Here is a 109,807-nt window from a genome sequence, read left to right on the forward strand (position 1 = left end):
TCGGCATGGCCGAGGCCTACATCCGGGGCGACTGGACCACGCCCGATCTCGCTCAGCTTCTCTACGTGTTCTGTCTCAACGAGGAGCTGGTCGACAGCGCATTCGCCGGGAATATGCTGGTTCGCCTCTGCCGGCGAGCGCTCCATCGCCTGCGCCGCAACACCAAGGAAGGATCGCGGCACAACATCCACCAGCATTACGATCTCGGAAACGAGTTCTTCTCTGCATGGCTCGATTCCAGCATGACCTACTCGTCGGCGCTGTTCTCGTCCGAGACGACCGATCTCCCTGCTGCGCAACATCACAAATACGAACAGCTGGCAAAGGCGATCGAATTGCAGCCCGGTCAGAGCGTGCTCGAGATCGGATGCGGTTGGGGTGGCTTTGCCGAATTCGCCGCCAAGACTTACGGCGCCAGGGTTTTGGCCCTCACCATCAGCAAGGAGCAGCATGATTTTGCCCGCCGCCGGATCCACAAGGCCGGGCTCGCCGAGAAGGTCGAGATCCGCTTGCAGGATTACCGCGACCAGGAGGGCCGCTTCGACCGCATCGCCTCCATCGAGATGATCGAAGCCGTCGGCGAGCAATTCTGGCCTGCCTATTTCAATCAGCTGAAGCAGCGGCTGAAGCCCGGCGGACTTGCCGGCATCCAGGCCATCACGGTTCACGACGAGCTCTTCGGCAGCTATCGGCAGCGGGTCGACTTCATCCAGAGATACATTTTCCCGGGCGGCATGCTGCCTTCGGCCGCCATTCTGCGGACGCTCGGCGAACGTTTCGAAATGCCCATCGTTCGCGAGCGCATGTTCGGGCAGGACTACGCCAGGACGATCTCACTCTGGCGCGATAGCTTCAGCCGGGCCTGGATCGACTTGACCTCACTGGGATTCGACGAGCCCTTCCGCCGGATGTGGGAATATTATCTGTGCTACTGCGAGGCAGGCTTCCGGGCAGGGAAGATCGACGTCGGGCACTTCGTGTTTGCACGGCGGGGGTAAGGGGGAATCGTGCGCCCGCTGGGCTGCTAAAACCCCGCCGCCGGCACCGTCAGTGGACGTCCGCGTATCGCCCGTCCCGCAATGTCCTTGCCGCTCTGGGTGTCGTCGGTCCAGGCCGCGAAGGCCACTTCCTCGCTTGGGCCTGAAGCCGCGGCAACCGCGAGGCTGAAGCGGTTATGGCCGGTGGACGTGTTGAACTGGACGACCTTGCCCAGCGGATCCTCGGTCGAGAAAACCCGCGCCTTCACGTTGGTGGTGGCGGGCTGGTCGACGTTGAGCTGGACCCAGCCGATCAGGAAGCGTCCGCCCGAGAGCGGCGAGAGGGTCGGCCAGGTCGCCTGGATACGTTGTTCGCTGGTCGAGACGAGGTGGAGATTGGCGGGCGAACCGTCGGCCTTGTATACGTCAGCTTCCACGACGATCAGGGTGCTCGCCGTGGCGTCTTCGCCGAAATCGTTTAGATGCGCGATGACGAACTGGCCGCCGTCGATCGCGGCCATGGCTGCCGCGGTGGTCGTCGCGGGCGTGATGTGCTCGCTGCCCACCGCTCCCTTCGCGTTGAAGAGCTGATAGCGGATATGCAGGGGACCTGTGATCCGCGCCCGCCATCCGATGACGACGTCGCCATTGGTCAGGCACGCCACCATCGGGACCTTGTGCAGCCCGGCGGTGGTGTTGGCGCGAAACTCGGCGCCGATCCTGCTTCCGTCGGCGCCGAAACGTTGCGCGCGGATGCGCTGGTCGGCCCGCTTGTCCGCCCAGACGACAATGAAGTTTCCGTCCTGCAGGCGCGCAAGAGCGGGCCGGATCAAAGGCTCGACCGGCGACGTAGAGACCTGGATTTCCGGTCCCGACAGCGTATCGGCATCGAAGATACGAAGCTTGAGCTGGGTCGGCGCCGTCGCGGCACTACCGGCCGCCTGCTCGTTCCAGGCCACAACGAAGCCCGATCCGTACTCCACGGTCACGGGAAGCTGCCGCCGCGGTCCCGGCAGCGTGGGCAGGTTGATCAGGATCTGGTCGCTGCTCTTGGCACCGCCCGCACCGAACATCTGGCCCTTGATCGTGTTGTCGCTGTGGTCCTCCCACACGACGACGAATTGGGTGCCCTGAAGGCCGCACACGCTGGGCTGGCTTTGATCGCCGGCTGTGGTCGTGTTGATCAAGACCTCGTCCATGGCGTTTCCCTTCCTCAATCCAAACGTGATGAAAAGCGCGGGGCCGACCGAAAGTTGGGACTATAACACGAGCGCTTGCGGCGATCGCAATTGAGCAAGGGGGCAATGTGGCCCATGGCGCGCAGGTTCGGCGGGCGACGAGCGTTGTCGCCCTATGTCTACGAGCATTTCCATTTGAGGCTGGGCATCAACGTGGGGAAGCGACAGCGCCCGCCTGGATGCGGTAAGGACTTTCCGCGCTGCTGCGAACCATAGTCGGTGCCGGTCGGCGACCTTCACGCGTTCGCTGGGGGATGAGCGTGGCTACGCTACGCGTAACCGAAGCGTGGTGCCCAGGGGCGGAATCGAACCACCGACACTGCGATTTTCAGTCGCATGCTCTACCAACTGAGCTACCTGGGCGTGCTCCAAGAGAGGGGCCAAAGCCCATCGAGCGGGCGGTTTATAGTGGGCCGGAAGCGGCCTGTCCACCCGGCTTCGCCAAGAGGCTTCGCCGGGCGCGGCCCGGCTGTGCACAAGCTCGCACCGGCTCGCCGCGGCTGGCGCGCGGCATTACGACCGCTCAATCAAGACATTGATAATATTTAGCTATTCTACGTCATCCACTTCGTCGTCGCGGCCGGGGATGACGTAGGAGCCTTTCAGCCATCGGTTCAGATCGACGTCGCGGCAGCGCGAGGAGCAGAACGGGCGGGTGGCCTCTGACTGCGGCTTGCCGCAGATCGGGCAGGTTTTGAGCGGGCTGGCGGGCTTTTTGTCCATGATGTCGGCAGCTTGCAGGGGAGTGAAAGGGTTCAAGAGCCTGTCGGCAGACGGGTTCCCCAGATGGCGGCGCATCGGCCCCGTCAGGCCATTCTACTGTGCATGGGGTTGTTTTCGCGATTTTGTTGGGCGGCGGCTGGCCGGCTCACACCGCAGTGGTGGCGTTGAGCCAGCCGAAGCGGATTGGGAAACCTTCACCGCCGAGCAGCGTCGTGGTCTCGTAGAGCGGCAGGCCGACGACGTTGGTGTAGGACCCCACCATCTTCACCACGAAGGAGCCGGCGATGCCCTGCACGGCGTAGCCGCCGGCTTTGCCGCGCCATTCGCCGGAGCCGATATAGGCCTGGATGTCGTCTTCCGAGAGACGCTTGAAGCGGACGCGGGTCTCGACCAGGCGCTGGCGGAAGGCCTCACGCGGCGTCACCAGCGTGATCGCGGTGTAGACGCGGTGGTTGCGACCCGACAGCAGGCGCAGGCACTGCGCGGCTTCGTCGACCAGATTCGCCTTGGGCAGGATGCGGCGGCCGACCGCGACCACCGTGTCGGCGGAGAGGATGAAGGCACCACGCAGCTCGTCGTCGAGCTGCACCGATTTCAGCGCCGCATCGGCCTTGGCCCGCGCCAGCCGATTGGCGCAGGCGCGCGGCAGCTCGCCCCGCTTCGGCGTCTCGTCGACGTCGGCCGGCCGGAGCGCGTCCGGCTCGATGCCGGCCTGGTTGAGCAGCGACAGGCGCCGCGGCGAACCGGAGGCAAGTACGAATTTGGGGCGGCCAAGCATCAGGTGATTTGGGGGATGAAGCGGGGGTGAATTGCGCGCGGAACCTATCGGAAGGGGGCTGATTTCACAACCCGGGAACCCGAGGTTTGGTGATTCGAGGTTTCCGACATCCGTGCCCGCGGTCTGTGACGCCGGTGTTACGGGAGGTCTCGCGTCCCGGACGCGGCGCGGCATGAAATGCTGCGACGCTGAGCCGGGACCCACGGCTTCCCACCTGGAGGTGAGATGTGCCCCGGCTCTGCAGCGCCTCGCGAAGACGCGCTGCGCTGCGTCCGGGGCACGCGCGCTATCCGCTGGCGGCACCCACCTTCGCGAACCGCCGGCGGATGCGCATCGAGAGCTGGTCGCAGACGTCGCGATAGGCCGCCAGCTTCTGGTCGCGGCTGCCCTCGATGGTGGTGGGATCCTGCGTCGGCCAGTATTCGACGTCGGCCGCGAGCGTCCGCGTCAGCTCGAGCGCCTTGTGGTGCGCCTCGGGCGAGAGCGTGATGATGAGGTCGAAATTCAGCCCCTCCCAGTCCTCCAACTCCTCGAAGGTCTGCGGCTTGTGGGCGGAGATGTCCTGGCCGAGTTCGGCCATCACGGCGACCGCGAAGGGATCGAGCTCGCCCTTTCTCGCACCGGCCGACTTCACGTAGAGGCCTTGCGGAAACATGTGCTGCAGCAGACTCTCGGCCATCGGCGAGCGCACGCTGTTCATCGCACAGGCGAACAGCACCGATTGCGGATCGCGTGCGCGTGGCGGCGCCGCCATCGCGCTTAACCCTTCCAGTGAAGGACGGTTATGAGCGTGAACAGCCGGCGCGAGGTCTCGAAATCGACCCGCACCTTGCCCTTCAGCCGCTCCTGCAGCGTGCGCGATCCCTCGTCATGGATGCCGCGACGGCCCATGTCGATGGCCTCGATCTTGTCGGGGGTCGCGGTGCGGATCGCCTGGTAGTAGCTGTCGCAGATCATGAAATAGTCTTTCACGATCCGCCGGAACGGCGTCAGCGACAACAGATGCGCGACGACGGGCGTACCGTCCTCGCGGCGGATGTCGAACATCAGCCGGTTGCCGGTGATGCCGAGATGCAGCGTAAACGGGCCCTTGCCCTCGGCGCCATCGGGCGCGAACAGGTTCTGCTCGATCAAATCGTAGATCGCGATCGCACGCTCGTGCTCGATATCGGGCCCGGAACGGCCGATCGACTCTTCGTCGAGCGTGACGCCGACGATGCGATTGTTGGAGTCGTCCTGTTCGGGCAGCTCTGTCATGACAGATTGAGGCGCAGTCCAATCGAACGCGAATGGGCGTCCAGCCCCTCCGCTTGTCCGAGCGTCATCGCGGCCGGTCCCAGCGCACGCAGCTGGTCGGGGCCGCATTTCAGGATGGAGGTGCGCTTCATGAAGTCGTGCACCGACAGCCCCGAGGAGAATCGCGCCGAGCGCGCCGTCGGCAGCACATGGTTGGAGCCGCCGACATAATCGCCGATCGCCTCGGGCGTATGGGCCCCAAGGAACACCGCGCCCGCATTGCGGATCTCTGAGGCAAGCGCATCGGGATCGACAGTCATGATCTCGAGATGCTCGGCGGCGATCGCATTGGCGAGCGGAATGCTGTCGGCAAGGCTCTTCACCATGATGATGGCGCCGAAATCGGCCCAGGACGCGCCGGCGATCGCGGCGCGTGGCAGCGTCTTCAACTGCGCCTCGACCGCCTTTTCGACGTCGGCGGCAAGGCGCGCGGAATCGGTGATCAGGATCGACTGCGCGCTGGCATCGTGCTCGGCCTGCGCCAGAAGGTCGGCGGCGATCCAGTCGGCATTGCCGGTGTCGTCGGCGATCACGAGCACCTCGGAGGGACCTGCGATCATGTCGATGCCGACCTTGCCGAACACCAGCCGCTTGGCGGCGGCGACATAGGCATTGCCGGGGCCGACGATCTTGGCGACCGGCGCGATGGTCGCGGTGCCGTGCGCCAGCGCGGCCACGGCCTGCGCACCGCCGACACGGTAGATCTCGGTGACGCCGCCGAGATGCGCGGCCGCCAGCACCAGCGGATTGAGCTTGCCGTCGGGCGAAGGCACCACCATCACGAGGCGCGAGACGCCGGCGACCCTTGCGGGCACCGCATTCATCAGCACCGAGGACGGATAGGCCGCGGTGCCGCCGGGCACATAAAGGCCGGCGGATTCGATCGCGGTATAGCGCCAGCCGAGTTCGACGCCGAGCGCGTCGGTGAAGCGTTCGTCCTGCGGAAGCTGGCGGCGATGGTAGGTCTCGATGCGGTCGCGCGCGAGCTTGAGCGCATCCAGCGTCGCGTCATCGCAGGCCTTCACGGCGGCCTCGATCTCCGCGGCGGTGACGCGCAGGCCGGATGCATCCAGCTTCAACCGGTCGAACTTGGCGGTGGCCTCGAGCAGGGCCGCGTCGCCGCGCCTGGCGACATCGTCGACGATGGCGCGCGCGGCGGCCTCGACGTCGGCCGAGACCTCGCGTTTGGCGGCGAGGAAGGCCGCGAATCGCTGGTCAAAATCGGCGCTGCTGCGGTCGAGGCGAACGGGCATGTCTGGCTTGATGTCTGGCTTGGCTTCTGGCTGGTCTTTGGGGCGGGTTGGCGCACCAGGTCCCCTGCTCAATGGCGCGGCGGGGAAGCGGCGTCAACCCTTGCGGGCTGCCGTTCTGGCGCAGGCCTGAGCCGGTGCCGCTGGTATACAGGCCGCCTCAACCTTCCCCCTCGATCTCCAGCCCCGTTCCCAGCGTGTCCGCCCCGAGATCGGTCAGCTCACATTCCAGGCATTCGACGTCGAGCCGGATGGCACCGCCTTCAGCGAACAAAAGCAGGGCACTGCCGGCGGGCTCCTCGTCGCGCCCGTCCCTCGGGTGAAACTCGATGCCGACGAGGTCCAGGACCTTGTCGGGAGCATTGAGGTCGATGTTGCGCGACTTGCAGGCGAGCACGCGGTCGAAGCGGAGCGCCGCAACCAGCCGGCGCGGCTCGGCCTCGCCCTCCAGCGTCTGCTCCCAGTCTAGCCGGCTCATTCCGACCACAAGCCGCTTCTCGCTTTGCCGCCAGATGATGTCGGAGGCATGGACACGGGCGTCCTGGACGTGGGTCGAGATCACGGCGAGATCGTCGGCGTCGAGCGCGATCAGTTTGAGCTGGGGCGACATCGCCGACGCTTCTCCTTCGGACATGGACAGGGCTCAACGCGTGCAGGCCCTGAAATTTCCGCACAAACTAACGGGCCGGCGGCCTAGAGGCTATTGATATCCTCCATCTCCAGCACCTTCCGCGGATACCCCTCCCGGACGACGCGGATCATGGCGCGGCCGATCTGCTCGGTCGAGGTGACGAGCGAAGGCGAGAGCCGGCGCAGCACCGACCAGAGCGGCCAGGTCGCGGTATAGACCGCCTGCACCCAGGCGGTCTTGGAACGGGCGCCGTGCAAGGGCTGGATCGCGCCGGGCCGGAACATGTAGGCCGCCCTGAACGGCAGCTTGAGCAGGTCATTCTCGGTCTTGCCCTTGATCCGCGCCCACATCCGCGATCCCTGCTCGGTGGAATCGGTGCCGGCACCGGTGACATAGGTGAAGACCATCTGCGGGTTGAGGCGTGCCAGCATCGTCGCTGCCGCGAGCGTGAGGTCATAGGTGAGGTGGCGGTAGCGCTCCTCGCTCATGCCGATCGAGGAGACGCCCAGGCAGAAAAAGCAGGCATCGAAGCCGGTCAGTTGCGCTTCGACCGCCGAATAGTCCAGGAAATTGTCGTGGATGATCTCGACGAGCTTGGCGTTGCGCACGCCGGTCGGGCTGCGGCCGACCACGAGCACACGGCCAATTCCGGGATCGATCAGGCATTCGCGCAAGACGCCCTGCCCGACCATGCCGGTCGCGCCGAAGATGATGACTTGCATCGGAACGTCCCCCACGGGCTCGCGGCTCATGCGGCGGCCGCGATCTCGTCGAACGATACACCGGTGAGCGTGGCCGAGACATCCCAAAGCATGGCGGCGGTGGCAAAGTCCTTTGCGTGCGGCATGATCCGCGCCGGTCCCGGTGCCCCCTTCATTTCGTAGAATCCGGTCGGACCGTAATAGCCGCCGGGCTCGGCTGTAGGCGAGGTCGCCGCGAACAGGGTGGGCAGCGCGCCCTCGGCGGCGGACTGGCTGAACAGCGGCTGGAGCAGCCGGCCGATCCGCCACTGGAACGTGTTGGCGCCCGGCCCGTTCGCAATGAGGTCCGTGCGCGCAAAGCCGGGATGCACCGCGATGCTCTTCACGCCCCAGCCGGCCGCGAGGCTGCGACGCTGCAGCTCCAGCGAAAACATCAGCATCGCGAGCTTCGACTGGCAGTAGGCGCGCCACGGACGATAGGAATGCTTGGCTTGCAGATCGTCGAAATTGATCGCGCCGGAGCGGTGCGCGAGGCTCGAGAGATTGACGACACGCGCCGCCTTAGCGCGGCGCAGCTGCGGCAACAGCCGCGCCGTCAGGACGTAGTGGCCGAAATAGTTGGTGCCGAGCTGCATCTCGAAACCATCCGCGGTCTGTTGCCGTTTCGGCAGCGCCATCACGCCGGCATTGTTGACGAGGAGGTCGAGCTGCTCGTTGCCGGCGGCAAAGCGCCTGGCGAAATCGGCGACGGAGGCGAGGCTGGCGAGGTCGAGATGCTCGTAGGCGATCAGCGCATTGGGAAACCGTTCGCAAATGCCTTCGATCGCCCGCAGGCCCTTTGCGTCGTTGCGTCCGGTGAGTATGACAATGGCACCGGCGCCCGCCAGCGCCATCGCCGTCTCGTAACCGAGGCCGCCCGTCGCTCCGGTCACGACGACCGTCTTGCCGCTGAGCGAGGGGATGTCTGCCGTGGTCCAGTCGGTCATGCCATGTCTCCGTTCGGGGCTGGAATGAGGCCCGCGGCCTGTCTAAATGTGCACTGAGTGCAACTTTGCAAGAGGTGAACCGATTTGAAGGCTTCGAAGGTTGCCCGGAAATTGCCCGCGGGCGGAAAAGCCCCTGATGTCACCGGCCTGCGCCAGCGCAAGCAGCAGGAGACCCGCGCGCGGCTGACCCGGGCGGCAATGACGCTGTTCCTGGAGCGCGGCTTCGAGGCCACGACCATCGACGACATCGCGGCGGCGGCGGAGGTGTCGCGCCGGAGCTTCTTCCATTATTTCGCGTCCAAGGAGGACGTCGTCACCGCCTGGCAGGAGAATGCCGCCAGCGCATTGACCGCCGAGATCATCGCACGGCCTGCGGACGAGTCCATGCTGACGGCCGCGGAGAACGCGATCGCCGCGGCGATCAAGCGGATCGATCCGGCGGAAACCGCGGCGATGTCGCGGCTCAAGCGCGACAACCCCGCGCTTCAGGCCCGCGACCAGCTCAAATACGAGAAGCTCGAGCGCGCGCTGGCCGACGGGCTCGCCCAGCGCGGGCGAAGCAAATCCGACCGGCTGAAGGCGCGGCTCGTCGCCATGATCGCCACCGGCGCGATGCGCGTCGGCGGCGAGAGCTGGATCGGCGACGGCGCGCGCGAGAAGCCGGAGGCCTTCGTCAAGCGCACCTTCGATGCGATCCGGGCGATCTTGAAGTGAGCTTCCCTAACCTTCTCCCTTGCGGGAGAAGGTTAGGAATCGCGCGCCCCTATTCCTTGAAGAACGCCAGCAGGTCCGCGTTGATGGTCTCGGCGTGCGTGGTCGGCATGCCGTGCGGGAAGCCCTTGTAGGTCTTCAGGATGCCCTTCTTCAGCAGCTTGGCCGAGAGCGGGGCGGAATCGGCGTAGGGCACGATCTGGTCGTCGTCGCCGTGCATCACCAGCACGGGCACGTTGATCTTCTTGAGGTCCTCGGTGAAGTCCGTCTGCGAGAACGCGACGATGCCGTCGTAATGCGCTTTCGCGCCGCCCATCATGCTCTGGCGCCACCAGTTCTGGATCACGGCTTCCGAGGGCTTTGCGCCCGGACGGTTGTAGCCGTAGAACGGACCTGCGGCGATGTCGCGGTAGAACGCCGAGCGGCCGGCGGCAAGTTGCTTCTGGAAATCGTCGAACACGCTCTTGGGCAGGCCGCCGGGATTGGCCGCGGTCTGCAGCATCAGCGGCGGCACCGCCGAGAGGATCGCGGCCTTCGCCACCCGGCTCTCGCCGTGGCGCGCGATGTAGTGCACGACCTCGCCGCCGCCGGTGGAATGGCCGACATGGAGCGCGTTCTTGAGGTCGAGATGCGCGGTCACCGCCGCGAGGTCGTCGGCATAGTGATCCATGTCGTGACCGTCGGCGACCTGCGCCGAGCGTCCGTGGCCGCGGCGGTCATGGGCGACGACACGGTAGCCGCGCGTGACGAAGTACATCATCTGCGCGTCCCAATCGTCCGACGACAGCGGCCAGCCATGGCTGAACACGATCGGCTGTCCGCTGCCCCAGTCCTTGTAGAAGATCTCGACGCCGTCTTTGGTGGTGATAGTGGGCATGTTGGGGCTCCTTTGAGTGAAACGTCATTCCGGGGCGCGAACCCGGAACCCAGAGATTGTTGAATCGAGATTCTCAGGCGCGCGATTGCGCACCGGAGTTCATCGCTGCGCGATGCCCCGGAATGACCAGTGAATGCGCCGCGCTTGAGAATCGCTCAGGCAAACGCCATCGGCTTGAAGCGGCGCCAGGCGCCGATGGTGAGCACGACGAAGAACACCAGCACGATGCCCTGCACCGCGGCGAACACCGGCCCCGACGGCGGCGCCGGCGCCACTGCCGGTGCGAGCGCGGCGAGCGCCGGCACTTTGAGGAACGACTGAATCACCAGCACGAAGACGTTGAAATAGAGCGAGATCATCGCGGTCACGACATAGACCGGACGCCAGACGCCTTTGAGCTTCATGCCGTACAGCGCGACGCAGGCGACGGCGAGCAGCGCCAGCGAGATGATGCCGATGATGTGCGAGGGCAGCAGCTTCTCGAACGGGAACAGGAAGCCGGTGGCGCTGGTCAGGATCGTGAACGCCAGGAAGATCGCGGTGAGGCCCGGCATCGGCTTCGAGCCGAGCAGGCCGAACATCACGACGAGGCCGGCGGCGATGGCGATCAGGCTGATGACGACATGGACCAGCGTGAAGGCGGGTAGACTCAAGCCAAGGACCATGACATCCCTCCTACTCTCCATTGAGATTCAGGAGAGTAGTATTACGGCCCTCATGGGATTGCCACCTGCGTTGACGTCACAGGCACGTGCGAAGCCATGCGTCATCGTGCGAATCGACAAACGCATGGCTGAATTTTTTGCACCGCTGTCACAAACGACAGCAGGCTGTTGTTTGTAGCCCGGATGAAGCGCAGCTTAATCCGGGGTTCTCGCGTGTGGATGGCGCTGTCCCGGATTGCGCTACGCTCCATCCGGGCTACGAGCTCTCAGGTTTCGACGAAAGTCGAATCGAAGTCTCACACTTCCTTGGTGTCGAAGATCAGGAGGTCGGCGCCGCCACTGGCGAATTTCGGCACGTCGCCTGCGGCCGCCTTGCCTGCTTCGCTGCCGAAGGCCTTCTGGATATCGCCCACGCTGTCGAAGGTGAGGATGGCGACGAGATGAACTCCGGAGGGACCGGCGGGTGAGCCGACCGTGCCCGTGCTGACGGCGTATTTCTTCAGGCCGGGAAGTTTCTTCGCGAGCGGGATGTGCGTTTCGGCATAATGCTTGTCGAAAGCCGCAGCATCCTTGGGCGTCTTGTAGAGCACAACGAGTTCAGCCATTCCTAGTCCTCCCGTTAAGCGTTTTGTTTGTCAGTCTCAGATCCTCATGGTGAGGAGATAGTCTGCAGTTGGCGGCACGATGGCAAGCCTCATTCGACTTGCCATTCGCTTGAGTTCTCGTTGCCTAGAGCCTCGTTCCGCTTCCGACGGAATCGGAGCGAGGCTCCAGATTCTTGTTTTGACGCGTTTTCTCGACGCGAACCGGAATCCACTTCGCTCGAAAACGCTTTTAAAGCGCCGGTTTTGCGGCATCGCCGAGATAGCCGTGCAGGGAGGCCACGACCTGCGCGCCCTCGCCGATGGCGCCGCCGACGCGCTTGACCGAGCCGGAGCGGACGTCGCCGACGGCATAGACACCGGGCACGGAGGTCTCCAGCGGCGCCACGAGGCGGCCCTGGTTCTGCTCGGACTGCGCGCCCGTCACGACGAAGCCGCCGCGATCGAGCGTGACTCCGCAGCCCTCGAGCCAGGCGGTGGCGGGATCGGCGCCGACGAACAGGAAGAGGTTGCGGATGTCGGCAGCATCCTCGTCGTCGGACAGCCGGCTCTTCCAGCGGATGCGCCGCAGCAGCGCGGCCTCGTCGCCCTCGAGCGCGGTGATCTCGGTGTTGAACATCAATTCGATGTTCGGCGTCGCTTCGATGCGCTCGATGAGATAGCGCGACATGCTGGCGCCGAGACCGCCGCCGCGGATGATCATCAGGACGCGCTTGGCGTGTCCCGACAGGAACACGGCCGCCTGGCCTGCCGAATTGCCGGCACCGACCAGGGCCACCTCCTCGCCGGCGCAGAGCCGCGCCTCGATCGGCGAGGCCCAGTACCAGACGCCGCGTCCCTCGAAGGTGTCGAGCTTTGCGATCTCGGGACGGCGATAGCGCGCGCCGCTCGCGACCACGACCGCACGCGCGCGCAGGGGATCGCAGCCGTCGAGCGCCACCGCGAAGGCGCCGTCCTTGCGCGTGCAGTCGAGCGACTTCACCGTCACGGGGATCATGATGTCGGCACCGAATTTCTGCGCCTGGGTGAAGGCGCGCGCGGTCAGCGCCTGGCCGGAGATGCCGGTGGGAAAGCCCAGATAATTCTCGATGCGCGCACTGGCGCCGGCCTGGCCGCCGAAGGCGCGGATGTCGAGCACGGCGACCGACAGCCCTTCCGACGCCGCATACACCGCGGTAGCGAGCCCGGCCGGTCCGCAGCCGACCACCGCGACGTCGTAGATGCGGCCGTCCTTGGCGCCGCCGATCATGCCGATGGCGCGCGCAAGCTCGGTCTCACTGGGGTTGCGCAGCACTGTGCCATCAGCGGCGACGACCAGCGGCCAGTCCTCGGGCTTCGGCGAATAACGCGCGATCACCTCGGCGGCGTCGCGATCGCGCTCGGGATCGAGCAGATGGTGCGGCTGGCCGTTGCGGGTGAGAAAGCCCTGCAACCGCACGACGCCGGCGGAGTTCGACGGTCCGATCAGCACCGGACCGCCGATGCCGCCCTGGATCAGATTGACCCGGCGCAGGATCAGCGCGCGCATGATGCGCTCGCCGAGCTCGGCCTCGGCGACCAGCAGCGCGCGCAGCCGGTCCGGCGGCAGCAGCAGCGTCTCGACATCGCCCTCGGCGCGGCCGTCGACCAGCGCCGGCTGTCCCGAGAGCTGGCTGAGCTCGGCCAAAAATTGCCCCGGTCCCTGGTCGATCACCGGCGTGACGTGACCAAGGCCGTCGCGCTGGGTGATGGCGACATGGCCCCTCAGCACGACGAACATGCCGGGACCGGGCTTGCCGGTCTCGAACAGGAACTCGCCGTCCTGATAGAGGCGGACTTCGCCGAAATGCCTGATCCGCTCGATCTCGGCCGGCGTCAGCGTCGGAAAGGTCTGTTCGGGCCGCGTGAACCGCGACATCAGCGCCTCACCACCGGTTCGTTGCTGTTCGTCCTGCCCCATGGTCATTCCCATTCATTCCAATGTCTCAAGTGCCGGCTTTCCCGGCGGCCCCCTCATTGAGGGAACCATCGTCGTTTGGCGAGGGCTCAGCGCCTGCGGCGCGTTCGCGCGCCTGCAGCTTCCGCCGCTTCAGGTTTTCGCGCAGCGCCGATTTCAGGCGCTCGTCCCGGGACGTCTTCGCCTGGCGCGCGCTCTTCTCGCTCTCGTCCATCATCACGGGGTCCGATACTGCCGTCGGCGATACCATGCCCAGAGATTGCGGCAGCTCAAGAGGCTCCTCGCGATCCGATCGTGCGAAACTCGAAATGGACCGAATCCGGTCGCGTGGCCACCTGGCCAGTTGGCGGGGGAGGAGCGGAACGCGAATCGGCGGAAAGCCGGTAGTTTCGAGCCGAAATGCGCATTTTGGCCCCGATATCGGCCCGATTTTCTCGTTTTGACCGGCCGAGCAAGCTTGCACAGGAGGGGGGCTTGTGGCAGATATCGGCCCGCTTGGTAGGCCCTCGGGCGCCCGATTCTTCACCAGCACATGCTGCCGTAGCTCAGTGGTAGAGCACTCCATTGGTAATGGAGAGGTCGACAGTTCAATCCTGTCTGGCAGCACCATTCTCTTCCCCGATTGACGCGAGCCGTCTGCGCCTGACCAGCGAGCCGCCAACTTTCCACGGATGCCATCGTGATCAAACGTTCCCTGCCCTATGAAGGACTGCTCCACGAGATCGTCGAGCATAACGGCGTGCTCTATCTCGGCGGCATCGTCCCTGAGGATGCTGGGCTCGACATGGCCGGCCAGGCCGATGATGTGCTCCGACAACTGAAGACATTGCTAGAGGGGGCCGGCTCCGATCTCTCCTGCGTTCTGCAGGTGACCATCTTCATGGCCGATCTCTCCGACAAGGCGGCGTTCAACGAGGTGTGGAAGCGCTATTTCACCGCGGACCAGCTGCCGGCGCGCGCCGCCATTGGCGTTGCGGATCTCGGCAAGGGCGTCAGGCTGGAGCTGACGGCGACCGCCGCCCGTCGCTGACCGGCGAGGCGCGATCGTCGGTCATTGTGATGTCCACACATGAAGCAGCATTCTCGCGGCTTGAAGCGCCCGAGTTTTGCTCGTTTCCTTGACCCTCTTCCTCGAAGAGGGTGCAGGGAAGGCCGGGTGCCGACAGACACCCGCGGTCCGCTGCGCGAAATGCACACACAGGAAGAACCGCACAGCAGCATACAGGTGACGCCGATCACTCGGCCTTCCCTGCGCGATGGTCGGACGGCTTATGCCGTGCTCTCCCGGGAGCCGAACTTTCCTTTGGCCTCCCTCGCCGTTCGAATTGGATGATGCCGTCCACCCGGTTGGGCTCGCGCGCATCTTCGATCCGGCTTGACCGTAGCAACGACGGCCAGGACCACACGGTTTTGCCGTACGCACGGCCCGCCATTTCGCCGCAGTATTTCCAACCCCGTCGACGGAGCTGCGAAACTTACAGGCGAGACGAAGCCTAGCAGCGCCGCTCGTCTGCACGCGGCCACGGGCTCACGGGGACTACCCGCCCTGCCCGCACCTCTCATGCCGACGCTGCCGCGTCCACCGCAAACCCGGCTCGCGATCAAGACGACCTCGAGATCGCCCCTCTTCAGTGAGCCGGGATGGCCGACACATACGCCAAAACCGAATTTCGGTAAAGTGGAATATTTTTGCGGGAGGGACTTGACGGGGTTTCGGTGTTTTGCCCGACGGGTCGCGATCGGGGCCGCAGGTAAGGTTAATTGTTCCTTTCGATTGTCGGTAAAGTTTTATCTATTATTCTCTTTGCCGTGGATGATGAATTCGGGGCTTCGATAGTGCTTGCGTTTTGCCTGATCGTGATTGGGACTGCGTTGCTTCTCTCCGGCATTGTTGCCTTCGGCTTTCATCGAAACTCGCTGCACTCGATGGCGTTGCTGTAGCCGCATCGGGAGCGCTGGCTCTACGCGTGATCAATTGTCGTTATCCGCCGCGCGCCTCGCGAACCGCTCGTCCGCGCGGCGCAGGCGCCGGCACAGTTCGCGGTTGATGTTCTGCAGGACGATCACATAGGCGTGGATATCGGCCTTGTAGCAGGCGTAGAGATTTTTCGCGGTCAGCTCGTACAGCACCGTCGGCATTTCCGCGACCACCGTGGCTGAGCGGTTCTGCATCTCGATCAGCGTCATTTCGCCGAAGAAGTCGCCGCGCTCCAGAACGGAGATCGGGATGACGCGGCCCGTATGCGTCCCTTTGCTCACCGCGAGCCGGCCGGATTTGACGATGAACATCGAACGTCCCGGCTCGCCTTCCGCCACCACGGTGTTGCCTGCCTCGAAGCGGCGCTCGACCAGCATCGACATCAGGAGATCGAGGCTTCCGTCCGGAAGGCCGCCGAAGAACGGCGTCGCGAGCAGGAACGCTTTCAGATCGGGGGCCGTGACGGTCATGGCGCGAGGATATGCCGCGTCGCCAACCGCGACAAGCAGTGCGACGTAGCCGGATGGAGCGCAGCGTAATCCGGGGCTGTCGGCCGCGGGTACAGCGGTCCCGGATTACGCTTGCGCTCCATCCGGACTACGGGCTCTCCCCGCGCAGCGTCCGTCGCTTTCGCCAGACCTGCAGATCGATCATGACCTTTGCGGTGGCCGCGACGACCAGCACGCACAGCACGGCCTTCGAAACCATCTCCATGGTTCCTTCGATGAGGAGGCAGTGCACCACGCTGCCAACGACGATGACGATCGCGAGCGGCATGTGAATGAAGCGCCAGGTGCGCGGCCGCAGCTCGAAGCGACGGCGCAGGGACGCGAGCAGCGCGACGATGAAGATGGCCCACATCGCGGTGACGCCGAAGGGCGAGAACGGCGTCGGCGAGGCGTAGGTCAGCGCGTCGATCATATCCGGCGGGCTGGTGATCCAGAGGCCGGCGACGTGGATCACCACGGCCAGCAGCAGCGCGCCGCCGACCCAGTGATGGGCACGCCGGCCGCGATAGGCCGACAGCGGCGCCAGACAGCCGCCGATCAGCAGCGGCTGCACCAGCACGAGACCGAGCGCGGCGATGCCGGCGAAACCGGCGAGGATGTAGACCGGCCCGCGCCAGGCGAGCTGCTCGCTCGTTGCTGCAAACCCGGTCGGCACGCCGATGGCCACGGCAAGGGCGACCCAGATCAGGATCACCCGCGGCGACTTCCACCCCGTCATCCGCCGGCCCGGTCAGGCCGGCTGCAGTACGAAGTGCGCTTCGAGACTGGTTTCCTTGGCGCTTCGCATCACCGGCCGCAGGAAGACGGCCTTGAACTCGCCGCTGTCATAGGCGAGGTGACCATGCGGCTGGCCGAAGATCGGAATGATCTGCGGCATCTCGAGCCGGAACTTGCCGTCCTTGTCGGTGAGCGTGGCGCCGTGACTCTGCGGCTCGTGCTCCTGGCCTTCGACCGTGTGCGCCCAGATCTGGATGCGCTGGCCGGCGAGCGGCGCGCCGTCACCGGCGCGGCGCACGGTGCCGCTCATCCAGAAACCGCCCTTGCCGATCCGCTCCACGACCGCCGCGCCCTTGCGGTAGTTGTTCGCGCCGCCGGACATCGACTCGGTCGGAGCGAGGCCGTCGGCGCGGGCGGGCAGAACGAGACCGGGCATGCCGGTTGCCACAATACCGGTTGTCAGGACCGCCCCGCCGGCGACGAGCAGGTTGCGGCGGTTGAGTACGGTGGTCATATCGGTTCCTCCTGGCGGTCGGCGCGATCGCGCGCCGCAAGATGATCTCTCGTGCCCGGGACACGGGGATCGCCGTGCGATGGCTACGCCAAGCTACAACAGCAGGCGCCAAACTCCCAGTTGCGACGAACGGCACCTAAGGTCGCAATAACAGTGTTGTGAACGGGCGCGCGAGGCACTTAAGCACCCCTCCCAGGATGCTTGGAGCGGTGAATATGATGGGTTTGGCAAGTGCTCTACCCATCCTACGCACCGACACTACATGTGGTGGCTCAGTTCCTCCTCGCCGGTATTCCTCATGATCCCTTTCTCCGTGCTCGACCTCGCGCCCATCCGACAGGGCGGCGACGCCGCGCAGGCGTTTCGTAACTCGCTCGATCTGGCCCGGCATGCGGAAGGCTGGGGCTACAAGCGGTTCTGGCTGGCCGAGCACCACAACATGACCGGCATCGCCAGCGCGGCAACGTCCGTGGTGATCGGGCACATCGCGGGCGGCACCAAGACGATCCGCGTCGGCTCCGGCGGGATCATGCTGCCGAACCATTCGCCGCTGATCATCGCCGAGCAGTTCGGCACGCTGGAATCGCTCTATCCCGGGCGGATCGATCTCGGGCTCGGGCGGGCGCCGGGCACCGACCAATTCACCGCACGGGCGCTGCGGCGCGACCTCGCGACGAGCTCCGAGAACTTTCCGCACGATGTGCTGGAGCTGCAGGCGCTGCTCGGCGAGGTGCAGCCGAACCAGGCGATCCGCGCCGTGCCCGGCATGGGGACCAAGGTGCCGCTGTGGATTTTGGGGTCGAGCACCTTTGGCGCGCAGCTTGCCGCGATGCTCGGCTTGCCGTTCGCCTTCGCCTCGCATTTCGCGCCGCAGATGATGATGCCGGCGCTGCGCGAATATCGCGCGCGTTTCGAGCCGTCAGCGCAGCTCGACAAGCCCTATGCGATGGTCGGCGTCAATGTCTTCGCCGCCGATAGCGATGATGAGGCGCGGCGGATGTTCTCCTCGCTGCAGCAGGCGTTCATCAATCTGCGCCGCGGCACGCCGGGCCCGCTGCCGCCGCCGGTCGACGACATGGACGCGCGGTGGTCGCCGGCGGAGAAGGCCATGGTCGGCCAGTCGCTGTCGTGCTCCGCGGTCGGCTCGCCCGATGTGGTCGAAGCGAAGCTGAAGGCGTTGATCGCCGAGACCGGCGCGGACGAGCTGATCGCCACCGGGCAGATCTACGACCACGATGCACGGCTGCGCTCGTTCGAGATCGCGGCCGAGGTGCGGGAGAGGTTGGGGGCGCAGCCGGGGGCGTGAGCGCAATCGGGCGCCGACGAAGGTGCCCCTCCCCCGCTTGCGGGCCTCTGGGGCCCTAATCCGCAAACCCGAACAACTTCGCCGGATTGTGCACCAAGATCTTTTCCAGCTCGGCCTGGTCCGCGACGTAGCGGTACATCAGCTCGAGCAGGTCGGCATCGTTCGGTGGCTGCTTCACCGACACCGGATGCGGCCAGTCAGAGGCCCAGACGCAGCGATCGACAGCGGCCTCGATATAGGCGCGCGCGATCGGGATCACGTCGTCGTAGGGCGCGCCTGTCTTCGAGGTCTTTTCGCCGAGCGACAGCATCACCCAGAAATTGCCCTTGGCAAGCAGCTCCAGCATCTTGCCCAAATTCGGATCGTTCCTGCCGGCCTCGGGATCGGGGCGGGCCATGTGATCGATCAGCACGGGGACGTCGAGATTCTCGTATTTGGCGACGCTCGACATGATGCCGTCCTTCTCCGGCTGGATCTTGGCGTACCAGCCGAGTTCGCGGATGCGCGCGATGGCGCGGGCGAAATCGGCGTCCGACAGCACGGCGCCGAGTTCCTGACGGAAGCTGAAGCGCGCGCCGCGCACGCCGGCGTCATGCAGCTTGGCAAGATAAGCATCGTCCGCTTCCGCAAACACAAGCGCGTTGGCACAGCCGCGATAGTTCGGGCCCATCGCGGCCAAGCCGTCGAGCACGACGGCATGATCGGCGCCGTAGGTCGTGGTCTGCACGATGATGCCGCGCTCGATGCCGAGCGCCCTGTGCATGCGCAGCGCCGCTTCCCAGGTTGCGGTCGGCATCCGATAGGCCGCACCGGGGCGTTCCGGATATTTCTCGATCGGACCCAGCACGTGAAACTGGCTGTCGACGGTCTTCGGCGGCGGCGCCTTGCTGGGGCGGCGCGGGTTGGGATCGAACGGCAGATAGGTCGGCATGCCAAAACTCCTTCAGTCGATCACGGCGGTGAAGTCGCAACTGACCAGTGCGCCGCCATCCATATTGTCCATCGGCAGCGCGTGGCGCGCCGGGCGCGAATGCTCGTCCGGAAACATCTTCAGCCACTCGACATTGACGGGGCCGCGGTTGCCGCGGTCCTTCAGCCACACCGTCATCTTGATGATGTCGTCGGTGGTGCCGCCGGCGGCTTCCACCGTCGCCTTCATATGCGCGAACATATTGGCGCATTGGGCGTCGAGACTCTCCGGCATCGCGTTGGTCGCGGGATCGCGGCCGAGGATGACGCCCGACATCACGAGATTTCCGATGCGGCAGGCGTTCGGGATCGGGTTGACGTGCTTGAAGCCGCCGATGTGGATGCTCTTGCGCCGTTTTTGACTTGTCATTGTGCGCTCCCTCTTATGTGTTGGTTCAGACGAACTGGCACGACACTGAGCCGAACGGGCCGTAGTCGGCGTGGAACGTGTCGCCGCGCCGGATGTCGACGGGCCGCGTGAACGATCCCGCCAGCACGACCTCGCCAGCCCCGAGATGCTCGTCATGCGGCGCGAGACGGTTGGCGAGCCAGGCGATGCCGTTGGCGGGATGGTTGAGCACGCCGGCGGCAAGCCCGGTCTCCTCGACCTCGCCGTTGCGGAACAAGAGCGCGCCGATCCAGCGCAAATCCGCGTCCATCGGGCGGAACGGCCGGCCGCCGAGCACCAGCGCGGCATTGGCCGCATTGTCCGAGATCGTGTCCATGACCTTGCGCGTCTTGCCGGTCTCGGGGTCGACGCGGTGCATGCGCGTCTCCAGGATTTCCAGAGCCGGCGTGACGTAATCGGTGGCGTTGAGCACGTCGAAGATGGTGCAGTCGGGCCCCCGCAGCGGCGCCTTCAGCACGAAGGCGAGCTCGACCTCGATGCGCGGCGCATGGAAGCGATCGAACGGAACAGGCGTGGCATCGGCGTAGAACATGTCGGCGAACAGCACGCCGTAATCGGGCTCCGAGATGCCGACCGCGTTCTGCATCGCCTTGGAGGTCAGGCCGATCTTGTGGCCCTTGACGATGCGGCCGCGGCCGAGCTGGAGTTTCGTCCAGGCGCGCTGGACGGCGTAGGCATCCTCGATGCTGAAATCGGCATGCTCCTTCGTGAACATCGGGATCAGCGTCTTGGTCCGCTCGGCCTCGTCGAGGCGCGCGGCAAGGCGTTCGATCGTGGCGGCATCCAGCATGGTCTACTGTTCCGTCGCGACAATGTTGCTGAGCACACCGATGCGGCTCGACTCGACCTCGACGATGTCGCCGGCTTTCAGCCAACGCGGCGGATCGAAGCGCGCGCCGGCGCCGGTCGGCGTGCCCGTGACGATCAGGTCGCCGGGCTTCAGCGTCGCGAAGGCCGAGAGATAGGAGATCAGGAAGTCGAACGGGAACATCAGCCGCTCGGCCGTGTCCTGCTGCCGCACCTCGCCGTTGACGCGCGTGGTGATGTCGTGCGGTCCGCGCGGATCCAATTCGTCCGACGTGACGATCCACGGGCCGATGCTCCCGGAGCGATCGAAATTCTTGCCCTGCGTGACGTTGAACTTGCCGTGGCGCAGCCAGTCGCGGATCGTGCCCTCGTTGCACAGCGTCATGCCGAAGATGTGGGACCACGCATTCTCGCGCGGGATGTGCCGGCCGCCCTGCCCGATCACGATGACGAGCTCGCCTTCGTAGTCGAGCTGGTCCGACACTTTCGGCTTCTCCAACGGCTGGCCGGAGCCGGTCATCGAGGACATGCTGCGCACGAACAGGCTGGGATATTTGGGCAGGTCTGAATTGTCCTTATATTCGGCGTTGCGCTCGGCGTAATTGACGCCGATGCACCAGAGCTTCTCCGGCGCCAGCACCGGCGGCAGCAGCACGAGCTTGTCCAGCGCGTAGTCAGGCTTTTGTCCGGCGATGGCTTCCTGCGCATCGGCCAACCCATTGCCCGCGATCAGCGCCCTGACGTCCGAGAAGTCGCGGCCGATCCGCCTGGTCAGGTCGATCACGCCGCCGTCGACGGCCGCGCCGTAACGCGGCTCTCCGTCCACGAGATAGCTCAGGAGTCGCATTGTCATTCCTCCGATGATGTCGAGGCGTCCTGGCCGGTGACGGGCCTGCGCGCTCAGTCTTTCGATTTGGGAGTCTGGAACACCGTGTTCAGCGTCACGATCTCGCCGAGCCGGGCGTAGCGGGGGCCGCCGATGCGCGCGATGGGGTCGAGCGCTTTGGTTTCGACCTTGCCGTCATTCACGAGGCCGTCGCGGATGTGAAACATTACGACCTCGCCGACGATGAGCCGGCTCTTGGCGTCACCGAATTCCAGGCACTGCCGGAAACGGCATTCCATCGCGACCGGCGCAAGGCTAAGCCGCGGCACCTTGATCTGCTCGCTCGCGATCGTCTCGAGCCCGAGATGCGCGACCTCGCTGATCTCAGGCGGATGCTCGACCGACGAGTCGTGCAAGGCCTGCATCAGCGGGGTGTCGGCGATGTGGATGACGTATTCCTCGGTGTCGAGGATGTTGTGCGCGGTGTCCTTGTAGTCGGCGCCCTTGCGGCCGACGCTGATGGCGAGCATCGGCGGCTTCTGCGAGACGAAGGTGAAGGCGCTGAAGGGCGCGAGGTTGAGCACGCCCTTGGCTGACAGGCTCGTGACCCACGCGATCGGGCGCGGCACCACGATGCCGGTCATCAGTCGGTAGATGCGCTCCGCGCCGAGCTCGCCGGGATCGATCCGCATCGATCAATCCGCCCTGATGTTGGCCTTGCGCACGACCGGAATCCACTTGGCGTCCTCGCGCTCGAGATAGGCCTTGAATTCGTCCGGCGTCATCGGCGTGGCTTCGCCGCCGAGTTTTTCGAATTTGTCGACCACGGCGGGATCTCTGAGGATCGCGACCAGCGTCTCGTGCAGCTTGTCGATGACAGGCGCCGGCGTGCCCGCGGGCGCGAACAGGCCGGTGAAGGTCTGGCCGTCGAAGTCCTTGTAGCCGAGCTCGGCGAAGGTCGGCACATCCGGCAGCGACTTCAGGCGGTGCGGTGAGGTGACGGCGAGCGCGCGGAACAGGCCGGCCTTGATGTGCTGCAGGCTGACCGTGAGCTGGTCGAAGGCGAACTGCACCTGCCCGCCGAGCAGATCGTTGATCGCGGGCGCGTTGCCGCGGTAATGCGCGGTGACCCATTGCAGGCCGAGGTTCTCCTGCATCAGCTCGCTGAGCAGATGGTTGGTGGTGCCGGGACCGGGCGATGCCATCGTCAGCTTGCCGGGCTCGCGCTTGGCGAGCTCGATGAATTCCTTGAAAGTGTTGGCCTGCACCGACGGATGCACCTCGAGCACCAAGGGCGTCATCGAGATCGTCGAGATCGGCATGAAGTCCTTTTTCCAATGATAGGCTTCGCGCTTGTTGATCTCGGTCGCGAACAGCACCGGACCATTGGCGCCGACGAACAGCGTGTAGCCGTCGGGCGCCGATTTCGCGAAGGCTTCGCCCGCGATCATGCCGCCGGCGCCGGCCTTGTTCTCGATGATGAAGGGCTGGCCGAGCTTTTCCTGAAGCTTGTCGGCGACGATGCGCGCGGCGCTGTCGACATTGCCGCCGGCGGGATAAGGCACGATCAGCTTGACGCTGCGCGCCGGCCATTGCTGGGCCGACGCGGGCCCCGCCAGCATCGCGGCAGCGGCGGCTATGGCAATCCAGATTAATCTCATGTTAACCTCCCGGCAGCGCTTCCAATTCCACGTCGAATGCCGCTGGTGTCGCCCAACGAAAACGCGGACGGCATCTCGATCGCGGCGCAATCTCCAGATGCGCTCTTGTCCTGTCGAGTGAATTGTGGCGTTCTTGTCCATATTATGGACAAAACAAATTCCGCGAAAGCCGGCCGCGGCACGCTGGTACCGCGACAGGGCGCGCAGGCGATCCGGCGCGCCCTCGCCGTGCTGCGTATTCTTGCCGCAGGCCGCGAGGACGGCGTGCCATTGGCCGAGGTGATCCGGGCGACCGGTCTCACCCGCCCCACCGTGCATCGCATCGTCCACGTGCTGATCGAGGAAGGCATCGTCGAACGGCACGAGCGCAGCGGCCGTTACGCGATCGGCAACCAGGTGCCGGAACTGGCGCTGGCACGGCCGCGGCCGTCGCGGCTGCTGGTCGCCGCCAATCCTTCGCTGCGGCGCGCGTCCGCCGAGATCGGCGACACGCTGTTTCTGACGGTACGAACCGGCAACGATACGCTGTGCGTCGACCGCAGGATCGGCATCTATCCGATCCAGGTGCTGTCGATCGAGGTCGGCGCGCGCCGGCCGCTCGGCGTCTCCAGCGCGGGCGTCGCCATCCTCGCCGCGATGCCGGCGCAGGAGGCGCGAAAGATCGTCGCAGCCAACGAGAAGCGGTTCGAGGCTTACCGGACCGACACGGCGACGGTCCTCGGCGAGATCACCGCCGCGCGGCGGCTGGGATACGGCATGCGGGAGATCGGCCTCGTGCAGGGCACGAAGTCGATCTCGACCTGGATCAAGACCCCGGATGGGCGGCCGGCCGCGGCGATGACCGTCTCCGCGGTCCGGACGAGGCTCGGCCCGCGTCGCGAGCAGGAGGTGGTGGAGATCCTGCTGCGGGAGGCCAAGATCATCGAGCAGGCGATCGGGGGATAACCCGCGCTGTCAATGGCTGACGCCGCGCGCCGTTTTGTGGCAAAACGACCGCCTCGCGACCGACCCAACGAGGCCATGTATGCCCGCGCCGAAACCGCCTGCCTTCGAGACCCTGAGCCTGCATGCGGGCCAGCATCCGGATCCCGTGACCGGGGCCCGCGCGGTGCCGATCTACCAGACCACGTCCTACGTGTTCCAGGATTCCGATCACGCGGCCGCGCTGTTCAATCTGGAGCGTGCCGGCCACATCTATACGCGCATCTCCAATCCGACCACCGGCGTGCTGGAAGAGCGGCTCGCCGCGCTCGAAGGCGGCGTCGGCGCGATCTGCACCGCGAGCGGCATGGCCGCGCTGCATCTGGCGATCGCCACGCTGCTCAACGCCGGCGACCACATCGTGGCGTCGAGCTCGCTCTATGGCGGCACCATCAACCTGTTGGCGCACACGCTGCCGCGCTTCGGCATCACCACGACGTTTGTGAAGCCGCGCGATCTCGACGCATTCCGCAGCGCCATCAAGCCGAACACCAGGCTCGTGATCGGCGAGACCATCGGCAATCCCGGCCTCGAGGTGCTCGACATTCCCAAGGTCGCGCAGATCGCGCATGATGCCAAGATTCCGCTGCTGATCGACAACACCTTTGCCACCCCCTATCTCAGCCGTCCCATCGAGCTCGGCGCCGACATCGTCATGCATTCGGCGACCAAATGGATCGGCGGCCACGGCATCGCGATCGGCGGCGCGATCATCGACGGCGGCCGTTTCGACTGGCGCGCATCGGGCAAATTCGCCGTGCTGACCGAGCCCTATGGCGGCTATCACGGCATCGTCTTCGACGAGCAGTTCGGCACGGCGGCCTTCATCATGCGCGCGCGCACCGAAGGCCTGCGCGATTTCGGCGCCTGCCTGTCACCGACCAATGCGTTCCAGCTCTTGCAGGGCATCGAGACGCTGGGCGTGCGCATGGACCGCCACATGCAGAACACGCACCTCGTGCTGGAAGCCCTGAAGTCCAACAAGGCGGTCGACTGGGTGCTGCATCCCTCGCTGGAGACGCACACGGATTATCAGCTCGCCAAGCAGCTCCTGCCGCGCGGAGCGGGCTCGATCATCTCCTTCGGCATCAAGGGCGGACGGCCTGCAGGGCGCAAATTCATCGAGAGCCTGCGCATGATCAGCCATCTCGCCAATGTCGGCGACGCCAAGACGCTGGTGATCCACCCGGCCTCGACCACGCATCAGCAGATGGACGCCGAACAGCTCAAGGCCGCCGGCATCGGCGAGGAATTGGTGCGGCTCTCGGTCGGCATCGAGACCGCGAGCGACATCATCGACGATCTCGCGCAGGCGCTGCGCATCTCGCAGAAGGTCTGACACCATGAAGCTCTCCGTCAACGGCCTCGAGGTGTTCGCCGCCACCGGCGGCCGCGACTTCGACAAGTCGCTGCCCGCGGTCGTCTTCATCCATGGCGCCGGCTTCGACCATTCGACCTGGGCGCTGCACACGCGCTGGTTCGCCCATCACGGCTTTGCCGTGCTCGCGCCTGACCTTCCCGGGCACGGCCGTTCGGCCGGCCCCTCGCTCGGCAGCATCGCCGAGATGGCGGACTGGACCGCGGCGCTGCTCGATGCTGCAGGCGCCGCGAAGGCACATCTGATCGGCCATTCCATGGGATCGCTGATCTCGCTGGAGACCGCCGCGCGTCATCCCGACAAGGTCTCAGCGCTGAGCCTGATCGGCACCGCCGCGACCATGATGGTGGGCCCGGATCTCCTGAAGGCCGCCGAAGCCAATTCGCAGGATGCCAACGACATGGTGTCGATCTGGGGCCTCGGCTTCAACGCCGAGCTCGGCGGCAGCCTTGCGCCGGGCCTGTGGATGCATGGCGGCGCGCAGGCCGTGTTGAAAGCTTGCGAGCCGGGTGTGCTGTTCAGGGATCTGTCGGCCTGCAACGCCTATGCGAATGCGCTTGCCGCCGCCGCGACGGTCAAGGTACCGACGACGCTGATCCTCGGCGAGCGGGACATGATGACGCCGGCGAAGGCAGGCAAGGCGCTTGCCGCCGCGATTCCGCATGCAAAAACCGTCGTGGTGCCGGGCGCCGGCCACATGATCATGGCCGAGCGCCCTGACGAACTGCTGGCGGCCTTACGGAGCTGAAAAGGATCAATCGATCCTCTCGCGCGTTGCGGTGAGACATCCCTGTACATGTTGAGGGAACTCACCCCATGCCAAGACAAGAAGTGATCCGCAAAGCGAAGCAGGACAAGCGCGCGGGCAAATCGGCCAGCACGCAGGCCGGCGAATTCGTCAAGGACGAGATCGACAGGATCCGCAAGGGCAAGCACGGCGCCCGCTCGACGAAACAGGCCATCGCGATCGGTCTCTCCGAAGCACGCCGGGCCGGCGTCGACCTGCCGCCTCCGCGCAAGGGAAAAGCCAAAAAGTCGACGCGCCGCAGCGCCAAATATGCCTACGAGGTCGGCCAGGGCAAACGCACGCCGAAGCGTAGGCCGCGTGTGTCCCGCGCCGTCGAAGGCGTGTTGAAGAAGGAGCCGCGCTCGACCGCGTCGCGGAGCGCGCTGTCGAAGCAAAGCAAGCGTGCCGCGAGCCGGCGAAGCGCCGCGTCGCGTTCGGCGGCCGCGCGCAAGGCCAGCCATACCAAGGGTGCCAAGGTCCGCTCGACCGCCGCAAAGAAGGCTGCACGCACCAGGGCGCGCCGCCGCAGCTGATCAACTGAGACGCCGGCCCCGCTCGGAGAGCACCGCGCGTGCGGCGCGTTCAGCCTCCCGCGCCGAGCGGAACTGGCGGCCTTCGAGACTGTCGAACAGCCGCTCGGAGGAGAAAAAGCGGAAGCCGCGCTGGTCTCTGGTGACGATGCCGGCGGCGCGGTCGTGGATCTCGATGATGTAGGCGTTCGATTGGGCTTGGGACATGACTGCTCGCTCGCCGAGGTCCCGGCGTTCCTGTTTTGAGATTTGTCGTGTGGGCTGTTGCTGGAAGGCGATCAGCAACAACAACAGGCGCCGGTGGCCGCCGAGAAACAGCGCCGCGTCATGCACGCATGCATGTCGTTCGGATTGCGCTGCTGACCGGTTCTCATATGGCGGCTTCGGCTCGAGGAGCAGTTTCTATGCTGCGACTATCGAGCGATCGGCGCGATTGGTCAATGAAATGGCTATCCATATTTGCGATGACGGCGCTGGAGCGCTTCTCCTGCGGCAAGCACCGGCAACTGGATTCATCTCGCGATGAGTTCAACGCGGGGACGCAGTCGTTATGATAGGATTCCAGCAGCCTACAGAACAGAAGAACCGGGAGGTCCAGCGATGACGCATGATTTGAAAGGACGCACCGCGCTCGTGACCGGCGGCTCGCGCGGGATTGGCGCTGCCGTCTGTCGCGCGCTGGCCGCATCAGGCGCGGCGGTGGCGATCAACTGCCGCGAACAGATCGGCCAAGCCGAGCAGCTTGCAGGCGAGATCGTCAAGCAGGGCGGCCGCGCCATCGTCGTTGCCGCCGACGTCTCGCAAGCCGGGGCCGTGGCCGGCTTGGTCGAACGCGTGACAGGCGGGCTCGGACCGATCGACATCCTCGTCAACAACGCCGGCATCGCCATCACGCGCGGCATCGAGGATCTCACCGAGGAGGATTTCGACCGAACGATCCTGGTCAATCTGAAATCCGGCTTCCTGTGCACGCAGGCGGTGCTGCCCTCGATGCGCGCGCGGAAATGGGGCCGCATCGTCAACATCTCCTCGGGCGCAGCGCGCGGCGCTGGCTCTATCGGACCGCACTACAATGCATCCAAGGCCGGCATGGAGGGCTTGACGCGAGGCTATGCGGCGCGGCTGGTGAAGGACGGCATCACCGTCAATGCGGTGGCGCCATCGCTGATCGAGACCGACATGATGAGCGGCCAGCCCCAGCTCGTCAGCCGCATCCCGCTCGGCCGCTTCGGAACGGCGGACGAGGTGGCCAAGGCGGTGATGCTGCTGGTGGACAATGCCTATATGACCGGACAGACGATCGCGCTGAGCGGCGGTATGGCGTTCAATTGAGGGGCGAAGCGGCAATCTCCACTTTCCTTCTCCCCTTGTGGGAGAAGGTGGCGCGAAGAGCCGGATGAGGGGTATCTCTCCACGAACTCGATCGCGAGAGATGCGCGAATGGAGAGATACCCCTCACCCGTCTCGCCGCTATTGCGTCGAGCCACCCTCTCCCGCAAGGGGAGAGGGTAAGACAGTCACCACATCGTAGCAGCTGCGCGCTCGGGCCAGATCCGATCATATTCGTCGCCGCCGACCTTGTTGTCGCTCATCTCGGCGAGAATCTGACCGGGCGTCGGCAGGGTCTTGGGATCAACGCGCTTGTCGGGATTCCAGAGGTCGGAGCGGACGATGGCGCGGGCGCATTGGAAGTAGATTTCGTCGACCTTCATCACCATGACGCTGCGCGGCGCCTTGCCCTCGACCTTGAACGAGGCCAAGAGCTCGGGATCGATCGAGAGATGGGCGCGGCCGTTGACACGGGTCGCGTTGCCGGAGCCGGGGATCAGGAACATCAGCGACACCCTTGGGTCGCGCACGATGTTGCGCAAGGAATCGACCCGGTTGTTGCCGCGGCGATCCGGCAGCATCAACGTCTTGGGATCATGGATGCGGACGAAGCCGGGCAGATCGCCGCGCGGCGAGCAATCGATGCCTTCGGGCCCGATGGTGGCGAGCGCGGCGAACGGCGCCTTCTCGATGAAGATCCGGTAGAGCGGGGTGACGTGGTCGGCGACTTTCACGGTCGAGGCGTCATTGGTGACGCCGTAGATGGCTTCCAGTTGCTCGACCGTCGTGATCACCGTCATTCCGTTCTCCTGGTTGCAGTGGCTATTCCTGCCGGCCTTGGTTCCTGATGACGCTCACGAGCTCGCGGCTGTGATGGTCCGCGCTGCCGGCGTTGAGGATCGTGACATCGGCCTGCGCCGAGGCGTCATCGACGCTGCGGGTGAGACGCTCCGCGATGTCGCCATCGCTCTGCCGCGCGCGCGCGGCAAGCCGCGCGGCCAGGACCTCCGGCGGGGCCGTGATCGCGACCACCACGACATCGGCGTAGGCCCGGCGCAAGGCGCCAAGCACGGTGCGCGAGACGTTGGCGACGACCGTGCGGCCGGCACGGATATCGTCGTTGATCTCGCGCGGCAGTGCGTAGGAATGCCCATGCGCGTCCCAGTGCACGGCGAAATCGCCGTGTTCGCGCGCACGGCGGAATTCGTCCGGGCTGACTGCGATATTGTCTTCATCGGCCGACGAGGCACGCGTCACGACACGGCGCGGAAAGACGATGTCGCGATCACCGGCGCAGGCCGCCTGCGCGAGCCGCAGCAACGTGTCCTTGCCGGCGCCGCTGGGGCCGACCACGAGCACGAGCCGGCCGGGGCCGATCGCCCCCGCCTCGCCCTGCGCCGTGGCCGCGATCTGGCTCATGCGACGCGGTGTCCCTCGCGCCAGACGCTGCGGACGACGGGAACGTGGCCGGCGACGTGCACGCGGATCAGATCTGCGCGCTTGCCGGCCGCGACCTCGCCGCGGTCGGTGAGGCCAACCGCCTCGGCGGGCGCCTTCGTCACTGTGCGGACCGCCGCCGGAAGGCTGATCGCCGGCACATGCTCGGGCAGATGCAGCGCGGCCATCAGCAGGCTGGACGGGATGTAGTCCGACGAGAGGATATCGAGCAGGCCTTCGCGGGCGAGATCGACCGCGGCGATGTTGCCGGAATGCGAGCCGCCGCGCACGACGTTCGGCGCGCCCATCAGGATGTCGATGCCTGCCTCGTGCAGGCCGCGCGCGGCCTCCAGCGTGGTCGGGAATTCGGCGACCGAGACGCGATCACGCACGGCATCCGCGACGTTCTCCTCGGTGGTGTCGTCGTGGCTGGCCAGCGGGATGTTGTACTGATGCGCCAGCGCGACGATCTCGCGCATGTTGGCGGCGGCGTATTGCTTCTGATATTCGAAGCGCTTTGCGAACAGCTCATCGAGCTCGGCATCGGTCTTGCCGCCGTTCTTGCCACGGTAATAGTCGCGCAGCTTGCCTTCGTCGCGGAACTGGCGCTGGCCGGGGGTGTGATCCATCAGCGACATCAGCTTGACGTCGGGACGGTCGATCAGCTCCCTGGCCTCCTCGACCACGCTCGGCATCGGGATCTCGCAGCGCAGATGCAGGAAATGGTCGGCGCGCAGCAGGCTGGCCTCGCGCGCGGTCGTGATCGCGGCGGCCAGCACGCCGGCACGGCCGTCCACCTCCTCGGCGCCGTCCTCGCGCCAGACCCGGAGCGAATCGAACACGGTGGTGATGCCTGACGTGGCGAGCTGGCCGTCATAGGAGATCACGGCCGCGACCGGATTCCAGAACACCTTTGGCCGCGGCACGTAATGGGCTTCGAGATGGTCGGTGTGGAGCTCGATCAGGCCCGGCATGATGAGGTCGCCGCCGGCATCCTCCGCTCCTGCTGGCGCTGTCCCATCGCCGATCTCGGCAATGCGGCCATTGGCAAGGGCGAGCCAGCCTTGCTCGATCACCCGGTCCGCCAGCACGATCCTGGCATTGGCGATCACGATGTCCTTCGGGGCGTTCATGTCCATGTCCTTCAGGCGGCGGCGGCAAAGCTGGTGACGTCGACGATACGGTCGGCAATCAAATGGCGGATTTCGTCGTCATGGACAATGGCGACCATGGCAACACCTTGGCGTTTCTTTTCAGCGACCAGTTCGACCACCACAGCGCGGTTGGCGGCATCGAGCGAGGCGGTAGGCTCGTCGAGCAGCAGGATCGGCAGGTCCGAGATGAAGCCGCGCGCGATGTTGACGCGCTGCTGCTCGCCGCCGGAGAAGGTCGCGGGCGGAAGCTGCCACAACCGCTCCGGGATGTTGAGGCGACGCAGCAGCTCGCCGGCGCGGGCCTGCGCATCGGCGCGGGCCATGCCGTTCACGATCAGCGGCTCGGCGACGACGTCGATGGTGGACACCCGCGGCACCGCTCGCAGGAACTGGCTGACATAGCCGATGGTGGCACGGCGGACGTTGAGCACCTGGCGCGGCTCGGCGCTGGCGAGATCGATCAGCGCGCCGCGATGGCGGATGCCGATGCGGCCGCTATCGCAGCGGTAATTGCCGAAGATCATCTTCAGGATCGACGACTTGCCGGCGCCCGATGGCCCCGAGAGCACGACGCACTCGCCGGGATTGACCTGGAAGGTCACGCCGCGCACGACCGGCAGCTCGATGCCGCCTTGCAGGTGCATCGTGAAGGTCTTGTTGGCATCGGCGATGTCGATCATGGCGGTCATTGCAATGCTCATATCGAAAGGCTCATGGCGGCAGAATCGAGGAGACGAGGAGCTGGGTATAGGGCTCGCGGGGATCGTCGAGCACCTGGTCGGTGAGACCGGTCTCAATGACGCGGCCGCCCTTCATCACCATCACGCGATGCGACAAGAGGCGCGCGACCGCGAGATCGTGGGTGACGATGATGACGGCGAGGTTCAGCTCGGCGACGAGGCTGCGCAGGAGATCGAGCAGGCGGGCCTGCACCGACACATCGAGTCCGCCGGTCGGCTCGTCCATGAACACCAGCCTCGGCCCGGTGACGAGGTTGCGCGCGATCTGGAGCCGCTGGCGCATGCCGCCGGAATAGGTGCGCGGCGCATCGTCGATGCGCGCAGTGTCGATCTCGACGCGGGTGAGCCAGTCCGACGCGGTGTCGCGAATGCGGCCGTAGTGGTTCCAGCCCACCGCCATTAACCGCTCGCCGACATTGGCGCCGGCCGAGACAGCCATGCGCAGTCCCTGCGCCGGATCCTGGTGAACGAAACCCCAATCGGTGCGGAACAGGAAGCGCCGCTCGGCCTCGCCCAGCGTGGCGAGATCGCGCGCGACACCGTCGCGCATTCGGTAGGAGACGTGGCCGGCACTGGCGGCGAGCTGACCCGACAGCAGCTGCAGCAGCGTCGACTTGCCCGAGCCGGATTCGCCGACGATCGCCAGCACCTCGCCGGGATAGAGCGAGAACGAGACGTCGCGGCACGCGGCGATGCGGCCGAAGGACTTGCTGAGCGACGTCGCGACCAGCAACGGCTCGTCGATCTCGTGCAGGTCTGGATCAGCCATTCGACGCCTCCCGCGCTTTCTCCTTGTACGGCGCGGCACTCAGGCTGCCGTGATGGCCGGCGGCCTGACGGCCCTCGCAATAATCGGTGTCCGAGCAGACGAACATGCGCCCACCCTTGTCGTCGGTGACGATCTCGTCGAGATAGGAATTCTCGGCCGCGCACAGCGCGCAGGGCGCGTTGAAGCGATAGGGCTCGAACGGGTGATCCTCGAAATCGAGCGACACCACTTGCGTATAGGGCGGAATCGCGTAGATGCGCTTCTCGCGGCCGGCGCCGAACAATTGCAGCGCCGGGCAATTGTCCATCTTGGGATTGTCGAATTTCGGCGTCGGCGAGGGATCCATCACATAGCGCGCGTTCACCTTCACCGGATAGGCATAGGCGGTCGCGATGTGGCCGAAGCGGGCGATGTCCTCATAGAGCTTCACATGCATCAGGCCGTATTCGGCGAGCGCATGCATGCGCCGCGTCTCGGTCTCGCGCGGCTCGAGGAAGCGCAGCGGCTCAGGGATCGGCACTTGGTAGACCAGCACCTGGTTTTCGCCGAGCGCTGCTTCGGGGATGCGGTGACGGGTCTGGATCACGGTCGCCTCTTCCGTCGCCGTGGTGGTGGCAACGCCGGCGGTCTTGGCGAAGAATTTGCGGATGGAGATCGCGTTGGTGGTGTCGTCGGAGCCCTGGTCGATCACCTTCAGCACGTCGGAAGGACCGAGGATCGCCGCCGTGACCTGCACGCCGCCGGTGCCCCAGCCATAGGGCATCGGCATCTCGCGGCTGGCGAACGGCACCTGATAGCCGGGGATCGCGATCGCCTTCAGGATCGCGCGGCGGATCATCCGCTTGGTCTGCTCGTCGAGATAGGCGAAATTATAGGCCGGCGCGTTCATTCCGCGGCCTCCTTCATGGCAGCGGGCGTCTGGGCATCGGCAAATTCTTTCCGCAGCTTGCGCAGCAGACCGAGCTCGGACTGGAAGTCGACATAATGCGGCAGCTTGAGATGCTCGACGAAGCCGGTCGCCTGGACGTTGTCCGAATGCGACATCACGAACTCCTCGTCCTGCGCCGGGGCGCGCACATCCTCGCCGAGCTCGCGGGCACGCAGCGCGCGGTCGACCAGCGCCATCGACATGGTCTTGCGCTCGCTCTGGCCGAAGGCGAGGCCATAGCCGCGGGTGAAGCACGGCGCTTCGGTCGCCGAGCCCTTGAACTGGTTGACCATCTGGCACTCGGTCAGCTCGATCGCGCCGAGCGGCACGGCGAAGCCGGCGTCTTCCGCGAAAAATTCCACCTCGACCTCGCCGAAGCGGATCTCGCCGGCGAAGGGATGGTTGCGGCCATAGCCGCGCTGGGTGGAATAGCCCATCGCCAGCAGGAATCCTTCGTCGCCGCGCGCGAGGTTTTGCAGGCGCAGATCGCGGTCGGCGGGAAAATTCAGCGGCTCGCGGGTGAGATCGCCGACGCCGGCGCCGTCCTCGGCCTGCGGCGAGGATTCGATCAGCCCGTCGCGGCCGAGAATGTCGGTCACGCGCGGCGTCGGCGCGGTGGAGGCTTCGGCCGTGGCCGGAGCCTCCGGCGCAAATCCTTGCGCGAGCGAGGGATCGAGCAGGCGGTGGGTGTAGTCGAAAGTCGGCCCAAGGATCTGGCCACCCGGGATGTCCTTGAAGGTCGAGGACACCCGCCGCTGCACGCGCATCGCGCCGGTATCGACCGGCTCGCTCGCACCGAAGCGCGGCAGCGTGGCGCGGAAAGCGCGGACCAGGAAGATCGCCTCGATCAGATCGCCGCGTGCCTGCTTGATCGCGAGCGCCGCGAGCTCGCGGTCGTAGAGCGAGCCTTCGCTCATGACGCGGTCCACGGCGAGGCCGAGCTGCTCGGAGATCTGGTCGAGCGAAACCTCCGCAACGTCCTGGTCGCCGCGCCGCTTATGGGCGAGCAGGCGATGGGCATTCTCGATGGCGCGTTCGCCGCCTTTGACTGCGACATACATGCTTCAGCTTCCTTTGCTCACGACGCGAATGGTGCGGGGGATCGCGACCACCGAGTCATCGGCGACCAGCACCACGTCGATGCCGCGCGGAAACAACGGCGCGTTGAATCGCAGGCGCTCGAACAGGTCGAACGGCTTGATCGAGGCCTGCAATGTCGCGGCGCCGTCGATGCCGGGACCACGCAGCTCGAAGCTGCGGCCTGCGTTGAGGCTCTCGACCTGGAGGATGACCGTGGTCGAGCGATCCGGATATTCGCTGGTGCCGAGCGCGAATCGCTCGAGCGGAGGAAGCACCGCGCCGTCACTGATCAGCGCAAAACTCGCGATGGAAGAATCCTGCACCATCGGCGCACCGGTGTGGAATTTCAGCCATTTCACGACGTCCAGACTCTCAGCCATCCGCGCATCGAGCCAGAGCGGCGTATCGTGATCGAACAGCGTCAGCGCGATCGCGGCGGTGCCGCGCATCATCGTTTCGGGCGCCCCCGCTCCCGGCACGATGCGCTGGACCGAGCCGGGCCGCGCCATCGCGTCCATGACGGAGCGAAAAGTCGATTGCGCCGACAGCACCCTGTCGGCGAACCCCGGCGGCAATTCCGCAATCGTGGTCATGATCTCACCCCTCACCGCGCACCATGGTGTAGAAATCAACCTTCGTCGCAGCGGTCTCGGCCGCTGCCTGCTGGCGCCTGACCATGAGCTGCTCCCGCAGCGGCGCGATCACGTCGCGCTCCACGGCGCCGCCGAAATCACGGGATTGCACCAGCGCATCGCACAGCGCGATCAGCCGCGCCTTTTGACCGTCGCGCCCGAGCGTGTAGCCGAAGCCGACCTCGCCGCTCGCAAGCCGCACCGCCGCGCGCGACACCGTGGCTTCGCCGAGATTGAAGGGCGCGCCGTCACCGCCGACCCGGCCGCGCAGCATGACGAGGCCGTTTTCGGGCGCGCGCAGGTCTTGATGGGCCGGCAGGCCCAAATCGCGGAGACGGGCGGCGATCTCGCCCGCCTCCGCGTGCGCCAGCACGGCCATCGCGGCCTTGCGCTGGGCTTGCTGGTTGTTGTGCTGGGTCACCCGATCCACCGAACCTTTTGACAGAACTTGCCGCGCCGAAGTTGTCTATGATAATAGACAACTTCATACGGGAGCGCCATGACTGTTTCGTGACAAGAGCGTGATTTCTGGGCTAGGCTGACCGGCGATATGAGCATGCAAGACACCGCATCGTCCGGCGTTGCGCTGTGGCGCCTCGTTGCCGACGGCATCGAGCGCGGCATCGCCGACGGCCGCTTTGCGGCCGGCGACAAATTGCCGGGCGAGATGGAGATCGCCGAAAGCTATCGCGTGAACCGCCATACCGTGCGACGCGCACTGGCGGCCCTCGCCGAGCGCGGCCTGGTGCGCGCCGAGCGCGGCAGCGGAACCTATGTCGAAGCGCAGAAGCTCGCCTATCCCCTGCGCTCGCGCACCCGTTTCTCGGAGATCGTCGGCGCCGGCGGCCGCGAGCCGCGCGGCCAGTTGATCGAGGCCTCCGACGATGTCGCGACCCGCGAGCTGGCGCGCGAGCTGGGCCTGAAGGCCGGCGCGCCGCTGGTGCGCATCGAGGCGATCCGCCTCGCGGATCGCACGCCGATCTGTGTCTCGACCACCTGGCTCTCGGCCGAGCTGTTTCCCGGCGCGGGCGCCGTGTTCGCAGCGACGCGATCGATGACGAAGCTGCTGGCGCATTACGGCGTGCGCGACTATCGCCGCGGCGCGACCCGGATCACCGCCGGCATCGTGGACGCCACAGACGCGGCACGGCTGGATCTGGCGCTAGGACGCCCGATCCTGGTGGTGGACGCGACCGACCACGATCTCCAGGGCAAGCCGCTGATGACGAAGCACTCGCGGTTCGCGGCCGAGCGGGTGGAGTTTCTGGTGGAGAACGGGTGACGTGACCGCTTCTTCCCCTCTCCCCTTGTGGGAGAGGGTGGCTCGCCGCAGTTGCGGCGAGACGGGTGAGGGGTTCTCTCCGTGAGCGAATCTCTCGCGCCGAACTTGCGGAGACAGACCCCTCATCCGGCGCTTCGCGCCACCTTCTCCCACAAGGGGAGAAGGAAAGAACTCAGGCCACCGCCCTGCGCCCGATGATCGCAAAGCGCAGCTTGCCTGAGATGAAATCGATCGCGGCGACGGCGACCAGGATCATCAGGATCAGGAACGACACTTTCTGCCATTCCAGCACGCGGATCTGCTCGGCGAGCTGGAGGCCGATACCGCCGGCGCCGACGATGCCGATGATGGTGGCCGAGCGCGTGTTGGATTCGATGAAATACAGCACCTGGCCGGCGATGACAGGCATCACCTGCGGCAGCAGGCCGAAGCGGATCTCGTGCAGCGGGCTGCCGCCGGAGGCGCGGATGCCCTCGACCTGCTTCTGGTCGGAGCCTTCGATCGCCTCCGAGAACAGCTTGCCGAACGCTCCGAAATCCGACACGGCGATGGCGAGCACGCCGGCGAACGGGCCGAGCCCGACGACGTTGATCCACACCAGCGCCCAGATCAGCGTGTCGACGCCGCGGATCGAATCGAGAAAACGACGGACCGGAAAGCGCAGGATGTTCGACGGCACCACGTTGCGCGCCGCCAGCAGGCTGACCGGCAACGCGAAGATTGCGGCGAGCGTCGTCCCCAGCAGCGCGATCGACAGCGTCTCGCCGAGCGCTTTCAGATAGATCGGCAGCGAGGAGCCGGGATCAGGCGGGATCATCATCACCGTGATCCAGCCGAGCTGGCTGAGACCCGCGAAGAATCGCGACGGCGAGAAGTCGAGATCGACGAGGCCGTAAACGAGCACCGCAAAGGCCGCGACGATCATCGCGGGTATGGCGAGCCGCGCCGAGGCGGGCCGGTCGAATACGTCAGGATAGCGCGCGCGAAGCGCCCGCGGATCGACCTCGTGCGGCGTCACGTCCGCGCCTCCTTGCCGAACAGGCGGCCGCGCAGCCAGCCGGTGGTGATGTCGATGATGAAAACCGCGATGATGATGGTAAGCAGGATGGCGCTGACGTCCGAATAATAGAATTTGCGGATGGCAACGACGAGCTCCTGGCCGATGCCGCCGGCACCGACGAACCCCATGACGGAGGCTTCGCGGACGTTGATCTCGAAGCGCAGCAGTGCGTAGCTGGCATAGCCCGCCGTCACCTGCGGCACCACCGCGAAGCGCATGCAGGACAACCAGCTGGCGCCGGTGGAGCGGATGCCCTCGACCGGCCTCATGTCGGCGTTCTCGACGATCTCCGAGAACAGCTTTCCGAGCGCGCCGGTCGAATGGATCGCGATCGCGAGCACGCCGGCCATCGGACCGAGCCCAAAGGCGATCACGAACACCAGCGCGAAGACGATGCCGGGGACGGTGCGGGCGAATTCGAGCAGGCGCCGGACGAAGAAGCGCAGCCAGGGCGCGGGCGAGGTGTTCTCGGCCGCGAAGAAGTTGAGGCAAAATGCGACAGTCGCGCCGATCAGCGTGCCGACATAGGAGATCAGCAGGGTCTCGCCCAGCATCTTCAGCCATTTGCGCCAGCCCCACAGCCACTCGCCGACATCGGTCCAGACGCGCTGGCCGCTGTCGAGCGTGAGGATGCGGTCGAAATAGCTGACGAAATTGCCGAAATAGGTGAACAGCGTACGCAGATTCACTTCCGCGCCGATCGCGGCGAGAACCAGCGCCGCGCCGAAGACCACGATTCCCAGCAGCAGGCGGAGCCGCTTGCGCCCGACCGCCCGGCGATAGGCGGCGTCGAGCACGGCGAGCTGCTGGGCGGGGAGGATCGAAACCGCTGTCGTCATCGGCTTGAGATGGTCCCGTCAAAGAAAGAGCCGGGTCCAGGGACCCGGCTCAGGTGCGTTGTCCCGATACTCAGGACGCCTTCTTCTTGCGCAGCGCGTCGACGAACTTGATCAGCTCGATCGTGCCATCCCAGTCCTTGGTGGTGGCGTGGTTGAACCCCTTCTTCTGGCCGTCCTGGAGGCGATCGAACGCCGCCTTGTCCTTCGCCGGCGCATCGAAGAACGCCTTCGCGATGGCCGCCTTGGCGTCATCAGGCAGGTCGGAATTGTAGGCGTAGGGACCGTTGATGATGGGTGCGGACTTGTGGATGATCCGGAAGTCGTCCTTCTTCATCGCCGAGCCGTCGGCATTCTTCAGCATGCCCTTGGTCAGCATCTGCGCCAGCGTCGAATCGTCGTCGGTGGTCCACTGGTTGGCCGCGACGTCGACCGTTCCTTGCGACAGGGCCAGCATCGCGTTCTCGTGGCTGCCGGTGAAGACGACCTTGCTGAAATAGCCCTCGGCATCGTGGATGCCCATCTTGTCGAGTTCGAAGCGCGGCACGTTGTTGCCGGAGGTCGAGTTGGGATCGACGAGGCCGAGGTTCTTGCCCTTGAGGTCGTCGATTTTCTTGTAGGCGCTGTTCGCCTTGACGAAGAACACGGAATAGTAACCGGTGGAGCCGTCGGCGTTGATGTCGTTGGCGAAGGCGTCGGTCTTGACGCCGGTCAGGCGGGCACGCGCGAACGAGGCCGAGCCGTAGCTGGCGATGTGGATGTTGCCGGCGCGCTGGCCTTCGATGACAGCGGCGTAGTCATTGGCGATGCGCAGCGTGACCTTCACGCCCAGCTCCTTCGAAAGGTAGCCCATGAACGGCGCCCAACGCTCGGTGACGCCGGAAGCGTTCTCGGCCGGGACGACGGCGAAGGTCAGCTCGGGATATTTGGCCTTCCAGTCGTCGGCGGAGGCGGAGGCCGTGAACGCAAGCGCGGCGGCGCCGGCGAGAACCAGTCTGCGAGTGATCATGTTACCCTCTTCATCGGTTGGGGTCGGTTGACGCAAAGATTTGCAACTAAACGAATGGATCAGGCGGCCGCGGCCGTTCCGAGCGCGGGCACGCCAGCGGGCGCTGGCACGGGCATCGCGCCCATGACGTCGGCGGCTTCGAGATCGTAGAGCTCGCGGGCGACGTGGTCGGTCAGCGCGGACGGCGCGCCGTCGAACACCACGCGCCCCTGCGCCATGCCGATCAGGCGGTCGCAATAGCTGCGCGCCAGATCGAGCGAATGCAGGTTGCAGAGCACCGTGATGCCGAAATGCTTGTTGATGCGCAGCAGCGCATCCATCACGATCTTGGTGTTGCGCGGATCGAGCGAGGCGATCGGCTCGTCTGCAAGGATGATGTCGGGCTGCTGTACCAGCGCACGGGCGATCGCGACGCGCTGCTGCTGCCCCCCGGAGAGCTGGTCGGCGCGCTGCGCGGCGAGCGAAGCGATGTCGAACTGCTCGAGCGCCGACATCGCCAGCGCCTTGTCCTGCTCCGGCCAGGTTTGCGACAACGAGCGCCAGGCCGGCATCGTCGCAAGCCGCCCCATCAGGACATTGGTGAGGACATCGAGCCGGCCGACCAGGTTGAACTGCTGGAAGATCATCGCCGAGCGCGCCCGCCATTGCCGCAGCTCCTTGCCGCGCAGCGCGGTGACGTCGATGCCGTCGAACAAGATCCGTCCCTCGGTCGGCGTCACCAGGCGGTTGATGCTCCGCAGCAGGGTCGACTTGCCGGCGCCGGACCGTCCGATCACACCGACGAAGCCGCCGGGGGAGATTTGAAACGAGGCGTCGTCCACCGCGGCTTTCGCGCCGAAGCGACACGTCAGACCATCCACCACCAGCATGCAAGGCTCCAGATTAGCTGGGGCCCACCGCTAACGCCGGCGCTTAACACTTGTGTGACAGATGCGTTGCGATGCGGCGATCCTACACACCTCATCCCCTGTCATCGCCGCGTCATGACACCGTCATCAAGCCGCTCGAAGAGGAACGTCCGCCTCGCATTTCGGATTCACCATGGCCGCCAAAGCGCTTTCGGTCCTGCCGACCATCGATCCCTCGGCCAAGCTGCACGAGACCCGGCTCGGCGCCTACACCGAGGTCGGCGCGCGCACGATCCTGCTCGAGGTGGCGATGGGCGATTACTCCTATGTCGTGAACGACGCCCAGATCACCTACACCACCATCGGAAAGTTCTGCTCGATCGCGGCGATGACGCGGATCAATCCCGGCAATCATCCGATGCACCGCGCGACGCAGGCGCATTTCACCTATCGGTCCAGCGCCTATTTCGAAGGCGAGAGCGACGATGCCGATTTCTTCGACTGGCGGCGGCAGCATCACGTTCATATCGGCCACGACGTCTGGATCGGCCACGGCGCGATCGTGCTGCCCGGCCGCAACGTCGGCACCGGCGCGGTGATTGCGGCCGGCGCCATCGTCACCAAGGACGTTCCGGCCTACACCATCGTCGCGGGCAATCCGGCCCGCATCGTGCGCCGGCGATTTTCCGAGGAGATCGCCGGAAGGCTTGCGAGGCTCGCTTGGTGGAACTGGGATCACGACAAATTGCGTGAAGCGCTGCCCGATTTCCGCAAGCTCGGGATTGAAGATTTTCTCTCGACGTATGAAGCACAGGCAGCTTCCCCTGCAAGCAAGCAAAGCGCGGTCGCGTGACAGACATTTTCCTTGAAGGCGGCCGGGCCCTGGTCGGCACTGAAATCGTCGAAACGTCATTGGCGGTGTCCGGGCAGGACATCGCAGAAGTGGACGCCTCCCGCGGCCGGGCGCGGCTGGCGATCGATGCACGAGGCCTGCTGGTGCTGCCCGGCATCGTCGACCTTCACGGCGATGCCTTCGAGCGCCAGATGATGCCGCGCGCCGGCGTCGACTTCCCGATCGACGTCGCGCTCGCCGACAGCGACCGCCAGGCCATCAGTAACGGCATCACCACCGTATTTCACGCCGCGACCTGTTCGTGGGAGCCGGGCCTGCGCAGCAGCGACAATGCGCGCGGGCTGATGGAGGCGATCGAGCGGCAGCGCCCGCAATTCGCCGCCGACACCCGCTTCCATCTCAGGCACGAAACCTACAATCTCGAGGCCGAAGCCGAGATCGCGCAGTGGCTCATGGAAGGCCGCGTCGACCTGTTCGCCTTCAATGACCACATGGACGGCACGGTCGCCGACATGGCCAAGCCGCGCAAGCGCAACCGCATGGTCGAGCGCACCGGACTGTCGGGCGAGGAATTCGACCGGCTGGTCGAACGCGTGACGTCGCGCGCCGACGAGGTGCCCGCTTCGGTGTCGCGGCTGGCCGCCGCGGCCCGCGCGGCCGAGGTGCGGATGCTCTCGCACGATGACGCGACGCCGGCGATGCGCCGACAGTTTCGCGAGCTCGGCGCCGACATCGCGGAGTTTCCGATCAACGAGGAAACGGCGCGGGCGGCAGCGAGCCACGGCGACGCCATCGTCTACGGCGCACCGAACGTCGTGCGCGGCGGCAGCCACACCGGCTGGACCAGGGCATCCGACATGATCGCCAAGGGGCTCTGCTCGGTGCTGGCGTCGGACTATTATTATCCCGCACAGCTGCTCGCCGCGTTCCGCCTCGCCGCCGATGGCGTGCTGCCGCTGACGGAGGCCTGGAATCTGGTCTCCGCCGGGCCCGCACGCGCGACCGGCCTTGTCGATCGCGGTGTGCTCGCCGAAGGCCGCCGCGCCGACATCCTGCTGGTCGACGACAGCTTGCCGCTGCGGCCGGGGCTGATCGCGGGGATCTCGGGCGGCAAGCTCGTCCATCTCACCGATGCGACGCGGCTGCTCACCGCGGCAGCGACGCCGCGCGAGGCTGTCGGTGCGGCGTAAATTGGTTATGCTGAGGCAATGACAGGTTTTCCCCGCTACGCGATCTATTTTGCCGCCGGCAGCGATAGCGCCCTCTCCCGCTTCGGCGCCCAGTTGCTCGGCTATGATGCCTATACCGGCAGCGAACTGGCCTTTCCCACGGACGCAGTGCGCGTCGTGCCGGACTGGCGGGACGTCAGCGCCGATCCCCGCAAATACGGCTTCCACGGCACGCTGAAGGCTCCGATGGCGCTGGCATCAGGCAAGACCGAAGCCGAGCTGATGGCCGCCTGCGCGGCGTTCGCCGGCAAGGCGCGGCCCCTCCCCCTGATCCGGCCGGTCGTGGATGCCATCAGCGGCTTCATCGCCGTCATTCCGGCCGAGCCGGTCGATGCGCTGCAGCAGCTCGCCGCCGATTGCGTCCGCGAATTCGATTCCTTTCGCGCCGAGCTGACGGCGGAAGACCGCGCGCGGCGCAGACCCGACAAGCTGAACGAACGGCAGCGCGACCATCTCGACCGCTGGGGCTACCCTTACGTGATGCAAGACTTCCGCTTCCACATGACGCTGACCGGGCGGTTGGATGCGGAACGGCGCGGGCCGATCCTTCAGATGCTGCGAGCGCGGTTTGCAGCGCTGAAGATCGAGAAGCTCGAGATCGACCGCATCGCGCTGTTCAGGCAGGATGACGCGACAGCGCGGTTTCGCATCATCGGCGAGTGGCGATTGGCGCGAGTGGACCTCAGCGCCAGCTCACGAGATTGAAGGCGAGCGCCACCGCGCCAACCAGGACGAGGCTGGTCGCCCAGACTGCGTCAAGATTGAACCAGCTTCGCGAGACGAACCTCAACCCTAGATAACGGTAGACCAGCCACGCCAGACACCCGCCGGCGCTGACCATGGCGGCAACGTGCACCACGGACACCAGCACCGCCATCCCGAGATTTGCCTTCATCAGCTCGCCCGCCGCCTCGTGGCCGGCATCGAGCTCGAAGGCCCGGCAGAGCCCGAGATAGATCGGCACGAGCATCAGGGCGGCGCCGTGGGCAATGGCCACGGCAAATGACCAGAGCGCCAATTGCGTCGGCGGAATTCGTGCCAGCGCGCGCGGATGGCGCCGGTCGATCAGCCGATAGACGCCGAAGCCGATGACGAGAAGGCTCGCACCGATCTGGATCGGACGTTGCCACTCGGCCAGCACGAGCAGGAACGCGAATGGCAGCAGCACGAGAAATGTTGCCAGGAGATGCCCGGCCGCCAAGGCCCACAATGCACGGAAGAGCGCGCGCGGGCTCTTGTCCATGAGCCCGGCAGACACGGCGAGCGGCCATCCCATGCCCGGATTGATCCCGTGGTAGAGACCGCTCGCAGCAAGCGCGAGCCACAGCCAGCCGAGCGCCGGGTTCGCATGGTTCCCATCTAGACCGACGGGTAGCAAAAGGAGTCGGTCGAACAGTCGCCGCCCTCGAGCCTGATCTGGTGCGCACGATATCCGTCGGGGAAGCTCACGAAATAATCCTTGTCGAGCTCGAGGCCCCCGTTGCGACCGACATTGGCCATGACTTCCACGCCCGGAACGCCGTCGGGATAGAACTGGTCGTCCCAGGTGGAATAGAGCGAATTGGTCCAATAGACGCGCTTGCCGTCACGGCTGATCTCGACCATTTGCGGGCCCGCCGCAAAGGCCTTGCCATTCGGATGGGGGGTGCGGCGCGCGATACCGCCGATATGGACGGAGCCCGCAAGCTTCGGTTTGCGCGGATCACTGACGTCGTACTGGCGCATTTCGCCCGTACCCCAGCACGAGACATAGAGAAACCGATCGTCCATCGACAGATCGATGTCGGTCACCAGCGGCGGCACGGCGCCAAACCCCTGAAGCAGCGGCGGGAGCTGCTCCTTTGGCGCGGGCTCGGGTGGGATCGTCGCCGTCTTCTCCGCATGGAATTTCCCGCCTTCTCGCCACCAGGTCCAGATCGATGCTTCGAGATTCGTGGTGTCGACCACGACGCCGACGAAGCCGTACTCGCGAACCGGATCGTGCGCCGGCCGCACCTCCAGGGCCATCTGATGATTGGCACCGAGGTCGATGGTCTGGACGTTGCGACGGGCGCGAAGGTCCCAGAAGTGCAGACGATGACCATATTTGTTCGCAAGCAGATCTTCCGGGACGATCCCGTTCTCGAACTGCGGCGGCAAGGCCCATTCGCTCGTCACCATGTAGTCGCGCGGCAGATTCCACCAGAAATCATAGTGCAGCGTCTGCGGACCGCGGTCGATCTCCCATCGTCCCAGGACCTCGAACGTCTCGCAATCCATGATGAAGACACCGGGAGGACCGTTGGTGCCGTCCTTGCCACCGCCGCCCAGCGTGCTGACGTAAATGCCGTCCGGCCCGCAATGGATGGTATGCGGCCGCGAGTAACCGGTCTTCTTGAAGACTTCTTCCGGTTCGATGATCTTATGGATCTTGGCTTGGGTCGGATCGGGCTTGGTATCGATGATGTAGATGCGCGACGAACGCAGCCCGGGAATGATGAGATAGCGCCGCTCGATGAAGGCATGTCCGGCGAGCGGCGACAAGGCGGAGGAGCACGCATTCCAGCCGAAGTGATGAAACTCATCGCCCTTGTTCGGCATCGTCACGGTGTGGACGATCTGGCCATAGGTCGGCGATCCCGGCTTGACGTCGATGACCGCGAGAGCATCCGGCTTCGAGAAGTCCGGACTGAGCAGCAACGTGTAGGCAAAGTTCTCCGCAGGTGCTTCCATCGCAAGCTTGGGCGATGCGTGAAAGGTGGGATCGGGCCTCATCGTCATGGCACTGCCTCCCTGTTCTGTCGGTTCGCTCCAACCTGGCTCGGGATAACGGCATAATGAAGAGGTGTTACGCGATGTCTTGAGATGCTCCGGGCCGGTTGGCGAACGTACAATATGTCATCGCCGTGCCGGGGGAAACTGGTCGAACCGCGCTAATTCGACGCCCTCGGGTCGAAATGCGGATCTACGCAGGACGACGCAAGGGCCCGGTTTCCAATCGTCGGCGAGTGGACGCTGGCACGTTAGCCCAGTTGGCGCGGCGCATTTGGCTTTCGTAGGGTGGGCAAAGGCGCGCAGCGCCGTGCCCACGGTCTTTCTCGATGGCAACAGGTGGTGGGCACGCTTCCGCCTTCGCTCTGCGAGCTACGGCGGACAAGTCGCTTTGCCCACCCTACGACAGCGGGATCTGCGGCGTTACTTCCCCCACCGCAAGGCCAGCGCATCGCGCTCCTTCGCCAGCTCCAGCAATCCCGCCCTTGTCGCCGGATGCAGCGGCTGCAGCGGGTGGCGCACGGCGTCCGATTTGATCACGCCGCCGGCCTGCATCATGACCTTGCAGGCAATCAGGCCGCATTGACGGTTCTCGTAATTGATCAACGGCAGCCAGCGTTCATAGGCCGCCTTCGCCTTCTCGCGGTCACCGGCGAAAGAGGGATCGACGATCTGGCGGATGCCGTCGGGATAGCCGCCGCCGGTCATCGCGCCGGTGGCGCCGGCGTCGAGATCGGCGAGCAGCGTGATCGCCTCCTCGCCGTCCCATGGGCCCTCGATGTCCTTGCCGCCCGCCTCGATCAGGCTGCGCAGCTTGGCGGCGGCGAAGGGCACCTCGATCTTGAAGTAGCGGATGTTGGAGAAGTCGCGCGCCAGCCGCGCCAGCAGCTCGACCGACAGCGGCGTGCCGGCCACCGGTGCGTCCTGGATCATGATGGGAATGTCGATCGCGCCCGAGAGCACCTTGAAGAATTCGACGATGCCTTTCTCGGGCACGCGGAAAGTGGCGCCGTGATAGGGCGGCATCACCATCACCATGGCGGCGCCCGCCGCTTCGGCCTGCTTGCTGCGCGCGGCGCAGACGGCCGAGCTGAAATGGGTGGTGGTGACGATCACGGGAACCCGGCCCGCGACATGCTCCAGAACCGCATGCATCACGGTCTCGCGCTCGGCATCGGTGAGCACGAACTGCTCGGAGAAATTGGCGAGGATGCAGATGCCGTTCGAGCCGGCGTCGATCATGAAATCGATGCAGCGGCGCTGGCCCTCGAGATCGAGCTCGCCGCGCTCGTCGAAGATGGTGGGCGCGACCGGAAACACGCCGCGATAGGGGCGCTGGGCCTTGTGTGGGGTGACCGGCATCGAACTCTCCATCCCTGATGTCTTACGTCTGTCGCCGCAAATGTGATGCGGCGGCACAGATGTACCCGCCGCGCGGATCGGCGGCAATGCCGAACGCACGACGTCAGGATGGAAGGATGAGGCGGAACTATGCGGTCTTCACCGCGCCCAGGAAGCCCTCGACCGCGACGCGAAGACGATCGGCGTCGGCCGACATTTTCTTGACGGATTCCGACAACACCGTGCCGGCGTTGCCGGTCTCCTGGTTGAGCCTGGCGACGCTGCCGATGGTGTCGGTGACCTCGCGGGTGCCTTGCGCGGCCTGCTGGAAGTTGCGCGAGATCTCGGTGGTCGCCGCGCGCTGCTGCTCGACGGCGGCGGCAATCGCCGTCATCTTCTCGTCGATGCCGCCGATGGCGCCGCCGATCGAACGGATGGCTGCGACCGCCTGGCCCGTCGCGCCCTGGATCTCCGCGACTTGGCGCGAGATCTCTTCCGTCGCGGTCGCGGTCTGGGAGGCGAGGCTCTTGACCTCGCCGGCGACCACGGCGAAACCGCGGCCGGCCTCGCCCGCACGCGCGGCCTCGATGGTGGCGTTCAAGGCCAGAAGGTTGGTCTGACCGGCGATGGCGTTGATCATCTTCACGACCTCGCCGATGCGGCTTGCGGTCTGGTCGAGGATTTCGACCGTCGCGTTGGTCTGCTCGGCCTGCGATACGGCTTCACGGGCCTCGCGGGCGCTGGCCTGCACCTGCGCCGAGATCTCGCCGACGGACGCGGAGAGTTCTTCGGTCGCCGCCGCGATGGTCTCCAGGTTGTTGGTGGCCTGCTCGGCGGCGGAGGAGACCGCGGCGGTCTGGCTGCTCGATTGCGACACCAGCGAGCGCACGCCGGTCGCGGTGGCATCGAGCTCCCGCGTCGAGGCCGCAACACTTTGGATCACAGCCTGAACCGTATCGTCGAAGCTGCGGCATGCGGAATCGACGGTGCCGGAGCGGGCGAGCTGCAGCGCCTGCTGCGATTGGCGCTCATGGCCCAGACGCTCGGCAGTCGCCGCGCTCTCGCGCAGGCTTTCGAGCGCGGCGGCCATGGTGCCGAACTCGTCGGGATGCCGGGATTGCGGCACCGGCGTCGCATAATCGTGCGCGCTGATGCGGGCGATGGCGTCGAGGATGGCGCGCACCGGGCGCATCAGGCGCGTGCGCACTACGAACACGCCGGCCAGGGTCACGGCCAGCGCGAGCAGGAACGCGAACGACTGCACGATGAGATTGGTGAGGGCCTTGGTCTGAACGGCTTCCGCACGCGCGATCGACTGGTCGAGCGCCGTGTTGGCGACCGCGACGATGGACGCGAAGGGCGACTGGCACAGCGTGTTCCATTCCGCAGGCGGCATCGCCGACTTGCCGCTGCCGTCGAAATTCCGCGTGAGATCGTTGATCTGCTTGAGAACGCCGTCGGTCTTGGCCTTCGCGTCCGTCGCCGCCTTGACCAGTTCCGCCGGCGCGTCGGGCGCAGCCAGCAACTCGGCCATGCCTGCCCAGCCGGACGTGATGGTGCCGTCCCATTGCGCCACCGACCGCTTCTGGGCGTCATCAAGCGGCTTGCTGCTGTTGACGTTCGAGCGAAGGGACGAGCAATGGATGCCGTAGCGATCGCGGACCTGCCAGGCGAAACGGCGGACCTGAATCATGCGCGCGATATAGGGATCGTTCATCCAGGCACGGTTCGACACCGCGGTGGAAGCAAGGTTGGCGGTGTCGATGACCTTCGTGACGGCATCGTACCAGGAATTGGTCCGATCGATCTTACGCTCGGGACGCGGCAGCTTCGCCTCGTCGTAGAACAGCTGGAACTTCGGGGCGGCCTCGCTCCAGCGCTGCTTCAGCGTGCTTGCGAGTTCGTCGCGGCGGGCGAACTCGACGGTTGAGAGCGCTCCAACGATGGAATCATAGCCGGCCTGCTCGGCTTTCTCGGCCGCACCGAGCTTGGCACGCGGATCATCCTCGCCGAGCAGCGCGCTCTGCGCATCACCGCGATTGTTACGCAAAGCAAGCACGCCGTGGAAGATCGCCTTGTCCGCATTCGCAAGCCGTTCCGTCTCCAGACTGTCGCTGTAGCGGCCGAACGCGCCGAACATCTGGATCGCGGTGCTGGTCAGCGCGCCGACGGCCAAAAGCGCCATCAGAACAAGAAGTAGCTTGCTTACCGATTTCTTAAAGATTGACATGGCCAGGGGACCTACTCTCCGCGAGTGGTCACCCTGCACCGGCACATCCCAAAGTTCCGTTAAACTTGTATCAAATGTTAATCGCCGGCCTGCCAGGCCGCCGTTCACGCGACCTTGGTGAAATCGGGCGGACGGCGCTCGGCGAAGGCCGTGAACGCCTCGCGCGCTTCGGCGGTGCGCAGGCGCTGGCCGAACTGCTCGCCTTCGGCCTGCATCTGCGTGACCAGCGCCTCGCCGTTGCGCATCAGGCGCTTGGTGGCGGTGAGAGCGCCGGCCGGCTGGCGGGCCAGGCGCTGGGCGAGCGCGAGCGCCTCGGCATCGAGCTTGTCGAGCGGGACCACACGGTTGGCGAGGCCCCATTGCAGCGCGGCCTGCGCCGGCACCGTTTCGCCGAGCGCGAACATCTCATAGGCACGGGCATGGCCGATGCGCGCGGGCATCAGCAAGCTGGACGCCGCTTCCGGCACCAGCGCGAGGCTGACGAAGGGCGTCGACAATTGCGCGTTGTCGGCGAGCACCACGAGGTCGCAGTGCAGCAGCATCGTGGTGCCGACGCCGACGGCGCGGCCCTGCACCGCCGCCATCAGCGGCCTCGTGCAGCGCGCCAGCGACTGGATGAAGCGGACGACATTGCGGCTGCCTTCGGACTTGCCGGCTGCGACCGCGGCAAATTCGCCGACGTCGTTGCCGGCGGTGAACATGTCGCCTTCGCCGCGGATCAGGATCACGCGGGCCGATGCGTCGCTCTCGGCGGCTTCGATGGCGTCGGCGAGCTTGCCGTACATCGCATCGGTCAGCGCGTTCTTCTTGTCGGGCCGCGCCAGCGTGAGGGTGAGGATTCCGTTATTGGTTTCGATCCGGACATGCTCGGTCATTGATCTGCTCCTTGGTCTGAATGTCGTGTTTCTGAAGATCTTGGAAACTTGTCCTGAATGCTGGTCAGCCAGCGCGCGACGATGTCGATCTCGGCCGCCGTAAATCCCTCCGTCAGCGCCGCGTTGACCTGCTCTGCGCCGGCTTTCGCCTGCGCCAGCGCGGTGCGTCCCTTCGGCGTCAGAAAGATGCGCCACGCGCGTCCGTCTTCGCGATCGACCCGTCGCTCGATCAGCTTCGCAGCCTCCGTGCGGTCGACGAGGCCGGAAATGCCGGCCGGACCCATGTCGAGCGCCGCGCCCGCCTCGCCCATCAGGACGCCGTCCTGCTTGCCGAGGATGAACAGCAGTCCGGCTTGAGCCGGCGTCACTTCGTTGTCCGGCTGCGCAGCCATCCAGCGTTGCAGGCGGCGTTGTGCGACGTTGAGCAGGTAAATCAGCCGATGATGCCGCGCGCCAGCCGCTTTATTTCGCATGCGAAATACTTAGCCGGGCGCGAGGTGGTTGTCAAACGAACCGTTTGACTACGGCGCGCAGGTGAAGCTCGCCGCCTCGGTCACCGATCCCGACTTGTAGTGCGGCCAGGCCGGCCAGCGGCACAGCGGCAGCGCCCGGGTCACTGCGAAGGACGGCGCCTCGACTTTCTGCTCGCTGACTTCGAGATCGCCGGGTGCCTTGCCCTTCTCGACCCAGTCGACCAGCACGCTGAGCATGTCGACATTGGCCGGCGCGCCGGAGCCGACATGGTCGACGCCGGGCGCGGTGTAGAGCCGCGCGAATTCGGCGGTCTCGGCCTTGCCGAGCTTGCGCTCGACGCTCTCGAAATAGCGGATGCCGGCATAGGGGCTCTGGGCATAATCGGCCATGTGCTCGAGCATGATCAGCCGGCCGCCGCGCGCGCGGAAGCGGCTGAGATCGGGATCGGTCGAATCCATCAGCTTCGACACTTCGAGCAGCCGCGCCTTGTGCTCCTCCACCTTGTAGGTCGTGACGTCGAGCTTGGGATCGCGCGCGAACACATATTGGATGCCGCCGGCGCCGTAGATCCAGGCGATGCCGTTGTTGGGCGCGGGCGGCTGGGCCGGCGGCGCGGTGCCGAGCCACCACGCGGTCCAGCCGCCGGTCGGCCCGATCGCCGGCGTGTCCTCGCCCGAGACGCCCCAACCCGGATAGTCGTCGAGGCCATTGGCGAGCGCGAACGGGAATTTGTAAGGTCCGTGCAAGATCTCGATCGCCTTGATCTGCGCATCGGTGAGACACTGATCGCCCGTCTTTCCGTCCGCGCAGCGCAGCGTCTCGGCCTTGAACGCGGCCTTGCAGCCGACGGGATCCTGCACCAGCGCATCGTCGGAGCCGTCGGCCTTGTCGCACGCCGCCCGCACGGCCTCGCCGACGAGCTTCACCTGCGCCGGGTTGATCCAGCCTGCGCCCATGGTGACGAGACCCGAGCGCGTGCCGGCGTGCTGCAGGCCGACCCAGTTGATCACGGGCACGCGGGCGAAGATGCCGTCGAAATCGTCGGGGTAACGCTGTGCCATGGTGAGGCCTTCGCGGCCGCCCTCGGACGAGCCCATGAAATACATCTTGTCGGGCTTCTTGCCGTAAGCACGCTCCATCAGCCCGACAGCCGCGTCGCGCACCCGCTTGTAGGCGCGATGGGCAAAGTTCTCGAACGCCTCGTCATTGAGCGCAAAGACCTGCGGCAGTTCGCCTTGCTTGGTCTCATGGCCCGAATCCGTGCCGTAGGTGACGAAGCCGCGCGCCAGCGGCGACGGTCTGTCGAACGGATAGGCCGGCGGCAGCGCAAGGCCGGTGATCAGCACGCCGTTGAATCCGCCGCCGCCATATTGCAGCGAGCGCCCGTTCCACTCGACGGGAAGGTTGACCTGAAACTTGATCGGCGGCGCCTTAGGGTCGACGGGGTCGATATGGCCGAGCACCTTGCAGAAGGCGGGACTGGCCGGCGTAACGCGCCCCGACGGCGTCGGCCCGCGTTCGGCAACAGCGAGCGGCGACGGTGCTTGCAGCGTTGCGGAATCGACCTTCACGGCGTCAGTGCCGCCGTTGAGGCCCTTGCAGACTGTTTCTGCATTCTCCGCCAGGGTGGCGGCGACCACCGCGTTCGCGCTCAGGGCGGCCGCAGCGCCCACGAGCCATGCGCACAGCTTCGCTGTTGTGAGCGTCATCGTTTCCATCCCTTGTGTCTTATTCAGTCCGCCAGAGGCCGCATTCAATGCGACCTCCGGGCAGCCGTCAATGGACGCTAGTGCTCGAACACCAGCCGCGCGCCGACCGTGCCGTCGAGGCCGCGGATCTGCTGGAGCAGCGCGGCGGAATCCTGGCCACCGAGATCGGCATCGAGCACGACGTAGCCGAGGTCGCCCGCCGTCTCCAGATATTGCGCGGCGATGTTGATGTCGCGCTGCAGGAAGACCTCGTTGAGCCGGCGCAGCATGCCGGGCACGTTGCGATGGACGTGACTGAAGCGCGCGCCGGAGGGCCGCAGATGCAGCTGCACCTCCGGAAAATTCACCGCGCCCATGGTCGAGCCCGTGATGAAATAGTCGACCAGTTTTCGCGCGACTTCCCCACCGATACGCTCCTGGGCCTCTTCGGTGGAGCCGCCGATATGCGGGGTGAGGATGACGTTCTCGAGGCCCTGCACCGGGCTCTTGAAGCGGTCCGCGTTCGAGGACGGCTCGACCGGAAACACGTCGATGGCGGCGCCGGCGAGATGACCGTCGCGCAGGGCACGCGCCAGCGCGTCGAGATCGACCACGGTGCCGCGGCTGTTGTTGATCAGGAACGAGCCCGGCTTCATCGCCCGCAGCTCCTTCTCGCCGATCATGCCCGCGGTCTCCGGCGTCTCCGGCACGTGCAGGCTGACGACATCGCTCTGCGCCAGCAGCTCGTCCAGCCGCTCGACCGGCTCGGTGTTGCCGTGGCGGAGCTTGTCGGTGCGGTCGAAATAGATCACGCGCATGCCGATCGCTTCCGCCAGCGTCGAGAGCTGCGAGCCGATATTGCCGTAGCCGACGATGCCGAGGGTGCGGCCTCGCACCTCGCGGCTGCCGGTCGCCGACTTGTCCCAGCCGCCGTCATGAGCCGACACCGAGCGCGGGAAGATGCGCCGCAGCAGCATCACGATCTCGCCAATCACGAGCTCGGCGACGCTGCGCGTGTTGGAGAACGGCGCGTTGAACACGGGAATGCCGCGCTTGCGTGCCGCCGCAAGATCAACCTGGTTGGTGCCGACGCTGAAGCAGCCGACCGCGAGCAGCCCGTCGGCGGCGGCGAGCACCTCGTCGGTGATCTGGGTGCGCGAGCGGATGCCGAGCAGCGACACGCCTTTGAGCGCCTTGCGCAGATCCTCGCCGTCCAGCGCCTTGGTCAGCCGCTCGACATTGGCGAAGCCCGCACTCCTGAAAAGGTCGACAGCGCTATCATTGACGCCTTCGAGCAACAGTGCCTTCGCGCTCCGCTCAGGGCTTTGGCCTGGGGCTGACATGATGTCTCCGTGGATGATGAGCTTTGGCTGAGCACATAGACCGCCGACGATGCGCAGCACAATAGGTGTCGGATACGGGAAGAAGATGGCGGAACGCGAGATGCGCTTGGCATCCCACCAGCGCGGACATATCAGTGCGCCGTGGTCGTTTCGCTCGCCGTCAAATCACATAAAACCCATGCGTCCCGTCAAGACGCAGCTGCTCGACGAGGCCATATTCCCAATCGAGATAGGCCTGCATCGCTTTCTCCGCGACGTCGGTACCTTCGTAGGGACGGCGGTAGCGGTTGGCCGGATCGGGCTTGGGCAGCACGCGCGGCGCGCCGAGCTCGAGCGCGCTGTCATAGCCGCCTTCGAGCACATAGACCTCCCAGCCCATCTGCGCCAGCCACGACGCCGTCATGTCGGCGCGGACGCTCCTGTCGTCGGTCAGGACGATGCGCGCGCCGCGCACGGGCGCGGCCATGTCGGTTTCCTGCACGAGCTGGCCCCCCGGATAGTGGCGGAAGCCCGGCAGATGGCCGGCCGCATATTCTTCCGCATCGCGCACGTCGAAGCGGTACAGCGTGCGGCCGGTCTGCGCGGCAAGCGCGGCCATCTCGCTGGCGCCGATGTGGCGCACGCCGGCGCGATAGGCGACATCGCGCGCATTGGCCGGACCGCCCTCGAACGGTCCGATCTCGCCGCGCCTGTCGGCGCCGTGGTCGAGCGTGTGCCGCGCCAATGTCCAGCCGATGGTGCCGTTGCGCAGCGCCCGCACTTTGTTGGGCACGCCGGCATTGATCAGCGACTGGGTGCCGATGATGGAGCGGGTGCGGCCGGCGCAATTGACGATGATGGTGGTGTCAGGATCGGGCGCGGCCTGCCCTGCCCGCAGCACCAGCTCCGCGCCGGGCACGCTGACCGAGCCCGGAATGTTCATGGTCGCGTATTCCTCGAAGCGGCGAACGTCGAGGATGGCGATGTCAGCCTTGTCCGCGATCAGCTTGGCCACCTCGTCGGCACTGAGCGACGGCGTGTGCCTGCGCGACTCGACCAGCTCGCCGAACGCTTTTGAATAGGAGTTGACGTCCTCGAAGACCTCATAGCCCGCCGCGCGCCAGGCCTTCAGCCCGCCCTCGAGCGCGCTGATGTTGGTATAACGCAGCGCGGCAAGCTGCTCGGCACCTCGCGCGACCAGCCCCTCACCGTCGTCATACAGTACGATCGCCACGTCCTTGCGCGGCAGCCTCGTCTCGGCCTCGATCGCGATCCGGTCGGCAGCCATGTTGGCGGCGAACAGAGGATGCCCGGTCGCAAAGCCCGCCTCGTATCTGAGATCGAGCAGCGCGATTTCTTCGCGCAGCAGCAGCGCGCGGCGGATATCGGCGGGGGCGACGGTCGGGAGCTTCATGGCGTGAACCTTGAGGGAAGAGCCGTGAGCTTTTGGACCATTGCGGCGGCATTGGCCAGCGATATTAGCGCACGCGATACAAGCGTCGAGATCAAGTTAATCGCATTCGTAAGTGGCAACGACGTGCGAGAAGTCGCGTTGAGCAAGCGCATCGCGGTCAATCCAAAAATGAAGCACGCCGCCGATATCCGAGTGCCAATTGAAGAAGGCCGGATCACCCTTGATCTGAAGCAGCAACATGTCCTCCAGATGCTCCTCCGTCGCATCCTGAGGTCCGCTGCCATATCCCAGCATCTGATGAATCGCTGTTCTGAAATGGCGGCGTTGCCCGTCCTCTACGCTGGGGGTCGTCCAGAGATTCTGCCGCTCCAGATTCGCAACGTAGCTGAGAGGAGCTTCGTCTGGTGCGTCGACATCAGAGGTCGCCATGCTTCGGATCGTGTGGTTGATGGCATTGCCGAGGTCGTCCACGATTTCACCCGCATACGTGCGCACCTGCCCGTCCATTCTCTCGTAGGCCCCCACAACGTCGATCCACCACGATCTGAAGGTCGCCTTCGTGTTTGGATCGACATCATCCATCGGGGTCAGCGCCCGGCACCGCTCGAGCCATCCGATCGCACTGGTGCGAAGACGCTTCAACTCTACGGTTGCTTCGTCGGCGAGCGGCTTGCCGAAGTATCCGAACTTCAGATCGCGCTGGACGTAGGACAAAACCGACCGAACCACGTGAGTGACCAGGAGCCAGTTAAAAGGCCAGTCCTCGTCCTTTTCGTATGTGGTCACGCTTCGGAATTGAAGCAGATCATTCTCTGGCGGCTCGCCCGGACCCAGCGCCTTGCATAATTCCTTGATCATGAGTTCGCCTCCGACGGCATCCTGGTGGAAGTAGAAGTCGCGGAACGGCAGGAATGAAATTGGATATTTAAACTCGACCTTGGAATGAAGATCGAGATCGGGATTGAGCCATCTGACCTGACGATCGCCATTGGTCCCTGCCAGCGGCATCAGATTTGGCGGTGGAGCGCGGTCGGCATATGCCCCTCCGTGGGCCGGGCTATAGAGGACGCGGCACGGCGGATGTCCTTCGCCGACAAAGACGGAGCTGCAGAAAAAATAGAGCGTGCCGCGGGGCGGGAGCGGCGACCAGCCGGTTCCAGGCACTTCAGCCAAGTCGATCTGAGCCACGAATGTCAGCGCAACGATCTCCAAGGCTTCGTCGGCCCTGACTTCCGCCACGGGCCAGTCGAGGTGTGGTGGTAATTTGGGAAGTCCACCGAAGAAACTTCGCGCGGGGTGAGCCAGCGGTACGGGCAAATCGCTGCGTCTGACGAGCACTGCAGGTAGCGCCGTTTCCTCAAGGTCGTCTCGTTCAGACATTGCCGCAGAAGCCTCCCGACACTTTAAGATGGAAGCGGGATCGAACCATCCTGCGACGGTTCAGACAAGAGCTTGTTAGTCGGCAATGAGCGAGTCCGGGATTGTCTCGACCTCGGCACGGAATATCTGCCTTCGTGCTGTCGCCGGCCCGCTTGAGCTTCACTCGCCGGGAACGAGCCGCCCGAGCGGTGGCGGCGCCGGACGGCGCAGCTTGCGGCGCGACAGATAGAGCAGGACGCCCGTGACCGAGAACAACGGCATCATGATCGCGGCGATCATGAAGGCGAGCTTGCCGGGCCAGCCCAGGATTGCACCGCGATGGATGTCGTAGATGGCCGCGATGATCGTCTCGCCGAAGGTCTTGTCGGCATAGCGCTCCGCGGAGACCAGTTGCCCGGTGATGGCGTCGATGCGGAATTCATCGCGCGTGGTCTCCAGCAGCGACGCCTTGCCCCACGAGCGGATGCGGATCGCCGTGCCCGATCCCGCCGGCAGCGTCAGCAAGGCCCGGGAGAACCGGTCGCCCTCCTCGCGCTGGAACGTCATCCAGGCCTGATCGAATCCGATCAGCGATGCAGGCTCGGCACGGCCAGGCGGCGGCTTTGCGGGCATCTTCGCGGCGGTGACGTGTGGACGCGCCAGCAGCCAGGTCACGCCGTCCTTGTACCATTCGAAGGAGAAATACAGCCCGGTGAGCGCCATCGTCAGATAGACCGGCAGCACCCAGGTCCCGATCACCGTGTGCAGTGACCGGTGCAGGCCGCGGCCGCCCAGCCCGAGATTCGGCTTCAGCCACATCTTCACGCTGCCCGCGCGACGCGGCCAGCGCAGCACGAGGCCCGAGACGAGCATGACGATCAGGCCGAGCGCGATGCTGCCGGTGATCGGACGTCCCCAGCCCTTGCCGTCGCCGGGAAGCAGCAGCCAGCGATGCAGCCGGCGCACCGTCGCGAAGAACGCCTCGCCGCGCGGTGAGCCCAGCACCCGCGCATCGATGGGATCGACATAGAGCGAGGTCGGCCGGTCGCCCCGGTCGTCACGCGCAAAGCGGACATGGACCGCCGCCGACGGATCGCTCGACAGCGTGACGGCCGAGACCTTGCCGAGGTCCTGCGCCGCCTTCAGCCGCGCCACCAGCGCGTCCGGCGTCAAGGCCGGCGCCTGACGCGGCGTGACCTGCATGATGCCGGCGTTGAGATGATCGACGATCTCGTCCTCGAAACTCATGATCGCGCCGGTCAGCGCGATCAGGGACACCAGCAGCGCCAGGACCAGGCCCGCGACGGAGTGGACCTGAAACAGGACCGCCTTGACCGTGTGTCCCAGCCGCGCCGCCATGGCTAGAACTTCACCGTCGCCGACAGCGAGACGCGCCTGGCATCGCCGATGGCGACGTTGAGATTGTTGACCGCTGAGGGATAGTAGACAGTGTCGAACAGGTTCTTGACGTTGAACTGATAGATGACAGGCGTGTTCTGATATTTCGTCTCATAGGTCGCGAAGATATCGGCGGCGACATAGGACGGCAGAAAGAAGGAGTTGATGGAATCTCCTGGACGGTCGCCGACATAGCGCGCGCCGCCGCCGAGGCGGAGCTGGCCGGGCAATGCGGTGCCGAAGTCGTAGACCAGATAGAGCGATGCGGTGTTCAAGGCGACGTTTTGCAGCTTCTTGCCATACAGCGTCGGATCTTCCGACGCCGTCACGCGGGCATCCGTATAGCCATAGCTGCCGATCAGGGCCCAGCTGTCGGTGAGCCTGCCGGTGACGTCCAGCTCGACGCCGCGCGAACGCGCACGCCCGACGGTGTGGAGCTCGACGATACCCGCGCTGTTCGTCTTCGTCGTCTGCACGTTCATCTTGTCGAGATCATAGAGCGCCAGCGTGCCGGAGATGCGCTTGTTCAGATCGAACTTGACACCGGCCTCGTATGACACGCCCTCTTCCGGAGGGACGTTGGAATCGATCACCACGCCGATCGGCGCAATGGTCGAGTTCGGCTTCAGCGATTGAGTGTAGCTCGCATAGAGCGAGATCTGGTCGGTCAGCTTGAAGATGGCGCCGCCGAGCGGCAGCACCTTGTCCTGGGACACGTTGGTATTGGTGTTGAACGGCTTTCCGCGACCCGCGATCTGATCGTAGTCCATGTAACGCATGCCGCCGACCAGCGCGAAGCGTTCGGTCAGATGCAGGGTGTCCTGGGCAAACAGCGACCATTGGCCGAGCTTGTCGGTCTGCGCGCTGTCGGAGTTCGACGCCGTGGTGCCTGGTCCGATCAGCCCGTAGACGGGATTGTAGACATTGAAGGCGGGCGTCGTCTGCCGGATCAGGGTGTCGCGATAGATCGTGCGATATTGCCCGTCACCGCCGAACACCAGCTCGTTGCGCATGTCGCCGAGCCAGAAGCTGCCGGAAACATAGGACGTTCCGTAGCTGACGTTGCTGAGCGAACTTCCCGTGCCATCGTTGCTGCGCGTCTCCCTGCCGGTCGTGAAGTCAATATTGGTGATGCGAAGCTGGTTGGCGCTGAAGGTCTCCGTGTTGTAGCTGTAGCCGGCGTAGAGCTTCCAATCCTGGTTGAAACGGTGCTCGACAGATGCCTGCATCAGGTCGGATGTGCCCCAGGTATTGTTGAAGGGTTCATCCAGCCGTCGCGTCGCAGGCACGGCCAGCGGCGTCTTGGTCACTGGATTGAACGCCGTGCCGCGATCGAATGGGTAGATAAACTCGCGATGCTCGTAGTTGAGCTGCACCGTGGTGTCCTGGCCGTACCAGGCCAGCGACGGCGCCACCAGCAGCTCGCGGTGCCGGCCGAAATTGCGCCAATAATCTTCGCTGACACCGTAGCCGATGAAACGATAGGCGAGGCCCTGGTCACCGATCGGACCGGTGACGTCGAGCAGGCCGTCGGCGCCGGTCTTGGAAGCGCTGAAGGCCGAGCCGAGCAGCGTGACCGAGCCGTGCTGGTAGAGCTCGGGCCGCTTGCTGATGGTGTTGACGATGCCGCCGGGATCCATGATGCCGTAGAGCAGCGACGCCGGCCCTTTCAGCACCTCGACGCTCTCGACCGCGGGATTGAAGCTGCGGCCTTGCACCAGCGGCATGCCGTTGCGCATGATCGAGCCGTCGCGGTTGTCGCCGAAGCCGCGGCGGATCACGGCGTCCTGGCTGCCCGCAAGCGTATTGGTCTGGGTAATGCCGGAGACGTTGATGAGCGCGTCGTCGATGTTGCGCGGCAGCTGGTCCTTCAGCACCTGCTCGGGCACGACGTTGACCGCCTGCGATGTGTCGAGCGGCGAGGCGCCGCTGCGCAAAGTCGTGGCGCTCGGCATCGCGCGGTATCCGAGCTTGGCGGCCTGCTGTGCGGCTGCGTCCGCGGCGGCGCGCTCCGAGAGCGTCGGCGTAGCAGGTGCAGGATTGCGATTCGACTGGCGCCGCGCCGCAGTCTGCGTGCGGCGGGAAGACTGATCCGAAGCGCGCGCCGGTTTCGGCCGCGGCGCCGGCGCGTCCACCGTGACGGGCGGCAGCGCCGATTGGGCCTGCGCAGCCGTCGTGTTGAGGGGAGATGCGAGCAGCACCGCTGCACCGATGAGAAGACCTGCGCGGCTCTCGCCGGCGCGAAGACGATGGCTGCCGAGATGCAGGCCATCCACGGAGGCACGCACTTTCATTCCACTTCAATTCAGGAACATTGAAGTGTGCGCGTGTAACAGTCGTCTCGATTGAAGAGAACCGTAGACGGATTTGAATCGCTCTAGTGTTGAATCGTTCTAAGCGTAAATCCACGCCGAATGGCAATCACCGATTGATGCCGCAGCAAGGGCGGCACGCTGCGCGCGAATTTGCGAAGCAGCGTGTGGCGGAATTTTTGCGCCTTTACGCGGTGGCGGGCGCCGTCAACTCGTCGATCTTGCGCTTCAACGCAGCACCGTCGGACGACGCGCGCAGCGGCGGGCGCACGCGCAGCCAGGCGGCATCGCCGGTCTGCGCCGCGAGGATCGCCTTCAACGTCGCAGTGAAGGAGGCCGTCTTCAGCACGACGTCGATCGCAGCCTGCATCCGCGCTTCGACATCCTTGCCCTCGACCATTCCCTTGACGAGCTCGGGCACGACATTGGCCATGCCGCAAATGGTGCCGGCCCCGCCTGCGGCAATCGCGCGGGCGATATCGGCTTCGTTGCCGACGGTGATGGCGAGCTCGGGAGCTGCAGCACGGAATGCCTGGAACTGCTTGAAGTCGCCGCTGGAGTCTTTCAGACCCGCGACCACCTTGCCGTAACGCTTGCGCAAGCTAGCAGCGACAGTCGTGGGGATCGCAACGCCCGACGTCTGCGGGATGTGATAGAGATAGGCGCGCAACCGATCGTCGGCGACGCCGTCGATGATCGCAGCAAAGACATCCTCGATGCCTTCAGGCGTGACGCTGCGGTCGAAATAGGGCGGCAGCACCAGCACGTGACGCAAGCCGAGGCCGAGCACGGCGCGCGTCAGGGCGATGCTGTCGGTGATGGCGGGAAAGCCGCCGCCGATGCCGATGCGCTCCGGCGCAATGCCGGCCTTGAGCACGGCCTCGATGGTCGCGATGCGCTCGCTGACATTGAAGGAGGTGCCCTCGCCCGTGGTGCCGAACAGCACGACGCCGTCGACGCCCTTGCCGAACAGCTGCCTGGCGTGGGCCGCGAGCTTTGCCGAATCCACGCTGCCGTCGGACGCCAACGGCGTCGCCGATGCCACCCAGAACCCGCGAATTGCCTCGGTCATCACACTGCCCTTTGTTTCGATCCGACCTAAGCCTCTGATCTCTAACGATCTTACGGAGCTGTGCCGGGCCTTGTTTTTGCTTTACTTTTCATCTTGTACCTTACATACAAGACACGCGCAAACTCTTTCCGGCGTCACGGCGCGCATGGGCGCAGCCAAATATTGAGGAGGTCTCGCATGAACATGGTGACCCCCATCGGGCGACCCGACCAATTGCTCGGCGCCTTGCGCGACAAGCTCGGCGCGGCCGCCGTGTTGATCGGCACCGACGTGCCGGCGCGCAATTGCAACGACTGGAGCGCGAGCCTGCCGCAGACGCCGCTGGCGGTGATCCGCCCCGTGGACGCGCAAGGCGTGGCCGATGCGATTGCGACATGCCGGCAGGCGCATCTGCCGTTCGTGCCGCAGGGCGGACTGACCGGACTGTGCCGCGGCGCCTCGCCCGAGGCCGGCTGGGTCGCGATCTCGCTGGAGCGCATGACCGGCATCGAGGAGATCGATCCGGCGTCGATGACGATGACGGTGAAGGCCGGAACGCCGCTGGAGACGATCCAGAAGGCCGCGGACGAGGCCGGCTTCTTCTTCCCGCTCGACCTCGGCTCGCGCGGCTCCTGCGCGATCGGCGGCAATCTCTCGACCAATGCCGGCGGCAACCGCGTAATCCGCTACGGCATGACGCGCGAGCTGGTGCTCGGTCTCGAAGTGGTGCTGCCCGACGGCACCGTCATCACCAGCCTCAACAAGCTGATGAAGAACAATGCGGGCTATGACCTCAAGCACCTCTTCATCGGCTCCGAAGGCACGCTCGGCATCATCACCCGCGTGGTGCTGAAACTGTTTCCGAAGCCGCGCTCGACCATGGCCGCGCTGTGCGCGCTGAAGGATTATGCCGCGGTGGTCGCGCTGCTCGGCGCGGCGCGCAGCGGGCTCGGCCCACTGCTGTCGGCCTTCGAGGTGATGTGGCCGGACTATTGGGACGTGATCACGACCCGCGCCGGCGTGAAGCCGCCGGTCGCAGCTAACCAGGGCCTCTACGTGCTGGTGGAAGCGCAAGGCACCGACGAGAGCGTCGACGCGCCGCGCTTCCAGGCCTGGCTCGAAGAGCTGATGGAGGGCGGGCTGCTGGCGGATGCCGCCGTGGCGCAATCGCTGGCGCAGACGCAGGCCTTCTGGCGCGTGCGCGACATCTGCGCCGAGTTCGGCCAGGTGCTGGGCCCGCACATCTCCTACGATATCGGTCTTGCCGTGGCGCGGATGGACGAGTTCGCCACGCGCTGCAAGGCGGCGTTGGCCTCCGGCATCAAGGGCTGCGAAAGCGTCTATTACGGCCATATCGGCGACGGCAACCTGCATCTCGTCTCCTGGGTCACCGGCCTTGCCGTCGAGCAGCAGCCGAAGGAAGAGATGGACGCGATCATCTACGGACTGGTGCGCGAGCTCGGCGGCAGCGTCTCGGCCGAGCACGGCATCGGCACCATCAAGAAGAAATGGTTGGGACATGCCAGGAGCGAGGCCGAGATCGCGCTGATGCGGACGCTGAAAGCGGCGCTCGATCCGGACCAGCTGCTCAATCCCGGCAAGGTGGTCTGAGACAGGCAGATGCGCTCGCTCAAGCTCGATACGCCGAAATCGCTGTCGCAGCGGGTGATGCAGCGGCTGCGGCAGGCGATCATCGACGGCGAGTTCGCGCTGGGGGCCGCGATCTCAGAGGAGATGGTGGCGAGTTCCTTCGGCGTCAGCCGTACGCCGGTGCGCGAGGCCATGGGCCAATTGCAGGCGCAAGGCCTCGTGGTGATCCGCCCGCAGGTCGGCAGTTTCGTCTTTACGCCGAGTGCGGAAGATATCAGTGCGCTCTGCACCTTCCGCATCGCGCTCGAACCCAAGGCCGCCGCGCTCGCATGTCGCCACGACCGCGACGGTGCGATCGCCGCGATGAGCGAGGCGATCGCGGCGATGGAGCCGGCGGTCGCGGCCAAGGACAACATCGCCTATGGCCGCGCCGATGCCGCCTTTCACGAGGCGCTGTTCACCCATTGCGGCAACCGCTACCTCGCCGAATCCTATCAGCTGGTCTCGGGGCGCGTCGCCGCGCTCCGCACCAATCTGACCTCGCCGATCGACGTGCGCACCCGCACCTCGTTCGACGAGCATCGCAAGCTGCTCGATCTGTTCGCGCGCGGCGAGCTCGCCGCCTTCGAGGAGTTGATGACCACGCACATCACCAATTCGGGGCTGGTCTATGCCAGGGCTTTGAAGGTCGAGACATCTGAGGTGGATTGAGCGCGGCTATTTCGCGTCCTTCGATCCCGGCCTGTCCAGGAAATCCAGCGCGGTGTTGATCTGCTCGAGCTGGTGCTCGATCTTGTCGCGATCCTCGACCGACGGCGCCTTTTCGAGCTGCTCCACGAGCTTCTGCTTCCGCAACAGCAGGTTCTCTATGACTGTACTCACAGCTCCCCCAGCGCCAAAGGCGAACGTTGCGAGCGCGCGCGAGCCGGGCCCGCCGCAACACCTCCATCAGAATGTTCACGAGACCGGATGGTTCCTGCGGATGAACCGGCACGCGTGCGGATGGAACTAGCGGCGCAGGCTGGCCCAGACTCCGCCCAGGATCAGCAGGCCGCCGAAGAGATGGATCAGCTTCGGCGGTTCGCCGAGGATGACGAAAGACAGCAGCGCGCTCGCGATCGGCCCGAGATAGAGCACGAGCGAGGTCCGCACCGAACCGAACTTGCCGCCGAGCCAGGCAAAGCCGGCATAGGCGAGCAGGCCGGGAACGATCCCGGCGAAGACATAGGCCGAAAGCGCCTTTGTGCTGAAGACCTGAGCGGGCATCGCCCACATCTCCATGGCCGCGAGCGGTAGCGAGAACAGGGCGCCGGCGCCCGAGAACAGGCTGATGCGTGCCAGCAGCGAGGCCTTTGGCGCGGCGCGCGATTGCAGCAGCGTGTAGCCGGACCAGCCGAGCATGGCGATCACGACGAGGCCGTCGCCTGCCGCGGTCTGAAGCTCGATCAGCGTCTGCGGATGGCCGCCGGAGATGATCAGCAGCGCCCCCGCGAGCGCGAGCGCCGTGCCGAGCCATTGCAGCGGGCCGACATGCTCGATGCCGCGCAGGGCCGAAATCAGCAGCACCGTGATCGGCGACAGCGCCATGATCAGCGCGATGTGGATCGCCGTCGTCGATACGCCCGCGGCATAGACCGGACCGCCGCACAGGAACATGCCCATGAATCCGGCAGCGAGGATGGGCCAGATGTTCCCGGCCAGCGGCACGCGGCCATCGCGGATCTCCTTGAGCGCGATCGGCGCGAGCCCGATGGCGACGATGCTCCAGCGGAAGAAGGCGAGCGCGAAGGGCGGGACCGAGCCGGCAAGTCCGCGCGCCAGAATCTGATTGGAGGCCTGCGCGGTCGCCACCAGGATGAAGCCGATCAGCGCGATCGCGCCAAGCCAGGCGTGCGTGGACGGTGATGCACCGGTGCTCGCGTCACGACCGCCGTCAGAGGTTTCCTTGCCGGTTTCCTTGCCCGTTCCCTTGCCCGTTCCCTTGCCCATGGATCAATCGGATATCCGATGTCCGCCGCGGTGAGAACCCCGACGACGGCTCGTCCATATGCATATGCGGCACGCGCACCATTCCGGGAGGCGCGGAGATGCTCGCGAGCAGAACCGGCACGATGGGGGTGCGGGTGATCGAGACCGAGAACACCGCGAGCAGCGCGCACAGCATGCAGAGCCTCATCCGCACCGTCCGACGATCGGTGATCGGCAGGAACAGGAAAAACAGCATCGCCAGGATCAGCAGCGCATCGACCAGAAACATGGGGCTCTCCTTGAGGACTGGAGGGACCATGACGCGACGGCGCCGGCCGGTATGTGGACGGCGTCACACACCTGCCGCCGCGGGTCGGGGAGGAGACGGCAGGCGCTCGCGAACCCGTTAACGCACCGCATGGGGCGGCTCGGGAACCGCCATCTTTCACGCGCCCGTCGGTTGTATTCGCAGGCCCGGAGTCCTATGCCTACGCCCCATGGACACCCAGATCATCACCGCCGCAAAGCCCTTGATGGCGCACGCCCAAAAGCGCAAGCCGGCGCCGTTCCTCCCCATGAGCCGTGCCGAGATGGACGCGCTCGGCTGGGACGCCTGCGACATCGTGCTGGTGACCGGGGACGCCTATGTCGACCATCCTAGTTTCGGCATGGCGATCATCGGACGCCTGCTGGAGGCGCAGGGTTTTCGGGTCGGCATCATCTCGCAGCCGGACTGGCATTCGGCCGAGCCGTTCAAGGCCTTGGGCAAGCCAAAGGTGTTCTTCGGCGTCACCGGCGGCAACATGGATTCCATGGTCAACCGCTACACGGCGGACCGCCGCATCCGCAGCGACGATGCCTACACGGCCGGCGGCGAAGGCGGCAAGCGGCCGGACCGCTGCACCGTCGTCTACGCCCAGCGCTGCCGCGAGGCGTTCAAGGACGTGCCGATCGTGCTTGGCGGCATCGAGGCCTCGCTGCGCCGGATCGCGCATTACGACTATTGGTCCGACAAGGTGCGCCGCTCGGTGCTGGCCGACGCCAAAGCAGACCTCCTGCTGTACGGCAATGCCGAGCGCGCCGTGGTCGAAGTCGCGCAGCGGCTCGCCGCGGGTGAAGCGCCGCGCGCGCTCGACGACATCCGCGGCGTCGCGCTGTTCCGGAAAGTCCCGGAGGATTACACCGAGCTGCACGCCGACGATCTCGATTCCGCCGACGAGGGCGCGACGCGCCAAAAGGGCGCGACCGTGATCCGGCTGCCGGCGCTGGAGCAGGTCGAGCAGGACAAGGAAGCCTATGCGCGGGCCTCACGCGTGCTGCATCGGGAGAGCAACCCCGGCAATGCGCGGCCGCTGGTGCAGCGCCATGGCGACCGCGACCTCTGGCTCAACCCGCCGCCGATCCCCCTGACCAGCGAGGAGATGGACGCGGTCTACGATCTGCCCTACGCCCGCGCGCCGCATCCGTCCTATGGCGATGCGAAGATCCCGGCCTGGGACATGATCAAGTTCTCGGTGACGATCATGCGCGGCTGTTTCGGTGGCTGCACCTTCTGCTCGATCACCGAGCACGAGGGCCGCATCATCCAGAACCGCTCCGAAGGTTCTATTTTGCGCGAGATCGAAAAAATCCGCGACAAGACGCCCGGCTTCACCGGCGTGATCTCCGACATCGGCGGCCCCACGGCCAACATGTACCGGATGGCCTGCAAGGATCCGAAGGTAGAAGCCGCGTGCCGGCGGCCGTCCTGCGTCTTCCCCGAGATCTGCCCGAACCTCAACACCTCGCATGACGACCTCATCAGGCTTTATCGCAAGGTGCGCGAGACCAAAGGCATCAAAAAGGTGATGGTCGCCTCCGGCGTGCGCTACGACCTCGCGGTCGAGAGCCCGGAATACATCAAGGAGCTCGTTACCCATCACGTCGGCGGCTATTTGAAGATCGCGCCTGAGCATACCGAGCGCGGCCCGCTCGACAAGATGATGAAGCCGGGCATCGGCGCCTACAACAAGTTCAAGCGGATGTTCGACGAAGCCGCCGAACGCGCCGGCAAGAAATATTACCTGATCCCCTATTTCATCGCGGCGCATCCGGGCACGACCGACGAGGACATGATGAACCTCGCGCTGTGGCTGAAGAAGAACCGCTATCGCGCCGACCAGGTGCAGACCTTCCTGCCCTCGCCGATGGCGACGGCGACCGCGATGTACCATACCGGCGTCAATCCGCTGCGCGGCGTGCGCCACGGCGGCAGCGACAAGGTCGAGGCGATCAAGGGCCTGCGCCAGCGCCGGCTGCACAAGGCTTTCCTGCGCTACCACGACCCCGACAATTGGCCGGTGCTGCGCGAGGCCTTGATCGAGATGGGGCGCCGTGACCTGATCGGCTCGCAGCCGCATCAGCTCGTCCCCGCGCACCAGCCGCCTGGCACCGGCAAGGCCGCCGGCACGCGGCGGCCGGTGCGGCCGGGCGACAAGGCGCAGAAGTTCACGACCAAGGGCCTGCGGGTCATGAAGTAGCGGTTGGCGCGGCTCCTAAAGAGCCAGCACCACCTCGCCCGACACCGCATCGGTCACGCCGCGTCCGTTGCCCTGGTCCTCGAGCACCGACCTGAAACTGTCGAGCGTCTTGATCATCGCCGGACGCGCCGCGATCATCGCGTCCTGACTTGACCAGGTACCGATCAGGCAGAAGGTCTGCTCGCCGGTCTTGATGATGACGCCATGCTCGAGGCCCGGCCATTTCGCCTTGCCGTTCCGGTGCGCGTCGAGGAAGGCAGCTTCCTCGCCCTGCTTCACCTTGAATTTCACCACATTGTAAACCTGCATGACGCGCCTCCAAAAAAATGGATGGATGAAAACGGGCGCCGCGCGAGGTGACGGACAAAAAGTCCTCGCGGTGCCTGGCTGATTGTTGTCCTGGCGCGCGACGGCGTCACCGTGACAAATCGGCATGGCGGCCTCGGTCTTCATGCCTGCCGAAACAAAAAGCCGAAAACAACCCTATGCACAGTAGCCGGCATTAACGGAATCAATGGGTTAGCGCGTAGCAAAATTGGGAGAACGTCATCGGGCCTCGGCAGCGATTGACATTTGAGCCATCATGCAACATATAAAGTTACATGAAACGAGATTCCCGGCTGTCCGGCGTGCTCCATGTACTCTTGCACATGACGCAACACCCCGGCCCGTTCACGTCCGAGACGCTGGCGAAAGCCATGGACACCAACCCCGTGGTGATCCGCCGCATCATGGCGGGCCTGCGCGACCTCGGTTACGTCCGTTCCGAGAAAGGCCATGGCGGCGGCTGGACGCTGGCGTGCGACCTCTCGAAGGTGACGTTGCGCGACGTCTATGCCGCGCTTGGCAGTCCCTCGCTCCTGGCGATAGGCAACCGCACGGAAGCGCCGGGTTGCCTCGTCGAGCAGGCCGTCAACGCCGCGCTCGATCAGGCCTTTGCCGATGCGGAAGCGCTGCTGCTGTCGCGGCTCGGCGAGGTGACCCTGGCGATGCTGAGCGAGGATTTTCGCAAGCGCCTCGGCTCCCGCAAGCTTCAAGGCATCAGCGCACATCACGCCTGATGCCGGCCTAGCCAAGGACAACGCAATGACCAGCATTCAAGATATGTTCTCCGATCCGCAAGCCGTGGCGACTTACACCGAGGGACCGCCGCGCTTCGTTCCCGGCTACAATTCCATGCTGTCGATGGCGGCGATCCTGCTGGCCGAGCGCGCGCGTGACGACGCGCGCATCCTCGTGCTCGGCGCCGGCGGCGGCCTCGAGTTGAAGACGTTTGCGCAGGCGCAGCCCGCCTGGCGTTTCGACGGCGTGGATCCGTCCGCGGCGATGCTGGCGCTCGCACGGAAAACCCTGGGCCCACTCGCATCGCGCGCACATCTTCATCAAGGCTATATCGACGACGCGCCGCAGGGGCCGTTCGACGGTGCGAGCTGCCTGCTCACCCTGCACTTCGTGGACGTCACGGAGCGACGCCGCATTGCCTCGGAAATCCGCCGACGGCTCAAGCCGGGCGCGCCCTTCGTGGTCGCGCATTTGAGCGCGCCCGACGGCGAGGAGGAACGCCCGCGATGGCTGTCGCGGTACTCCGCGTTCCTCGCTTTCTCCGGCGTCGAGCCCGACAAGGCGGCAGCCGCGCGGGACGCCGTCACCAACCATCTGGACATCCTCACGCCCGCGCAGGACGAGGCGGTCCTGCGCGAGGCCGGCTTCTCCGAGCCGACCCTGTTCTACACCGGCTTCACGTTCCGCGGTTGGGTGGCCTACGCGTGAGGCGGCACGGCTTTGTCATCTCTGCAGGGATGCAACCGCTGAAGCGATCCTGCCTCGGGACATGAACCGATTGCGAAGCGTTATCTGCGGGAGATCGAATTCATCGGTGTTCAAGAAAGCAGCCGATCCAAGCGAACACACACACTCTCTTCGCGCAGGAGTTTCTTCTTGGGCTCACGGAACCATTGTTCCTCGAGTCCATTGGCTCACTGACACAAGCTTCATTCAGGAGATACTTCATGAGAATATTCACAATCTTGGCGGCCGCAGCCGGCACCCTCATGGTAACGGCTGCTTCGGCAGCTCCGCTTACCCTCAGCACGTCGTCCGCGCCGGAAAGCAACCTTCAAAACGTTCGCATGGTGTGCAACGAAGACGGACGGTGCTGGCGCGAGCGCAGCGAAAGACGCGTCATCATCCGCGAAGGCCGCGATGCCTACGGATATGCACCGCGTGAGCGCTACATCGAGCGGCGTGGCTATGAGGAACGCAGCGGCGTTGGCTTCCGTGCTCCGGGCGTAAGTGTCGGAATCGGCACCTACTGAGCGGCGAAGCGAGTGGATTCAACAGGCCGCGGTGCAAACCGCGGCCTTTTTGTTTGATTCTCAGGCAATCGGCGAGCCAAGCAGCGCCGGCCCAGCTGAGGAAGCCAGGACGCTTTCAACAGAGCTCGCGCACGGCTCGAACAAAAGCCAGCTCACGCGACCGTGGCGATCGAGCCGAGTGGCACGTCCAAAGCGTAAACGAATCCGTCCCGTTCATATGCGAGGCTTACCTGCCCGGTCAGTTGCTGACCGAGAGACCCCATCATCCGGGTGCCGAAACTCCGCCGTGTTGGCGGCTCGACCGGGGGACCGCCCCTTTCGGTCCAGACAAGGCGAAGCCTTTGCTTCGCCTCATCAATCGCCCACGAAATCTCGACGCGGCCTGTCGGGACCGACAGCGCGCCGAACTTGGTGGTGTTGGTGCACAGTTCGTTGAACGTCATCGCAAGCGCAATGACGGCGACGGAGGTAATCCGGATATCCGGTCCATTGAAGTGGAAGCGTCGGTCTCCCTGACTGTCGTAGGGCTCCGTTGCACTACTCAGCGTGTGGGTCAGGCTCGCATCGGCCCAACTCACCTGCATCAAGAGATCATGGGCTCGCCCCAATGCGAGCAGCCTGCCCTCCATGGCCTTCTGTCCATGCTCGATACTCGGCGCTCCGCGGAAGCTCTGGGACGCGATCGCACTCACCATGGCAAGCGTGTTCTTGACGCGATGATGCAGCTCTCCGAGAATCAGCTTCTGCAACTTGTCTGCGGCGCTTCGCTGCTCGGCATCGATACCGGCCTGAACGATCATAGCCTGTGCGTCGATTTCGGCCTGTTCGAGCAGCAAGCGAAGGCTGTCGTTCTCGGCAGACAGGGAAGCCTCCTGCTCCGACCGGGAGGTGGGCGCAGCGGTCCGCGCGGCGTCAAATATCCTGCTTGGCGTCCAGTCGCCTGCCGTCGGAACGATCTGCAAAGCACCCGCGCCGACCATGGCCTGCAACTCGGTGATCATTTGCTCGACACTGAGCGGTTTACCGAAAAACCTGCTGTCCACTGGCCGTTCCGCCTCGGACGGCTTCACTTGGCCGGACACCAGAATGATCTTGATCGAGGGCCAGCGCTCGTGCACCGCATGGGCGAGCTTGAGGCCATCGATGCTGCCGGGCATCTGAATGTCGGTCAGCAGCAGCGAGATGTCCGATCGGGACTCCAGAACCGAGATTGCCTCGTCGGCATTGATCGCCTCTATGGGACAGAACCCGGCATCCTCCACGATGTCGACCGCACGCATCCGCAGGATCATCTCGTCCTCCACGACGAGAACGTTCGGCACCTGGATTGGATCTGTCGACATGGTGATCTCGCTCTCTCTCGGCGGGCCCGAGCGGTCTCGGCACCCGCGCAATGCTCTAGGCCGATTGCCCTTGACCGACGTCCGCACCCATTGCTGCGCTTCTCGAGCGGAGAAGGCCAGCCAATTCGCCTGCGTCAGCGGTATCTCGTCTCGGCGCGACGGTCCGATCACGACCAGGTCGATCGGACGGAAGCACTGGAGGGTTGGGCTGATCCCTCAGGCGAGCGGATTGACGGACGACCGATCTATCGCCGGGCAGTCACGAGGCGAGCTTCCTGGATCTTCGTTCCAGCACCGGCGTGTCGCAAGCAGGAGGTGGTAAGGTCCGGCCAGACCTGTGCTGAGCAATCCGATGAAGCGGCTTGGATTGCGAGCCGGTCCCCTTTGGCCAGTGCCTGAAGCTCATCCGCCTGCACTTTTGGAGCAAAAGCCGGCAAAGCGATCACCGACGCTCCGAGGAGCACGAAAGCCGCGAGGGATGACAGAGGTCCTACCATTTTGTTCTGCTGACTTTTTGTCGTCGACCCTGCCACGTCTGAGGATCCGGCATGACAACAACCATAACGAGATATTGTTCCCGTTTTTCAACTCTGCCGTTTGGTCTTGCTCATTCCTGTGGCTGCTGCGCCTCGGGTATCCTGCGGAGCGACGCGCGCTGACGCAACAGATCTGAACCATTGGCCCTGCTAATCGTCATCCTCTGTGGAGGACAACAGATGATGGAAGACCAATTGGCGCGCCAGGAGCAGATCGCTTCTCGTTTAGAGCAATCCAAGCGCCTGCTGCGGGCTGCGAAAAGCCCCACGACCACGCAGCGCATTGGGAAGCTGATCAGTGCCCTGGAGCGGGAGCAAGCCGAAGAAAACGAAAAATAATCACCGCTCGCGGCCACGGCCCCCCGGGTCAGGCTTGCGCCGGCATGGAGCGTCACGGCGTCAACGCTAGCGATGGGTCGCAGCTCCCACTCGACGAACTGAAAGACCCGCCAGCTATCATCACCGCCGCCGTTAACCCTGTCGGCAAATGATCCGCCGCAGGTCGGCGGCCGCCGTCAAAGTTGCCTTATTGGCGCGGAGAATTTTCCGCGGGGGCTAACTTGGGTTAGAGGCGCGTGATGCTGAGAATGGCGCTGTTGGGCCTCCTCATCCTGTTGAGTGTGGGAATGCTGTCGGCCATGGAGCTGAGCGCCCCACCGCGACGCGCCGCCGCGATCATCCAGCCGCCTGCCGAAAGCATAGGCATCTCTGCTACGCATGATGCGCTAGAGAAGGCGGATCGCCTCGAAGTCGCCGCCGTAAGCAGCGCGGTGCCGATGGCGCCAACTTCGGTCGGCACCCCCGTTGCTCCGCAGGACGTCCACGTCGGTTCGTCCGCGCCGGCGCCGATCGTCCGTCAGCGAAACAAGCCGAAGCCGGTCGCCAGCGCCGAACGTCCCAAGCCCAAGCCCAAGCCCAAGCCAAAAGCAGCTGTCGTCAAGCGGACAGCCAATGTTCAGCGCGCAAAGGCCGCCAGCGAGAGCGAGTCCTGTCGGCTCAAGGCGTTCGGCGGCTTGCTCAAAGCGCTGAACTTGGCCCGCTGCGAAATCTGAGGACTCCGCGAGCAGCCGAGCCGGCCTGCTTGCTTCAAGAGGCACTTACGGGCGACACGCATTGTCGCCATCTTTCCCTCGGCCAACGTCTCGCAAACTGTTCCGATCATCCCTAAATTGCCCGCATGAAGAAGATCGGATTCCTCTCCTTTGGGCACTGGACGCCCTCGCCGCAATCGCAAACCCGCTCCGCCGGCGACACGCTGCTGCAATCGATCGAGCTTGCGGTTGCGGCCGAGCAGCTCGGGGCCGACGGTGCCTATTTCCGCGTGCATCATTTCGCGCGGCAGCTGGCTTCGCCCTTTCCGCTGCTCGCGGCCGTCGGCGCCAGGACCAGCACGATCGAGATCGGCACGGCCGTGATCGACATGCGCTACGAGAACCCGCTCTACATGGTGGAGGACGCCGGCAGCGCCGACCTCATCGCCGGCGGGCGGCTGCAGCTCGGCATCAGCCGCGGCTCGCCCGAGCAGGTGATCGATGGCTGGCGCTATTTCGGCTATCAGCCGGCCGAAGGCCAGAGCGATGCCGACATGGGCCGGCGGCACGCCGAAGTCTTTCTCGACCTCTTGCGCGGCGAAGGCTTTGCCGAGCCCAATCCGCGGCCGATGTTTCCCAATCCGCCGGGCCTCTTGCGCCTCGAACCGCATGCGCAAGGCCTGCGCGAGCGGATCTGGTGGGGCGCCGGCTCGAATGCGACCGCCATGTGGGCGGCCAAGCTCGGCATGAATTTGCAGAGCTCGACGCTGAAGAACGACGAGACCGGCGAGGCCTTCCATGTGCAGCAGGCCGCACAAATCCGCACCTACCGCGCAGCGTGGAAGGATGCCGGCCACGCCCGCGAGCCCCGCGTGTCCGTCAGCCGCAGCATCTTCGCACTGATGAACGATCGCGACCGCGCCTATTTCGGCGGAGAGCGCGACGGCGAGGACCAGATCGGCTTCATCGACCCGCAGACCCGCGCGATCTTCGGCCGCTCCTATGCAGGGGAGCCTGACGTGCTGGTCGAGCAGCTCAAGCAGGACGAAGCCATCGCCGAAGCCGATACGTTGCTGCTGACGATCCCGAACCAGCTCGGCGTCGATTACTGCGCGCATGCGATCGAGGCGATTTTGAAGCACGTCGCGCCGGCGTTGGGGTGGCGTTAAGGCACTGCCGTGCGTTCAGCCTGTTCACGCGAGCCGCGCCCTGGGCCGCTTGCGGGAGGGCTTCTCGCAGGCCGAATTAGCCAGCCGCATGGGCGGCGAAAGGACCAGCGATCGTTAGAGAGCGAATGACGAAACGGTGACAATTCGATGATGCCGGGCGATGTCCCTCGTGCGCCTGATCTGACCGGCTCGCTCGCCGAAGCGCTGCGACGACCGTGATGTCACCACAAGGCGGCGTTCGCGGCCTGCTGGTAGATCATCGCGGCAACGAGGGAGAGCAGCAGGCCTGCGCCTGCAAAAATCGCCAGCACCTTCAGAGTTTCGACGTCGACATTGGTTCGCGTCGCGCGGGATATTGCCCTTGCCAGTGCAGCCATCATCGCCAGCTCCGAACCGGGCCGCGCGGCAGGCGGGGCCTGCTTCATCTAACGTCATTGGCGGGGTTTGCGTGTGAAGCAGATTACAAGTGAGCTTGCGTTACGAAGGCGAGCCGCTGCTCTCGAACGCGAAAAAGGCTGCCACCGGCATGATGGTCGGTGCAACCTCGGCTACTTCAAATCAGGCAGATGACGCGGGCCCCGGTTCTTCCGTCACAGACCGGGGCCCTTCGCGTTCAATGCATATGGCCAATGAGATAGATGCCGCCGCCGACAACCAGGATGGCGGGCACGGCCCAGAGAATCAACACAGGCATTTTCCTCTCCTCCAATCAGCTGCTCCCACCGATCAAAACAGGAAAAAGTGGCAAACGTTCCCTCGCCAGCGGAACGGGCAGGTAGATGGCGAGTTCATTGCAGCGCCGCACACAGCGGCGAGGGAGAATGCGATGAAGAAATTCATACTGATATCGGCCGCCGCTTTGCTCGTGTCGACGAGCGCGATGGCCCAGACCACTGTCGTCACCACGACCGGCGCCGGCCATGGCGCTGCGGTGCAGATCGAGCCGGAATATCGCACCAAGATCCGGTCCTACGTCACCGAGCACAAGATCCGCCCCGTCGAAACGCGCGAGAAGATCGTGATCGGCTCGCCGGTGCCGCGCGACGTCGAGCTCGCGACCGTTCCGAGCGACTGGGGTCCTTCGCTCACCAAGTATCGCTACGTCTATTCGGGCAGCCACGTGATGCTGGTCGATCCCGAGACCCGCATGGTCGTCCAGGAGGTCGACTAACGCCCCGAGCGGCGGGCCGTGGAGGAGCGGCCCGCCGCGTCATCGCACCTTGTTCATTCCCCCCGCGGTCTTCCCTGATGCCCATCGTTCGATACTTTCTGTTTGCAGGCGCATTCGTCGTCGCGCTGCTGTTCGCACTCGATCGCGCTCTGCCACCGCTTGCCGAGAGTTCCGTAGGCCCCGGCGTCGACCGCAGCATCATCCGCATCCACTCCGCACGCGCCTGGCCCGAAAAGATCATCTTCGATACGTCCACAGAGATCGCGACCATGGTCTCATCGCCCCTGCTTGCCACCGAGCGGCGGGACGATTCCAGCCAGGCGTTTGCGATGGCGGCGCCGCAGACGCCGGAAACGAAGATCACACCCGCATCTCAGCCGAGCGCCGTTCGAGCAACGAGCTTTCGCGCGAAGCGAACGGCGCGTACAACCGCTGCCCGCCGGCCCTACGAGCGCCAGGTGATGGTCGGCGCATTCTCAGAGAATTGAACTCTGCCCCGGCGCACGGCGCGTTCGTTTCCGCAAGCGTTCAGCGCGGATGAACAACGAATGAATGAGCGAGCGCGGCGCGCGGCCGCGCCGCCGCGGAACTCAGCACGAGCACGAATCTGTGTGTCAGCGTCTTCCGACACAGGAACGTTTGCGCGATTGCCAGTTTATCCCGGGCCTGATTTGGCAATTTGGTTTTTGAAAACCTGGAGGAGAACGACATGAGGATCCTGAAGCTTTCTGCGGCTGCGGCCGCGCTGCTCGCCGGCACGGCGCTCGCCGTTGCGCAATCGAGCTCGACCGTCGGCACCGGCGGTTCGTCGGCGGGCGGCGGCACCAGCAGCTCGACCGTCGGTACCGGCGGATCTTCCGCAGGCGGCAGCGGGTCGGGCTCGGCCTCGACGCTCGGCACCGGCGGCTCGTCGGCCGGCGGCGGCACCAGCAGCTCGAGCGTGGGCACGGGCGGCTCGGCGGCGGGTAGCGGCTCAGGCAGCGGCTCGGCTTCGACACTCGGCACCGGTGGTTCATCGGCCGGCGGCGGCAAGAGCTCGTCCAGCGTCGGCACCGGCGGCTCGGCGGCGGGCAGCGGCTCCAACTCCGCATCGACCGTCGGCACCGGCGGTTCGTCGGCCGGCGACGGCAAGAGCGGCTCGACGGTCGGCGCGGCCGGCTCGTCTGCGGGTCACGCCAGCGACATGGGCATGGAAAAGGGCAAAGGCCACCACAAGGACGAGATGAAGAAGGACAAGAATTGATGCCTTGACCGGGGAGCGGCAGCGATGCCGCTCCTTCGTCTTTGTTGGAGGAGAACTCGCATGAACAGATCAATCAAAGCGATCGCAGTGTTGGCCTTGATGACCGGCGCTGCTCAGGCGGCGACCGTGGAAAAGACAGGCAAGACGGCATCGGGCGAGACCTGCAAGGTCACGGTCGAAAAACATGCCGACGGCAGCATCAGCGCGGTCGGCTCATCGGGTTCAGGCACCACCGGATCAACCGCGTCGAGCGGTTCGCTGTCGAGCTCGAGCTCGGCGGGCGGATCGTCCGTGCACGTACAGGCGGGCGGCGGCAGCGTCTCAAGCTCCTCGTCGACGGCGGGCGGTCCTGGCACCACCAGCGCCAGCACCATCACCGTCAACGGCTGCACGATCTCGACGTCATCCCCATAAGATTCACCGAGAGGATTGAAACATGAAAACCCTGCTTACGACCTCGGCGGTCGCATTGCTGCTCGCCGCCGCTTCACCGGTTCTCGCCCAGAAGAGTGTCACGGGCGGAAGCGCCGGCTCGGCCGCGGCGGGCGGCACCTCCGCCTCCACGGTCGGCACCGGCGGCACCTCGACCTCGGCGACAGGCAATACCGGCTCGTCGATCGCCGCCGGCGGAAGCGCAGCGGCCGTCGACGGCAAGACGCAGACCGGCGTCAGCACGAACAAGGGCAACGGCCCCGTGATGAACTCCAACGCCCGGGCGCAGGCCCATGACGGCGGCACGTTCAGCCGCTCGCATACGCGCACCCAGGTCAAGGCCGGCGAGCAGGTCGGCTCGACCACCAAGACGATGTCGCATGTGCCGGGCTCGAAGCCGACCATGTCGACGACGTCAACGACCTCGCGCTAATCCTCACGACCTGCTGCCCGGCTCGACCGGGCAGCTTTTTTCTTCGAGCCTGCTCACCCGCCGCTCAGGCTGTGGCTGATCCGTGTGACGACCCGGTCCCATTGCCGCTTCTCGGCCGCGGGATAATTGACCAGCACACAGTGCACATAGCCGCGCGTAAAATTGCAGCGGTCGTACCAGATCTTGTCGCGCTTGATGCTGGAGACCACGAAGAAATTCGGCGTGATCCGCTTATAGACGATACCGGAGGGCGGATCCTTCCTGGCCAGGAATTGCGCCGGTGAAAGACCCTGCCTGTTGGAAACGGCCTGGACGGTGAGATCGGCCCTGCCGTCGGACGTGCGAAACTGCTGGCCATAGCCGTCGGGCTTGCCGGCCATTTCCGTGAAAATCGCGACGGGAATGTCGACGGAGGTCCCCGACTCGGGAATCCGGTAGCTGCTCCAGCTGTCGGCCCGGGCAACGAAGGGGGTGGCGGACAGCGCAAGGGCGGCCGCAAGGATCGTCTTAAGCATCGTCTTCATATCGGCCTCATCAGTTGCGCGGCGCCAGTTGCAGCTCCATCAGCGCGATCCGCTGCAAATTCCCGACGTTGCGCTCGCCCGCACCAGCCGTGCGCAGGATGGATTCCGCGAGCGCGTTGACGTGCGAGGCGTGCACCGGCTCCGGCAGGGTGGCAACCGCAGCTTCCAGGGCGGTCGTCATGATCTCGATCACCTCGGGGGAGAATTCAGCGTTGGAAAAGTTCTTCATCGTGTGCATCGGCCGCTGGTGCGGGCCGTCGGTCAACGCCAGGAAAAAGTGGAAGTTCCTGAACGGGTGCGCGTCGAGCTGAACGTCCGCTTACGTCACGGGCTGGTAGCCCGCGAGCGGCTCGCGTTCCGCGTCCTCGCTGGCGACGGCCTGCATTCTCACATGGCTGCCGATGACGAGGCCCGTGAGCGAGAGCATGAGCCCCAGCGCGAGCGGCGCGAACAAGGCCTCTTCCTGAAACAATCCGTTGAGCAGCACGACCATGACGCCGAAGCCGGCCAGACCCTGCGTCAAATAGCCCGACGAGGCGTAGAGGCGCCAGGCCTTGAGCGCGACCGCGAAATAGAAGGCCAGCGGCACGAAGGCGGCGATGCCCATCTGGTACAAGAGAACGCCGATCGCGCTCTCGACCGCGCCATCGATCGTGCCGGCCGCCTGCGCGGCGCTCCAGTCGATGGAGAAATAGCTGTCCGACAAATTGCCGCCGATGCCGAGGCCCCGGCCGAAGGGTCTCTGCACGAACCCGTCCAGACCACCCATCAGCCCGATGACGTGATAGTCGCCGATCTGCAGTCCGAGGCGGATCGCCAGAACCGCGAAGGCGATCATGCCGAGAAAGCCGAGCAACAAGGTCAGCACGGCGCCGAGCAGACGGGTCGCGATCCAGGCCGCAACCACGAAGATCACCACGATGATCGCGCCCTTCACGCTGCAAAGAACCAGCAGCGGCAAGGCCGCGAGGGCCAGCAGCGGTCGTCCCACCGAGAACAGGAACAGGGCGAGAAAGCCGATCCCGTAAGCGAAGCTGATCGGGTGCATGTTCGGACCGTTGATGCGCAGCAGCTTCGACAAGCCGAACCCTTCGAGCAAGGGTGTGTTCAGAAAGTCGAAGCTGAATCGGTCCTTGAGATCGACGGGCACATTGCCGGTGGCCCTCATCTGGGCCTCCCAGACACCCGAATGGGTCGCCTTGAGCTCGTCGAAGCCCCAGAACGTATAGCCGTTGGTGATGGCCAGCCAGGCATCGCGGAACACGAGCTCGACGTACCCACACAGGATGAGCATGGCCGCCAGCGTCACCAGGAACGGCGTGATGCGCACCTCGTAAGTCGCGGCCGTCAGCAGCGAGAGCTGGAACAGGAACAGCGGCAGCACGATGTTGCGCAGATAGACCGCGGCCGGCTGTCCGTCCTGAATGAAGCCGATCGCGAAATACACCGACACCACGGCGAGAGTGACGACACCCCAGCGCATGATCCGGTTCACTTCAGCCGACTGATTCCTCTGCCCCAGCACGTAGAGGCCGAACGTCGCCAGCCACATGACGGAGCAGACGAGGAAATTGTAGCCCTTGATGAAGTCGAGATCGGACGGCAGCGGCACCAGTGGCGACAGGATCGAGACGAACAGGTTCTGGAAGAACAGCACGAAGATCGCGATGGCCGGCGCATAGGTCGGGACCGCCAGAACGATGGCGATGCCGACGAGGACTTCGACAGCGATAGCCAGCGCCGGGTTGGCCAGATGCAGGACCGGCGCAAAGCCGATCGTGGCCGTGGCGATGCAGAACATCGCGATCATCTCGCGCAAGGCCGGCGCCGACGGCTCGGCCTGCACGCTTTGATCCTGGGTCAAGTCCCCGGCGCTCATCGATCGTCCTTTGCAACGCGCGGAGGTGACGATAGGGGCCGATGCGTAAGGATTCGTTAACGATAGCGGCCCGCGCCGGGCGATCAGCGCCGGCCGGGCCGGGTCGCGCCGAGCAACGCCCGCATCACGTCGGGATCGGGCCTGCCGGTGCTGCGGTCGACCAGGCCAAAGCCCTGCGCCAGCTCCCAATGCGCCCAGCCCCAGCAATGCTCCCTGGCATAAGCGGTGAGTTCCGCCAGCCAGCGCAACCGGCTTTCCCGGGGCGCGCCGGCTTTCAACACGCCGAATTCGTTGACGATGATCGGCCGCGCGAATTGCTGCTGCCATTGCAGCGCGGGCGCGAGCCAGCGGTCGACCGTCGGCTTGTCCTTGGCGGCTGTGATCGCGACATCGAGCATGCCGAGCGCCTTGGTCGCGCCCCTCGCCTGCAGATCGTGGCGGATCGCCTGAACCTTGGGATCGCCGGCGTTGAGCGGATAAGGCAGATCGATGATGTCGTGCAGCGGATCCTGTGCATCCCAATGCGCCTGATGGGTGAACACCATGGGATCGTAAAAGTGGATGGCGTAGACGACGTCAGGATCCGCCAAGGGGCGGAATCGCGGCAGCGAATCCGCGCGCTGCCAATTGACCGGACCGACGATGAGCGTGGTCGCGGGAAGCAATTTGCGGACGAAGGCGGCGAGCGTCTCGACCTCGGTCTGCCATCTGTCCGCGTCGATATCGGGCTCGTTGAGCAGCTCGGCGAAAACGCGCTCGGCCGGATAGGATCGAATGACTCCGGCAAGCCCGGCCCAGGCCTCCTGCATCTGATGCAGCGCCGCGTCCGGATCCTCCTTGTGCACCCGATTGAAGCGATCGCCGGGATGAAGATCGACGGAGGTGGCATAGCCGAGCGCGGTGAGCTGCTTCAGCGCCTTGTCGAGCGCGCCGAGCGTCATCTCGCGCTCTTCCTTCGATGCGAAACGAGGCATCACGCGCTCGGCCGGCACCGGCAGCCGGACATGGCTCATGCCCGACTTGCGCAATTGCTGCAGCAATTCGCGGCTCGGCACCTCGCCGTTGATCCAGCCATCGGCATTGAAGCCGCGCGACAATGCGGCGAGCCTGCCGGATGCGACAGTCTGCGGCACGGGCACGCAGGTTTCAGCGAAGGCCGGCGGGCCGAAGCAGATCGACAGCAGCATCGCAGCACTCAGCAGACGACGGCGCGAGCCTGTCATCGCTAGACCGCAAGACCCAATGCGCCGCCCTCGGGGTGCGGCGCTTGCGAGCCCGCGGGCGCATGATTGACGACGAGCCCCGTCGGCACGGCCTCGTACCGCGACAATGCTGCGGTCACCCGGCGCATCGCTGCCGATCCCAGCTCGCCGGCGCGCGCCACCAGCACGATCAGATCCGCATGAGCCGCCAGCGCGATCGCGTCGGGCTGCAAGGCGAGATTGCCGGCGTGGACGATGATCAGGTCGAACTCCGCCCGGATATCGTCCTCAGGTCCCGCATCGGGCTTGCGGCCGGCGCTCAGCAGCTCGTCGATCGACTGTAGTCCCGCCGTGGTCGAGCCGTCGTTCCATTCGGTCACCGGCGGCTGGTGACCTGCGAATTCGCTCTGCAGGCGGATCAGGACGCTCATCATGCCGCGGTTCACGGCGGCGCGATTCAGCGAGCGCGCGACGGTGTTGCCGCCGGCACTCTTGCCGACCGACAGCACGAGGGCGACCTTGCAGCCGCGCACCCGCACGCGATCGATCCGCTCCAGCAGCGGCCGCAGATGGGCACTGAGATCGAGCTCGGCGGAGGTCGCGATCGGCCTTTGCCAGACGGTGTTGGTCGCGGTCCCCGGTGCCAGATCGGGGATGCGTGCCCAGACCGGAAGCCGCGGCATCGCCTCGGGACGGGTTGCGTCAGCGGCCGGAGGTTGAGCTTGAGGCTGAACTTGCGGCTGGACTCGAGGCTGGGCTTGCCGGCCTCGCGTGTTCTTCGCCGCGGCCTGCATGGGAGCTTCAGCAAGCGCGGACTGGTCGGACAGACTCGTCATCACCGCGACGGCGGCGGTCGATGTCAGGAGCGAGCCGATCGCCAGCGCCGCCAACAGCAGCGCCAGCGGCGGGCGTGTCGAGCGCAGCGGCGGAATGGCGGGTGACGCGATCTTGGTCTGCGACGCCTGCAGCTGACGCTGCTCGTTGGTGGTCTTGAACCGCGACAGGAACTGCTCGTAGATGTTGCGGTTGGCGTCGGCGTCGCGCTGCAGCTCCTGCAGCTTCACCAGGGCCTGGCCATCGACCAGCATCTGCGTCTCGACCGACTTGAGCTGCTTTTCCAGCGCGTTCTGCTGCTCCAGCTGAGCTTCATATTCGGACTTGGCGGTTTCGATGTTCTTCTTCCGCTCGACCTCGATCTGCCGGTTGATGTCGGCGAGCTGGCTGTAGGAGATCGCGAGGTCGGGATGGCGGTCGCCATACACCGCCTTCTTCTGCGCGATCTGGTCGTTCAGGGTCGAGCGCTGCGCCCGCAGCATGCTGAGGAGATCCTGCTTCACCGGCCCTTCGACATTGGCCTTGAGATCGCGCTGCACCTGCTCGTAGCGCGCCTTGGCTTCCTCGGTGCGAAGACGCGCGGCGGAGACCTGCTGGTTGAGATCGGTCACCCGCAATTGCTGCGTGGTGGAATCCTTGCCGGCATTGAGGATCTTGTGCTCGAGCCTGAAGGCGGCGACGGCGTCCTCGGACGCGCGCAGGCGCTCGTTCAATATCTTGAGCCGGTCCTTGAGCCAGTCGGCGGCCTCGTCCGTCGCCTCGGTGCGGACGCGGCCCTGGCTCGCGACGAACGCCTCGGCGATCGCGTTGGCGTAATAGGCAGCGCGTTCCGTGCGGTTCGAAGTGAAGGAGATCGCGATGACGTAGGTGAGCCCGCGGCGCGTGATCTCGAGGCGGCTGCGGAATTTTTCGAGCAGGCGCGTCATGTCGGTGTGACCGCCCGCAATGTCGTCGTCCTCGGCGATCTTGAGCTGCTCGATCAGGGGGCGGAGAAATCCGTCCGACTTGGCGATCTCGATCTGGCTCTGCAGCGCCGCGGCGTCCTGGCCGATGCCCGGCAGAACGTCCTGCTCCGTCGTGACGCGCAGCTCCCGGGGATCGAGCACGACCAGCGCCGTCGCGGCATAGCGGACCGGCAGAACCATGAGAACGATGACACCGAGAGCAAACAGCGCCAGCGCCAGGGTGAGAATGCGCCGGCCGTTCTCGCGCAGGAAAGAGAGTGCTCCGGAGACGGTCAGCGATCCCTTGATCAGCGCCGGCGCAGCGGCGTCGGCCTTCGGCCTCGCAGCCCGCGGCGCTTCCCACGAAGCCGCAGGCTCCGTCGGGGCGATGCTTCGCGGAGATGCGCGGCTACCGAACGCCATGGGGTTGGACTCGAAATCAACTGACTGTCATAGCTCAAAGGCTTTTCACACCGTAAATATCCATGGTTAACCGGCGGTTACGGCCGGCGCGAAGCCGTCATGGTGCGCGGCTTGGCTGGGCCGGCGACCAGCGACACTCTCGGTGTGGCGCGCTCGAGCTCGACATCGCCAAGCAGGCAGGACCGCAGGGTCTCGATCTCCGGGCAATCGGCGGTTCCGAGCGGGCCGATCAGGAAGCCGCGCTCCAGAGGCTCGCATTTGTAGCCTGGACAGCGCTGCACCCTGTCCGCGATCACGACATCGACCTTGCCTTCGAGCAGCTCGTGCAGCCCCGCCGGCTGGCTGATGCGGATGGCGAGCTGCGGCTCGGCGCGGCGGAACCGGGCCAGGCGCGCCCGCAGCCCGTCGACGGCAAAACTGGCGTGAAGCCCGATATGAAGCATAGCAGTGACGCCCTCGGGCTTGAGCTCGGCGGTGGCCTCGGCAAGGCAACGAAACGCCTGACGGACCTGCTCCAGATAAGTCTCGCCGGCCGACGTCAGAATGACCTGCCGTGTCCGGCGCTCGAACAGCTGCACCCCCAGCCGCTCCTCCAGCAGGCGGACCTGCTGGCTGACCGCACCGGCCGTGACGTGCAGCTCGTGGGAGGCCTGCTTGAAGCTGAGATGACGGGCGGCGGCCTCGAAGGCGCGCAGGGCATTGAGTGGCGGCAGAAGATACGTCATGGCCGGCTCCGGACGATGCGGGGGGAGACCGGCAGGATGCATGAGTTTCGCTCGCGCGACAAAAGAGAAATCCTGCTTTGTCGCCGGCGACGGCGAGCGATACCCCGGGGCCGACCCTAGCGCAGCCCGAGGAAACCAGTGCCGCTTGAAAAGCCGTCGATCGAAAATTCGTACTCCTGGATTCGTCTCACCGTCTCCATGGCCCTCAGCACGCTGGGCTGCGTCGGCATGTGGTCGCTGGTGGTGGCATTGCCGGCAGTGCAGGCCGATTTCAATGCGCCCCGTGCCGCGGCGGCCCTGCCCTACACGCTCACCATCATCGGCTTCATGATCGGCGGCATCGTCGTCGGCCGCCTGGCCGATCGCTTCGGCATCCTGCTGCCGCTCGCCGGCGGCACGATCCTGATGAGCCTCGGCTACGTCCTCACCGCCTTCGCGCCGAGCCTGCCAATGTTCGCGCTGATCTCGGGCGTCACGATCGGCCTCGGCGGCGCGGCGAGCTTCGCGCCGCTGGTGGCCGATGTCTCCTTGTGGTTCGACAGGCACCGCGGCCTCGCCATTTCCCTGGCGACGGCCGGCAGCTCCGTTGCCGGCGTGGTCTGGCCACCCATCGTCCAGCACACCATCGCCTCGTACGGCTGGCGGCAGACCCATGTCGGCATCGGCCTGTTTTGTTTGGCAACGATGCTGCCGCTCTCGCTGGTGCTGCTGCGGCGGCCGCCGACCCAGACGGCTGCGCGCGAAGCGACGAGCCGCAGCAACACGATGCAGTCGATCGGCCTGTCCCCTTCCGTCACCCAGGGCCTGCTGGCCCTCGCCGGCATATGCTGCTGCGTCGCCATGGCGATGCCGCAGGTCCATCTGGTCGCCTATTGCGGCGACCTCGGCTACGGCTCCGCGCGCGGCGCCGAGATGCTGGCGGTCATGCTCGGCTTCAGTGTGGCGAACCGTCTGTTCTTCGGCTGGCTGTTGAACCGCATCGGCGGCCTGCCGACGCTGCTGCTGGGCTCGGCGATGCAGGCCACGGCACTCGCACTCTATCTGCCGTTCAACGGCCTGGTCTCGCTTTATGTGGTGTCGGCTATATTCGGACTGGCGCAGGGCGGCATCGTGCCGAGCTACGCCGTGATCATCCGCGAGCTATTCCCCGCGCGGGAAGCCGGTTTTCGCATCAGTCTCGCCATCTCGGTCACGCTCGCCGGCATGGCGCTTGGGGGCTGGATGGCCGGCGCGATCTATGATGCGACCGGCTCCTACGCGTCGGCGCTGATCAACGGCATCGCCTGGAATATCGTGAACATGGCGATTGCAGCCTGGCTGCTGCAGCGCCAGCGCCGACATATCGTCGGCGCCTGCGCCGCGCTCAGCTGATGTTCAGCAGGATTCGCCCCGACGTGCCGCTGCGCATCAGGTCCAGCGCGTCGTTGACGCCGTCGAGTGCGAACTCGTGTGTCACGATACCGCGATAGTTCACCTTGCCGGCGTCGCTCAGGCGAACCAGCCGCGGGATATCGCGCGCCGGCTGGCATTGCCCGCCTTCCGAGCCCTTCAGCACCTTCTCGAAATGGAGCGGCAGCGTGTAGATCTCGGCCTTCTCGCGGGGAACACCGACGAGGATGCAGCGGCCCTTCTTCGCGGTGATCTCGTAGGCGAGCTCGATCAGATTCTTGACGCCGGTGGTCTCGACGACCTTGTCGGGTCCGTCAGCGCCGGTGATGGAACGAACCTCGGCGGCGACATCCTTGGCCGCTTCGGAGTTGATGAGATGCGTCGCGCCGAACTGCCTCGCCATTTCAAGCTTGTTGTCGAGACGATCGATCGCGATCACGGGATAGGCGCCGACCATCGCGGCAAATTGCACGATGTTCAATCCGACGCCGCCGACGCCGAACACGACGACGGCTTCGCCGATGGCGATCTGCGCGTCGTTGTTGACGACGCCGAGCGCGGTCGTCACGGCACAGCCGAGCAGCGGCGCGCTGGTGCGGTCGATCGAAGCCGGAACCGGGGTGACCCGATTCTCCGATACCACGGCATATTCATTGAAGGTGGTGACCCAGCCGGCGTTGAGCCGCTTGCCGCGCCAGGAATAGACCGGCGTGTTGGACTGGACGCCCTTGCCCGGGCGCCAATGCATGACGACGGTATCCCCCTCTTTGCAGGACACGACGCCGGGTCCGGTCTCGACGATCGTGGCCAGCGCCTCGTGACCCAACAGGTGCGGCAGGAACTTGTCGACGCCCTTGACGGCGTCGATCTCGTTGATCTGCGCGCCGCAGATGCTCGACGTGTGCACATGCGCGAGCACCTGGCCGTGTTCGAGCCTGTCCGGCAAGGTGAATTCGTCGACGATCAGCGGCTTGCCCGATTCGACGAGAATAGCCGCCTTGGCAGTCTTGATGTCCATGGGGCGCGCCCGATCACTCGAAATAGATGAATTCGTAATCGCCGGTGTAACCGAGCTTTCCGTACAGCCAGATCCATTCCGAGGTGTGCAGGATGGACTCCGCCGTCAGTGCCCAGCATTCGAGATTGTGCAACTCGGCGACGTTCCGGTAGCCCTCGACCATGACGTATTTGTTCTTGCCGACCCGCTCGACCTCCTTGAGGGCCGCCTCGAGTTCGTACAGTCGCAGATTGTGCAAGGTGCCGAGCGAGATGACGAGGTCGAAACTGTCGTCGCCATAGGGATAGACGTCCTGGGCGCGATAGTTGAACAGATACGGCCTCACCTGCTCGTGCGAATTGGCGAGCCCGTGCTTGGAAATATCGAAGCCGACGACCTTCAAGCCCGGCAGGATCTTCTGCATCTCGTACAGCAGGAAACCCTTGCCGCAGCCGACGTCGAGCACGCTGGAGCCGTCCTTCAGACCATAGGTCTCGATCAGCGCCTTGGCGACCGGCGCCCAGCGCCCCTCGATGAAGCGGTAGCCGCCATAGCCGAAGCGGCGGTCGCCGTCCCAATAATCGGCCTCGTATTCCCGCGCTTTCAGCGAGCAGCCGATCTTGTCGTCGTTCATACGGCCCATGTAGTCGCGCTTGGTCGCCGTATGCAGCGGCGTCACGATATTCAGCAGTCGTCCCATTCAGCCCTCGGATTCCAAAGCGCGTTGCGATGGCCGCGACCGGCCGGGGAGCCGTGAGTCGCGACTTGCGAGTCCTTCTAGCATTGGTGGTCGAGATCATCATTGCTGCAGATCAATGATGGGAAGTCCTGCGACGGCTTGGTCAGCCGCCCGCCGAGCACGACGGAGCCTTTGCGGGGCGCGGAGCCCCGGCCAGGTTCCAATGCGGCTGGCAGCAGTGACATGAATGCGCGGGGAACGCGGATGCGAAGCACGGCGTTGGCGCGAAGGGAGATCACCATGCCGACCAAACCGACCATCGCCCGCATCTGGCGAGGTCGCACCCGCCGCGATGTCGCCGACGCCTACCAGGCCTATCTGCAGGCCGAGGGCATTCCGCCGCTGCGTAAGACCGCGCTCGGTGTGCAGCAATTACGCGAGGACCGCGACGAGGAGACCTGGTTCACGACCATCTCCTATTGGGCGGACATCGCAGCCATGACGGCCTTCACCGGGGGCGAGCCGACCAAGGTCCATCATCTCGCGCGCGACGCGGAATTCCTGATCGAGCTGCCGCAGCGCATCGAGATTCACCGCATCCTGATCGACGAGCAAGGACTGCGGTGAAAGGCCGAGCCACGGAACGTGAGGCTCGCTTCGCTGCCCAATCGCAGCTTGCTGCAAATATCCGATCGCTCGCGGCTGTGCGGTTTCGCCGCAATGTTTCCAGCGGAATGAATCACTATAGTCGGAATGTCATGGCATATGTCGTCGACATAGACGCGCGCACCGCGCGTTTCGGTCTTCACGCCGGCCGCCTCCAAGCAGGCGGTTAGCCGGACGGTGTTCGCGCCGTCCGGGCTCTTTTCCAGCTTTCGTGACCTCTGCCTGAGAGGTCGTCTTGAAGCAGAAGGAGTGTGCCGTGCTGCCTCTTCCGAAAATTGCGCTCGTCGCATCTGAATATCCGCGGCTCGAACAGCTTGCCCGCCGCGCCGCCCAACGAGGTGATTTGGACGGAATTTTCCTGCTGGGGGAAATCAATCGCGCCGACATCGTGCCGGACGAATGGGACGATCTACGTTCGCGGGTGATCGTCGGATCATGGGTCACCTTTTGCACGAACTGGGGCGTTCCGCGTCGCATCGTGCAATTGGTCTGGCCCGAGGAATGTTGGTCGGATCCCGCCCGCATTTCGGTCCTGACGCCTTTGGGAGCGGCTTTGATCGGCCTGCAGGTCGGCGATCAAATGCCGTACTTCGTCGCCGGCTGCCTGAATGTCGTCAGGGTTTTGAACGTCACCCGATCAAGCCCGAACGTCGTTCCGCTCTTTCCGGCAGGTCGGCGCAGCCGGCCGCTCGACGATGATCCTGGACCGACTGCAGCATAGGAGAAACCAAATGCAGAACTTCGAAGCCGAGATTCGGCGGGACCAGCCCGCGCTGCCGCCGATCAAGCTCGCAAAAGACGAATCGCGGCGTCTCAGCTCGCTGGCGAATTCGACCATGGATCTGTTTCCCCGCGTCGCCCAGTTTCTGGCCCGCGAGTTGGACCGCGCGACGGTCGCGGAAGAGAACGACTTGTGCGGCGTGGTCAGGATGGGCTCCAAAGTGACCTATCGCGATGACAGGGGTGCGAGCCGCGAGATCGTGCTGGTCTATCCGCACGAGGCCAACATCGCGCTCAGCCGGATCTCGATCCTGACGCCCGTCGGAGCGGCCCTGATCGGCCTCTCGGTGGGACAGCGCATCGCATTCGAGACACCGGACAAGCGCATCAGAGGGCTGACCGTTCTTGCCGTCTCCGAACCGGAAGGGAACGACCGATCCGACTGCGCATGACTCTTTCGCGTTAGCCGGGCGCGCCGCTCCTTGATGCGCGCCCCGCCTGCACAGGTTTGACAGACGGCCTGCGATGGAACTTGCTGTAGCACAACGAGCTCCCCTCCAGGGCTCGCTAGCCTATTCTAGGGGGCGAACTCACGGAGCGGCACGGAGGTCGACGTCGTCCGAAACGCCTCATCGCCCTTCGCAATTGACCTCGTCAGGCACGGGAACGAAAACAATCATGAAGAACATCAGTGCCGGCCAGATCGCCCTGTTGGTTGCGCTCGGAGCCTTGTTGATCCTGACGTGCGTCTGGGGATTTTCAGTCTGGGAAACCAGCAGCGGCGTCGAGATGGGCAAGCATGGCTGGATCGCGCTGGGCCTCGGAGCCTTCTTCTCCCTGCTGATCGGCTGCGGGCTGATGGCCCTGATGTTCTTCAGCAGCCGCAGCGGCCACGACGACGTCGCCGATCCCTTCCGCCGGCGGGACGGCGAGGACCGCTAGCCACATCTCGGGCTCGCATCCTTACCAACAATTCATGTTCCGCGACCCTCTGTCGCTCGTTTCGCGCTGAAGGAACGGAGCGCACAAGCGGCCGTTGCTCCCCATCCTCAACAACACGGAGCCCGACATGAAAATGCGCAGAACTTTCGTCGCCCTCGCGGCCGCTGGAGCGATGCTCTCGACCGCGGGATCACCGGTGCTTGCGGCGCCTCTGCCGATCGCGAATCCGGGTGCTGACTCCGGCTTGCAGCAAGTGCAGTACCGGCACTGGCACGGACATGGGTATCGGCATGGCTATTACGGGCACCACCACGGTGGGAACGGCGCAGCCGTCCTTGGCGGCTTGGCGGCCGGCGCCATCATCGGCGGCGCAATCGCCAGCAGCCAGGCTCAGGCCAACGCGACCTCCTACTGCGCCCAGCGCTATCGCTCCTATGACCCCGGCTCAGGAACTTATCTGGGTAACGACGGTTTGCGTCACCCCTGTCCGTGACGCACGCATGAGAGACGACGGCAGCCTCCCCCGCGATGCGAGAGGCTGCCGGCCTACGGTAGAGACGTTGCGGCCCATCCCAAGGGTGATCGAACGCGCCTGCGATGCTATTGCACCTCGATGTTCGCGTCCTTGACCAGCTTGCGCCAGCGCGCCTCCTCCTGGCCGACATAGCGGTCGAGTTCTTCCGGCGTGCTGCCGACCATGATGAGACCTTCGTTCGCCTCCAGCTTCTTGAAAGCACCGGACTGAACCGCCTTTGCGATCGCCTGATTGAGGCGCGCAATCACCGGCGCCGGCGTCTTGGCCGGAGCGTACAAGCCGTACCAGGATTCGGCGGCGTAGCCGGGCACGCCGGCCTCGGCAACGGTCGGCAACTGCGGGAACGCCGCCGAGCGCTCGGCGGATGTGACGGCCAGCGCCCGGAGCTGACCTGCGGCCACCAGCGAAGCCGCGCTCGCCACGGTGGTGAACATCACGTCGATCTGGCCGCCCAGGAGATCGCTGATCGCGGGCGCCGCGCCCTTGTAGGGCACCGCCGTCATCTTGACCTTCGCCATGGAGTTGAACAGCTCGCCGGCGAGATGCGCCGAGGTGCCGGTGCCGAACGTGCCGAAATTGAGCTTGCCGGGATTGGCCTTGGCCTCCGTGATCAAATCCGAGATCGAGTTGATCTTCGATGCCGGGTTGACCACGACGATGTTGAAGGAGCGCGCGATCAGCGAGACCGCCGCGAAATCCTTGTGCGGATCGAACGGCAGCTTGTTGTACAGGCTCGGGTTGACCGCGTGCGCGAATGTCGCCATCAGCAGCGAATAGCCGTCGGGCTCGCTGGTCGCCACCGTCTGGGTTCCGATGATGGTGCCGGCGCCCGGCTTGTTCTCGATGATGACGGACTTGCCGAGATCCGTCTGCAGCTCCTGCGCCGTCGTTCGCGCCATGATGTCGGTGCCGCCGCCGGCTGCGAAGGGCACGACGATCTTGATGATCTTATCGGGATATTCGGCGCGCGCCGGCGTCAGTCCGAGCCCCGCGACGATCGCACAGGCGAGGATGGCGAGGCTCTGCCGGCGCCGCACGGAATTCTTCTGCCGCGCGCCGTCGTGATTGATGCTTCCGCTGCTGGCCATCTGGAGCTCCATCCCACTTTGTTCAGACATTGAGAACAACCAATCCGTCCGCTGCCTTCACGCCCTGGCCCGCCGGCAGCACGAACACCGGATTGATCTCCGCCTCGGAAAGTCGATCCCCGAGCTGCGCAACCATGCGCGAGAACGCGACCACCGCTTCTGCGAGCGCTTCGACGTCGCATGTCGGCCGGCCCCGAAAGCCATCCAGCAACGGCCATGTGACGAGATCGCGCGCCATCGCGCGCGCCGCGGACAGATCGAGGCCGCCATTCGGCGGAAGCAGACGCATCGTCGTGTCCTTGAACAATTCGGCCGCGACGCCGCCCATGCCGAGAAGGATTGCCGTTCCCAGGGAATCACGGTGCATGCCGAGAATGATCTCGACGCCGCCTGAGATCATCTCCTGAACCAGGAACTGCTCGGGTCGCTTCCCGGCCCTGGCCTCGACCTCAGCCGCCATCGCAGCCAGGCGATCGCCGATCACTTCAGTGGTCAGGTTAATCGCGACGCCGCCGACATCGCTCTTGTGCGCGATCTCGCGCGAGAGGACCTTGAGCACGACACGGCCCCCGAGGCCGCGCGCCGCCTGCTCGGCTTCGCGCGCTGTTGCGACCACTTTCTCCGCCACGACAGGAATCCCAAACCGGGCGAACAGCGCCTTGGCCTGGGCTTCATCGAGCGATCCCGCCGGGAAGCCGCTGGCATCCGCCGCGGTCGGGGGCGAAGCGGATGTCTGGACCTGCTCAGGCATTGCGGCTCGCAACAGCCCGTCGAGCGCCGCAGTGCAGCTCTCGGCCGAGGTGTAGGCGGGGACGCCGCGCCGGGTCAGCACAGCCACCACCTCGGGCGCGTGGGGACTGACATAGGCGATGACCGGCTTGTCGCTGAGCGGCAAGCAGTCATGGATGGCGTCGGCCATCAGGGCCGGCGACCCCACGGCCGACGAGCCGGCAATGACGATGAGCGCGTCATAGGACGGACTTGCGAGCACGATGCGGATGGCGCCGCGCAGCAGATCCGGCTGCAGGCCGGCGAGGGTCACGTCGATCGGATTGCGATCGAGGTTGGCATGCGAGCCCGACTGCAGGCTGCGCAATTGCGCAGCCGTCTCCGCATCGGGCGCGGGTGTGACAAAGCCTGCGACACCGAGACTGTCCGATACGATCGTGCCGGCGCCGCCAGTCGAGGTGAGGATCGCGACACGCCGGCCGGAAAGCTTCCGCCCCGCACTGAGGGCTGCGGGAATGTCGAGCAGATCTTCGAAGGTCCGGGCGCGGATCACGCCGAGCTGCCGGAACAGGGCGTCGTACATGCGGTCGGAGCCGGCCAGCGCGCCGGTGTGCGAAACGGCCGCCTGCGCGCCCGCCTCCGATCGCCCGATCTTGAAGGCGACGATGGGCTTGCCGGCGCGGCGCGCCTTGAGCACCGCCTCACGAAAGCGGAGCGGATTGCGGATCGCCTCGATATAGAGCGCAATGACTTTGGTCGCATCGTCCCCGGCGAGGAAGTCGATGAAATCGGAGAGCTCGAGATCGGCCTCGTTGCTGGTCGACACCAGCTTGGACAGCCCGACCCCGCGCGCCGCGGCGCGCGACAGCATGGCGCCGAGAATCCCCCCGCTTTGCGAGATCAGCCCAATGCCCCCGGCCGGGAAGTCGTCCATCGCCAGCGCGCCCGACGCCGACAGCACGATATTGTCGGTGAGATTGACGAGACCGATCGTGTTCGGCCCGAGGACCCGCATCGATCCGGCGGCTTGCATGAGCTGGTGCTGGCGCGCGGCACCTTCCGCTCCGGTCTCGGTGAAGCCGCTGGCGAGAACGATCGCGGCGGCGGCTCCCCGCTCGGACAATTCGCGCACCGCGATATGCGCGCGCTCGGCGCCGACGAGGACAAGGCCGACGTCGGGCACATCAGGCAGCGAGGCGACGTCGGCGTAGCACTTGATGCCGCCGATCTCTGCGACCTTGGGATTGACGGGATAGATCGCACCCGCAAAGCCGTGCTTCTGAAGATAGGACACAGGTCGCCCCGACGTCTTGCTGGGGTCTGCGGACGCGCCGATGATGGCGATGCTGCGCGGCCGGATCAGGCGTTCGATCGCGTTCATCGCTCAGTCCTTCGACGAGGATTGCGCGAGGAACGCCGCCACCGCGTCGCGATGCTCCGTGCTGGTGTAGCAAATGGCCTGCGCCTGGCTGCCGAGATTGAAGATGTCGTGCGCGGAATGCTCGAAGGTCTCGTTCAGGATCTTCTTGCTCAGCGGCAGAGCGGTCGGAGACCCCTGAGCCAGCTCGGCCGCCCAGGCCTGCGCGGCCGGCAGCAGCTCGGCCGAAGCCACCTTGCGATCGACGATGCCGAGCGCGAGCGCTTCGTCGGCCTCGACGACGCGGCCGGTGAAGATCAGCTCCTTGGCCTTCGCCAGCCCGACCCGTCGCGGCAGGAAATACAGCCCGCCGCCGTCGGGGATCAAACCGCGCTTGATGTAGGACCAGGTGAATTTCGATCGTTCCGTTGCCATGACGAAGTCGCAGGCCAGCGCGGTGTCCGCACCGAGCCCCGCGGCGGCGCCGTTGACGGCGGCAATGGTCGGCTTCGGAAGGCCCAGCAGCAACGACTGCACGTGATGCACGCCCTGCTGACGGCTCCATCCGTTGAATGCGACCTCGCCCTGCGGCGCTTCGAGCCGGCGCTTCATGCCGCTGATGTCGCCGCCGGCACAGAAGGCCTGGCCGCGCCCGGTGAGCACCAGGGCCTTGATCGCCTTGTCGCGGGCGACGGTTTCGAGCGCGCCGGCGAATTCGGCGCGCATCTCGTCGCTCATGGCGTTGCGGCGTTCCGGCCGGTTGAAGGCGAGCGTCGCGACACCGGCCTCGACGGAAAATTCGATGAGCTGATACGGCATGAGCTGATAGGACATGGCAGGCTCCGTGGTTGGAGTCGGATCGATCACCGCGACGCAGCGCGGATGTCGAATGCCTGTGCGGGCCGTGCCGTTTCCTCGTCGAGCCAGTTGCGGCCGGGCATTCTTCTCCCGGTCGTGATAGCGGCTTGCACCTGCCGCAACATCCCCCTAATTCCACTAAGTGGAAATGCCGACGGAGGCTGGATGTGGCGCAGGCGCGCAGATATGCGGGCGGGATTGACGGCAACCGGTCGCTCGAGCGGGGCATCGAGATTCTCAGGGCGTTCCGGCCCGGTGTCGATACGCTCGGCAATGGCGAGATCGCGGAGCGAACAGGCCTGCCGCGATCGACGGTCAGCCGGCTGACGCGAACGCTGGTCAATTCCGGGTTGCTCGACGAAGTCCGCAGCGAGAGGACCTACCGGCTTGCCGCATCCGTCATCAGCATCGGTCACGCGATGCGGACGGGATCGCCCGTGCTCAACGCGATCGGACCGATGATGCGGGCCGAATCGGCCAAGCGCCGGCTGAACGTCGGACTCGCGACCGCGGATCGAACCATGATGGTTTACCTGGAGTCGATCCGCTACAGCCCGCGCGCGGCGCTGCGCAACGTGGTCGCCGGCCAGCAGGTCCCGATGGAGCTGACGTCGCTGGGCCGCGCCTACCTCGCCGGCCTTGCCGAGACGGAGCGCGAGCGATTGCTGAAGCAGTTCAAGCGGCGCAGCGCAGCCGCCACCAAGGCGCTGCTGGCAGAGGTCAGGAGATCGATCGGCGCCGTCGAGCGCGACGGATATTGCGCCGTATCATGGCAGCCCGCCGTTCTCGCCGTCGCAACGCCGATCGTGCTGGACGGGCTTCCGGTCTACGCCCTCAATATGAGCCTGCAGAATGTCGACCGGTCCGATGCGCTAGCGAGCGAGATGGGCACGTACCTCAAGGCGTTTGCGGCGAAGTGCAAGGAGGTGCTGGCGGGCTGAAGCGATCGGCGCCCTTACAACTTTCCATAGACCCGCGCCGCGACCACCTTCAGGCGCTCGACCGATCCGGACTCGGGGTGCGGCTTGACCGGTGCGAACAGGATCGATGCCTGCCTGCCGTTCTTCCAGACGAAGATGTTGACGGCGTTGCCGTTGCCCTTGGTGCAGGAATGTTCGCCGAACGCTTCGCCGCCGAGATCGGGGATCGCGACATGCTTGCAAGGGCCTGCGCGCTTCATCATGCCGGCGGCGGTGTCGCGCGAGGTCGCGATCACCGCGACCGTCATGGTGTTGGCCTCGCGATCGAACATCATGCAGCTGCCCGCGCCGGTGCGCTGCACCGTCAGCGTGCTCGCGTCGAGAAAGCCGTCGGCATCGGCAGCCGTGAGCCACTCGCAAGTGCCGAACCGCTCGCTGCTCTTGCTCACGTTGGCAATGGCAATTCGCGAGGCCTCGGTGAGCGGCCCGAGCAGCGCATCGTCAGCACGCCGGCCGATCGGATAGACGGTGATCTGGAGAATATAATCGCCGGACAAGACGACGACCGCGGCCTCCTGGCGCTCCGCGCCGGCGGCGCTCGTTCCGCCCTGGCCTTCCTCGCCGATCCCCGCCACGGCGCTCAGCTTCATGCGTTCGCCAAGTGTCTTGACGAAGGTCGCGTACAACTCCCTGGCGCGGTCCTTGTCGGGATTGCGGAACACGGTGAGCATCATCGTGTCGCCGCGCCCGGCCTGATAGATGCAGCCGCGGCCGTCCTGATTTGAGATCAGCGACCATTTGAACGCCGGCATCGCGCGGGCGAGCTCCTGGCCGCTGATGAACGGGCAGGTTTCGGCCGCGCGCGCAGGGGCAGCCGCGATAGCAAGGAAAAGAACGAGACAGGAGAGCAGGCGATCGATGGTGCGCATCAGATGAACGTACTATCGAAATGCCGTGCCGGAAACGTTCGACTGTCCGTCACTGCCCGTTGAATTCAGCCCAGCAATCCGCCGTTTCATAGACCCGAACAGCCGACAGCTGTGAGAGGCTCGGCTTCAACCGGTCCCAGATCCAGATCGCGATATTCTCGGCGGTCGGGTTCTCGAGGCCTTTGACGTCGTTCAGGCAGTGGTGGTCCAGCGCGCCCATGATGTCGGCGAAGGATTTTTCGATATCGAAGAAGTCGGCGACGAAGCCGGTGTGCGGGTCGACCGGTCCGTCCAGCTGAACCTCGACCCGGTAGGAATGACCATGCAGCCGGCGGCATCGATGGGTCTCGGGCACGTTCGGCAGCCGATGCGCCGCCTCGAACTTGAACGCCTGCGATATCTTCATTCCGCTCCTCACACGGCGAAGCCATCCGGTCTCGGGCCCGTCTGGCGACCAGATGCTGCTTTGTCCTGACCTTTCGGCGAAGAATGGCGCGCCCGGAACGATTCGAACGTCCGACCCTCAGATTCGTAGTCTGATGCTCTATCCAGCTGAGCTACGGGCGCGTGTTTCGCAAACAGCGCGGGCAGGACCCGCGACGCAGCCCCCGGCAGGGCCGGAGGGGGTGCGAAAGAGCGCTCTGACTAACCGCTCTTGTCCCGATTGGCAAGGTCCGGGATGGGGAGATTTTCGCGGATTTTCACTCATCTCTCCTCTCCGTCATTCCGGGGCGACGCGAAGCGGCGAGAATCCATAACCACCGGCCGGGGTTATGGATTCCGGGCTCGACCCTTGGGGCCATCCCGGAATGACGGAAGGAATGAAATTGCCGCCCGCTCGGCCGCTGGCCGACTTACGCTCTCTGCCGCTCGTTGCGGATGGAGAGCAGCTCCACGGGGCGGTCCGGGATCACGATGCGGAAGGTGGCACCGATGGTGCCTTCGACCAGGTGGATATCGCCGCCATGGGCGCGGACCAGCTCGGCGGCGATGGCCAGGCCGAGACCGCTGCCGCCGGGACGCCCGGAGGTCTGGAACGCCTCGAACAGATGCTCCCGCGTCTTCTGGGGCACGCCGGGACCGGTGTCGGAGACCTCGACGATCGCGACGGCGCCTTCGCGTTTTCCGGTGATCCGGATCTGCTGCGGGCCATTGTCACCGGAGGCGTGGCTCTCCAGCGCCTGGGCGGCGTTGCGGACGAGGTTGAGCAGCACCCGGAACAGCTGATCGGGATCGGCATCGATCGCCAGCCCGCGCTCGATGGCGGCGACCCAGGCGATCGAGGCATCGGAGGCGAGGCCCGCGGTCTCGCGCACCTCCAGCACGACAGGCTCGATCAGGATCATGCGGCGGTCGGGCGCGGCCTCCTGGGCGCGTCCGTAAGACAGCGTCGACTGGCAGAAGGCGATGGCCCGCTCGAGCGAGCGCACCAGCTTCGGCGCGAAGCGTTGCACCCGCGGATCCGGCACGCTGGCGAGCTGATCCGACAGCAACTGGGCCGAAGCCAGCAGGTTGCGCAGATCGTGGTTGATCTTGGAGACGGCGAGGCCGAGGGCGGCGAGCCGGCTCTTCTGATGCAGCATCGACATCAGATCGCGCTGCATGTCCGACAATTCGCGCTCGGCGACCCCGATCTCGTCGCTGCGCTGGCTCGGCACGATGATTCCCGCCGAGCTTTCCGGGTTCTCGTGGAAGCCGACCAGGCTCGCGGTCAGCCGCCGCATCGGGCGCACGAAGAGATAATGAAGCGCGAGATAGACGAGGCCGGCGGTCAGCACCGCGATGATCAGCGCCACCACCACGACGTTGCGGGAGAAGCGGTACATCTGCTGCCGCAGCGGCAATTCGTCGGTGACGATCTCGATGAACTGGGCATTGCCGACGCCGGGCCCGACGATGCGGATGGCCTGGTTGCCGGTCTCCAGCATCATCCGGAACGAGCCGGTGATCGCCTCCCATGCGGTCATGTCGCGCAAATCGATGTCATGCTCGATGGCGGCCGGAATGTTGTCGCTCGCGAGCAGCCGGCGCTGCTGGCCCATCTTGATGGCGACGGCGCGGGCATTGATGCTTTTCAGGATCTGGCGCGACAGCGAATCGGGAACCATGCCGAGCGGTGCCGCATCCAGCACCAGCGCCGCGGTGTTCGCCGCCGCGACCCGATCGTTGAGCCGGTTGACCCAGAAGTTGGCGATGGCTGGGACATAAAGCAGGCTGGCCGCGATCATCACCAGGGGAACCGTCAGCAGCAACAGCTTGCCCGACAGCCCGAGCCCGCGCGTCCCGCGGGGACTCGCCGCCGGCTGGTCCGGCTGGTCCTGATCCTGGACCGGCTGGAGGTCTGTCGCTGCCACGGAATCGCCCTCGCTGCCTAGACCGGGTTAAGAATTGGGCCGGGTGAAGGATTAGCGGATATGAGAATGCGGCCCGCCCCTGGCCCCGGTCAAATTACGGATCGCTAATCTGCCAAGGTGGGATGTAGGCGCTGATATCGCTACCCGCCACCTCAAGGGTTAAAAACCCCGCACAAACAGCGATATTCACGAAAATCGCGCGCTTGTGCGGCGTTGACGAAAACAAGGCGCTCGCTTATAAGCCGCGCAAATTGTCCGCGATGACCCGGTGTGACGCCGGGAGCGGCTCTCTTGGGGCCGAAAAGGGTCCGTTGTGGGCCGCATCTTCCGGACTTTACCATCAATTCTACAGGCAAATTGCCCGGTCAGCGGAGAAAAACCCGTGAAGCGGACTTATCAACCCAGCAAACTGGTGCGCAAGCGCCGTCACGGCTTCCGTGCCCGTCTCGCCACTGCCGGCGGCCGCAAGGTTCTCGCCGCCCGCCGCGCCCGCGGTCGCAAGCGTCTGAGCGCCTGAGCCAGACCCCCTTTTTGGGATTTCATCATGGATCGGCTGAGGCAGCGGGCGGATTTCCTCGCCGTTGCCAATGGCGCGCGGGTGAACAGCCGCGCGTTCGTCCTGCAAAGCCGTCCCCGCGATGACGGCGGCCCGATCCGGATCGGCTTCACCGTTACCAAAAAGAACGGCAACGCCCCCGAGCGCAATCGCATCCGGCGCCGGCTTCGCGAACTCGTGAAGCGGCTCGATCCGGTGTCGATGCAGCCCCATCATGATTATGTGCTGGTCGGACGAAGGGACGCGCTCTCGCGCGACTTCACGACCATGCTCGACGATCTTCGCATAGCGTTCACGAAGCCCGCGCGGCATACGCACAAGGGACGCGGCCCGAAAACCGACGGCTCAAGACCCGGCCCCACTCCCGCGACCAGCCGCAAACCGGATTGATGACGAGAGAATGATGACCGACAACCGCAATACCATCCTCGCCGTCATTCTGTCGGGCCTGGTGCTGATCGCCTGGCAGTATTTCTACAACGTGCCGGCGATGGAGAAGCAGCGCGCCCAGCAGCAGGCCCAGGCCGAGCTTCAGAAGGGCACCCCGCAGCCGACCGCGTCGGCGACGCCCGGCGCCTCGTCGACGCCCGGCGCCGCGCCGCAGCCCGGCGCAGCTCAACCGGCGACACCGGCCGCAAACCAGGCCCAGCCGGTCGTTGCGCGCGATGCCGCGATTGCAGCCAGCCCGCGCGTCAAGATCGACACGCCGCGGATCGCCGGCAGCATCTCATTGAAGGGCGGCCGCATCGACGACATCGCGCTGGTGCAGTTCCGCGAGACGGTCGATCCGAAATCGCCGCCGATCATTCTCTATTCGCCTTCGGGCACCGCGGAACCCTATTACGCCGAGTTCGGCTGGGTGCCGGCGACGGGCGTGACGGCGAAGCTGCCCGACGCGCAGACCGTCTGGCAGCAGGACGGCAGCGGCAGCCTGACGCCGACGACGCCGGTGGTGCTGAAGTGGGACAATGGCGAGGGCCTCACCTTCCGCCGCACCATTGCGGTCGACGACCATTATCTCTTCACGGTCAAGGACGAGGTGAGCAATGTCGGCAACGCGCCCGTCACCCTCTATCCGTTCGCGCTGATCTCGCGCCACGGTGCACCGCAAGTCTCCGGCTATTACATCCTGCATGAAGGCCTGATCGGCTATCTCGATGGCCTGCAGGAATATGCCTACAAGAAGATCGACGAAGCCAAGTCGGTGAACTTCAAGGCCACCAATGGCTGGCTCGGCATGACCGACAAGTACTGGGCCTCGGCGCTGCTGCCCGACACCAGCGCGCAGCTTCAGGCGCGCTTCTCGTCGAACCCATCAGGCAACGTTCACACCTACCAGACCGATTACCTGCTCGACCCCGTCACCGTCGCGATCGGCGGCACCGCGACCGCGAATGCGCGGCTGTTCGCCGGCGCCAAGGAAGCTGGCGTCGTCGGCCTCAATTTCCCGCTGGCCGGCCACGGCGGCTACAACAAGGAGCTGGGCCTGAACCATTTCGATCTCCTGATCGACTGGGGCTGGTTCTACTTCATCACCAAGCCAATGTTCATCGGGCTCGACTTCTTCTTCCGCTTCTTCGGCAATTTCGGCATCTCGATCCTGCTCGTGACCGTGATCGTGAAGCTGTTGTTCTTCCCGCTGGCGAACAAGTCCTACGCCTCGATGGCGAAGATGAAGTCGGTCCAGCCGCAGCTGCAGGCGCTGAAGGAACGCTTCCCCGACGACAAGGTGAAGCAGCAGCAGGAGATGATGGAGATCTACCGCAAGGAGAAGATCAATCCGGTCGCCGGCTGTCTTCCCGTCGTGATCCAGATCCCGGTGTTCTTCTCGCTCTACAAGGTGCTGTTCGTCACCATCGAGATGCGGCACGCGCCGTTCTACGGCTGGATCAAGGACCTTTCGGCGCCGGATCCGACCAACCTCTTCAACCTGTTCGGGCTGATCCCGTTCGATCCGACCACGATTCCGGTGTTCGGCCATTACCTCGCGCTCGGCATCTGGCCGATCATCATGGGCATCACGATGTGGTTCCAGATGAAGCTGAACCCGACGCCGCCGGATCCGACGCAGCAGATCATCTTCAACTGGATGCCGCTGATCTTCACCTTCATGCTGGCGGGCTTCCCGGCGGGCCTCGTGATCTACTGGGCCTGGAACAACCTGCTCTCGGTGGTCCAGCAGAGCTACATCATGCGCCGCAACGGCGTGAAGGTGGAGCTGTTCGACAATCTCAAGGCGACGTTCGCGAGGAAGGCGACGTAAGTCTCACGCGAGTGTGCCCCGTCATACGGGTGCAAATGCCTCCACATCGTCATGCCCGGGCTTGTCCCGGGCATCCACGTTTTGGAAGCTTGTCCAGTAACAAGACGTGGATGGCCGGGACATTTGGTTGGAAAGCCGCGCTTCGCGCTTTTTGCCCGGCCATGACGAGAGGATAGGTCCTTCTCATGAACGAGAAGAACGACGACAAAGATGCGAAGCTGATCGAGGCCGGGCGCAAGCTGTTCGCCCGCGACTGGCAGTTCATCTGGGCCTCGCCCTCGATCCAGACGCTGCCGCCGATGGCGGGGCTGGAGGTCGCCTTTGCCGGCCGCTCCAATGTCGGCAAGTCGAGCCTGATCAACGCGCTCACGGGGCGCAACGCGCTGGCGCGCACCTCGCACACGCCGGGCCGCACCCAGGAGCTGATTTTCTTCGAGGTCCCCGGAAAGACCGACCTGCGTCTCGTCGACATGCCCGGCTACGGCTACGCCAAGGCGCCGAAGAGCCAGGTCGCGTCCTGGACCGAGCTGATCCACAAATTCCTGCTCGGACGCGCCAGCCTCGCGCGCGTCTACGTGCTGATCGACGCGCGCCACGGCATCAAGGACGTCGATCTCGAAGTGCTGGGGACGCTCGACCGCTCCGCCGTCAGCTACCAGATCGTGCTGACCAAGGCCGACCAGGTGAAGGCGTCCGAGTTGCAAGCGCGCATCGCCGAGACCGAGGCCGCACTGGCCAAACATCCCGCCGCGTTCCCGAACGTGCTCGCGACATCGTCACGCAGCTCGACCGGCATGGAAAGCTTGCGCGCCGCGATGGCGAAGCTCTTGGAAGAGCGGAGCAAGTAGTGGCGGCCCATCGCCTCCTGATTGGGCTTGCCGGTTTGATGGGCGCCGCCGGCGTCGCGCTGGCCGCGGTCTCCGCCCACGGCGCGGATGCGAGCCGGCTCGCCACGGCCAGCGCCATGCTGCTGTTTCATGCAACTGCCATACTTGCGACCACCGCCCTGCTCGCGCGCGGCCTTCTGCACGGCGGAATTGGCCTCACCGCCGCGTTCGGCTTTGTGATCGGCGCCGCGCTGTTCGCGGGCGATCTCAGCTTGCGGCAATATGCCGGGCATGCGCTGTTTCCGATGGCGGCACCGACGGGGGGAACGGTGATGATCGCGGGGTGGCTGGCGGTGACGCTGGCGGCGGTGGTGGCAAGAAAATAAGTCTCGTGCCCCGGACGCAGCGCAGCGCCTTAGCGGTGCGCTGCTGAACCGGGCCCATACTGCTTTCTGGGTCCCGGCTCAGCGGCGCGGCACTACGCGCCGCACCGCGTCCGGGACACGAGATCGCATGCCAGCCACACTTTGCGCCCCGCCCGCCAATCGGATAGAACGCGCACCGACCGTCCCGCCAGCGAGACCGCGACATGACCGACATCTCCCCGCTCGACCAGGCCCGCATACTGTCGGAAGCGCTGCCGCACATGCAGCAGTATGACGAGGAAACCATCGTCATCAAATATGGCGGCCATGCCATGGGCGACGAGGAGACCGCGAAGAATTTTGCCCGCGACATCGTGCTGCTCGAGCAGACCGCGATCAATCCCGTCGTGGTGCATGGCGGCGGGCCGCAGATCGCGACCATGCTCAAGCGCCTCGGCATTCAATCGGAATTCGCAGCGGGCCTGCGCATCACCGACGCCGCGACCATCGAGATCGTCGAGATGGTGCTCGCCGGCTCCGTCAACAAGCAGATCGTCGGTTACATCAACGAGGCCGGCGGCAAGGCCGTGGGGTTGTCGGGCAAGGACGGCAACATGGTGAAGGCGTCGAAGACGACGCGCACCATCATCGATCCGGGCTCGAACATCGAGAAGGCGATCGATCTCGGCTTCGTCGGCGACCCCGAGAAGGTCGATCTCACGCTGCTCAACCAGCTGATCGGCTACGAGCTGATCCCGGTGCTGGCGCCGCTCGCGACCTCCAAGGATGGCCAGACGCTGAACGTCAACGCCGACACCTTTGCCGGTGCGGTCGCCGGCGCGCTGAAGGCCAAGCGCCTGTTGCTGCTCACCGACGTGCCGGGCGTGCTCGACAAGTCGAAGAAGCTGATCCCGCAATTGTCGGTGAAGGACGCCCGCAAGCTGATCGCCGACGGCACCATTTCCGGCGGCATGATCCCGAAGGTCGAGACCTGCATCTACGCGCTGGAGCAGGGCGTCGAAGGCGTCGTCATCATCGACGGCAAGATGCAGCACGCGGTGCTGCTCGAGCTCTTCACCAACCAGGGCACGGGCACGCTGATCCACAAGTGATGCGGAAGCAAAAAACGAAAGCCGTCATGGCCGGGCTTGTCCCGGCCATCCACGATCTTTCGGCCCGCACCGAGAACGTGGATGCCCGGGACTTGCCCGTCCAGATGCGCTCCGCGCTTTTGCCCGGGCCTGACGGATCGGGAGCGAAGCAACGCCGCCGCTCTGCCCTCACCCGCTTCCTCATGACGCTGCCGGCCGCGGCCGTCTCGTTCTTCTTCTCCTCCGCCCCCGCCTTCGCCGACCTCAAGATCTGCAACCGCATGTCCTATGTGGTCGAGGCTGCGATCGGTATCGACGACAAGGCGGCGACCGCGACGCGCGGCTGGTTCAGGATCGATCCCGCCACCTGCCGCGTGGTGGTGCAGGGGACGCTGACCGCCGACCGCATTCTGCTGCACGCCCGCGCGCTCGGCGTCTATGGCGCCTCCCCGATCCCGCAGAGCGGCAGCGATACGCTCTGTGTCGCGCAGGACAATTTCGTCATTGCGGCGGCCCGGCAATGCCGCAGCGGCCAGGCCCAGGCCGCGTTCACGCAGGTGACGCCGACGCAAGGCGCCGACGGCAACCTCGTTGCCTATCTCGCCGAGGATTCCGAATATGACGACGAGCAGGCGCGCCTTGCCGGCATCCAGCGGCTGCTGGTGATCGCAGGCTATGATGCCGCGCCGATCGACGGCGTCGACGGGCCGAAGACGCAAGGCGCGCTGGCCGCGTTCCTGAAGAGCCGCGGCTTGTCGTCGGACGTCGTGGGCTCGCCGAACTTCTTCAAGACCATGGTCGATGCGGTGCAGACGCCGTCTGCAACCGGCCTCACCTGGTGCAACGACACGCCGCACAAGGTGATGGCGGCGATCGCGACCGACGACGGCAAGTCCGTGACCAGCCGCGGCTGGTACCGCATCGATCCCAAGACCTGCCTGCATCCTGATGTGACCGGCACCCCGAAGCAGATCTTCAGCTTCGCGGAAGCCGTCGACGCCGACAACCGCGCCGTCAAGCTGAAGGACCGGCCGCTGAACTGGGGCGGCGACAGGCAGCTCTGCACGCGCGAGACCAAGTTCGAGACCAACGAGCAGACTGATTGCGGCGCGCGCGGCTTCGCGGCGACGGGATTTGGCGCGGTCGATATGTCGAGCGGCGGCAAGACGCTGCGCTTTGCGGTGCCGTGATCGAGAGGGTTTTGATGAATCCACCCCGCACCTTCAGCCATGTCGACACCTGGGTGTTCGACCTCGACAACACGCTCTATCCGCATCACGTCAATCTGTGGCAGCAGGTCGATGCGCGGATCGGAGAGTTCGTCTGCAACTGGCTGAATGTCGGCCCCGAGGAAGCGCGGGCGATCCAGAAGGATTATTACCGGCGCTTCGGCACCACCATGCGCGGCATGATGACCCTGCATGGCGTTTCCGCCGACGACTATCTCGCCTACGTCCACAAGATCGACCACTCGCCGCTGGAGCCAAACCCGGCGCTCGGCGAAGCCATCGCAAAATTGTCGGGGCGCAAGCTGATCCTGACCAACGGCTCGGTCGACCATGTCGACGCGGTGCTGGCACGACTTGGGCTCGGCTCGCATTTCGACGGCGTGTTCGACATCATTGCCGCCGAGTTCGAACCGAAGCCGGCGGCGCAGACCTACCGGAAATTCCTCGCCGACCATTCGGTCGACCCGACCCGGGCCGCGATGTTCGAAGACCTCGCCCGCAACCTCACCGTCCCGCATCAGCTTGGCATGACCACCGTGCTGGTGGTGCCTGATGGAACGAAGGAGGTGGTGCGGGAAGACTGGGAACTGGAGGGCCGGGACGCCGCCCATGTCGATCACGTCACGGATGATCTGACGGGGTTTTTGGGCAGGCTGTCCCACGAATAGTGTCGTCCCGGGGCGCGAAGCGAGCCCGGGACGACAGTGGAGTATGCCTTGACTCCGCTCCTCCAAATCCCGAAAAAGCGCCCCAATCCATCAAAATTCCCGTTTCTCAGAGGAAATCCCGATGTCCCTTGCAGCCCTCGAATCCACCATCAACAGCGCCTTCGACGCGCGCGAGACCATCTCGACCTCGACCAAGGGCGAGGTGCGCGAGGCCGTGGACCAGGCGCTGGAGACCTTGGACAAGGGCGAGGCGCGCGTTGCCGAGCGCGGCGCCGACGGCAAGTGGAAGGTCAATCAATGGCTGAAGAAGGCCGTGCTGCTCTCGTTCCGCCTCAACGACATGGACGTCATTGGCGGCGGTCCCGGCAAGGCGAGCTGGTGGGACAAGGTGCCCTCGAAGTTCGAAGGCTGGGGCCCAAACCGCTTTCGCGACGCCGGTTTTCGCGCGGTGCCGGGCGCGGTCGTCCGCCGTTCGGCCTTCATCGCCAAGAACGTCGTCTTGATGCCGTCCTTCGTCAATCTCGGCGCCTATGTCGATGAGAGCACCATGGTCGACACCTGGGCGACCGTCGGCTCGTGTGCGCAGATCGGCAAGCGCGTGCACATCTCCGGCGGCGCCGGCATCGGTGGCGTGCTCGAGCCGCTGCAGGCCGAGCCCGTGATCATCGAGGACGATTGCTTCATCGGCGCGCGCAGCGAGGTCGCCGAAGGCGTGATCGTGCGCAAGGGCGCGGTGCTGGCGATGGGCGTGTTCCTGGGCGCCTCGACCAAGGTCGTCGACCGCGAGACCGGCGAAATCTTCATGGGCGAGGTCCCCGAATATTCGGTAGTGGTGCCCGGCGCGCTGCCCGGCAAGCCGATGAAGAACGGCCAGATCGGCCCCAGCACCGCCTGCGCCGTCATCGTCAAGCGCGTCGACGAGCGCACGCGTTCCAAGACCAGCATCAACGAGCTGCTGCGGGACTGAGCTGCGCCACGAGTGCTATTCCCCAACCGTCACCCTGAGGTGGCCGCCTCTTCGGCGGCCCTCGAAGGGCGACGGGCCTGATCCTGTATCGAACCCCCTCTGCCTCCATCGCGACCAATTTCCGGGCGGCCCCTTTCCGCCGGAGCCTTCGCCATGGACTGGACCTCGTACCTCTTCCGCTTCGACGGCCGCATCAACCGCGCCCTGATGTGGCAGGCGCTGCTGATCGTCGCGCTGCTGGCGGCGGTGCTGGAGAACCTCAGTCCCGTCATCGGTCTTCTCGACGGAACCAGATCCGCAGCCAGGCTCGGCATCGAGTTCGACTTTGACTTCGGGCTCGACGACCTCTTTCGGGTGGTCGATCCCGGCGCCTGGCATTTGCTGGCCTCGACCGACCGCGTGACGCTGATCCTGAAGGGCTTCGGCACGCCGCTATTCCTCTGGATTTATCTGGCGACCGCGATCAAGCGGCTCCACGACCGCGGCAGGAGCGGCTGGTGGATCGTGCTTTTCTTTTTCCTCCCCAACCTGCTGCTTCACCTCTCGAACCGGCTGCCTCCGGCGTTCGCTCCGCTCGACTGGGCCGGCTACGCACTTTGGCTGTGGGGCTTCGTCGAGATGTTCATCGTGCCCGGCACGTCGGGTACCAACCGGTTCGGCCCCGATCCGCTGGCCGAAACCGAGAACGATTCCACGCCCGCAACGCCGGCTGCGAAAGGCTGGGACCAGAGCCGCGAGCTCGAAATTGTCCCGCCCAGTGCTAGCCCACCCGGCGGCATGCATGTTAAGCGGGGCGCATGACCGATGCTCTCTCCATTGCCCGCGATCTCATCCGCTGCCCCTCGGTAACCCCTGAAGATGCCGGTGCACTCGGGGTGCTCGAAAAAGCCTTGGGCGACGCAGGCTTCACCTGCCACCGCGTGACCTTCAGCGAGGAAGGTACCGCCGACGTCGACAATCTCTATGCGCGGATCGGCACCGAAGGCCCGCACATCACCTTTGCCGGCCACACCGACGTGGTGCCGCCGGGCGATGAGAGCGCTTGGAGCGTCGGCGCGTTCTCCGGCGAAGTGAAGGACGGCGTCCTGCACGGCCGCGGCGCCGTCGACATGAAGGGCGGCATCGCCTGCTCGGTGGCGGCGGTCCTGGAGCATCTGGCCGCCAACGGCGGCAAGCCGCGCCCCGACGGGGCGGGCTCGATCTCGTTCCTGATCACCGGCGACGAGGAAGACGTCTCGATCAACGGCACCATCAAGCTGTTGAAATGGGCGGCAGAGCGCGGCGAAAAATTCGATCATTGCGTGCTGGGCGAGCCCTCCAATGTCGAGACGCTCGGCGACACCATCAAGGTCGGCCGCCGCGGCTCGCAATCCGGCACGCTCTATGTCGACGGCGTGCAGGGCCACGTCGCCTATCCGCATCGCGCCTCCAATCCGGTGCCGGATATTTCGCGGCTGATCGTCGCCATCAGCGACGAGCCGCTCGACCATGGCAGCGCGCAGTTCCAGGCGTCCAATCTCGAATTCACCTCGGTCGACGTCGGCAACAAGGCCAACAACGTGATTCCGGGCGAGGCCCGCGCCAAATTCAACATCCGCTACAACGACAACCACACCCAGGCGAGCTTGCGCGAACTGGTCGAGACGCGCCTCGCCAAGGCCTGCGGCAACCGCATCAAGGCCCGCATCGTCTGGGAGCCCTCGAACTCCAACGTGTTCGTGACCAAGCCCGGCCCGTTCACCGATCTCGCGGTGTCCGCGATCGAGGAAGTGACCGGGCGCAAGCCGGAGCTGTCGACGTCAGGCGGCACGTCGGATGCGCGTTTCATTTCGAGCTACTGCCCGGTGATCGAGTTCGGCCTGGTCGGCCAGACCATGCACCAGGTCGACGAGCGCGTGCCGGTGGCCGATCTGGAGAAGCTGACGAAGGTCTATCGCGGGATTTTGACGCGGTATTTTGGGTAGGCCCCTATATCGCCCAGCCCTCCGCCGTCATGCCGGGCTTGTCCCGGGCATAACATCCGTGGCGGTATCAGGCCCTAATAATCCACCTTCATCAGATACAGCCCGTCCGGCGGCGCGACGATGCCGCATGCGGCGCGGTTGCGGGCTTCAAGCGCTGCGGAGAGATCATCCGCGGTCCAGCGGCCCTCGCCGACCCAGACTAGCGAGCCCACCATCGAGCGCACCTGGCTGTGCAGGAACGAGCGCGCGGAGGTAACGATGATGATCTCGCGGCCATCACGCGTCACGTCGAGCTGGTCGAGGGTTTTCTCCGGCGACTTGGCCTGGCATTCGGTGTCGCGAAACGTCGTGAAATCGTGCTTGCCGAGCAAGCGTTGCGCCGCCGCATGCATCGCGTCGGCATCGAGCTTGCGCGGCACGCGCCAGGCGTGGCCGATGTCGAGGGCGAGATTGGCGCGGGTGTTGATGACGCGATAGCGGTAGTGCCGCTTCACCGCCGAGAAGCGCGCCTCGAAACTATCAGGCACGATCTCGGCCTCCAGCACCGCGACCGGGTGCGGCCGCAGATGCGCATTGAGCCCGTCGCGAAAACGGCCCGGCGGAAATGGCTTGTCGACGTCGACATGCGCGACCTGGCCGCGCGCATGCACGCCGGCATCGGTTCGGCCGGCGCCGTGCACGCGCAAATCCGCACCGGTCATCGCCTTCACGGCCGCCTCCAGCGCGCCCTGCACCGAGGGCAGCGTGTCCTGGATCTGCCAGCCGAAGAACGGCGCGCCGTCATATTCGATGGTGAGCTTGTAGCGGGGCATCGCTGACTAGTTGAACCTCGCTCCCGCCTTCAACGGCGTGCCGCGCAAGAAGTCCGCGGCCTGCATCCGGCCCTTGCCTTCGCGCTGCAGCTCGATGATGCGGATCGCGCCTTCGCCGCAGGCGATGGTGAGCTGATCGTCGAGCACCGCGCCCGGTTCGCCCGCGCCTTGTCCCAGCTCGCAGCGCAGGATCTTGACGCGCGAATTCTCCAGCTCCGCCCAGGCGCCGGGGAACGGCGAGAGGCCGTGGATGTGACGCAGCACCTCGCGCGCCGGCTTGCTCCAGTCGATCCGCGCCTCGGCCTTGTCGATCTTGGCGGCATAGGTGACGCCTTCCTCGCTCTGCTTCCTGAGCTGGAGCCCACCGCGGGCGAGCGCGGCCATCGCGCGCACCATGAGATCGGCGCCTAACCGCGACAGGCGATCATGCAGATCGAGCGCGGTCATGCCGTCGGTGATGGCAAGCCGCTCGGCCATGGCGACGTCGCCGGTATCCAAGCCGACATCCATCTTCATCACCATGACGCCGCTCTCGGCATCGCCGGCCATGATCGCGCGGTTGATCGGCGCCGCGCCACGCCAGCGCGGCAGCAGCGAGGCGTGCAGATTGTAGCAGCCGAGTTTCGGCGCATCGAGGATCGCCTGCGGCAGGATCATGCCGTAGGCGACCACGACAGCGGCATCAGCCTCGAACGCGCGGAATTCGGCAAGTGCCTCTTCGGTCTTCAACGTCTTTGGCGTCAGCACGGGCACGCCGAGTTTTCGCGCGGCTTCCTCGACCGGGGTCGGCTGCAATTGCAGGCCGCGCCGCCCGCCCGGCTTCGGCGCGCGGGTATAGACGGCTGCGATCTCGTGGCCGTGCGCGACGAGCTCGAGCAGCGTCGGCACGGAGAAATCGGGCGTGCCCATGAAGATCAGGCGAAGGGGCATGTGGCAGCGTTCGGGTGAGAGTTCTGGTTCTCCGTCATGCCCGGGCTTGTCCCGGGCATCCGCGTTCTTGGCCGAGAAGGAAGCAAGGCGTGGATGGCCGGGTCAAGCCCGGCCATGACGGCTGGAGACGTGTCGCTTTATTCCGCGCGCTTGGCGGCTTTCTCGAACTTCTTCATCACGCGGTCGCGCTTGAGCTTCGACAGATAGTCGACGAACAGGACGCCGTTGAGATGATCGATCTCGTGCTGGATGCAGGTGGCGTAGAGGCCTTCGGCGTCCTCCTCGTGCACCTTGCCGTCGAGATCGGTGAAGCGCACGCGCACTTTCGCGGGGCGTTCGACCTCCTCGTAATATTCGGGGATCGAGAGGCAGCCTTCCTCGTAAACCGACAGCTCCTCGGACGAGGCGATGATCTCGGGATTGATGAAGACGCGCGGCAGCGGCTTGGTCTCGCCGTTCTCGTCGCGCTTGGCGAGGTCCATGGTGATCAGCCGCAGCGGCTGCGCGATCTGGATCGCGGCCAGGCCGATGCCGGGCGCGTCGTACATGGTCTCGAACATGTCGTCGGCAAGCTTGCGGATCTCCGAGGTGACCTTCTCGATCGGCTTGGAGACCAGACGCAGCTGCTTGTCGGGCAGGATGATGATTTCTCTGAGGGCCATGGCCGCGATTTAAGCCCCAGGCCGGATGCGGTCAATGCGGCCAGGAACCCTGTTAACCCCTCGCTAACCATAAAACTTCGTCTTTTGTTAACCATAAAAATTAGGGGACCATTAACCGCGTACGTTCTCCCTTCGTTCGCTAAAGCCCGGCGAATCGGCTACAAGGCGCCATGAACGAGATCATTTTCATGCTGGGCGAATGGCCGGTGCGCACCGTCGATGCGCTGATCGGCTTCGGGGCCCTCGTCCTCATCCTGCTGGTGGCCATCGCAATCGTCATCGCGCGGTCCGGCCGGCGCGGCGCGGAACTCGCGATGGCACATGCGATCCGGGCCGACGAGCTCGAGGAGCGCTTGAGCGAGGTGCTGCGCGCCCAGAGCGAGTCTTCCGGCCGGGTCGACGCCATGACCCAGGCACTGGCGGGACGCCAGGCCGAGATGGCGCGGGCGGTCAACGAGCGGCTGGATTCGGTGACCCATCGCGTCGGCCAGTCCATGGAACATTCGACCCGCAACACCATGGAGAGCCTGCGCGCACTGCACGAGCGGCTCGGCATCATCGACAGCGCGCACAAGAACCTCACCGATCTCACCACGCAGGTGACGACCTTGCGAGACGTACTCGCCAACAAGCAATCGCGCGGCGCCTTCGGCCAGGCGCGGATGGAGGCGATCGTCCAGGATGGCCTTCCCAAGGGGGCCTACGAGTTCCAGTTCACGCTCTCGACCGGCAAGCGGCCCGACTGTGTCGTGTTCCTGCCCGACCAGCGCCCGCTCTGCATCGACGCGAAATTCCCGCTGGAGGCGATGACGGCGCTGCATGACGCCCGCACCGACGAGGAGAAGCGCGTTGCCACGCAGCGGCTGCGCGGCGACGTGATGAAGC

At 65.4% G+C, this 109,807-nt stretch carries 120 protein-coding genes and 3 tRNA genes (2 of these 123 cut by a window edge); 47 read left to right on the forward strand and 76 right to left on the reverse strand.

The window, feature by feature from the left end:
* Positions 1-998: the 3' portion of a cyclopropane-fatty-acyl-phospholipid synthase family protein gene (locus tag ML401_RS32570; protein WP_285808123.1), read on the forward strand. Its footprint begins 220 nt before the window's first position; only the last 998 of its 1,218 coding nucleotides appear in the window; its start codon lies beyond the left edge, outside the window; its stop codon occupies positions 996-998.
* 26 nt (positions 999-1,024) lie between these two features.
* Here ML401_RS32570 and ML401_RS32575 read toward each other — a convergent pair whose 3' ends face one another.
* The 10 genes from ML401_RS32575 to ML401_RS32620 form a co-directional block, all read right to left on the reverse strand.
* A complete protein-coding gene (locus ML401_RS32575) occupies positions 1,025-2,176 on the reverse strand; it encodes a hypothetical protein (RefSeq protein WP_285808124.1) in 1,152 nt (383 codons plus the stop codon).
* 326 nt (positions 2,177-2,502) lie between these two features.
* A tRNA-Phe gene (locus tag ML401_RS32580) sits at positions 2,503-2,578 on the reverse strand.
* Positions 2,579-2,764: 186 nt separating this feature from the next.
* Entirely contained in the window at positions 2,765-2,938 is a 174-nt protein-coding gene (gene yacG / locus ML401_RS32585) for a DNA gyrase inhibitor YacG (protein WP_285812776.1), read from the reverse strand.
* Positions 2,939-3,083: 145 nt separating this feature from the next.
* Complete coding sequence (locus tag ML401_RS32590; protein ID WP_194404668.1) at positions 3,084-3,716, reverse strand: Maf-like protein; 633 nt, start codon at positions 3,714-3,716, stop codon at positions 3,084-3,086.
* 286 nt (positions 3,717-4,002) lie between these two features.
* Positions 4,003-4,470 carry a low molecular weight phosphatase family protein gene (locus tag ML401_RS32595; protein ID WP_194404669.1) on the reverse strand — a complete coding sequence of 156 codons (468 nt, stop codon included), beginning with the start codon at positions 4,468-4,470 and terminating at the stop codon, positions 4,003-4,005.
* 5 nt (positions 4,471-4,475) lie between these two features.
* Positions 4,476-4,973, reverse strand: a complete 498-nt coding sequence (locus tag ML401_RS32600) for a UPF0262 family protein (RefSeq protein WP_194404670.1) — start codon at positions 4,971-4,973, stop codon at positions 4,476-4,478.
* On the reverse strand, positions 4,970-6,265 hold the full coding sequence (gene hisD, locus ML401_RS32605) for a histidinol dehydrogenase (protein ID WP_211415702.1): 1,296 nt from the start codon (positions 6,263-6,265) through the stop codon (positions 4,970-4,972). The genes ML401_RS32600 and hisD overlap by 4 nt, the downstream gene beginning before the upstream one ends.
* 157 nt (positions 6,266-6,422) lie before the next feature.
* The gene (locus ML401_RS32610; RefSeq protein ID WP_285808125.1) at positions 6,423-6,872 is read right to left on the reverse strand and encodes a DUF2948 family protein; all 450 of its coding nucleotides are present in this window, start codon (positions 6,870-6,872) and stop codon (positions 6,423-6,425) included.
* Positions 6,873-6,955: 83 nt separating this feature from the next.
* Positions 6,956-7,615 carry an epimerase gene (locus ML401_RS32615; protein WP_285808126.1) on the reverse strand — a complete coding sequence of 220 codons (660 nt, stop codon included), beginning with the start codon at positions 7,613-7,615 and terminating at the stop codon, positions 6,956-6,958.
* Positions 7,616-7,641: 26 nt separating this feature from the next.
* On the reverse strand, positions 7,642-8,580 hold the full coding sequence (locus ML401_RS32620) for an SDR family oxidoreductase (protein ID WP_285808127.1): 939 nt from the start codon (positions 8,578-8,580) through the stop codon (positions 7,642-7,644).
* Between the two features lie 84 nt (positions 8,581-8,664).
* Between ML401_RS32620 and ML401_RS32625 the strand changes: the two genes are divergently transcribed.
* On the forward strand, positions 8,665-9,294 hold the full coding sequence (locus ML401_RS32625; RefSeq protein WP_285808129.1) for a TetR/AcrR family transcriptional regulator: 630 nt from the start codon (positions 8,665-8,667) through the stop codon (positions 9,292-9,294).
* 49 nt (positions 9,295-9,343) lie between these two features.
* On the opposite strand, the gene ML401_RS32630 is transcribed toward ML401_RS32625, so the two are convergent.
* From ML401_RS32630 to ML401_RS32650, 5 genes are all read right to left on the reverse strand, one after another.
* The gene (locus ML401_RS32630; protein ID WP_285808130.1) at positions 9,344-10,168 is read right to left on the reverse strand and encodes an alpha/beta fold hydrolase; all 825 of its coding nucleotides are present in this window, start codon (positions 10,166-10,168) and stop codon (positions 9,344-9,346) included.
* A 155-nt stretch (positions 10,169-10,323) separates the two neighbouring features.
* On the reverse strand, positions 10,324-10,833 hold the full coding sequence (locus ML401_RS32635; RefSeq protein WP_212067748.1) for a hypothetical protein: 510 nt from the start codon (positions 10,831-10,833) through the stop codon (positions 10,324-10,326).
* A 296-nt stretch (positions 10,834-11,129) separates the two neighbouring features.
* Entirely contained in the window at positions 11,130-11,438 is a 309-nt protein-coding gene (locus tag ML401_RS32640; protein WP_194404678.1) for an EthD family reductase, read from the reverse strand.
* A 229-nt stretch (positions 11,439-11,667) separates the two neighbouring features.
* A complete protein-coding gene (locus tag ML401_RS32645; protein WP_285812777.1) occupies positions 11,668-13,374 on the reverse strand; it encodes a cyclic nucleotide-binding domain-containing thioredoxin-disulfide reductase in 1,707 nt (568 codons plus the stop codon).
* Between the two features lie 25 nt (positions 13,375-13,399).
* Positions 13,400-13,588 (reverse strand): hypothetical protein, encoded by a 189-nt coding sequence (locus tag ML401_RS32650; protein WP_285808131.1) that lies wholly within the window; start codon positions 13,586-13,588, stop codon positions 13,400-13,402.
* Positions 13,589-13,905: 317 nt separating this feature from the next.
* Between ML401_RS32650 and ML401_RS32655 the strand changes: the two genes are divergently transcribed.
* The 3 genes from ML401_RS32655 (at position 13,906) to ML401_RS32665 (ending at position 15,312) form a co-directional block, all read left to right on the forward strand.
* Positions 13,906-13,980 (forward strand) — tRNA-Thr (locus ML401_RS32655).
* 70 nt (positions 13,981-14,050) lie between these two features.
* On the forward strand, positions 14,051-14,401 hold the full coding sequence (locus ML401_RS32660) for a RidA family protein (RefSeq protein WP_194404680.1): 351 nt from the start codon (positions 14,051-14,053) through the stop codon (positions 14,399-14,401).
* A gap of 731 nt (positions 14,402-15,132) precedes the next feature.
* The gene (locus ML401_RS32665; protein ID WP_211415695.1) at positions 15,133-15,312 is read left to right on the forward strand and encodes a hypothetical protein; all 180 of its coding nucleotides are present in this window, start codon (positions 15,133-15,135) and stop codon (positions 15,310-15,312) included.
* A 30-nt stretch (positions 15,313-15,342) separates the two neighbouring features.
* Here ML401_RS32665 and ML401_RS32670 read toward each other — a convergent pair whose 3' ends face one another.
* The 3 genes from ML401_RS32670 to ML401_RS32680 form a co-directional block, all read right to left on the reverse strand.
* Positions 15,343-15,819, reverse strand: coding sequence for a Crp/Fnr family transcriptional regulator (locus ML401_RS32670; protein ID WP_285808133.1), 477 nt, complete (start codon positions 15,817-15,819; stop codon positions 15,343-15,345).
* 127 nt (positions 15,820-15,946) lie between these two features.
* Positions 15,947-16,576 carry a ferric reductase-like transmembrane domain-containing protein gene (locus ML401_RS32675; protein WP_285808134.1) on the reverse strand — a complete coding sequence of 210 codons (630 nt, stop codon included), beginning with the start codon at positions 16,574-16,576 and terminating at the stop codon, positions 15,947-15,949.
* A 12-nt stretch (positions 16,577-16,588) separates the two neighbouring features.
* The gene (locus ML401_RS32680) at positions 16,589-17,089 is read right to left on the reverse strand and encodes a Twin-arginine translocation pathway signal (RefSeq protein ID WP_285808135.1); all 501 of its coding nucleotides are present in this window, start codon (positions 17,087-17,089) and stop codon (positions 16,589-16,591) included.
* Between the two features lie 298 nt (positions 17,090-17,387).
* On the opposite strand from ML401_RS32680, the gene ML401_RS32685 reads away from it, so the two are divergent.
* Positions 17,388-18,395, forward strand: coding sequence for an LLM class flavin-dependent oxidoreductase (locus ML401_RS32685; protein ID WP_285808137.1), 1,008 nt, complete (start codon positions 17,388-17,390; stop codon positions 18,393-18,395).
* Positions 18,396-18,450: 55 nt separating this feature from the next.
* Here the strand turns inward: ML401_RS32685 and ML401_RS32690 are convergent, their stop codons facing one another.
* Genes ML401_RS32690 through ML401_RS32715 form a run of 6 tightly spaced genes read right to left on the reverse strand, consistent with a single transcriptional unit; the run spans position 18,451 to position 23,067 of the window.
* Positions 18,451-19,326, reverse strand: coding sequence for an amidohydrolase (locus ML401_RS32690; RefSeq protein WP_285808138.1), 876 nt, complete (start codon positions 19,324-19,326; stop codon positions 18,451-18,453).
* A 12-nt stretch (positions 19,327-19,338) separates the two neighbouring features.
* A complete protein-coding gene (locus tag ML401_RS32695; RefSeq protein WP_194404686.1) occupies positions 19,339-19,734 on the reverse strand; it encodes a RidA family protein in 396 nt (131 codons plus the stop codon).
* Between the two features lie 25 nt (positions 19,735-19,759).
* The gene (gene hpaH / locus ML401_RS32700) at positions 19,760-20,563 is read right to left on the reverse strand and encodes a 2-oxo-hept-4-ene-1,7-dioate hydratase (RefSeq protein WP_285808141.1); all 804 of its coding nucleotides are present in this window, start codon (positions 20,561-20,563) and stop codon (positions 19,760-19,762) included.
* Between the two features lie 3 nt (positions 20,564-20,566).
* Positions 20,567-21,427 carry a fumarylacetoacetate hydrolase family protein gene (locus ML401_RS32705; protein ID WP_285808143.1) on the reverse strand — a complete coding sequence of 287 codons (861 nt, stop codon included), beginning with the start codon at positions 21,425-21,427 and terminating at the stop codon, positions 20,567-20,569.
* Between the two features lie 53 nt (positions 21,428-21,480).
* Positions 21,481-22,098, reverse strand: coding sequence for a flavin reductase family protein (locus tag ML401_RS32710; RefSeq protein WP_285808145.1), 618 nt, complete (start codon positions 22,096-22,098; stop codon positions 21,481-21,483).
* A 3-nt stretch (positions 22,099-22,101) separates the two neighbouring features.
* Positions 22,102-23,067 carry a tripartite tricarboxylate transporter substrate binding protein gene (locus ML401_RS32715; protein WP_285808147.1) on the reverse strand — a complete coding sequence of 322 codons (966 nt, stop codon included), beginning with the start codon at positions 23,065-23,067 and terminating at the stop codon, positions 22,102-22,104.
* Between the two features lie 144 nt (positions 23,068-23,211).
* Between ML401_RS32715 and ML401_RS32720 the strand changes: the two genes are divergently transcribed.
* The 4 genes from ML401_RS32720 (at position 23,212) to ML401_RS32735 (ending at position 26,746) form a co-directional block, all read left to right on the forward strand.
* On the forward strand, positions 23,212-24,012 hold the full coding sequence (locus ML401_RS32720; protein ID WP_212065197.1) for an IclR family transcriptional regulator: 801 nt from the start codon (positions 23,212-23,214) through the stop codon (positions 24,010-24,012).
* A 79-nt stretch (positions 24,013-24,091) separates the two neighbouring features.
* Positions 24,092-25,387: an O-acetylhomoserine aminocarboxypropyltransferase gene (locus ML401_RS32725; protein ID WP_212065196.1), complete on the forward strand. Its 1,296-nt coding sequence runs from the start codon at positions 24,092-24,094 to the stop codon at positions 25,385-25,387.
* A 4-nt stretch (positions 25,388-25,391) separates the two neighbouring features.
* Positions 25,392-26,174, forward strand: coding sequence for an alpha/beta fold hydrolase (locus ML401_RS32730; protein ID WP_285808154.1), 783 nt, complete (start codon positions 25,392-25,394; stop codon positions 26,172-26,174).
* A 68-nt stretch (positions 26,175-26,242) separates the two neighbouring features.
* Entirely contained in the window at positions 26,243-26,746 is a 504-nt protein-coding gene (locus ML401_RS32735) for a DUF6496 domain-containing protein (RefSeq protein WP_211415684.1), read from the forward strand.
* Here the strand turns inward: ML401_RS32735 and ML401_RS32740 are convergent, their stop codons facing one another.
* Positions 26,747-26,950: a hypothetical protein gene (locus ML401_RS32740; RefSeq protein ID WP_194408469.1), complete on the reverse strand. Its 204-nt coding sequence runs from the start codon at positions 26,948-26,950 to the stop codon at positions 26,747-26,749.
* 393 nt (positions 26,951-27,343) lie between these two features.
* On the opposite strand from ML401_RS32740, the gene ML401_RS32745 reads away from it, so the two are divergent.
* Entirely contained in the window at positions 27,344-28,075 is a 732-nt protein-coding gene (locus tag ML401_RS32745) for an SDR family NAD(P)-dependent oxidoreductase (protein ID WP_285808156.1), read from the forward strand.
* Between the two features lie 185 nt (positions 28,076-28,260).
* On the opposite strand, the gene ML401_RS32750 is transcribed toward ML401_RS32745, so the two are convergent.
* Genes ML401_RS32750 through phnG form a run of 9 tightly spaced genes read right to left on the reverse strand, consistent with a single transcriptional unit; the run spans position 28,261 to position 35,242 of the window.
* The gene (locus tag ML401_RS32750; protein WP_285808158.1) at positions 28,261-28,872 is read right to left on the reverse strand and encodes a pyridoxamine 5'-phosphate oxidase family protein; all 612 of its coding nucleotides are present in this window, start codon (positions 28,870-28,872) and stop codon (positions 28,261-28,263) included.
* 22 nt (positions 28,873-28,894) lie between these two features.
* A complete protein-coding gene (gene phnN, locus ML401_RS32755; RefSeq protein ID WP_285808160.1) occupies positions 28,895-29,491 on the reverse strand; it encodes a phosphonate metabolism protein/1,5-bisphosphokinase (PRPP-forming) PhnN in 597 nt (198 codons plus the stop codon).
* On the reverse strand, positions 29,488-30,642 hold the full coding sequence (locus tag ML401_RS32760) for an alpha-D-ribose 1-methylphosphonate 5-triphosphate diphosphatase (protein WP_285808162.1): 1,155 nt from the start codon (positions 30,640-30,642) through the stop codon (positions 29,488-29,490). Before ML401_RS32760 ends, phnN begins: the two co-directional genes overlap by 4 nt.
* Before the next feature lie 11 nt (positions 30,643-30,653).
* Positions 30,654-31,352: a phosphonate C-P lyase system protein PhnL gene (gene phnL, locus ML401_RS32765; protein ID WP_212065240.1), complete on the reverse strand. Its 699-nt coding sequence runs from the start codon at positions 31,350-31,352 to the stop codon at positions 30,654-30,656.
* Between the two features lie 22 nt (positions 31,353-31,374).
* Positions 31,375-32,172 (reverse strand): phosphonate C-P lyase system protein PhnK, encoded by a 798-nt coding sequence (gene phnK, locus ML401_RS32770; protein WP_285808164.1) that lies wholly within the window; start codon positions 32,170-32,172, stop codon positions 31,375-31,377.
* A complete protein-coding gene (locus ML401_RS32775; RefSeq protein ID WP_212065191.1) occupies positions 32,165-33,061 on the reverse strand; it encodes an alpha-D-ribose 1-methylphosphonate 5-phosphate C-P-lyase PhnJ in 897 nt (298 codons plus the stop codon). The genes phnK and ML401_RS32775 overlap by 8 nt, the downstream gene beginning before the upstream one ends.
* A complete protein-coding gene (locus ML401_RS32780) occupies positions 33,058-34,161 on the reverse strand; it encodes a carbon-phosphorus lyase complex subunit PhnI (protein ID WP_285808167.1) in 1,104 nt (367 codons plus the stop codon). Before ML401_RS32780 ends, ML401_RS32775 begins: the two co-directional genes overlap by 4 nt.
* A gap of 3 nt (positions 34,162-34,164) precedes the next feature.
* Positions 34,165-34,773, reverse strand: coding sequence for a phosphonate C-P lyase system protein PhnH (gene phnH / locus ML401_RS32785; protein WP_285808169.1), 609 nt, complete (start codon positions 34,771-34,773; stop codon positions 34,165-34,167).
* A gap of 4 nt (positions 34,774-34,777) precedes the next feature.
* Positions 34,778-35,242, reverse strand: a complete 465-nt coding sequence (gene phnG / locus ML401_RS32790) for a phosphonate C-P lyase system protein PhnG (protein WP_212065189.1) — start codon at positions 35,240-35,242, stop codon at positions 34,778-34,780.
* A 120-nt stretch (positions 35,243-35,362) separates the two neighbouring features.
* On the opposite strand from phnG, the gene phnF reads away from it, so the two are divergent.
* Positions 35,363-36,094, forward strand: a complete 732-nt coding sequence (phnF, locus tag ML401_RS32795) for a phosphonate metabolism transcriptional regulator PhnF (protein WP_211415673.1) — start codon at positions 35,363-35,365, stop codon at positions 36,092-36,094.
* A gap of 172 nt (positions 36,095-36,266) precedes the next feature.
* Here the strand turns inward: phnF and phnE (ML401_RS32800) are convergent, their stop codons facing one another.
* The 4 genes from phnE (ML401_RS32800) to phnC form a co-directional block, all read right to left on the reverse strand.
* On the reverse strand, positions 36,267-37,112 hold the full coding sequence (gene phnE, locus ML401_RS32800) for a phosphonate ABC transporter, permease protein PhnE (protein WP_285808173.1): 846 nt from the start codon (positions 37,110-37,112) through the stop codon (positions 36,267-36,269).
* Positions 37,109-37,993 (reverse strand): phosphonate ABC transporter, permease protein PhnE, encoded by an 885-nt coding sequence (gene phnE / locus ML401_RS32805; protein WP_285808175.1) that lies wholly within the window; start codon positions 37,991-37,993, stop codon positions 37,109-37,111. Before phnE (ML401_RS32805) ends, phnE (ML401_RS32800) begins: the two co-directional genes overlap by 4 nt.
* A 70-nt stretch (positions 37,994-38,063) precedes the next feature.
* Entirely contained in the window at positions 38,064-38,999 is a 936-nt protein-coding gene (phnD, locus tag ML401_RS32810; RefSeq protein WP_285808177.1) for a phosphonate ABC transporter substrate-binding protein, read from the reverse strand.
* 59 nt (positions 39,000-39,058) lie between these two features.
* Positions 39,059-39,868 (reverse strand): phosphonate ABC transporter ATP-binding protein, encoded by an 810-nt coding sequence (gene phnC, locus ML401_RS32815; RefSeq protein ID WP_194404708.1) that lies wholly within the window; start codon positions 39,866-39,868, stop codon positions 39,059-39,061.
* 172 nt (positions 39,869-40,040) lie between these two features.
* Here phnC and ML401_RS32820 point away from each other — a divergent pair, with 172 nt between their 5' ends.
* From ML401_RS32820 to ML401_RS32830, 3 genes are read left to right on the forward strand one after another with little or no spacing between them, the layout of a single operon-like run.
* On the forward strand, positions 40,041-40,700 hold the full coding sequence (locus ML401_RS32820; RefSeq protein WP_285808179.1) for a chloramphenicol acetyltransferase: 660 nt from the start codon (positions 40,041-40,043) through the stop codon (positions 40,698-40,700).
* Positions 40,697-41,890: an alpha-D-ribose 1-methylphosphonate 5-triphosphate diphosphatase gene (locus tag ML401_RS32825; RefSeq protein ID WP_285808181.1), complete on the forward strand. Its 1,194-nt coding sequence runs from the start codon at positions 40,697-40,699 to the stop codon at positions 41,888-41,890. Before ML401_RS32820 ends, ML401_RS32825 begins: the two co-directional genes overlap by 4 nt.
* An 18-nt stretch (positions 41,891-41,908) precedes the next feature.
* Positions 41,909-42,634 carry a DUF1045 domain-containing protein gene (locus ML401_RS32830; RefSeq protein ID WP_285808183.1) on the forward strand — a complete coding sequence of 242 codons (726 nt, stop codon included), beginning with the start codon at positions 41,909-41,911 and terminating at the stop codon, positions 42,632-42,634.
* Here ML401_RS32830 and ML401_RS32835 read toward each other — a convergent pair.
* The 13 genes from ML401_RS32835 to ML401_RS32895 form a co-directional block, all read right to left on the reverse strand.
* On the reverse strand, positions 42,612-43,205 hold the full coding sequence (locus ML401_RS32835; RefSeq protein WP_249156566.1) for a hypothetical protein: 594 nt from the start codon (positions 43,203-43,205) through the stop codon (positions 42,612-42,614). The two genes, ML401_RS32830 and ML401_RS32835, sit on opposite strands and share 23 nt — an antisense overlap.
* A gap of 83 nt (positions 43,206-43,288) precedes the next feature.
* Positions 43,289-44,689: a selenium-binding protein SBP56-related protein gene (locus tag ML401_RS32840; RefSeq protein ID WP_211415664.1), complete on the reverse strand. Its 1,401-nt coding sequence runs from the start codon at positions 44,687-44,689 to the stop codon at positions 43,289-43,291.
* 414 nt (positions 44,690-45,103) lie between these two features.
* Entirely contained in the window at positions 45,104-46,042 is a 939-nt protein-coding gene (locus tag ML401_RS32845) for a dihydrodipicolinate synthase family protein (protein ID WP_285808188.1), read from the reverse strand.
* 127 nt (positions 46,043-46,169) lie between these two features.
* The gene (locus ML401_RS32850; RefSeq protein ID WP_285808190.1) at positions 46,170-48,251 is read right to left on the reverse strand and encodes a methyl-accepting chemotaxis protein; all 2,082 of its coding nucleotides are present in this window, start codon (positions 48,249-48,251) and stop codon (positions 46,170-46,172) included.
* 104 nt (positions 48,252-48,355) lie between these two features.
* Entirely contained in the window at positions 48,356-49,126 is a 771-nt protein-coding gene (locus tag ML401_RS32855; protein WP_285808192.1) for an enoyl-CoA hydratase, read from the reverse strand.
* Positions 49,123-49,599 carry a MarR family winged helix-turn-helix transcriptional regulator gene (locus ML401_RS32860; RefSeq protein ID WP_211415660.1) on the reverse strand — a complete coding sequence of 159 codons (477 nt, stop codon included), beginning with the start codon at positions 49,597-49,599 and terminating at the stop codon, positions 49,123-49,125. The genes ML401_RS32855 and ML401_RS32860 overlap by 4 nt, the downstream gene beginning before the upstream one ends.
* Before the next feature lie 48 nt (positions 49,600-49,647).
* On the reverse strand, positions 49,648-51,318 hold the full coding sequence (locus ML401_RS32865; protein WP_285808196.1) for a tannase/feruloyl esterase family alpha/beta hydrolase: 1,671 nt from the start codon (positions 51,316-51,318) through the stop codon (positions 49,648-49,650).
* Between the two features lie 68 nt (positions 51,319-51,386).
* Positions 51,387-52,631, reverse strand: a complete 1,245-nt coding sequence (gene serA, locus ML401_RS32870) for a phosphoglycerate dehydrogenase (RefSeq protein WP_285808197.1) — start codon at positions 52,629-52,631, stop codon at positions 51,387-51,389.
* 160 nt (positions 52,632-52,791) lie between these two features.
* Positions 52,792-54,024 (reverse strand): rhodanese-like domain-containing protein, encoded by a 1,233-nt coding sequence (locus ML401_RS32875; RefSeq protein WP_285808199.1) that lies wholly within the window; start codon positions 54,022-54,024, stop codon positions 52,792-52,794.
* Between the two features lie 96 nt (positions 54,025-54,120).
* Positions 54,121-55,404 (reverse strand): DUF1963 domain-containing protein, encoded by a 1,284-nt coding sequence (locus tag ML401_RS32880; RefSeq protein WP_285808201.1) that lies wholly within the window; start codon positions 55,402-55,404, stop codon positions 54,121-54,123.
* A gap of 159 nt (positions 55,405-55,563) precedes the next feature.
* The gene (locus ML401_RS32885) at positions 55,564-56,742 is read right to left on the reverse strand and encodes a PepSY domain-containing protein (RefSeq protein WP_285808203.1); all 1,179 of its coding nucleotides are present in this window, start codon (positions 56,740-56,742) and stop codon (positions 55,564-55,566) included.
* 2 nt (positions 56,743-56,744) lie between these two features.
* A complete protein-coding gene (locus ML401_RS32890) occupies positions 56,745-59,075 on the reverse strand; it encodes a TonB-dependent siderophore receptor (RefSeq protein WP_285808205.1) in 2,331 nt (776 codons plus the stop codon).
* 205 nt (positions 59,076-59,280) lie between these two features.
* A complete protein-coding gene (locus ML401_RS32895) occupies positions 59,281-60,165 on the reverse strand; it encodes a dihydrodipicolinate synthase family protein (protein ID WP_285808207.1) in 885 nt (294 codons plus the stop codon).
* A 177-nt stretch (positions 60,166-60,342) separates the two neighbouring features.
* Between ML401_RS32895 and ML401_RS32900 the strand changes: the two genes are divergently transcribed.
* Together ML401_RS32900 and ML401_RS32905 are read left to right on the forward strand one after the other, a co-directional pair.
* A complete protein-coding gene (locus tag ML401_RS32900; protein WP_285808209.1) occupies positions 60,343-61,755 on the forward strand; it encodes an FAD-binding oxidoreductase in 1,413 nt (470 codons plus the stop codon).
* Between the two features lie 9 nt (positions 61,756-61,764).
* Positions 61,765-62,445: a GntR family transcriptional regulator gene (locus ML401_RS32905; protein WP_259217858.1), complete on the forward strand. Its 681-nt coding sequence runs from the start codon at positions 61,765-61,767 to the stop codon at positions 62,443-62,445.
* A gap of 6 nt (positions 62,446-62,451) precedes the next feature.
* Here the strand turns inward: ML401_RS32905 and ML401_RS32910 are convergent, their stop codons facing one another.
* From ML401_RS32910 to ML401_RS32920, 3 genes are all read right to left on the reverse strand, one after another.
* The gene (locus tag ML401_RS32910) at positions 62,452-62,616 is read right to left on the reverse strand and encodes a hypothetical protein (protein ID WP_198172788.1); all 165 of its coding nucleotides are present in this window, start codon (positions 62,614-62,616) and stop codon (positions 62,452-62,454) included.
* A 126-nt stretch (positions 62,617-62,742) separates the two neighbouring features.
* Positions 62,743-63,723, reverse strand: a complete 981-nt coding sequence (locus ML401_RS32915) for a DMT family transporter (RefSeq protein ID WP_285808214.1) — start codon at positions 63,721-63,723, stop codon at positions 62,743-62,745.
* Positions 63,668-63,991: a hypothetical protein gene (locus ML401_RS32920; protein ID WP_285808216.1), complete on the reverse strand. Its 324-nt coding sequence runs from the start codon at positions 63,989-63,991 to the stop codon at positions 63,668-63,670. The genes ML401_RS32915 and ML401_RS32920 overlap by 56 nt, the downstream gene beginning before the upstream one ends.
* Positions 63,992-64,199: 208 nt before the next feature.
* Between ML401_RS32920 and ML401_RS32925 the strand changes: the two genes are divergently transcribed.
* A complete protein-coding gene (locus tag ML401_RS32925; RefSeq protein WP_285808218.1) occupies positions 64,200-66,221 on the forward strand; it encodes a YgiQ family radical SAM protein in 2,022 nt (673 codons plus the stop codon).
* A gap of 15 nt (positions 66,222-66,236) precedes the next feature.
* On the opposite strand, the gene ML401_RS32930 is transcribed toward ML401_RS32925, so the two are convergent.
* Positions 66,237-66,530 carry a DUF718 domain-containing protein gene (locus ML401_RS32930; RefSeq protein ID WP_259217863.1) on the reverse strand — a complete coding sequence of 98 codons (294 nt, stop codon included), beginning with the start codon at positions 66,528-66,530 and terminating at the stop codon, positions 66,237-66,239.
* A gap of 293 nt (positions 66,531-66,823) precedes the next feature.
* Here ML401_RS32930 and ML401_RS32935 point away from each other — a divergent pair, with 293 nt between their 5' ends.
* From ML401_RS32935 to ML401_RS32945, 3 genes are all read left to right on the forward strand, one after another.
* The gene (locus ML401_RS32935) at positions 66,824-67,282 is read left to right on the forward strand and encodes an Rrf2 family transcriptional regulator (RefSeq protein WP_285808221.1); all 459 of its coding nucleotides are present in this window, start codon (positions 66,824-66,826) and stop codon (positions 67,280-67,282) included.
* Positions 67,283-67,307: 25 nt separating this feature from the next.
* Entirely contained in the window at positions 67,308-67,991 is a 684-nt protein-coding gene (locus ML401_RS32940; protein ID WP_285808223.1) for a class I SAM-dependent methyltransferase, read from the forward strand.
* A gap of 239 nt (positions 67,992-68,230) precedes the next feature.
* Positions 68,231-68,536, forward strand: coding sequence for a hypothetical protein (locus ML401_RS32945; RefSeq protein ID WP_285808225.1), 306 nt, complete (start codon positions 68,231-68,233; stop codon positions 68,534-68,536).
* 152 nt (positions 68,537-68,688) lie between these two features.
* Here ML401_RS32945 and ML401_RS32950 read toward each other — a convergent pair whose 3' ends face one another.
* Entirely contained in the window at positions 68,689-69,879 is a 1,191-nt protein-coding gene (locus ML401_RS32950; RefSeq protein ID WP_212065165.1) for an HWE histidine kinase domain-containing protein, read from the reverse strand.
* Between the two features lie 716 nt (positions 69,880-70,595).
* Between ML401_RS32950 and ML401_RS32955 the strand changes: the two genes are divergently transcribed.
* The 3 genes from ML401_RS32955 to ML401_RS32965 all read left to right on the forward strand — a co-directional run bounded on the left by ML401_RS32955 (position 70,596) and on the right by ML401_RS32965 (position 72,615).
* On the forward strand, positions 70,596-70,754 hold the full coding sequence (locus ML401_RS32955) for a hypothetical protein (RefSeq protein ID WP_212065164.1): 159 nt from the start codon (positions 70,596-70,598) through the stop codon (positions 70,752-70,754).
* Positions 70,755-71,002: 248 nt separating this feature from the next.
* A complete protein-coding gene (locus tag ML401_RS32960) occupies positions 71,003-71,467 on the forward strand; it encodes a hypothetical protein (RefSeq protein ID WP_285808230.1) in 465 nt (154 codons plus the stop codon).
* A gap of 125 nt (positions 71,468-71,592) precedes the next feature.
* Positions 71,593-72,615 carry an LLM class flavin-dependent oxidoreductase gene (locus ML401_RS32965; RefSeq protein WP_285808232.1) on the forward strand — a complete coding sequence of 341 codons (1,023 nt, stop codon included), beginning with the start codon at positions 71,593-71,595 and terminating at the stop codon, positions 72,613-72,615.
* A 221-nt stretch (positions 72,616-72,836) separates the two neighbouring features.
* Here the strand turns inward: ML401_RS32965 and ML401_RS32970 are convergent, their stop codons facing one another.
* Positions 72,837-73,040 (reverse strand): hypothetical protein, encoded by a 204-nt coding sequence (locus ML401_RS32970; RefSeq protein WP_194408510.1) that lies wholly within the window; start codon positions 73,038-73,040, stop codon positions 72,837-72,839.
* 401 nt (positions 73,041-73,441) lie between these two features.
* On the opposite strand from ML401_RS32970, the gene ML401_RS32975 reads away from it, so the two are divergent.
* The 3 genes from ML401_RS32975 (at position 73,442) to ML401_RS32985 (ending at position 75,029) form a co-directional block, all read left to right on the forward strand.
* Positions 73,442-73,786: a DUF1236 domain-containing protein gene (locus ML401_RS32975; RefSeq protein WP_194404737.1), complete on the forward strand. Its 345-nt coding sequence runs from the start codon at positions 73,442-73,444 to the stop codon at positions 73,784-73,786.
* Positions 73,787-73,863: 77 nt separating this feature from the next.
* Complete coding sequence (locus ML401_RS32980) at positions 73,864-74,274, forward strand: hypothetical protein (protein ID WP_285808236.1); 411 nt, start codon at positions 73,864-73,866, stop codon at positions 74,272-74,274.
* Between the two features lie 221 nt (positions 74,275-74,495).
* Positions 74,496-75,029, forward strand: coding sequence for a hypothetical protein (locus tag ML401_RS32985; RefSeq protein ID WP_371746207.1), 534 nt, complete (start codon positions 74,496-74,498; stop codon positions 75,027-75,029).
* A 113-nt stretch (positions 75,030-75,142) separates the two neighbouring features.
* Here the strand turns inward: ML401_RS32985 and ML401_RS32990 are convergent, their stop codons facing one another.
* Positions 75,143-75,421 carry a hypothetical protein gene (locus ML401_RS32990; protein WP_285808238.1) on the reverse strand — a complete coding sequence of 93 codons (279 nt, stop codon included), beginning with the start codon at positions 75,419-75,421 and terminating at the stop codon, positions 75,143-75,145.
* Positions 75,422-75,465: 44 nt separating this feature from the next.
* Between ML401_RS32990 and ML401_RS32995 the strand changes: the two genes are divergently transcribed.
* Positions 75,466-75,894, forward strand: a complete 429-nt coding sequence (locus ML401_RS32995; RefSeq protein ID WP_285808239.1) for a hypothetical protein — start codon at positions 75,466-75,468, stop codon at positions 75,892-75,894.
* 53 nt (positions 75,895-75,947) lie between these two features.
* Here ML401_RS32995 and ML401_RS33000 read toward each other — a convergent pair whose 3' ends face one another.
* The 6 genes from ML401_RS33000 to ML401_RS33025 form a co-directional block, all read right to left on the reverse strand.
* On the reverse strand, positions 75,948-76,418 hold the full coding sequence (locus ML401_RS33000) for a hypothetical protein (protein ID WP_376717327.1): 471 nt from the start codon (positions 76,416-76,418) through the stop codon (positions 75,948-75,950).
* Positions 76,419-76,428: 10 nt separating this feature from the next.
* Positions 76,429-76,647: a hypothetical protein gene (locus ML401_RS33005; protein ID WP_194408475.1), complete on the reverse strand. Its 219-nt coding sequence runs from the start codon at positions 76,645-76,647 to the stop codon at positions 76,429-76,431.
* 90 nt (positions 76,648-76,737) lie between these two features.
* Entirely contained in the window at positions 76,738-78,297 is a 1,560-nt protein-coding gene (locus ML401_RS33010) for a hypothetical protein (RefSeq protein ID WP_285808241.1), read from the reverse strand.
* A gap of 83 nt (positions 78,298-78,380) precedes the next feature.
* On the reverse strand, positions 78,381-79,520 hold the full coding sequence (locus ML401_RS33015; RefSeq protein WP_285808243.1) for a glycoside hydrolase family 5 protein: 1,140 nt from the start codon (positions 79,518-79,520) through the stop codon (positions 78,381-78,383).
* A gap of 2 nt (positions 79,521-79,522) precedes the next feature.
* Positions 79,523-81,700 carry an exopolysaccharide transport family protein gene (locus ML401_RS33020; protein WP_285808245.1) on the reverse strand — a complete coding sequence of 726 codons (2,178 nt, stop codon included), beginning with the start codon at positions 81,698-81,700 and terminating at the stop codon, positions 79,523-79,525.
* A gap of 77 nt (positions 81,701-81,777) precedes the next feature.
* Positions 81,778-82,425, reverse strand: coding sequence for a LysR family transcriptional regulator (locus ML401_RS33025; protein WP_285808247.1), 648 nt, complete (start codon positions 82,423-82,425; stop codon positions 81,778-81,780).
* Between the two features lie 198 nt (positions 82,426-82,623).
* Here ML401_RS33025 and ML401_RS33030 point away from each other — a divergent pair, with 198 nt between their 5' ends.
* On the forward strand, positions 82,624-83,796 hold the full coding sequence (locus ML401_RS33030; RefSeq protein ID WP_376717399.1) for an MFS transporter: 1,173 nt from the start codon (positions 82,624-82,626) through the stop codon (positions 83,794-83,796).
* Here ML401_RS33030 and ML401_RS33035 read toward each other — a convergent pair.
* Positions 83,789-84,832, reverse strand: coding sequence for a zinc-binding dehydrogenase (locus ML401_RS33035; RefSeq protein WP_285808251.1), 1,044 nt, complete (start codon positions 84,830-84,832; stop codon positions 83,789-83,791). The two genes, ML401_RS33030 and ML401_RS33035, sit on opposite strands and share 8 nt — an antisense overlap.
* Before the next feature lie 13 nt (positions 84,833-84,845).
* The gene (locus ML401_RS33040; RefSeq protein ID WP_194404745.1) at positions 84,846-85,511 is read right to left on the reverse strand and encodes a class I SAM-dependent methyltransferase; all 666 of its coding nucleotides are present in this window, start codon (positions 85,509-85,511) and stop codon (positions 84,846-84,848) included.
* 279 nt (positions 85,512-85,790) lie between these two features.
* Here ML401_RS33040 and ML401_RS33045 point away from each other — a divergent pair, with 279 nt between their 5' ends.
* The 5 genes from ML401_RS33045 to ML401_RS33065 all read left to right on the forward strand — a co-directional run bounded on the left by ML401_RS33045 (position 85,791) and on the right by ML401_RS33065 (position 88,311).
* On the forward strand, positions 85,791-86,117 hold the full coding sequence (locus tag ML401_RS33045) for a hypothetical protein (RefSeq protein ID WP_211415627.1): 327 nt from the start codon (positions 85,791-85,793) through the stop codon (positions 86,115-86,117).
* A gap of 274 nt (positions 86,118-86,391) precedes the next feature.
* Positions 86,392-86,877, forward strand: a complete 486-nt coding sequence (locus ML401_RS33050; RefSeq protein WP_285808254.1) for a GreA/GreB family elongation factor — start codon at positions 86,392-86,394, stop codon at positions 86,875-86,877.
* Positions 86,878-86,887: 10 nt separating this feature from the next.
* Positions 86,888-87,328 carry a nucleoside diphosphate kinase regulator gene (rnk, locus tag ML401_RS33055; protein ID WP_285808257.1) on the forward strand — a complete coding sequence of 147 codons (441 nt, stop codon included), beginning with the start codon at positions 86,888-86,890 and terminating at the stop codon, positions 87,326-87,328.
* Between the two features lie 226 nt (positions 87,329-87,554).
* Positions 87,555-87,818 (forward strand): hypothetical protein, encoded by a 264-nt coding sequence (locus tag ML401_RS33060; RefSeq protein WP_212065152.1) that lies wholly within the window; start codon positions 87,555-87,557, stop codon positions 87,816-87,818.
* A gap of 127 nt (positions 87,819-87,945) precedes the next feature.
* The gene (locus tag ML401_RS33065) at positions 87,946-88,311 is read left to right on the forward strand and encodes a BA14K family protein (RefSeq protein ID WP_285808258.1); all 366 of its coding nucleotides are present in this window, start codon (positions 87,946-87,948) and stop codon (positions 88,309-88,311) included.
* 107 nt (positions 88,312-88,418) lie between these two features.
* Here ML401_RS33065 and ML401_RS33070 read toward each other — a convergent pair whose 3' ends face one another.
* From ML401_RS33070 to ML401_RS33080, 3 genes are read right to left on the reverse strand one after another with little or no spacing between them, the layout of a single operon-like run.
* Complete coding sequence (locus tag ML401_RS33070) at positions 88,419-89,453, reverse strand: tripartite tricarboxylate transporter substrate binding protein (protein WP_376717400.1); 1,035 nt, start codon at positions 89,451-89,453, stop codon at positions 88,419-88,421.
* 10 nt (positions 89,454-89,463) lie between these two features.
* Entirely contained in the window at positions 89,464-91,551 is a 2,088-nt protein-coding gene (locus ML401_RS33075) for an acetate--CoA ligase family protein (protein ID WP_285808261.1), read from the reverse strand.
* 3 nt (positions 91,552-91,554) lie between these two features.
* Positions 91,555-92,346 carry an enoyl-CoA hydratase/isomerase family protein gene (locus tag ML401_RS33080; protein WP_285812779.1) on the reverse strand — a complete coding sequence of 264 codons (792 nt, stop codon included), beginning with the start codon at positions 92,344-92,346 and terminating at the stop codon, positions 91,555-91,557.
* A 206-nt stretch (positions 92,347-92,552) separates the two neighbouring features.
* Between ML401_RS33080 and ML401_RS33085 the strand changes: the two genes are divergently transcribed.
* Entirely contained in the window at positions 92,553-93,326 is a 774-nt protein-coding gene (locus ML401_RS33085) for an IclR family transcriptional regulator (RefSeq protein ID WP_285808263.1), read from the forward strand.
* 14 nt (positions 93,327-93,340) lie between these two features.
* Here ML401_RS33085 and ML401_RS33090 read toward each other — a convergent pair whose 3' ends face one another.
* The 4 genes from ML401_RS33090 to ML401_RS33105 all read right to left on the reverse strand — a co-directional run bounded on the left by ML401_RS33090 (position 93,341) and on the right by ML401_RS33105 (position 96,588).
* A complete protein-coding gene (locus tag ML401_RS33090; protein WP_285808264.1) occupies positions 93,341-94,234 on the reverse strand; it encodes a hypothetical protein in 894 nt (297 codons plus the stop codon).
* 49 nt (positions 94,235-94,283) lie between these two features.
* Positions 94,284-94,640, reverse strand: coding sequence for a 6-carboxytetrahydropterin synthase QueD (gene queD / locus ML401_RS33095; RefSeq protein WP_194404754.1), 357 nt, complete (start codon positions 94,638-94,640; stop codon positions 94,284-94,286).
* An 84-nt stretch (positions 94,641-94,724) separates the two neighbouring features.
* Positions 94,725-94,801, reverse strand: a tRNA-Arg gene (locus tag ML401_RS33100).
* Between the two features lie 287 nt (positions 94,802-95,088).
* Entirely contained in the window at positions 95,089-96,588 is a 1,500-nt protein-coding gene (locus tag ML401_RS33105) for a HAMP domain-containing sensor histidine kinase (protein WP_211415620.1), read from the reverse strand.
* A 382-nt stretch (positions 96,589-96,970) separates the two neighbouring features.
* On the opposite strand from ML401_RS33105, the gene rpmH reads away from it, so the two are divergent.
* The 11 genes from rpmH (at position 96,971) to dapE (ending at position 106,518) form a co-directional block, all read left to right on the forward strand.
* Complete coding sequence (rpmH, locus tag ML401_RS33110) at positions 96,971-97,105, forward strand: 50S ribosomal protein L34 (protein ID WP_008542748.1); 135 nt, start codon at positions 96,971-96,973, stop codon at positions 97,103-97,105.
* A 27-nt stretch (positions 97,106-97,132) separates the two neighbouring features.
* Positions 97,133-97,534, forward strand: coding sequence for a ribonuclease P protein component (rnpA, locus tag ML401_RS33115; RefSeq protein ID WP_194404756.1), 402 nt, complete (start codon positions 97,133-97,135; stop codon positions 97,532-97,534).
* 13 nt (positions 97,535-97,547) lie between these two features.
* Complete coding sequence (gene yidC / locus ML401_RS33120; RefSeq protein ID WP_259217893.1) at positions 97,548-99,407, forward strand: membrane protein insertase YidC; 1,860 nt, start codon at positions 97,548-97,550, stop codon at positions 99,405-99,407.
* A gap of 185 nt (positions 99,408-99,592) precedes the next feature.
* A complete protein-coding gene (gene yihA, locus ML401_RS33125) occupies positions 99,593-100,255 on the forward strand; it encodes a ribosome biogenesis GTP-binding protein YihA/YsxC (protein ID WP_194404758.1) in 663 nt (220 codons plus the stop codon).
* Positions 100,255-100,620, forward strand: a complete 366-nt coding sequence (locus ML401_RS33130; RefSeq protein ID WP_285808369.1) for a DUF423 domain-containing protein — start codon at positions 100,255-100,257, stop codon at positions 100,618-100,620. Before yihA ends, ML401_RS33130 begins: the two co-directional genes overlap by 1 nt.
* A gap of 203 nt (positions 100,621-100,823) precedes the next feature.
* Positions 100,824-101,711, forward strand: coding sequence for an acetylglutamate kinase (argB, locus tag ML401_RS33135; RefSeq protein ID WP_194404760.1), 888 nt, complete (start codon positions 100,824-100,826; stop codon positions 101,709-101,711).
* A 182-nt stretch (positions 101,712-101,893) separates the two neighbouring features.
* Positions 101,894-102,880, forward strand: coding sequence for a DUF1036 domain-containing protein (locus ML401_RS33140; RefSeq protein WP_259218680.1), 987 nt, complete (start codon positions 101,894-101,896; stop codon positions 102,878-102,880).
* 14 nt (positions 102,881-102,894) lie between these two features.
* Positions 102,895-103,587 carry a pyrimidine 5'-nucleotidase gene (locus ML401_RS33145; RefSeq protein ID WP_285808371.1) on the forward strand — a complete coding sequence of 231 codons (693 nt, stop codon included), beginning with the start codon at positions 102,895-102,897 and terminating at the stop codon, positions 103,585-103,587.
* 121 nt (positions 103,588-103,708) lie between these two features.
* Entirely contained in the window at positions 103,709-104,554 is an 846-nt protein-coding gene (gene dapD / locus ML401_RS33150) for a 2,3,4,5-tetrahydropyridine-2,6-dicarboxylate N-succinyltransferase (protein ID WP_194404762.1), read from the forward strand.
* A gap of 153 nt (positions 104,555-104,707) precedes the next feature.
* Positions 104,708-105,355, forward strand: coding sequence for a DUF805 domain-containing protein (locus tag ML401_RS33155; protein WP_285808372.1), 648 nt, complete (start codon positions 104,708-104,710; stop codon positions 105,353-105,355).
* Complete coding sequence (gene dapE / locus ML401_RS33160) at positions 105,352-106,518, forward strand: succinyl-diaminopimelate desuccinylase (protein ID WP_285808374.1); 1,167 nt, start codon at positions 105,352-105,354, stop codon at positions 106,516-106,518. The genes ML401_RS33155 and dapE overlap by 4 nt, the downstream gene beginning before the upstream one ends.
* 74 nt (positions 106,519-106,592) lie before the next feature.
* Here the strand turns inward: dapE and truA are convergent, their stop codons facing one another.
* The 3 genes from truA to def all read right to left on the reverse strand — a co-directional run bounded on the left by truA (position 106,593) and on the right by def (position 108,922).
* Positions 106,593-107,330: a tRNA pseudouridine(38-40) synthase TruA gene (gene truA, locus ML401_RS33165; RefSeq protein WP_285808376.1), complete on the reverse strand. Its 738-nt coding sequence runs from the start codon at positions 107,328-107,330 to the stop codon at positions 106,593-106,595.
* A gap of 6 nt (positions 107,331-107,336) precedes the next feature.
* Positions 107,337-108,260 (reverse strand): methionyl-tRNA formyltransferase, encoded by a 924-nt coding sequence (gene fmt, locus ML401_RS33170; RefSeq protein WP_285808378.1) that lies wholly within the window; start codon positions 108,258-108,260, stop codon positions 107,337-107,339.
* A gap of 137 nt (positions 108,261-108,397) precedes the next feature.
* Complete coding sequence (def, locus tag ML401_RS33175) at positions 108,398-108,922, reverse strand: peptide deformylase (RefSeq protein ID WP_211415612.1); 525 nt, start codon at positions 108,920-108,922, stop codon at positions 108,398-108,400.
* Between the two features lie 170 nt (positions 108,923-109,092).
* Here def and ML401_RS33180 point away from each other — a divergent pair, with 170 nt between their 5' ends.
* On the forward strand, positions 109,093-109,807 hold the 5' portion of the coding sequence (locus ML401_RS33180) for a DNA recombination protein RmuC (protein ID WP_285808379.1). Its footprint extends 485 nt past the window's final position; 715 of the gene's 1,200 nt are visible here — the first part of the coding sequence; the start codon lies at positions 109,093-109,095; its stop codon lies off the right edge, out of view.

This window comes from Bradyrhizobium sp. 62B (genome assembly GCF_030272265.2).
Lineage (GTDB): Bacteria > Pseudomonadota > Alphaproteobacteria > Rhizobiales > Xanthobacteraceae > Bradyrhizobium.

Coding starts and splice junctions, on each gene's coding strand:
- ML401_RS32575 (WP_285808124.1), bottom strand. CDS start 2,176: ATGGACGAGGTCTTGATCAACACGACCACAGCCGGCGATCAAAGCCAG.
- yacG (WP_285812776.1), bottom strand. CDS start 2,938: ATGGACAAAAAGCCCGCCAGCCCGCTCAAAACCTGCCCGATCTGCGGC.
- ML401_RS32590 (WP_194404668.1), bottom strand. CDS start 3,716: ATGCTTGGCCGCCCCAAATTCGTACTTGCCTCCGGTTCGCCGCGGCGC.
- ML401_RS32595 (WP_194404669.1), bottom strand. CDS start 4,470: ATGGCGGCGCCGCCACGCGCACGCGATCCGCAATCGGTGCTGTTCGCC.
- ML401_RS32600 (WP_194404670.1), bottom strand. CDS start 4,973: ATGACAGAGCTGCCCGAACAGGACGACTCCAACAATCGCATCGTCGGC.
- hisD (WP_211415702.1), bottom strand. CDS start 6,265: ATGCCCGTTCGCCTCGACCGCAGCAGCGCCGATTTTGACCAGCGATTC.
- ML401_RS32610 (WP_285808125.1), bottom strand. CDS start 6,872: ATGTCGCCCCAGCTCAAACTGATCGCGCTCGACGCCGACGATCTCGCC.
- ML401_RS32615 (WP_285808126.1), bottom strand. CDS start 7,615: ATGCAAGTCATCATCTTCGGCGCGACCGGCATGGTCGGGCAGGGCGTC.
- ML401_RS32620 (WP_285808127.1), bottom strand. CDS start 8,580: ATGACCGACTGGACCACGGCAGACATCCCCTCGCTCAGCGGCAAGACG.
- ML401_RS32630 (WP_285808130.1), bottom strand. CDS start 10,168: ATGCCCACTATCACCACCAAAGACGGCGTCGAGATCTTCTACAAGGAC.
- ML401_RS32635 (WP_212067748.1), bottom strand. CDS start 10,833: ATGGTCCTTGGCTTGAGTCTACCCGCCTTCACGCTGGTCCATGTCGTC.
- ML401_RS32640 (WP_194404678.1), bottom strand. CDS start 11,438: ATGGCTGAACTCGTTGTGCTCTACAAGACGCCCAAGGATGCTGCGGCT.
- ML401_RS32645 (WP_285812777.1), bottom strand. CDS start 13,374: ATGGGGCAGGACGAACAGCAACGAACCGGTGGTGAGGCGCTGATGTCG.
- ML401_RS32650 (WP_285808131.1), bottom strand. CDS start 13,588: ATGATGGACGAGAGCGAGAAGAGCGCGCGCCAGGCGAAGACGTCCCGG.
- ML401_RS32670 (WP_285808133.1), bottom strand. CDS start 15,819: ATGACCGTCACGGCCCCCGATCTGAAAGCGTTCCTGCTCGCGACGCCG.
- ML401_RS32675 (WP_285808134.1), bottom strand. CDS start 16,576: ATGACGGGGTGGAAGTCGCCGCGGGTGATCCTGATCTGGGTCGCCCTT.
- ML401_RS32680 (WP_285808135.1), bottom strand. CDS start 17,089: ATGACCACCGTACTCAACCGCCGCAACCTGCTCGTCGCCGGCGGGGCG.
- ML401_RS32685 (WP_285808137.1), top strand. CDS start 17,388: ATGATCCCTTTCTCCGTGCTCGACCTCGCGCCCATCCGACAGGGCGGC.
- ML401_RS32690 (WP_285808138.1), bottom strand. CDS start 19,326: ATGCCGACCTATCTGCCGTTCGATCCCAACCCGCGCCGCCCCAGCAAG.
- ML401_RS32695 (WP_194404686.1), bottom strand. CDS start 19,734: ATGACAAGTCAAAAACGGCGCAAGAGCATCCACATCGGCGGCTTCAAG.
- hpaH (WP_285808141.1), bottom strand. CDS start 20,563: ATGCTGGATGCCGCCACGATCGAACGCCTTGCCGCGCGCCTCGACGAG.
- ML401_RS32705 (WP_285808143.1), bottom strand. CDS start 21,427: ATGCGACTCCTGAGCTATCTCGTGGACGGAGAGCCGCGTTACGGCGCG.
- ML401_RS32710 (WP_285808145.1), bottom strand. CDS start 22,098: ATGCGGATCGATCCCGGCGAGCTCGGCGCGGAGCGCATCTACCGACTG.
- ML401_RS32715 (WP_285808147.1), bottom strand. CDS start 23,067: ATGAGATTAATCTGGATTGCCATAGCCGCCGCTGCCGCGATGCTGGCG.
- ML401_RS32720 (WP_212065197.1), top strand. CDS start 23,212: ATGGACAAAACAAATTCCGCGAAAGCCGGCCGCGGCACGCTGGTACCG.
- ML401_RS32725 (WP_212065196.1), top strand. CDS start 24,092: ATGCCCGCGCCGAAACCGCCTGCCTTCGAGACCCTGAGCCTGCATGCG.
- ML401_RS32730 (WP_285808154.1), top strand. CDS start 25,392: ATGAAGCTCTCCGTCAACGGCCTCGAGGTGTTCGCCGCCACCGGCGGC.
- ML401_RS32735 (WP_211415684.1), top strand. CDS start 26,243: ATGCCAAGACAAGAAGTGATCCGCAAAGCGAAGCAGGACAAGCGCGCG.
- ML401_RS32740 (WP_194408469.1), bottom strand. CDS start 26,950: ATGTCCCAAGCCCAATCGAACGCCTACATCATCGAGATCCACGACCGC.
- ML401_RS32745 (WP_285808156.1), top strand. CDS start 27,344: ATGACGCATGATTTGAAAGGACGCACCGCGCTCGTGACCGGCGGCTCG.
- ML401_RS32750 (WP_285808158.1), bottom strand. CDS start 28,872: ATGACGGTGATCACGACGGTCGAGCAACTGGAAGCCATCTACGGCGTC.
- phnN (WP_285808160.1), bottom strand. CDS start 29,491: ATGAGCCAGATCGCGGCCACGGCGCAGGGCGAGGCGGGGGCGATCGGC.
- ML401_RS32760 (WP_285808162.1), bottom strand. CDS start 30,642: ATGAACGCCCCGAAGGACATCGTGATCGCCAATGCCAGGATCGTGCTG.
- phnL (WP_212065240.1), bottom strand. CDS start 31,352: ATGACCGCCATGATCGACATCGCCGATGCCAACAAGACCTTCACGATG.
- phnK (WP_285808164.1), bottom strand. CDS start 32,172: ATGGCTGATCCAGACCTGCACGAGATCGACGAGCCGTTGCTGGTCGCG.
- ML401_RS32775 (WP_212065191.1), bottom strand. CDS start 33,061: ATGAACGCGCCGGCCTATAATTTCGCCTATCTCGACGAGCAGACCAAG.
- ML401_RS32780 (WP_285808167.1), bottom strand. CDS start 34,161: ATGTATGTCGCAGTCAAAGGCGGCGAACGCGCCATCGAGAATGCCCAT.
- phnH (WP_285808169.1), bottom strand. CDS start 34,773: ATGACCACGATTGCGGAATTGCCGCCGGGGTTCGCCGACAGGGTGCTG.
- phnF (WP_211415673.1), top strand. CDS start 35,363: ATGAGCATGCAAGACACCGCATCGTCCGGCGTTGCGCTGTGGCGCCTC.
- phnE (WP_285808175.1), bottom strand. CDS start 37,993: ATGACGACAGCGGTTTCGATCCTCCCCGCCCAGCAGCTCGCCGTGCTC.
- phnD (WP_285808177.1), bottom strand. CDS start 38,999: ATGATCACTCGCAGACTGGTTCTCGCCGGCGCCGCCGCGCTTGCGTTC.
- phnC (WP_194404708.1), bottom strand. CDS start 39,868: ATGCTGGTGGTGGATGGTCTGACGTGTCGCTTCGGCGCGAAAGCCGCG.
- ML401_RS32820 (WP_285808179.1), top strand. CDS start 40,041: ATGGCCGCCAAAGCGCTTTCGGTCCTGCCGACCATCGATCCCTCGGCC.
- ML401_RS32830 (WP_285808183.1), top strand. CDS start 41,909: ATGACAGGTTTTCCCCGCTACGCGATCTATTTTGCCGCCGGCAGCGAT.
- ML401_RS32835 (WP_249156566.1), bottom strand. CDS start 43,205: ATGGGATGGCCGCTCGCCGTGTCTGCCGGGCTCATGGACAAGAGCCCG.
- ML401_RS32840 (WP_211415664.1), bottom strand. CDS start 44,689: ATGACGATGAGGCCCGATCCCACCTTTCACGCATCGCCCAAGCTTGCG.
- ML401_RS32845 (WP_285808188.1), bottom strand. CDS start 46,042: ATGCCGGTCACCCCACACAAGGCCCAGCGCCCCTATCGCGGCGTGTTT.
- ML401_RS32850 (WP_285808190.1), bottom strand. CDS start 48,251: ATGTCAATCTTTAAGAAATCGGTAAGCAAGCTACTTCTTGTTCTGATG.
- ML401_RS32855 (WP_285808192.1), bottom strand. CDS start 49,126: ATGACCGAGCATGTCCGGATCGAAACCAATAACGGAATCCTCACCCTC.
- ML401_RS32860 (WP_211415660.1), bottom strand. CDS start 49,599: ATGCGAAATAAAGCGGCTGGCGCGCGGCATCATCGGCTGATTTACCTG.
- ML401_RS32865 (WP_285808196.1), bottom strand. CDS start 51,318: ATGGAAACGATGACGCTCACAACAGCGAAGCTGTGCGCATGGCTCGTG.
- serA (WP_285808197.1), bottom strand. CDS start 52,631: ATGTCAGCCCCAGGCCAAAGCCCTGAGCGGAGCGCGAAGGCACTGTTG.
- ML401_RS32875 (WP_285808199.1), bottom strand. CDS start 54,024: ATGAAGCTCCCGACCGTCGCCCCCGCCGATATCCGCCGCGCGCTGCTG.
- ML401_RS32880 (WP_285808201.1), bottom strand. CDS start 55,404: ATGTCTGAACGAGACGACCTTGAGGAAACGGCGCTACCTGCAGTGCTC.
- ML401_RS32885 (WP_285808203.1), bottom strand. CDS start 56,742: ATGGCGGCGCGGCTGGGACACACGGTCAAGGCGGTCCTGTTTCAGGTC.
- ML401_RS32890 (WP_285808205.1), bottom strand. CDS start 59,075: ATGAAAGTGCGTGCCTCCGTGGATGGCCTGCATCTCGGCAGCCATCGT.
- ML401_RS32895 (WP_285808207.1), bottom strand. CDS start 60,165: ATGACCGAGGCAATTCGCGGGTTCTGGGTGGCATCGGCGACGCCGTTG.
- ML401_RS32900 (WP_285808209.1), top strand. CDS start 60,343: ATGAACATGGTGACCCCCATCGGGCGACCCGACCAATTGCTCGGCGCC.
- ML401_RS32905 (WP_259217858.1), top strand. CDS start 61,765: ATGCGCTCGCTCAAGCTCGATACGCCGAAATCGCTGTCGCAGCGGGTG.
- ML401_RS32915 (WP_285808214.1), bottom strand. CDS start 63,723: ATGGGCAAGGGAACGGGCAAGGGAACGGGCAAGGAAACCGGCAAGGAA.
- ML401_RS32920 (WP_285808216.1), bottom strand. CDS start 63,991: ATGTTTCTGGTCGATGCGCTGCTGATCCTGGCGATGCTGTTTTTCCTG.
- ML401_RS32925 (WP_285808218.1), top strand. CDS start 64,200: ATGGACACCCAGATCATCACCGCCGCAAAGCCCTTGATGGCGCACGCC.
- ML401_RS32930 (WP_259217863.1), bottom strand. CDS start 66,530: ATGCAGGTTTACAATGTGGTGAAATTCAAGGTGAAGCAGGGCGAGGAA.
- ML401_RS32935 (WP_285808221.1), top strand. CDS start 66,824: ATGAAACGAGATTCCCGGCTGTCCGGCGTGCTCCATGTACTCTTGCAC.
- ML401_RS32940 (WP_285808223.1), top strand. CDS start 67,308: ATGACCAGCATTCAAGATATGTTCTCCGATCCGCAAGCCGTGGCGACT.
- ML401_RS32945 (WP_285808225.1), top strand. CDS start 68,231: ATGAGAATATTCACAATCTTGGCGGCCGCAGCCGGCACCCTCATGGTA.
- ML401_RS32950 (WP_212065165.1), bottom strand. CDS start 69,879: ATGTCGACAGATCCAATCCAGGTGCCGAACGTTCTCGTCGTGGAGGAC.
- ML401_RS32955 (WP_212065164.1), top strand. CDS start 70,596: ATGATGGAAGACCAATTGGCGCGCCAGGAGCAGATCGCTTCTCGTTTA.
- ML401_RS32960 (WP_285808230.1), top strand. CDS start 71,003: ATGGCGCTGTTGGGCCTCCTCATCCTGTTGAGTGTGGGAATGCTGTCG.
- ML401_RS32965 (WP_285808232.1), top strand. CDS start 71,593: ATGAAGAAGATCGGATTCCTCTCCTTTGGGCACTGGACGCCCTCGCCG.
- ML401_RS32970 (WP_194408510.1), bottom strand. CDS start 73,040: ATGAAGCAGGCCCCGCCTGCCGCGCGGCCCGGTTCGGAGCTGGCGATG.
- ML401_RS32975 (WP_194404737.1), top strand. CDS start 73,442: ATGAAGAAATTCATACTGATATCGGCCGCCGCTTTGCTCGTGTCGACG.
- ML401_RS32980 (WP_285808236.1), top strand. CDS start 73,864: ATGCCCATCGTTCGATACTTTCTGTTTGCAGGCGCATTCGTCGTCGCG.
- ML401_RS32985 (WP_371746207.1), top strand. CDS start 74,496: ATGAGGATCCTGAAGCTTTCTGCGGCTGCGGCCGCGCTGCTCGCCGGC.
- ML401_RS32995 (WP_285808239.1), top strand. CDS start 75,466: ATGAAAACCCTGCTTACGACCTCGGCGGTCGCATTGCTGCTCGCCGCC.
- ML401_RS33000 (WP_376717327.1), bottom strand. CDS start 76,418: ATGAAGACGATGCTTAAGACGATCCTTGCGGCCGCCCTTGCGCTGTCC.
- ML401_RS33005 (WP_194408475.1), bottom strand. CDS start 76,647: ATGAAGAACTTTTCCAACGCTGAATTCTCCCCCGAGGTGATCGAGATC.
- ML401_RS33010 (WP_285808241.1), bottom strand. CDS start 78,297: ATGAGCGCCGGGGACTTGACCCAGGATCAAAGCGTGCAGGCCGAGCCG.
- ML401_RS33015 (WP_285808243.1), bottom strand. CDS start 79,520: ATGACAGGCTCGCGCCGTCGTCTGCTGAGTGCTGCGATGCTGCTGTCG.
- ML401_RS33020 (WP_285808245.1), bottom strand. CDS start 81,700: ATGGCGTTCGGTAGCCGCGCATCTCCGCGAAGCATCGCCCCGACGGAG.
- ML401_RS33025 (WP_285808247.1), bottom strand. CDS start 82,425: ATGACGTATCTTCTGCCGCCACTCAATGCCCTGCGCGCCTTCGAGGCC.
- ML401_RS33030 (WP_376717399.1), top strand. CDS start 82,624: ATGGCCCTCAGCACGCTGGGCTGCGTCGGCATGTGGTCGCTGGTGGTG.
- ML401_RS33035 (WP_285808251.1), bottom strand. CDS start 84,832: ATGGACATCAAGACTGCCAAGGCGGCTATTCTCGTCGAATCGGGCAAG.
- ML401_RS33040 (WP_194404745.1), bottom strand. CDS start 85,511: ATGGGACGACTGCTGAATATCGTGACGCCGCTGCATACGGCGACCAAG.
- ML401_RS33045 (WP_211415627.1), top strand. CDS start 85,791: ATGCCGACCAAACCGACCATCGCCCGCATCTGGCGAGGTCGCACCCGC.
- rnk (WP_285808257.1), top strand. CDS start 86,888: ATGCAGAACTTCGAAGCCGAGATTCGGCGGGACCAGCCCGCGCTGCCG.
- ML401_RS33060 (WP_212065152.1), top strand. CDS start 87,555: ATGAAGAACATCAGTGCCGGCCAGATCGCCCTGTTGGTTGCGCTCGGA.
- ML401_RS33065 (WP_285808258.1), top strand. CDS start 87,946: ATGAAAATGCGCAGAACTTTCGTCGCCCTCGCGGCCGCTGGAGCGATG.
- ML401_RS33070 (WP_376717400.1), bottom strand. CDS start 89,453: ATGGAGCTCCAGATGGCCAGCAGCGGAAGCATCAATCACGACGGCGCG.
- ML401_RS33075 (WP_285808261.1), bottom strand. CDS start 91,551: ATGAACGCGATCGAACGCCTGATCCGGCCGCGCAGCATCGCCATCATC.
- ML401_RS33080 (WP_285812779.1), bottom strand. CDS start 92,346: ATGCCGTATCAGCTCATCGAATTTTCCGTCGAGGCCGGTGTCGCGACG.
- ML401_RS33090 (WP_285808264.1), bottom strand. CDS start 94,234: ATGCGCACCATCGATCGCCTGCTCTCCTGTCTCGTTCTTTTCCTTGCT.
- queD (WP_194404754.1), bottom strand. CDS start 94,640: ATGAAGATATCGCAGGCGTTCAAGTTCGAGGCGGCGCATCGGCTGCCG.
- rnpA (WP_194404756.1), top strand. CDS start 97,133: ATGGATCGGCTGAGGCAGCGGGCGGATTTCCTCGCCGTTGCCAATGGC.
- yidC (WP_259217893.1), top strand. CDS start 97,548: ATGACCGACAACCGCAATACCATCCTCGCCGTCATTCTGTCGGGCCTG.
- yihA (WP_194404758.1), top strand. CDS start 99,593: ATGAACGAGAAGAACGACGACAAAGATGCGAAGCTGATCGAGGCCGGG.
- argB (WP_194404760.1), top strand. CDS start 100,824: ATGACCGACATCTCCCCGCTCGACCAGGCCCGCATACTGTCGGAAGCG.
- ML401_RS33140 (WP_259218680.1), top strand. CDS start 101,894: ATGACGCTGCCGGCCGCGGCCGTCTCGTTCTTCTTCTCCTCCGCCCCC.
- ML401_RS33145 (WP_285808371.1), top strand. CDS start 102,895: ATGAATCCACCCCGCACCTTCAGCCATGTCGACACCTGGGTGTTCGAC.
- dapD (WP_194404762.1), top strand. CDS start 103,709: ATGTCCCTTGCAGCCCTCGAATCCACCATCAACAGCGCCTTCGACGCG.
- ML401_RS33155 (WP_285808372.1), top strand. CDS start 104,708: ATGGACTGGACCTCGTACCTCTTCCGCTTCGACGGCCGCATCAACCGC.
- dapE (WP_285808374.1), top strand. CDS start 105,352: ATGACCGATGCTCTCTCCATTGCCCGCGATCTCATCCGCTGCCCCTCG.
- truA (WP_285808376.1), bottom strand. CDS start 107,330: ATGCCCCGCTACAAGCTCACCATCGAATATGACGGCGCGCCGTTCTTC.
- fmt (WP_285808378.1), bottom strand. CDS start 108,260: ATGCCCCTTCGCCTGATCTTCATGGGCACGCCCGATTTCTCCGTGCCG.
- def (WP_211415612.1), bottom strand. CDS start 108,922: ATGGCCCTCAGAGAAATCATCATCCTGCCCGACAAGCAGCTGCGTCTG.